Origin of the sequence: Curtobacterium subtropicum, from assembly GCF_030362975.1 — a bacterium.
GTDB lineage: Bacteria > Actinomycetota > Actinomycetes > Actinomycetales > Microbacteriaceae > Curtobacterium > Curtobacterium subtropicum.
In genome coordinates this window covers 1-112,730 of sequence record NZ_JAUCMM010000002.1, presented here as the reverse complement: position 1 = coordinate 112,730, position 112,730 = coordinate 1, and the positions used below count along the sequence as shown (strand labels likewise).

The window sequence follows — 112,730 nt, the reverse complement described above, 5'->3', positions numbered from 1 at the left end:
GCGCCTCGATGTCCGCCGACGTCGTCACGCGGTCCGCGACGGTCGTCGCGACCGACAGGAGCGACACGTTCTGGTGCTTCGCCGTGGCGTTGCCGGGGCGCTCCGGTTCGCTGCTCGTCGACTGGTCGACCGGTCGTTCCGTCATGATCGTCACCGACACATACTTCCGCATCTGACCTGGGTACGCGATCCGGGTGCGCTGGGCGGCACCGGTCAGGCGTCCTTCGGCAGCTTGCGGACCTTCGACCGACGGCGGCGGCGGTCCGGGATCATCGACCGCATCTCCTCGAGCTTGCCGAAGCACAGCAGGCGGTCGCTGGCCTGCAGTTCGACGCCGCTGCGGGGGTTCGGGATCACCGAGGCGCCGCGGTGCAGGGTCAGGACCGTGATGTCCCGGTCCCACAGCCCGGACTCCTTGATCGTCTTGCCCACCAGGTCGGCGTTCGTGTGCACGAGGAGCTCGGCCACGCCGTAGCCGGTCGAGACGCTGAGGCGCTGCCGGACGTCGATCTCCGGGAACGCGACCTGGTTGCCGATGAAGTCGATGATCGCGCCGGCGACGTCGAGGCCGGTCGCACGCTCGATGCCCTCGAGGCCGGGCGACGAGTTGACCTCCATGACGAGCGGTCCGTCGTTGCCCTCGAGCATGTCGACCCCCGCGACGCGCAGGCCCATGATCTGCGCCGACCGCACCGCCGCTTCCTCGTACTCGGGGCTCAGCGTGACCTTCTCGACGGTGCCGCCGCGGTGCACGTTCGACCGGAACTCATCGCCGGAGGCGCTGCGTCGCATCGCGGCCACGACCCGGTCCCCCACGACCAGTGCACGGATGTCACGGCCCCGGCTCTCGGAGATGAACGCCTGGATGAGGACGTTCTGCTTCGTGGAGTGCAGGGTCTCGACGATCGACTCCGCGACCTTCGCCTCGGGCGCCAGGATCACGCCGATGCCCTGCGTCCCCTCGAGGAGCTTGATGACCACCGGCGCCCCGCCGACGCTGTCGATCGCCCCGCGGACGTCCGCGCGACTGTTCACGAAGGTGGTGGCCGGCATGCCGATGTGGTGCCGGGACAGGATCTGGTTCGCCCGGAGCTTGTCGCGCGAGTTCGTGATCCCCGTGGCCGTGTTCGGCGTGTAGACGTCCATCTGCTCGAACTGCCGGACCACCGCGGTGCCGTAGTAGGTGATCGAGTTGCCGATGCGCGGGAGCACGGCGTCGTAGTCGCTGAGCAGCTTGCCCCGGTACAGCAGGTCGGGCTCGTCGCCGGACAGGTCGATGGCGAAGCGCAGGGTGTTCAGCACCTTGACCTCGTGCCCGCGATCGACCGCTGCGGCACGCAGACGCTGCGTCGAGTACGCGTGCGGGGCGCGCGACAGGATGGCGAGTTTCATCGGGGTTGCTCCACGGGGTCGAGACGTCGACGGCGACGCTCAATCAAAGCATGCGACAGGATGGGCACATGGCCCGGAACCCGACGATCGCAGGATGGCGTGAGTGGGCTGCCCTGCCCGGGCTGGACCTGCCCTGGATCAAGGTCAAGCTCGACACCGGCGCGCGGAGCTCGGCGCTGCACGCGTTCGACCTCGAGGAGCTCCCCGGCGACCGGGTGCGCTTCTCGGTGCACCCGTGGCAGGACACCGACGCCGACGCCGTCACGCACGAGTGCGACGTGCACGACCGCCGCATCGTCCGGAGCTCGACGGGGCACACCCAGGAGCGCATCGTCGTGCTGACGCCGATCACCCTCGCGGGTCGCACGATCGACGCCGAGGTCACGCTGAGCAACCGCGACCAGATGGGATTCCGGATGCTCGTCGGCCGCGAGGCGCTGCGCCAGGGCTTCCTCGTCGACCCCGCGCGGTCGTTCATGGCGGGGCGGGCACCGAAGGAGATCCGGCGGCGCAACCGCGGTCGCGCCTGAGGCGCGGGAGCGCGCAGCGCTTGCGCTGCGGGGCGGCGCGCGGTGCTCCCGCACAACGGAAGGCACGCCGCGCCACGTCGTTCGGTGGTGCGGCGCGCTTCCCGTCGTGCGCGCCTCCCGGCGTGCGTCCCGCACGGAGGCGGACGGGAGGCGCGGGGCGGGCTGGCTCCGAGCCTCCCGTCCTCGGAAGAGCCGTGTTCCACAGGCTTCGTCGCACCTGTACTGAAATGCTACGTTCTACGCATTGCCGATCGGGTGATGGGGGTGGAACGTGGGGTTCGAGTTCGACGACGCCGCAGCTGCGCGGCTCGCAGCGTGCGCTACGCAGGCTGCGCTGGCGCTGCGTGGGAGCGCGTGGGCGCGACGCAGCGCTGCCGAAGCAGCACTGCGCGACTTCGACGGCGGGTACGCGCGCCTGTTCGAGACCGCCAGGACCGTCGAATTCGAGGACCGGGTACGCCTCGCACGCGCGCTCGACGACCTCGCCGACCAGGTGCGGATCGCCTTGCACCAAGCCTCGCGGGAGCGCCGGCGCCGGTCGGAGCTCGCGGCCTGGCAGCGACGAGCGGCCGACCGCCAGCACGCGCTGGTCGGCGTCGGAGCCGTGTGGGAGCCCGTACTCGATGCGAGCGCGGCGATGTTCGACCGGGAACCCACCGATCCCCCGATCACGCCGACGCCCGTCACCGCGACGTTCCGCGCTCGACACCGACGGCGCGCCGGTGGGCAGTCGACCGGGCGCAGCAGTGCCGACCCGGACCGGCTGCGACAGTTCGCCGAGACGGCTCAGGCGCAGGACGGCGTGACGGAGCAGGACCTCGTCCGCGTCCGCAACGCCTGGGCGGGGTTCCGCGACCGGTGCGGGTGGGTCCCCGTCGATGCGCCCCCGCTGCCGAGCGGCTTCGGCGCCTACCTCGACGAGAACGCCGAGGACGCCCGCTGGGCAGCGCGGGTCGCCGACGCGTTCGAGGCTGCCGGCGGAGGGTCGGTCGCCGATACCGCGCTCGACGTCGCGGGAGCGTCGGCCCTGTCCCCGGTGGCACAGCGACTGCTGGACCCGTCCATGACCCCGGCGGAGGTCGCGGCGGCGTGGAAAGATCTCGGTCTCATCGCCGAGGACATCGCGGCACTCCCGCTCCGCACACAGGTGCAGCTGGCGAACCTCGACGGGCTGCCTGCCGTCGCTCGTGACGTGGCCTCGCGGCGGGTGCTCGCCGCGGCGGTGAGGGACCCGGAACGGTTGTACCGGCTCTTCGGCTTGGCCTCCACGTACGGCGCGGTGAGCATCGAGGAGTTCACCGCACAGGTCCGCGCGCTCGCTCGAGGCCTCCAGCGAGCTGACCGGATCGCGGCCGACCTGCCCGCGCCGACCGCGAAGGTGGCGCAGCTCGTCGGCTTCGGCGTCGCGAACGGCGCTCCCGTCGCCGCGGTCGTGTTGGGCGACCTGGACACCGCCGAGAACGTCACGGTGAACGTCCCAGGTGCGACGACGACCCTCGACAGCACGCTCCAGAAGGTGCGCGCTGCGTCGGGGCTGCTCAACTCCGCGGCACGACTGCAAGGCTCGACGTCGTTCGCGGTCGTGTCCTGGTTCGGCTACCGCGCGCCTGCCTTGCCCGAGGTCCCGGCGCAGGGACGAGCCGCCGCCGGTGGGGCCCAACTGGCGTCCTTCCTCGACGGCATCCACGACAGTCGAGGCGGGGCACCGCGTCGACTCACGGTGCTCGGCCACTCGTACGGCTCGACGACCGCAGCCGAAGCACTGGTCCAGACCCGACACCGCGTCGACACCTTCGTCACCTACGGATCGGTGGGCTTCACGGACGCGACGAAGCCGGAACACCTCAACGTCGACCGCGTGTACGCAACGGAAGGGCAGGCGGACCACACCGCCATCAAGGGCAGGGTCGGGCGGACCGATCCACGTGACCTGCCGGACGTCGAGGTCTTCAGCTCCGAAGCGGCGGGCGGCCTCGCGGCCGTGACAGGCCACGACATGTACCCCGAGGCCGCCGGCCAGGTCGGTTACCTGACCCCCGGTTCAACTGCTCAGGACACCATCTCGCAGATCATCGCAACGGGAGGGCGAGGATGAAGACCATGCGATCGATCCGCGCCCTCATGGCGATCGCCGTCTGCACCTGGCTCCTGTCCGGGTGCACGGCAGGAGGAGGCCACATGTCCGTCGACGCCGCAGGCCTGACGCAGGAGGACGTCGCACGGATGTCGCTCCACGAGGAGTTCGACCGGTACCACGAGCACTACGAACGGATGCAGCAGGTGCTCGCCGCCGCGCAACATCGGGTGCACGACAGCGAGTGGCGGTGGGTAGGAGGCGACCGTGTCCCGGGGATCGGTGGTGACGGCGTCGTCCCGTTGGTCGGTTCGACCACCGAGAACAGCTACGACCAGCGCACATCACGTGTCTGGTCCTCCCCTGGCGCCGGCAGCGACCGTCGTGAACTGCGAGCGATGATCGACTACTTCGAGGACCAGGGCTGGCCGTGGCGAGAACGAACGCTCGGGAAGAACCACGACGTGTGGGCGGTCACCGACGACGGCTGGCACATCCAGTACCTCATCGTCAGCAACGGCAACCACGCCCTCACGATCTACAGCGAACTCTTCTGGACCAACGACGGACTCGAGCTCACCGAGGCCGTCGGCGGCCGCAACGACGGGGAGTACCCCGAGGAGTCGCTCCCCGGCGAGTTCCCGCCGTTCCCGAAGTGGAGCGACCCGATCATCCGACCGCCGAAGACCTGAGCACGCGTCACTCACGACGACCGGGATGACGCTCCGTGACGACGGCCGTTCCCCTGCCGAGCAGACGTGCCTACGCTCCACGCACCGGCCCGCTCGCCGGCGCCCCGGACCCGAGGAGACCGACGTGACCGACCAGACCATCGCCCGCCAGGTGGACGACTTCAACCGGGGCTTCACCGCCCAGATCGGCCCGGAGCTGTCCGCGGTCTTCGACGGCGAGCAGGCCGACCTGCGCGCCTCGGGCGTACCCGACGGGGCCGTCGGCGCTGGTGAGACCGCTCCGGACGCGCGGCTCGTCACCCCGGCGGGCGAGGAGACCTCGCTCACGGCGGTCCGCGGTTCCACCCCGACCGTCATCGTCTTCTACCGCGGCGCCTGGTGCCCCTACTGCAACATCACCCTGCGCACGTACCAGCAGGACCTCCTTCCGGCGCTGCACGAGCGCGGCGTGCAGCTCGTCGCCGTGTCGCCGCAGACGCCGGAGGCCACCGAGCAGTCGATCGCGAACGGTGAGCTCGCGTTCCCCGTGCTCACCGATCCGGAGAACGTGCTCGCCGGGCGCTTCGGCATCGTCACGGAGCCGAGTGCCGCCGCACGAGTCGCGCACACGGAGCTCGGCTTCGACGTCGCCGACAGCAACGCCGACGACACCGCGGCGATCCCGTTCCCGTCGGTCTTCGTGATCGACACCGACGGCGTGGTCCGCTTCGCGGACGTGCACGTCGACTACACGACCCGCACCGAGGTCGCGGACGTCCTGACCGCGGTCGACGACCTGGTGGCCCCCGCGCACTGACCGGCCGACGCGCAGCCGAGAGGGGTCCGACGGGAGGCACGGTGCGGGTGACGGGCGTTCGTCACCCGCACCGCGCCTCCCGTCCGCGCTGGGGCCGGCTCCTCAGGGCAGGAGTGCGGACGCGACCGCACGAGCGGTGGCGGCGTTCGCCGCAGGGTCGCGCAGGCGCATCGCGAGTGCGCCGGAGACGAGCAGCAGGAGCTGTTCGGCGAGCGCTGGGGCACGATCGCCCACGACCGGCCTGGCCGTCTCGGTGAGCCGCCGGCGCAGGGTGCCGGTCTCGCGGTCGAGGACGGCGCGCAGGTCCTCCGGGGCGTCGACGTACTCGGCAGCGGTCCCGAGGAACGCGCACCACCGGGAGCCCGTCGGGGTGGACCGGAAGTCGTCGAGCGCGTCGAAGACGGCGAGGAGCCTGCCGCGGTCGTCCGCCGCCCGCTCGAGCGCGCGGTCCCAGGTCGCGACCCAGTCCTGGTGGCGCCGGTCGAGCGCTGCGGCGACGAGGGCTTCCTTGCTCGGGTACCCGCGGTAGAGCGTCGCCGACGACACCCCCGCGCGCTCGAGCACGGCGTCGATCGGCGTCGCCGCAATGCCCCGTGTGAAGAAGAGCTCCTCGGCAGCGTCGAGCACCCGCTGCTCGGTTCCTGGACGCATCGCCATGCCGCCAGCCTAGGGTCGCAAGAGTGAAACGGTCGTTTTCGTTGCGGACTCGCATCCTGGTGGTCGGCGGGCTCGGTCTCGTCGCCTCGACGTACGGGCTGGTGCGCCTGGCGTACGGGCTGTTCCTGCCGGACGTGCAGCGCGACCTCGGCTTCGGGGCGGACGTCGGCGGGGCGGTGTCCTCGGCCGCTTCCGTCCTGTACTGCGTCGGCGCCGTCGTGGGGTTCCTCCTCGCGGGCCGCGCTGCCCGGTGGCTCGTCCTCGGCGCGGCGCTCACGGCGGGCGCGGGCGCGATCGTGATGGCTGCGAGCCCGACGACCCCGGTGTTCGGGGCGTCCGCCGTCGTGGCGTCGACCGGCGCCGGACTCGCGTCGCCGGCGATGGTGCAGCTGGTCGCCGGTCGGGTCGACGGCGCGGCACGCGACCGGGCACAGGCGGTCGTGAACTCCGGCACGGGTCCGGGGCTCGTCGCCGCCGGGCTGCTCGCGCTCGTGCTGCTGCCGGACTGGCGGACCGCGTGGACCGTCGCCGGGGTCCTGACGCTGCTGGTCGGGGCCGTGGTGTTCCTCGCGGCGCGGCCGACCCGGCGCGCGGTCACGTCCGGGCGTCCGGCACGCCCCGTGCTGCCCGGCCGTTCGTGGTTCGGTGCACAGGTCGTGCCGGTCGTGGTCGCCCTGCTCTTCGGCGCGGGCTCCGCGGCGGTCTGGACCTACGGCCGCTCGGCGCTCGTCGGCGCGGGCGTGCCGAGTGCGTCGACCGTCGTGGCGTGGATCGTGCTCGGTGTCGGCGGGGCCTCGGTGGCGGGGACGGCCCGGTGGACGAGCGGGGTGCCGGCGGCTCGGACGTGGTCGCTGACGACGACGCTCGCGGCCGTCGCGGTCCTCGCGCTCGGGCTGCTGCCCCACCTCGTCGCCCCCGCGCTGATGGCGTGTGCGCTCTTCGGCTGGGGCTACACGGCAGCGACCGGCGCACTCATCGCCTGGACGACCGAGATCGACCAGCAGCACGCGGCCGCGGGCACCGCGCTGCTCTTCGTCGTGCTCGTCGCCGGACAGGCACTCGGGGCGGCAGCGGCTGGTGCGGCGGTGGGTCGGGTTGGCACAGCGACGACGTTCACCGCGGCGGCCGCCGTCGTGGCGGTCGCTGCCGGTGCCCCGCTGCTGGTCGCCCGCCGGAGCCTGCGATCGGTGCCCTCCCGGTAGCGTTGACCACATGGGGAGGACGACGGAGGGGTGGGCCCGGCTGCCCGTCGGGTCGCGGGAGCACCGCCAGGACGCACTGCTCGCGCTGGTGCTCGGCGTCGGGCTGGCCGTCACGACGACGCTGTACGGCGCCGCGGGCGTGTACGAGGACGAGCAGGCACCGTGGTGGGTCTCGGCGCTGATGGTCGTCGCGAACGCCGCACCGATCGCGTTCCGCCGCCGGTGGCCGATGACGGTCGCCGTCGTGTCCGCGCTGGCGTTCGCCGCGACGCAGCTGCTCCACGTGCCCGAAATCGTCCTCGTCAACTTCACGCTCTTCATCGCGCTCTACACGGTGGGCGCCTGGTGCTCGGACCGCGTCCGTGCCGAGGCGGTCCGCTGGGTGATCATCGGCGGGATGTTCGCCTGGGTGTTCGTCTCGCTCTCGTTCGGGTGGGCGGTGCCGAGTGCCCTGCCGAACGACGAGGACGCACTCATCCCGCCGTACGTCGCGTACTCGCTGGTCAACATCCTCATCAATGTGCTCTACTTCGGTGGCGCCTGGTACGCCGGCAACCGGGCTTGGGCGGCCGCGGTCGCGAAGCAGGACCTCACCGAACGCACCGCCGAGCTCACGTCCGAGCGGGAGCGCACCGCTGCCCAGGCGCTCACCCTCGAGCGAGTGCGGATCGCTCGGGAACTGCACGACGTGGTCGCGCACCACGTGTCGCTGATGGGCGTCCAGGCCGGGGCCGCGCGACGCGTGGTCGTCCGCGATCCGGCCCAGGCGACCGCGTCGCTCACGGTGGTCGAAGACAGCGCGCGGACAGCGGTCGCGGAGCTCCGGCGCATGCTGGGGACCCTGCGCGAGGACGACCGCGTCGGGAACGGCACCGACTCGGCTGCGAACGCGACCGACTCAGCGCCGAGCACGGCCGGGCTCGGGCGCATGCCGGAACTCGTCGAGGCCGTGCGCACCGCCGGCCACGACGGCGAGTACGTGGTCGTCGGCGACGAACGCGCCGTCCCGCCGACCGTCGGCGCGGTCGCGTTCCGGATCGCGCAGGAGGCCGTGACGAACATCGTGAAGCACGCCGGACCGACGGCCCGCGCGGACCTGCGGCTGCGCTACCTCGACGACGGCATCGAGGTGGAGGTCGCGGACGACGGACACGGCGCCCGTGCGGCCCGTGGCGCGGCCGGCAGCGGACTGGGACACGTCGGCATGCGGGAGCGTGTCGCCGCGGTGGGCGGCCGCATCGAGATCGGGCCGCGAGCCCGGGGAGGGTACCTGGTACGGGCATGGCTGCCGACGACCTGACGATCGTGCTCGCGGACGACCAGGACCTGGTGCGCGCCGGCTTCCGCGTCATCCTGGAGTCCGAACCCGGCTTCCGCGTGGTCGGCGAGGCCCCGGACGGTGCCGCCGCGGTCGAGGCCGTCGTCGCGCTGCGGCCGGACGTGGTGTGCCTCGACGTCCAGATGCCCGGCGTCGACGGGCTCGAGGCGGCACGGCGGATCGGTGCACTCGCGGACCCGCCAGCGGTCCTCGTCCTCACCACGTTCGACGACGACGACGCCCTGTTCCAGGCGCTCGAGGCCGGTGCGAGCGGGTTCCTGCTGAAGAACGCCTCCCCCGAACGGCTGATCGACGCCGTGCGGACCGTGGCAGCCGGGGACGCCCTGCTCGCCCCCGACGTGACGCGTCGCGTGATCAGCCGCGCGACCGCCGGACACGGGCCGGACTGCCCGGGGGTCGACGGCGGCGGTGGGACGGCAGCCCCGGACACCGGTGCGGCTGCCATCGTCGCAGCCGGCCTCACCGAGCGCGAGGCCGAGGTCCTGCGCCTGCTCGCCCGCGGGTACAGCAACGCCGAGATCGCCCGCGAGCTCTTCGTCGGCGAGGCAACGGTGAAGACGCACGTGTCGAACGTCCTGCAGAAGACCGGTGTGCGCGACCGGATCCAGGCGGTCGTCTGGGCGTTCGAGCGGGGCGTCGCCTCCGCGGGCTGACGGAGTCCACTCCACCGTGCGGTGGAGCCGGGGCGTCGCGAAGTCCCGCCTCGTGCCGGAGGTGGGGCGGACCTCCCGGACCGTAGCGTCGGGACGTCGGCGAGGACCGCCGGCGGAAGGGGAACGGGCGATGCTCACCATCGAAGGGGTCACGAAGCACTTCGGCGACCGTCGGGTGCTCGACGACGTGGGGTTCTCGGTCGGCAGCGGCCGACTGACCGGCTTCGTCGGCGGCAACGGAGCCGGCAAGACGACGACCATGCGCATCCTGCTCGGCGTGCTGCAGGCCGACACCGGGAGGGTCACGATCGACGGCAGCGAGGTCGGGCCGACCGACCGCCGCCGCTTCGGCTACATGCCCGAGGAACGCGGGCTGTACCCGAAGATGCCGGTCGCCGAGCAGATCACCTACCTGGCGCGCCTGCACGGTGTCGAGAAGCGGACCGCCGGGCAGCGCACCACCGCACTGCTCGAACGCCTCGACCTCGCACAGCACGCGGGCGACGCCGTCGAGAAGCTCTCCCTGGGCAACCAGCAGCGCGTGCAGGTCGCCGCGGCACTCGTGCACGACCCCGAGGTCCTGGTGCTCGACGAGCCGTTCTCGGGCCTCGACCCGATGGCCGTCGACACGGTGCTCGGCGTGCTCCGCGAGCAGGCTGCCAAGGGCGTCCCGGTGCTCTTCTCGAGCCACCAGCTCGACGTGGTCGAACGACTCTGCGACGACGTGGTGGTGATCGCCGACGGCACGATCCGCGCCGCCGGCTCCCAGGAGGACCTGCGCCGCAGCGCCGGCCCGGCCGCGTGGGAGCTGCTCGTCGACGGCGACGTCGCCTGGCTCCGCGACGAGCCCGGCGTCACCGTGCGCGAGTTCGACGGCGGCTACGCCGTGTTCGAGGCCGACGAGGCCACCGCGCAGCGCGTCCTGCAGCGCGCCGTCCAGCACGGCACCGTGGGGTCGTTCGCCCCGCGGGTGCCCCGGCTCAGCGAGGTCTTCCGGGAGGTCGTCCGATGAACAGCTCCCTCGTGCACGCGGTGCAGCTCGTCACCGCCCGCGAGATCCAGGCTCGCCTCCGCAGCAAGGCCTTCGTGGTCTCGGCGGCGATCCTGCTGGTGGTCGTCGTGGCCTCGATCGTGATCGGCGGCATCGTCGGCAAGGCCACCGCGGACGACACCACACCCGTCGCGGTCGTCGACGGGGTCTCGCTCGAGTCCACGGACGGGTTCGACGTCACCCCGACGCGGACCGTCGCCCAGGCCGAGCGCCTCGTCCGCGACGGCGAGGTCGACGCGGCGATCGTGCCGTCCGACGACGCGCTCGGCTACTCGGTCGTCGGACTCGAGGACACCCCGACCGACGTCGTCAGCGCGCTCAGTGTCACCCCCTCGGTCGAGCTGCTCGACCCGGGCGCCCTGTCCGCGGGGCTCGTCTCGGCGATCGGCATCATGTTCGGCGTCGTGTTCTTCGCCTCGGCCGTGACCTTCGGCTCGTCGATCGCGCAGAGCGTCGTCGAGGAGAAGTCCACCCGCGTGGTCGAGATCCTGATGGCGGCGATCCCCGCACGGGCACTGCTCGCCGGCAAGGTGCTCGGGAACAGCATCATGGCGTTCGCGCAGATCGTCGCGATCGCGATCGCCGGGGTGGTGGCGCTGGCCGTCACCGGGCAGGACAACCTGTTCACCCTGCTCGGCCCGAGCGTGCTGTGGTTCGTCGGGTTCTTCGCCGTCGGCTTCGTGCTCATCGCCGCACTGTTCGCCGCGTCCGCCGTGCTCGTCTCCCGCCAAGAGGACGTCGGCAGCGTGACCATGCCGGTGATGATGCTCGTGATGATCCCGTACATCCTGATCGTGGTGGCGGCGGACGACCCGACGATCGTCGGGATCATGTCGTACGTCCCGTTCAGCGCGCCGATCGGGATGCCGATGCGGATCTTCCTCGGGACCGCCGAGTGGTGGGAGCCGATCCTGTCGCTGCTCGTGGTGGCCGCGTCGGTCGTGGTGGTCGTCGCCGTCGGCGCCCGCATCTACGAGAATGCGCTGCTCCGGACGGGCGGTCGCGTGAAGCTCGCGGAGGCGCTGCGCGGCTGACGCCGCCGACGGACGGGAGGCACGGGGCCAGCCGGCACCGTGCCTCCCGTCCGTCTCGTGGTCGCGTGGAAGCGTCGGTCGGCGCCGCCGGCTCGCGCCGCCCGTCAGAGCTGGCCGAAGGCCGCCTGCACGCCCAGGCTCGTCCCGGCGACGAGCACCCACAGTGCGATGCCGAGCAGCATCGGGCGGAACCCGGCACGACGCAGGGCCGCGAAGTCCGTCGAGACCCCCACCGCGCCGAGCGCCACCGTGATGAGGAACGTGGCCGCCGCCGAGAACCCCGGGGCGGCCGCCGCCGGCAGGACCCCGGTGGTCCGCAGCAGCACCACGACGAGGAACCCGACCAGGAACCACGGGACCAACCGCAGCACGCGGACGCCCCCGGCGCGACGCCGCCCGTCGGCGGTGTCCGGCTGCGTGCGGGCGGTGCGGCGTGCCTCCAGGCCGGCCAGCCCGATCACGATCGGGATGATCATCAGCGTCCGCACCAGCTTGACGACGACCGCGGTGTCGGTCGCCTGGCGGCCGTAGACCGTGGCGGTCGCGACGACGGACGAGGTGTCGTTGACCGCGGTGCCCGCGAAGACGCCGAACGCGTGCTGCGACAGCCCGAGCGCGTGCCCGACGAGGGGGAAGACGAAGACCGCTGCGATGTTGCAGAGGAAGATGGTGGACAGCGCGTAGGCGACCTCGGCGCTGGCCGCTCCGACCACGGGCGTGACGGCCGCGATGGCGGAGGCGCCGCAGATGCCGGTCCCGACGCCGATGAGCGTCCGGAGCGTGCTCGACACCCGGAGCAGCCGGCCGATGCCCCATGCGGCGACCAGGCAGACCACGAGCGTCGTGAGCATCACCGGCAGGGTCTCGCCACCGATGCGCAGGACCTCGCCGATCGACAGCTGCGCGCCGAGGAGCACGACCGCGGCCTGCAGGACCCGGCTGGACGCGAACTTCACGCCGGGCTGGAGCACACCCAGGTCGGCGGCCCCGTCGTCCTGCCGGCGTCGACGCCGCACGAGCCACCCCACCAGAGCGCCGAGCAGGACGGCCGGCACCGGACCGCCGACGACGGGGACCGCGCGGCCGACCAGGGTCGCGGCGATGCCGATCACGACGGCGAGGGCAACGCCGGGCAGGGCGGCGGTGATCGCCGGGCGGGTCAGGGGCACCCGGACAGCATGCCACCGGCACGACGGCTCACGGCGTCGGTGGGACGTCCCCGGACATCACGACCCGACCGGTGTCGTCGTTCCACGTGTAGGTCGCGGTCGCCCGGCCGGTCGGGTCGGCGTTGCTGTCCGCGCCCTGCGGGTACCGGTACTCGACGCGGACCGCGTCCGCCGACTCCCGCGTCACCTGCGGGACGAACGGGTACTGCTCCTTCGTGGCCGTCCCGAGGTACGAACCGTCGTGGAACAGCAGGATCGCGACCGGGGAGCTCGCGGTCGCGTCGACCACGCTGACGGTCACCGCGGACAGTGCGGCGCACCCGTCGTAGGCCGAGGTGTCCGCATGCGAGGCGTCCCAGCGCGCGGACTCGAGGCCGGCGGGCAGCGGGAGGTCGGTGATCGGGCCGGCAGCGGCAGCGGCGCCGTCGGACGGTCCGCACGAGGGCGTTGCGGACGGCACGGACGACCCCGTGGCGGGTGCAGCGCCCGCAGCGGACGACGCCGACGGGGACGCCGAGGGGGTGACCGTCCGCGTCACGGTGGCGGTCGGTCCGGCGTCACCTCCGCCGGAGCACCCGGCGAGGGCGAACGCGGCCCCGGTGGCGACGAGGAGCAGGCCGACGGGACGGCAGTGACGGGTGTGACGCATGAGACCACCCTGCTCCTCGCGCTGTCCGGACGTTCGTCCCCCGACCGCACCGTCGGCTGGAAGCAGCCCCTCCCTCCGGCGTACCATCCAGGCGGAAGCAAGGGCGGTTCCGAACACCTCCCGAGCGCCGACCTCACGGGCCGGTCGAGTCAGACACAGATCAGAGCACGCCGTGACCGAACACCTCATCGAGTACGTCGCCCGCGACCGAACGGGCATCACCACCGTCGTCACCACGACCGGTGTCTTCGACGTGGACACCGTCATCGACCACATCCGCGCGGGACACGCCGGCTACTACGTGGCAGCCGACTCCTGGAAGCGCACGCCGGTCCGGAGCATGTCGTTCATCGGTGGCTCCTACCTCTTCGCGAACTGGGACGGCACGAAGCGGAACATGCTCCACGACCTCGCCTTCCGCATGCCCACGCGTGCGGTCGAGGTCGTCCAGCAGCCACGGCGCTCGTGGCGGCTGACGCGGGCCCTGCGCGGGCTGTTCTCGCGGGCGGCCTGACCCGACGGCACCCGGCTGCAGACGAACGGGAGGCTCGGTGCCAGCTGGCACCGAACCTCCCGTTGTGTCTCGTGGTCACGTCGTGACCGTCAGCGGCCTCCGTCAGACGTCGCGCTTCTTGACCGTGGCCAACGCGACCACGCCGACCGCGACGACCCACGCGGCCAGGATGCCGCCACCGGACCAGCCGTTCAGCACGACACCCTCCGGCGCCGGCTGGTCTGCGGACCGCTCGTAGGTGTAGAGCTGGCTGCCGGCCTGGTCGGGCAGGAAGCGGGACACGTCGAGGAGCCACTGCTGGTCCACGAGCCCGGCGACGAGCTGCAGCACGATCGGCAGGACGAGCAGGACGCCGAGTGCGATGGCGATGCCGCCGGCGCTCGAGCGGACGAGCAGCCCGATCCCGAAGGCGAGCAGGGCGATCCCCGTCACGTAGACCGACGACCCGAGGATCGGCATGGCGATCGCGGGGTCGAGCAGGTCGGCCGTCACGCCCTTGTCCGCCTGGAGCACCGAGACGAGCAACGCGCCGATCCACGTCGCCACCGCACTGACCACGAAGGTGGCGACGGCGAGCACGACGGCCTTGGCCAGGATCGCACCCGTGCGTCCGGGGTCCGCGGTGAAGGTGGACCGGACCTGGCCGGTGCCGTACTCCCCGGTGATGATGAGGACCCCGAGCACCGCGGCGACCAGGACGGTGAAGCCGACGGACGAGGTGCTCAGCAGGACGATCTGCCGGTTCGCGATCTCCTGCGTGACCTCGGCCCCTTCGGGCAGTCCCATCACGGGGGCGGCGGCACCTATCATCGCGCCGAGACCGATCGTCAGGGCGACGATGATGGCGTAGCACCACCAGGTGGAGCGGATGCTGCGGAACTTGATCCACTCGCTGCGGACCAGTCTGCCGAACCCCAGGCCGACGCCGCTGGACATCGCGGTAGCGGTGGTGGCGGTGGTGGCGCTCATCGTGCGACCTCCGCCTGGTACTCGACCTCGTCCTTGGTCAGGGCCATGTACGCCTCCTCGAGGCTCGCACCCATCGGGGTGAGTTCGTGCAGCACCGCACCGCTCTGCGCGGCGATGGTGCCGATCTGCTGCGCGTCGGGCCCGACGACCACGAAGGCGCCGTCCTCGCGCGGGGTGATCGACGACGCTGCGGAGCCGACGGCCCCGAACAGCTGGTCGGGGTGTGGCGTCCGGACGAGGGTGCGTGCCCCGCCGCCCTGCCCGCTGCCGGCGACGAACTCCGCGATCGGGGCGTCCGCGAGCACCTTGCCGCGACCGAGCACGACCACGCGGTCGGCGGTCTGGGCCATCTCGCTCATCAGGTGGCTGGAGAGGAAGACCGTGCGCCCCTCGGACGCCAGGTGACGAGCCAGCTGACGCACCCACACGACGCCGTCCGGATCGAGGCCGTTCACCGGCTCGTCCAGGATCAGGGTCTTCGGGTCGCCGAGCAGTGCCGCCGCGATGCCGAGCCGCTGTCCCATGCCGAGGGAGAACCCGCCGACGCGCTTCTTCGCGACCGACTCGAGGCCGGTGAGCTCGATGACGTGGTGCACGCGGGACTTCGGGATGCCGTGCGTCGCCGCGAGCGAGAGCAGGTGGTTGAACGCGCTGCGCCCGGAGTGCACGGCCTTCGCCTCGAGCAGCGCACCGACCTGGCGGAGCGGATCGCGGAAGGACCGGTACTCCTGCCCGTTCACCCGCACGCGACCGGCCGTGGGGGTGTCGAGGCCCATGATCATCCGCATGGTCGTGGACTTGCCGGCACCGTTCGGGCCGAGGAAGCCGGTGACGATGCCAGGTCGGACGACGAAGGAGATGTCGTCGACGGCGGTCTTGGCGCCGTAGCGCTTGGACAGATGCTCGATCTCGATCACGAGATCCACGCTATTTCCGCGCGCCCGTCGAGCGCGTCCCCCCACGGGTGGAGACCCGGGATCATCCCAGCGGAGGACCCGCGCCTGCTCGATCGCGCTGGACGACCACCCCGACCCCGCACCAATCCGGCTGCGCAGCTGCTCCGAAACCCCTGTACGACGACGACGCTGCCCCTGTGCGGTGACCTCGAGACGCCGTCGTGGAACGCATTCGGAAGGACAGCACCATGACCAGCAACGCAGCATCGACCCGCACCGGGTTCGCGTCGACCCTCGTCCAGAAGGGCGCCCTGCTCTTCGGCGTCGTCTTCCTCATCGTCGGCATCGCCGGCTTCATCCCCGGCCTGACCATGGACATGGGCACCATGTCGTTCGCCGGCAACAGCTCGATGGCCATGCTCCTCGGGCTCTTCCAGGTGTCGGCCCTGCACAACATCGTGCACCTGCTGTTCGGCATCGTCGGCATCCTCGCCGCCCGGTCCGCAGCCGGCTCGCGCTCCTACCTGCTCATCGGCGGCATCATCTACGCCGTCCTGTTCGTCTTCGGCCTCTTCGTCGCGAACATGGCGGGCGCGGCGAACTTCGTCCCGCTGAACAGCGCCGACAACGTGCTCCACGCGCTGCTCGCCGTCGCGATGATCGTCCTCGGCGTGCTGCTCCCCCGCGCGGGTCGCACCACGCGCTGATCGACCTCGGTGGGCCGTCCGGTGCTGGGCGGTCCGCCGGACCAGCGGTGGCCTCCCCGGGGATCAGGGGCCATCGGACGCCCCCGTCGCAGCAGCGGCGGGGGCGTCGTCGTGCACGGTGCGCGGGGTCGAGGAGTGGACCCGCGCGCGACGCGTCAGCCCTCCGGCAGGTACTCGTGGCGGAAGCGGGGCATCACGGCAGCGATGTGGTCGTAGTCGTGGTCCGCGGTCAGCACCACGGCATCCTCGGCCACCGCGTACGCAGCGACGAGGACGTCGACGACTCCCGCCCCGCGCACGTACCCGCGGTGCCACAGCGACTGCTGGATCTCGAGCGCGGCGTTCGCGGACGGCACCACGTCCGCCGGCAGGAACGCGGCCATGTCCTCGGCCAACGCAGCGTGTGCGGCGCTGTCCCGTGCGGAGAAGCAGTACTCCAGCACCTGGGGAGGGCAGGTCAGGATCAGGTCCTGTGTCGCAACCACCCGGAGTCGTGCAGCGATCGACGGGCAGCGGCTGGCCTTCCACCACACGGAGTCGTCGACGATGTAGGCGCTCACTGCCCGTCGACGGGGACGCCGGGTGCCGAGTAGTGCACGACGGGAGCCTGCGTCTGCTCGTCGAGCACGTCGCGGGCGCGGATGCGTTCGACCGCGGCCGGCTGACGCCGCACCGCGATCAGCGTCTGCAGCGCACGGTCCACGACGTCGCGGTTCGTGCGTGCACCCGTGAGCTCCTCGGCGGTGTCGAGCACCGACTGGTCGAGGTCGATCGTCGTGACGGTCGTGCGGTCCTCCAGCGTCTCAGGGTCGAGCGGGATCGTTCAACGGTCTGTACAAGACCGACACGTCGGGATCGAGACGTCAGAGGCGCAGCGCGAGGGCGTTCGCGGTCAGGCCCGCCGCCGTCCCGCAGAGCAGCACGGTGTCACCGCGACGGAGTCGTCCGTCGTCGAGGCACCGCGCGAGCATGAACGGTACCGACGACGACACCGAGTTCCCGAACGCGGCGACCTCGTCGACGTACTTGTCCGTCGGGATCCCGATCCGGCGCATCGCGAGCCCGATCGCCCCGCTGGCCTGGTGCGGCACGACCAGGTCGACGTCGTCGAGCCCGAGCCCGCTGCGCTCCCAGAACCGCGCGAAGAACCCGGGCAGGACCCGGAGCATCCCGGTCAGGGCGCGGCGGCCGTGCATGTCGAACAGGTAGTCGGCCGGGTCCCCCTCGGCGTACCGCCGGGCCGGGTACCGGGACAGACCACCCCGGAGCTCGGTGTCGTGGGCGTGTTCCGGCCAGGTCTGCTGCAGCGCCGACAGCACCCCCTGCGTCCCGTCGCCGCGCGTGAGCACCACGGCGGCAGCGGCGTCCGAGAACAGCTCGGCGGACTCGCGCTGCGCCGGGTCGAGGAAGCGCGACCCGACGTCGCCGGAGACGACGAGCACCCGCTCGTGGTCGCCGTCCTCCAGGTAGCGGGAGGCGACGTCGAGCGCCGTGATGAAGCTCGTGCAGGTGGAGTTCACGTCGAGGGCCGCCGCCCGGGCGTCGGGCGCGACCCGCTCCATCACGAGGGCCGCCGTGCACGGGATCGGCTGCACGCCCGCGGCGCAGGCGGCGATCACCAGGTCGAGGTCGGCGGCGTCGATGCCGGCGTGCTCGATCGCGCGTGCGGCTGCCTCGGCGAGCATGTCGAGCTGTGACACGTCGTCGGCGATCCGGTACCGCGTGACGGTGCGGGCACCGCTGCCGTAGGTGACCCTCCGGTCGGGCAGTGCCGTCCCCCAGCCGGCGATGGCGCAGTGCTTCATGGTCCCCCTCGGTCCTCGTCGTCGTCGGCGAGCAGGTCCACCCCGGTCCGGTGCTCGTCGTGGCTGAACAGCAGTCTGACACCGGCGCGCTCGAGTGCGAGCAGGCGTTCGGCGGTGCCGCGTTGCGCTCCGGAGTCGTGCGCGACCGCCCGCGGCAGGAGGCGCAGGTCGCGTTCCCGCCCGAGCAGGTCTCGGCTCCACGCGGCGTCGCCGGCGAGCAGCACGCGGTCCTCGACCAGCAGGCCGAGGTGTCCGTCCGCGTGTCCGGGCAGACGGACGAGGCGGGTGCGACCGTCCCCGAACGGGTCGGCCGTCGCGAGTCCGATCCCGGCGAGCGGACCGGTCGGCGCGGGACCGAAGGCGCTGTCCGGGACGACCCGGAGCCGGTCGGCGAGGCCCTCGGGCAGCAGTCCGCGCAGCTGCCCGGCGAGCAGCCGTGGGCGGGCGATGCTGCGGGCGACACCCTCGGTGACGAGCACCGTGGCGTGCGGGACGGCTCCGAGTCCGCCGACGTGGTCGGGGTGCAGGTGGGACAGGACGACGTGCGTGACGGCGTCCGTGTCGACGGCGTCGGCGAGCGTGCCGCCCGTCGGGACCACGGGTGGGAGCAGGCGTCGGTACGCCCAGCCCGCCGGACCGGTCCGCCACGGCAGGGGCGCGTACCCGGTGTCGAACAGGACGGTACGGTCCGGACCGGTCCAGGTGAACTCGTTCGCGGGGAAGACCCGGCGTCCGCGCGGCGCACCGCGCACGAGCCCGTGCACGTCGTGGGTCGTCCACCCGCAGGCGGCGGCGCGCAGGACACCGAGCGGGCGCCCCGCGACGCGGCTGTCCGCCGGACGCTCAGCCACGCGCCTGCTCATCGGCGCGACGACCCCGCTGCCCGGCGGGGGCGTAGCTCGCCAGTGCCTCGTCGAGCCCGACGACCGGCTCGTACCCGAGCACCCGCCGAGCACGGGTCAGGTCGAGCGTCTGCGAGTGCGTGATCGTCGACACCGTGTACCGGGTGACCGGCGGTTCGGGCTGCCCGGGCAGCACCGCGCACACGGCCTCGAGCACGGCGGCCATCGCGGCCACCGGCCCGGCGGGCACGCGCAGGTACCGCGGGCGCACCCCGAGTCCGGTGAGCAGCTGGTCGAGGAGCTCGACGAACGGGCGCGGGTCACCGTTCGTGATGTTGAAGGCGAGTCCGGCGGCCTCCGGTACCTCGGCGGCGAGCCGGACGGCGAGGGCGACGTTCTCGACGGCGGTCAGGTCGACGAGTCCGCGTCCGCCGCGCAGGAGCGGCACCCCGACCCGGTCGTGCACGCGCAGCAGCCGTGGCACGAGTCCGGTGTCCCCCGCGCCGACGATGCCGCGTGGGCGCAGGACGACGATCTCGGGTCCGTCGGGGTCGCCGGTCGCGGCACGGAGCAACGCCTCGGCGTGCAGCTTCGAGCGGATGTAGTGGTTCATCGGGCGGCTCGGGTCGACCTGGTCCTCGCGGATGTCGAGTCGGTCGCGCGGTGCGGCGTAGATGCCGGGCGACGACACGTGCACGAGCCGACGCGCCCCGACCCGCCGCGCGTACTCGAGCACCCGGGCGGTCCCGGTGACGTTGGCGTGCTCGAAGGCCGTCCACGGGCCCCACGGCGAGCTGAGCGCCGCGCAGTGCACGACGACGTCGGCGGGCACGTCCGAGCGGGCGAGGTCGTCGAGGTCGCCGACGTGCACGTCACCGGCGGGCAGCGCCGATGCCCGCCGGCCGGATGCCGTGACGTGGTACCCGTGCTCGCGCAGGTGCCGCACGACGTGACCGCCGACGAACCCGCTCGCCCCCGTGACCAGTGCGCGCTCCCCGGTGCCCGTTCCCCCCACGGCCCCGATCCTACGGGCAGACCGGGTGCCCGCAGGAGCACCTCGAGGAGCACCTCGACGGTCCAGCAGGAGCACGGTACGACCAGGCGGCCCTAGGCTCGGGGCGTGCGGATCGCGCTGGTCACCGACTACTACCTGCCGACGCTCGGGGGCGTCCAGACGGCGGTGCGCTCCCTCGCTGAGGCTCTCGCGACCGCCGGGCACGACGTCACCGTCTTCTGTCCCGACGACCCCGCCGGCCCCGCGCACGCCCCCGGCCGCAGCGCTGCTCCGGCCGTGGTCGGCCTGCCCGTCTCCCCCGTGTTCCACCCCGACGGCTACCCCTTCGCGTGGTCCCCTCGACGCGTCCGCGCCCTGCTCCGCCGCGAGTTGGCTGCGCGCCGCATCGAGGTCGTGCACACGCACTCCGAGATGTTCGCCGCACTCGGCGGGCTCCGCGCCGCGCAGGACCTCGGCATCCCGGTGGTGCACACGATGCACGGCCGCATCGACGTCTACACGCGGAACGTCCTGCCCGTCCCCGCCGTGACGACGGTGCTCCTCGCCGTCCTGCACGCGACGCAGGTCCCCCGCCGGGGCATCCGCGTCGCTGCCGACGCCCCCTACACCCGCACGAGGACGGCGCGGCGGATGTGGCGGGTGATGCTCGCACAGTCGCGGGCGAGCGACCACGTGGTCGTCCCGTCGCGCCACTTCGCCGACAAGCTCGTCGACCGGGGCGTGCGGACCCCGGTGTCGGTCGTCTCGAACGGCATCGAGCCCGCGGTCCTCGACGCGATCGGGCCGGCGGCCGTCCGGACCCGGGCGTCCGACGAGCCGCTGCGGGTGCTGTGGGTGGGTCGGCTGTCGCCCGAGAAGCGTCCGGAGGTCCTGGTCGAGGCCGCCCGCTCGTTCCCGCCCGGCACCGTGGTCGACGTGCTCGGCGACGGCGTCGCGCGGGCCGCGGTCGCCCGGGCCGCGGTCGGGACCCCGGTCCGGTTGCACGGCTCGACCCCGCACGACGAGGTACTGGCCGCCATGCGTCGCGCGCACGTGCTGGTGTCGAGCTCCGTCGACTTCGACAACCAGCCGATGGTGATGCTCGAGGCGGTCGCCACCGGTCTGCCCGTCGTGCACTGCGACCCCGACCTCGCCGAGGTCGTCCCCGAGGGCGGCGGCTTCACGACGCCGTCACCGGACGCCGCGGGGATCGCGGCGGTCGTCCGGAGGGTGCACGACGGACCGGAGATGCTCGAGCGGGCGAGCGCCGCGCTGGTCGCGGCGCGCGGCAGTGCGGAGCAGCGTGTCGACGGGCTGGTGGCGATCTACGAGAGCGTCCTGCGTCCGTCACCCGCCGCCTGACGATCTGGCAGTGACCGGCGCGGTCGCGGTCCCGGCGAGACCGGCCGTCGGTGTCGAGACGACGACTCCTCGAGCCAACGGCGCCGGGTGCCGTCGTGGACACCCGCTGCAGGTGGGCGAGGACGACCCTGGCACGCGCGGCCTTCCCTCCGACCGCGTCCATCCGGAACACGGCGCGGTGCGACGACGTTGACCCACGCGGCGCCCGACCGGCGGGTGCCGCTGACGGAAGGTGTGCACATGACCCAGACGGTGCTCCTCGAGGTCCAGCTGCGGGACGACGTCACGCAGGACACCATCGACTCCGCGATCCGCGAGACCCTCGCCCAGACGGCGACCTTCGCGGGCAACGAGTCCCTCGAGGTCCTGGTCGACGACGACGACCCGCTGCGCCTCGTCGTGCTCGAGCGGTGGACGACCCCGGCCGACCACGACGCCTACGTCGCCTGGCGCGCCACCGACGAGGGTGCCCCGCGCGCCCTCGGCGCGATCGTCGCCGCCCCGCCCGTGACGCGCACGTTCAGCCGAACGCTCGACCTCGGCTGACCGGAGGGGTGACACCGTCACGGGCGCTCGGTAGATTGTTGAACAACCACCCGACGACGCAGGAGCGCCCGTGACGACGATCGACCTCAACAGCGACCTCGGCGAGGGCTACGGCGCGTGGACGGCCGGTGACGACCGGGCGGTCCTCGACCTCGTGACGAGCGCGAACATCGCGTGCGGAGCGCACGCCGGGGACCCGACGATCATGCTCGCGACCGCGCGCGCAGCCGTGGCACGAGGGGTCGCGATCGGTGCCCACGTGGCCTACCGGGACCTCGCCGGGTTCGGCCGACGCCCGGTGCACGTGACGCCGGACGAGCTGCACGCCGACGTCGTGCACCAGCTCGGCGCGATGGCCGCCGCGGCGACGGTCGCCGGCGGGCGCGTCACGTACGTCAAGCCCCACGGCGCGCTCTACAACACCGCCTGCGCCGACACGGTGCAGGCCGAGGCCGTCGTCCGTGCGGTCGCCGACGTCGACCCCTCGCTCGCCGTCCTCGCCCTGCCCGGCTCCGAGCTCCTCGCTGCGGCCGAGCGCCTCGGTCTGCGGCCCGTCGCCGAGGCCTTCGCGGACCGCGCCTACGAACCCGACGGCTCACTCGTGGCGCGCAGCCGTCCCGGCGCGGTGCTGCACGACCCGGACGAGGTCGCCGCTCGCGTGCTGCGGATGGTGACCGACGGCACCGCCGTCGCCGTGGACGGGTCCGAGGTGCGGGTGGCCGCCGAGTCGGTGTGCGTGCACGGGGACTCACCCGGTGCCGTCGCGATGGCCCGGGCGATCCAGGAGCTCCTGTCGGCCGAGGGCGTGGAGCTCACCCCCTTCGCGCCGGGTACGACGACGCCGTGACCGAACGCACCGCTGCCGACGTCCGGCCGGCCGGGCGCTCCGCGGTCCTCGTCACCTTCGACTCCCTCGAACAGGTCGTGGCGTTCCGCGGCGGTCTCGGACCGGACCCCGAGGGCGTCCTGCCCGGCGTGCACGAGGTCGTGTCCGGCGCCCGGACCCTCCTCCTGCGCTTCGACCCGACACGCACCGACCCCGTGCGGCTCCGGAGCGCGCTCGACCTCGTCGTCCCGGTGCCACCGGCCCCGAGCACGGACGACGCCACCCTGGTCGTGCCGGTCCGTTACGACGGCGAGGACCTCGACGGACTCGCCGCCTCGCTCGGGACGTCCCGCGACGCCCTCGTCGACTGGCACACCGGGCAGGTGTGGACGAGCGCCTTCTGCGGGTTCGCGCCCGGGTTCAGCTACTGCACGGGGACCGAACCGTCGCTCGGGGTGCCGAGGCGGAGCACCGCGCGGACCTCGGTGCCGGCCGGCTCGGTCGCCCTGGCGGGCGAGTTCAGCGCCGTCTACCCGCGCAGTTCCCCCGGCGGCTGGCAACTGGTGGGGCGGACCGACGTCGCGATGTGGTCGCTCGACCGCGACCCACCGGCGCTCGCCCCGCCCGGCACGCGCCTGCGCTACGTCGCGGTGACGTCGTGACCGCGCTCACCGTGCTCGGGGTCGGGTACGCGGCGAGCACGCAGGACCTCGGTCGCCCCGGCTTCAGCGAGGCCGGCCTCGGCGCGGCGGGCGCAGCCGACCGCGGTGCTGCGGCCCTCGCCAACCGCATGGTCGGCAACCGTCCGACGGCGGCCGTCCTGGAGGCCCTGCTCGGCTCCGTCACACTCCGCGCGGACGGGCACGTGGTCGCCGCCCTGACCGGCGCACCCGGTCCGGCCGCCGTCGAGCGGGCGGACGGCCGGGTCCACGGCGCAGCGATCGGTGCGGTCCTGATGCTCGGCCCCGGGGACGTGCTGCGGGTCGGTCTGTCCGAGACGGGTCTGCGGACGTACCTCGCCGTGCGCGGGGGGCTCGCCGTCGAGCCCGTCCTGGGCAGCCGCTCGTGGGACTCGCTCGCGGGTCTCGGTCCGTCGCCGGTCCGGGCGGGCGACGTCCTGCCGGTGGGCGTGGACGCGGACGGGTGGCCCCTGGTCGACGCCGTCGCACCGCCGCTCGCACCCCCGTCCGGCGGACCGGTCGTGCTCGACGTGGTCGCCGGTCCGCGCGACGACTGGTTCCGTCCGGACTGGCGCCGCACCCTGACCGGTCAGACGTGGACGACCCGCCCGGACAGCGACCGGGTCGGGGTCCGCACCACCGCGCCCGACCCGCTCGTCCGCCAGCGGGACGGCGAGCTGCCGAGCGAGGGCGTCGAGACCGGGTCGCTGCAGGTACCGCCAGAGGGCCACCCGGTGCTGTTCCTCGCCGACCACCCGGTCACCGGCGGGTACCCGGTCGTCGGGGTCCTGACGGCGGCCTCGGTCGACCGCGCCGCGCAGCTCCGTCCCGGCGACCCGCTGCGCTTCCGGCTGGTCGGCTGACGGCGCCGTGCCCGCCGACGGGTCAGCACCGGTGGGTCAGCGCGCGGTGCCCTCCCGCGCCTCCATGGCGTCCCACGCGAAGCTGGCGAGCCAGTGCGTCGAGTAGTACTCCTCGCCGACCGCCGCCTCGAGGCCGGAGGCCAACAGCTCGTCGACCGCCGCGTCGAGCAGCCCGGCGACCGGCACGTCACCACCGTCGATCCGCAGCGCGGCGACGATGCGCGTCGCACTGCCGGCCCGCGACAGGTCCAGGCCGTACAGGTGCACCTGCTGCGCGTCCGAGGGGTCGCGGACCACGGTCGGGCGGAGGACCTCGGCGTCGGGCCCGACGTCGGACAGGAACCCGGCCGCCCAGTCCCGGTACTCCGCGGGCGGGAGCACGACCGCCATGAGGTCGGCCTCGGCGAGCCCGGCGGACAGGAAGTCGTGCCCGCTCCGCTCCCACCCGAACGGCCACCCCGCGTCGCCCCCGAACCACTCACGTGCTGTCCGCTCGACCGTGGCGACGAGTCCGTCCCGCCCGAGGATGCGCGCAGCGTCGTGCACGAGCAGCAGGCCGAACGCCGAGTTGCTGTGCACACCGTGGCGCACCGGGTGGGCGGCTGCGGCGGTCCAGTCCGTGACCAGGTCGGCGATCGCATCGACCACGGGTGCGAAGCCCGGAGCGAGCGCCCGGAGCTCGGGCACCTCGGACGCGGACACCTCTGCGGCGAGGCGCAGCAGCCACGCCCAGCCGTACGGCCGTTCGAAGTGGGGTGCGGCGCGCAGGTAGGCGGCCTCCGTCGCCAGGTGGTCGGCGCGCAGGTGGTCCTGCAGGACCGCGGTCAACGCCGTCTGTTGCTCCGTCGGCAGGCCGTGGGCGAGCAACCGCGCGGCGAGCCAGTGCATGTGCACGGACGAGTGCCAGTCGTACGACGTCGCGAACGCGGGGTGGAGCTCGACGGGCAGCGCTCGGTCGTCCGGCCCCGTCGTCGCGTGGTGCGCGGCGTACGGGTACTCGCGGGTGGTGTTGTCGAGGGCGACCCGGGCGAACCGCTCGGCCCAGGCGGCACGGAGGAGGTCGGGGCGGTCCGCGTCGGGGCGGTGGTTCTCAGAATGCGACAAGGTACATGATCCCGGTGTTGACGGCGAGCAGGACGACGGCGGTCGGCAGCTGTGCCTTGATCGGCCCGTACTTGTCCCGCATCTCGAGGAGCGCCGCCGGTACGAGGTTGAAGTTGGCCGCCATCGGGGTGACGAGCGTGCCGCAGAAGCCCGCGAGCATGCCGATGGCGAAGATCGCCGCGGGGTTGCCGTCGAACTGCTGGACGAGGACGGGCCACCCGATGGCGGCCGTCATGATCGGGAAGGCCGCGAAGGCGTTGCCCATGATCACCGTGAATACCGCCGTGCCCACGCAGTACAGCACGACCGCGGCGAGCAGGGACCCGTCCGGCAGCACGGCCTTCGTGATGGTGCCCACCGCGGCACCGACACCGGCCTGGGTGAAGACGATGCCGAGCGTCGAGAGCATCTGCGGCAGGAGCGCGGCCCAGCCGATCGCCTGCAGGAGCCGCCCGCCCTCGCGCACCGGGGTGGCGACGCTCGGCGGCCGGAGGACGAGGACGGCGACCACGACGGCGAGCACCGAGCCGAGGCCGAGCCCCGTCAGCGTCGCGCTGCCCTCGGCGAGGAGCGGCCGGTCACCGATCCGCACGAGCGGTCCGAGCGTGGCGACGAGGACCGCCACCACCGGGACGACGAGCGCCGGCACGAAGAGCCGGTTGCCGAAGCGGCGGGCGGACGCGGCCCGTTCCTCGGGACCCGTCGTGGCGAGGACGCTCGTGGCGCTCCGTCCCTGCGCCGCCGCGACGCCCTCCTGCGCAGGGACCCGTTCGACCGTGCCGGTCGGGTCCGCCGGGCCGGTCGGGGCACCGGTCCCGGCCCCGGGGACGGCCGCGACGCGGGTGCGGCTCGTGGTGCCGGTCAGTCCGGCACCGGCCAGGGCCACCATCACGAGCACGGCGACGCCGAGCACCCACGCCGGCACCGCGCCCGAGACGACGAAGGTGCCGACCGGGAAGGAGACGCCGAGGATGCCCCAGAACGCCGCGTTCCCGAGGCGCTTGGCGTGACCGGCGTCGGCGGCGATGAGCACGGCGACGACGACGAAGAACGCGCCGATGAGCCAGTAGAGCCACTCGCTGGTGATCACGCTGCCACCCCCTGGGTCTGCGGCAGCACGTCCGCCGCCATCCGGTCGAGTCGTCGGTCGAGCAGCAGCAGCCGGATGCCGTGGACGACCAGGGCCGCGATGCCGGTCGGGATCGCCCAGAGCGCGAGGTCGATCGGCTCGAGCGCCAGCCCGTAGGTGGTGTCGACGAAGGTGGTGATGAGGAGGATCGAGCCGACCGCGACGAACACGTCCTCGCCGAAGAACACCCCGACGGTGTCGGACGACGCCGAGAAGCCCTTGATCTTCTCGCGCATCCGCTCGTCGATGCGCCCGTAGCGCTTCACGGCGGCGCCCTCGGCCATCGGGTGCACGAGCGGACGGACCGTCTGCGCGGGACCGCCGATGCTGGTGAGCCCGACGGCGGCGGTGACCTGGCGGACCGCGAGGTACCCCGCCAGGATCCGCCCGGTCGTGAGGCGGTCGAGCTTCGCGATCAGGCGCTTCGCCTGGTCCTGCAGCCCGTACCGCTCGACGAGCCCGATGACGGGCAGGACGAGGGCGAACGTGGTGACGCTCCGGCTCGACGCGAAGCCGTTGCCGAAGGCGTCGAGGATGCCGACCGGGTCGATGCCGCCGATGGCCGCGGTGACGATGCCCGCCACGGTGACCACGAGCAGCGCGTTGACGCGGAGGGCGAAGCCGACGATCACGACGGCGACACCGATGAGGACGAACATGCGGGACAGTCTCACCAGCATTGTTCAACAATCGCAAGGGGTGCGGGCGATCTGTAACACGCACGCAAACTGCGGGCCGCTGCCCGATCCACTCAGCGCGTGTCGGCGCGCGCGACGGCTCCCCACGCCCGGTCCGGGGAGGATCGGGGCATGACCCGTTCCCTCGGCGGCGCCGAGTCCACCGCCGCCCGCCTGCGCACCGCCATCGCCGGCGGCCACCACCTGCCGGGCGCCCAGCTGTCCGAGGAGCGCCTCAGCGACGAGCTCGGCGTCTCGCGGAACACGCTGCGGGAGGCTTTCCGGCTGCTCGCGCAGGAGCGCCTCGTCGAGCACGTCTTCCACCGCGGGGTGTTCGTCCGCCGGCTGACGCCCGAGGACGTCCGCGACCTCTACGCCGCGCGACGGGTCCTCGAGACCGCCGGCGTCCGTGCCTGCGCGCCGGACTCCCCGGCCCTGTCCGACGCCGTCGCCGCGGTCGACGCCGCGCAGGCCGCCGCCGCAGCCGGACGGTGGGCCGAGGTCGGCACCGCCGACGTCCGCTTCCACGCGGCGCTCGTCCGAGCCGTCCCGAGCGAGCGACTGCACGGTCTGATGGACTCCCTGCTCGCCGAGATGCGCCTGGCGTTCCTGTCCACGGACGACCCCGCCGCCTTCCACGCGGACTTCGTCGAGCGGAACCGGGCCATCGTCGCCGCGCTGCTCGACGGCGACCGCGGCACCGCGGCGTCCCTGCTCGGCGACTACCTCGACGATGCCGAGCGCACCCTGGTCGACACCGCGAGCGCAGGAGCTGCACGCACCTGATCCGTCATCCGTGGTCGCCGAGCCCGAACAGGCGCCGCGCGTTGCCCGACGCGAACGCCTCCCGCGCGGCGTCGTCGGGGAACTCCGCGAGGAACCCGTCGATCTGCTCGCGGGTCGGCGACTGGAACGGGTGGTCGGTCGAGAACACGAGCCGGTCGATCGTGGTGACGGCGAGTGCGTGCCGCAGCAGCGCCGGGTCGAGCATGCCCGACGCGGTGATCCAGACGTTCTCGCGCAGGTAGTCCGTCACCGACCGATCGAGCCCGGCCGTCCGTGCGACACCGTCGGCCCGCCCGTGCCAGAAGAGCAGCAGCTCACCCCAGTGCCCGAGCACGAGCTGCAGGTCGGGGTGCCGGTCGAGGGCGCCGCTCGCCATCAGCCGGAGCGCGGCCGTCCCCGCCTCGAGGTGCCAGCCCCACCCGAACGTCGCGAGGGCGAGGTCCACCGGTTCGCCGAGGCCCGAGTACGCGGCTCGGCGGACGGCGCCGGGCGGCACCTGCGGGTGGATGAAGACCGGCTGGCGCAGGCGCGACGCCACCGCCCACAGGTCGTCGTACCGCGGGTCGTCGAGCGTCACGTCACCGACCCGGCCGTAGGTCATCACGCCCGTCAGTCCGAGCGCGACGGCGCGCTCGAGCTCGGTCGCGGCAGCCGCCGGGTCCACGAGCGGGAGCGTCGCCATGGCCCGGAACCGCCCGGGGTGCGCACGGATCGCCTCGACGACCTCGTCGTTCGCATCGCGGGCGAGCGCCACGGCGTCGGCAGTGTCCGGGAGCTGTGCGCCGGGCGGGGCCAGCGAGAGCACCTGGACGTCGACGCCCTGATCGTCCATCGCGGAGAGCCGTCGCTCCCCCAGGTCGGCCAACCGTGCACGGACGTCGCCGTGGTCGTTGAGCACGAGGCTGGCGTCACGTTCGTCACCGGCCAGGCCCCGGAGCGCCCGGTCGACCGGTTCCGAGATCCAGTGCTCCTCGATGCCGATCAGTCGCGCCGTGCCCAGCCCGTCCGCTCCCGCGTCCTCCGACATCCCGTGCCTCCTGTCCGGCGCGCGGCCTGAGCGCGCCACGACGGACGGTACGCCGGATGCGACGACGCGACCGGGTCGGATCGGACAGGACCGGGTCGGTCGGCGCGAGCGGTGTCGGACGGAAGGCGCATGGCGGGCCCGTGCCGCGCCTCCCGTCCGTCCCGCGGTCACGTCGTCAGGTCGTCACGGCGCCGACGCGACCAGCTCCTGCTCCGCAGGCTCCCGCCCGACGGTGAACACCGCCGACGCGCCCCGCACGTCCGCCCGGTACTCCCCCCGGAACCCGCGCACCCGCACCTGCCCGCGCTCGTCCGTGCGGAGCACGGTCGGCCCGGTCCACCACTCCTCCTTGACGAGCCGGCGCAGCGCCTCGTAGGACGGCTTCGGCGTCCCGTCCTCGCGCACCAGCCCGATCGGCGCGCCCAGCCAGGCGCCCGCGTCGGTGATGCCCCAGTACGTGACGGCCTCGACCGCGGGGTGCCCGACCAGGCTCCGGTAGTGCCGCTCGACCTCGTCGGCCTGCCGCGCCTCACCCTCCGGTGTCGAGGGCCAGGAGTCCACCCGGTGGTCGTTCAGGTCGACGACGTCCGCGGGCATGAGGTCGCCGGACACGAGCGAGGTCTCGGTCAGGTGCAGCGGCAGGCCGTACCGGGCGAACCGGTCGACCATCGCGAGCATCGTCTCCTCGCCCCAGTAGCCCTGGTGCATGTGGGTCTGCAGCCCGATGGCGTCGATCTGCACCCCGGCCTCGAGCACGCCCTCGATCAGGCACTCGTACGCGCTCGACAGGTCGAAGTCGTTGAGCAGCAGGGTCGCGTGCGGGTTCGTCGCGCGGGCCTCCTCGAACGCCATCCGGATCGTCGGGATGCGGCCCTTCGCCCGGGCGAGCGGGGTGATCGCATTGTCGCCGTTGTCGAACACGGGCATGATGACGACCTCGTTGATCGCGTCCCACGTGTCGACCAGCCCCGCGAGGTCGGAGACCTCGCGGCGGATGCGCTCGCGCTGCAGCCGTTCGACCTCGTCGAGGGGCAGCCCGAGGAGCCAGTCCGGCTGCACGGTGTGCCAGACGAGCGGGTGGCCCTTGAGTGCGACGCCTCGGTCGCGGAACCACTCGGCGGTGCGACGGAGCCGGACGGTGTCGGGTCGGCCGCGTTCGGGCTCGAAGGTGCCCCAGTAGAACGGGAGCGTCGCGGTGGTGAACACGTCGGTGTACCGGTCCGCGAGCCGTTCGAGGTGCTCCCGCTCGTCCCCGTCGACCTCGTCGTTGGCGAGCGCGACGAAGTCGAAGCCGATGTTGCCGAAGCCGAAGGCGTGCCGGGTCTGCTCGACCGTGACCTCGACGTCCGGCAGCGGCGTGCCGTGATGGTCGGCGACCGTCAGGACCGCCGTGCCCGTGCGGTGCGCGACCGACTGCTGGGTGTCCGACTGCCGAGAGTCCGACTGCTGGGTGTCCATGGCTGCTCCCCGGCACCCGTCGTCGTCGATGTCGGCGGGATTTGTTGTGCGGCCGAACATAGCAGGACGGTGTCCCGGTGTCAGAAGCGCGCTGTCCCGCCTGTCCGCCGAGCGATGCTGCCGACCGCGCCCGCCGCCACCGCAGCGAGCGACAGCACCACGGCGAGCGCCGAGGACCCCCAGGCCACCACGCGAGCGAGGTGTGCGACGGCCTCGCCCGATCGGTTGGAGACGTACGAGAACGACCCGCTGTGCGCCCACGGGAACGCCGGCGCGACCGGCCAGGCCAGGTGCTCGGCGGCCGCGGCGACCACGACCGACACGGCGGCGGAGCCGGCGAGGAGGAGGGCTGCGCGACGGGCGGAGTGGCGAGGACGCATCCGGGAACCCTACCGATCGCGATCCTGGTACCGCTCCTGAACGAACCGGAGTCCTGAGGACCGGCTGCCCCGGGCTCCTTCATCGACTCCGGCGGGATCTTCAGCGCATGGACTCGACCCACCCCGCCCCGACGTCGGGCGACCGCGCCACCGCACGCCCTGCTCGATGGTGGCACCAGAGCGTCGCTCAACGGGCGACGCTCGCAGCGATCGTCGTGCTCGGCGCCGTCCTGTCGAGCTGGAACCTCGCCCGCGGCGGCGACTCGTCGTTCTACGCCGCCGCAGCCCGCTCGATGTCCGAGTCCCTGCCGGCGTTCCTGTCCGGCTCGTTCGACCCCGCCGCGACGGTGACCCTCGACAAGCTCGCCGGCTTCGCGGTGCCCCAGGCGATCAGCATCCACCTGTTCGGCATGTCCACCGCATCGCTCGCGCTGCCCCAGGTGATCGAGGGCGCGGTCACGACGCTCGCCGTCTCCGTGGTCGTGCTCCGCTGGCTCGGCGCCCGGGCAGGCCTGGTCGCCGCGGCCCTCGCCGCGAGCACCCCGATCTTCGTGTCGATGTTCGGCCACCCGATGGAGGACGGCCTCCTCACGATGTCCCTCGCGGTCGCGCTCGTGTGGTGGCAGCGCGCCGCGCTCACCCGCACCTGGTGGCCGCTGCTGCTCGCCGGGCTGTTCGTCGGCGTCGGCTTCCAGGCGAAGATGCTGCAGGCCTGGTTGGTGCTGCCCGCCCTCGTGCTCGCCACGGTGGTCGCCACCGCCGGCCCGGGAGCGCGGTGGCGCCGCGCCGTCGGGCACGTGGCCGCGCTCGTCGGTGCCGCGGTCGTCGCGAGCCTCTCCTGGTCGGTCGTGCTCGGGCTGCTGCCGACGGGTGACCACCCCTGGTTCGACGGGTCGACCGACGACAACGTGTTCGCGATGGTCTTCGGCTACAACGGCGCCGACCGGTTCCTCCCCGGGCTGTGGCCAGGGGCGGTCGGTGCGCTGGGCGCCGCCGTCGGGCACGCCGGCTCGCACGTCGCGGACACGTGGCGCACGGCGACCGCTGGCCGCGGCGGCAACCACTCGCTGCTGCAGCTCTTCTCACCGCGGTACGCGTCACAGGTCGGCTGGTCATGGCCCGCAGCACTCACCGGCGTCGGGATCGGTGCGGCCCAGTGGTGGCGTCGACGGCCCGGCCGGGAGGCCCTGCTCCCCGCCGCCACGCTCGTCGCCCTGGTCGTGTGGTTGATCACCGCGGTGGCGGTGCTGTCCGTCCTGCGGCTCCCGCACACCGCCTACGTCGCCGGGATCGGCGTGCAGCTCGCGGCCCTCGGCGCGCTCGGCTGGTGGGGTGCAGCCGGGTTCGTGGACGCGGCCGATCGCCGGCTGCGACTCGTGCCCGTCGGCCTGCTCGTGGTCCAGGGCGCCTGGTGGGCGTGGCTGGCGCGGGCCTCGTCCGAGCCGGCGCTGCTCGGCACGGTCGCCGTCGGCGTGACCGTCGTGGCGCTCGTGGTGCTCGTCGTCCGCTGGCGTCGGAGCGGCCCGACCGTGCCCTCGACCCGCTGGCGTCGGACGGCGGCCGGCGTGCTCGTGGCCGCGGTGGTGCTCGGGCCGGCGTGCTTCTCGCTGCAGGTCCTCGACGCGGCGCGGGACGGCAGCGGCGGCGACGCGTCGGTCGGCGTCGGGCAGGGCGCCTTCGCTCGCGGCGGTGGCACCCCGGAACGGGCGTTCGCGCTCGGCCGCGGCGGCACCGGCGGCTGGTCCGCCGGTGGTCGGTCGTCCGGCCCTGCGCCGTTCACGATCTCCGCACCGGACGTCGTCGGTGGGCACACCCGCCTGCCCGCCGACGAGGCGGCCCTCGTCGATGCCGCCCGGCGCGCCGGCGGCGGTCAGGACGGGGCGCCGCTGTTCCTCACCGACTCGTGGCGGATCGCCGCCGACGTCATCGGGGACACCGGCGACGAGATCCTGACCGACGGCGGGTTCTCCGGCCGGGTCCCGGTCTTCACCGCTGAACAGGTCGAGTCGATCGTCCGGTCGGGCCGGACGCACCTGCTCGTCGTCGCGTCGGGCACGGCCGCGACCGACCCCGTCCGCCAGGCCGGGGCCGCCCTCGGCTGTCGGGTCGTGCAGCGCTGGGGTTCGACGTTCGCCGACGCGGCGCCCGGCCGATCCTTCGGCGGTGGCACCACGTCCTTCGCGCTCGAGCGGTGCTCGTGAGACGACGCGGGTAGGGCAGGATCGAGCGATGGAGATCCGCGTGGCCGATCGTGACGACGCCGAGGCCGTCGCGGCCTTCCAGGTCCGGGCATGGGAGCAGACGTACCGGGGGCTCGTCCCCGACGCGTTCCTCGACGCCGCGAGATCGCGCGACCGACGTGCGCGGTGGACCGAACGGATCCGCCGGGGCGAGCGTCGCGTCGTGCTCGTGCGTACCGAGGACGTCGTGGTCGGGGTGTCGAGCACAGCACCGTCGGCCGAGCCCGGTCTGCCCGCGACCGAGCTCTGCACGCTCTACCTCGATGCGGCCGCGCAGGGCACCGGGGTGGCGGACCAGCTGCTCGAGGCTGCTCTCGGGCGGGCTGCTGCCCACCTGCTCGTCTTCTCGGTGAACGAGCGAGCCAAGCGCTTCTACGCCCGCCACGGCTTCGCGCCACAGGGTGCACCGCAGATCGACCCCGGCACTGGACTCGACGAGGAGCGCTGGGTGCGCGGCGTCAGCGGAACGGTCAGGAGCGTGCCGGCATGACCGTCCCGGAAGTCGTGCCGCACGATGCCGTCCTGCTCGCCGGGGGTCGGGCGTCGCGGATGGGCGGGACGGACAAGACCGCCCTCGTGGTCAACGGGCAGACGCTCTCCGACCACGCGGTCGCGGCGGCGTCAGATGCCCGCACGGTGGTCCTCGTCGGGCTCCGGGACGGCCGGACCGCACCGGACGGTGTCGTCGTCACGCGTGAGGACCCGCCCTTCGGCGGACCGGTGGCCGGCATCGCCGCAGGGCTCGCGGCGATCGGCGAGCCCGCGCCGTGGACGCTCGTGCTCGCGTGCGACCTGGTGCGCCCCGAGCGGGCGGTCGACGCGTTGCTGCGGGCGGCGGACGACGAGGCCGACGTCGACGGCTTCGTCGCCGTGGACGAGGACGGACGTCGGCAACCCCTGCTCGCGCTCTACCGATCGGACGCGCTGCGTGCCGCGGTCCGGGCGCTCGGCGACCCCGCCGGCGCGGCGGTCCGACGGCTCACCGCCGACCTCCGGCTCGTCGAGGTCCCGCTGTCCGCCGCACTCTGTGCGGACGTGGACGAACCGGCGGACGCCACGCGGGCCACGGCGACCGCCCGGCTGCTTGACTGACCGCATGACCACTGACGACGTCCTCGCCGCCTGGACCGCCGAGCTCGCCGAGGCGCTCGGGTTCCCCGAGGACTTCACGCTCGACCGCGACGTCGTGCTCGACCTCGCCCGCGATGCCGCGCACGGGGTCGCCCGGCCGGCCGCCCCGCTCACGACCTTCCTGGTCGGGTACGCAGCCGGGCTCCGCGGCGGGTCGAACGCCGACCTGGCCGACGCGGCAGCGACCGCGACCCGGCTCGCGCTGGCACACGCGGACACCACGGACTCCGCAGCAGCCGACGGCTCCACCGGACCCGACGCCCGGTGACGCTGGTCCTGCCGTCCTGGTCCGATGCCCGACGCGCGGCACACGAGCAGGGCGCCCGTCTGGCCGCCGACACCGCGACCGCTGACCTCGGGGCGGGAGCGGTCCGACTCGACCTGGCGTCGGCGCTCGGGCGGACGCTCGCCGCTGACCTGCTCGCCCGTGCCGACGTGCCGGGCCACGACGGCGCCGCGATGGACGGGTGGGCCGTCGCGGGGCCCGGGCCGTGGGCGCTCGGCGCACCGATCGTGGCGGGCGCGGTCCCCGCGGAGGAGCCACTCGCCGTCGGGCACGCCCGTCCGGTCACGACCGGGGCGCCGGTCCCGCCCGGCACGGAGGCCGTGGTGCGCTCCGAGGACGCTTCCGTCGACCACGACGGTCGGCTGGTCCGCCACACGTCGTCCGCGCGTCGGCACGTCCGGCCCGCGGGCGAGGAGGTCGAGCTCGGTCAGGTGCTGTTCCCCGGCGGGACGGTGCTGACCCCGCCGCGTGCAGCGTTGGCGGCGGCGTCCGGCGTCGACGACGTGCTCGTCGCGCCCATCCCGACCGCGCGGATCGCGGTGCTCGGCGACGAGATCGTCGGTGCGGGCATCCCGCGACCCGGACAGGTGCGCGACGTCTTCACCCACACCCTGCCGACCGTGCTCCGGCTGTTCGGAGCCGACCCGATCGCGGCCGAGCGCGTGTCCGACGACGCCGACGGCACCGCCCGGGTGCTCGACGTCGCACAGGAGCGCCTCGTCGTCACGACCGGGGGGACGGCCGGCTCCTCGACGGACCACATCCGCGGCGCGCTCGCCCGCATCGGTGCCGAGCTGCTGGTCGACCGCGTCGACGTCCGTCCTGGGCGCCCGGTGCTGCTCGCCCGTCGGGGCACCACCGTGTACCTCTGCCTGCCCGGCAACCCGATGGCCGCGATGGTCGGTCTCGTGCTGCTCGGCGGACCGCTCGTCGCCGGACTGCTCGGGCGACCGCTCGAGCCGACGGGGTCGGTCCGGCTCGCGGTGGACGTGCCGAACGACCGACCGGGTGCACTGCTGCTCGCCCACCGGACGACGCCCGAGGGTGCCGTGCCGGCGTCCCACCAGTCGTCGGCCATGCTGCGCGGGCTGGCCGACGCGGACGGACTGATGATCGTGCCGGCCGGGGGCGGCGTGGCGGGCGAGGACGTGCCTCCCGTCCGGCTGCCGTGGGTCTGACGGGTGCGGCCCCGGCGGCCTGAGGAGCGGCTCAGCCGCGGTGGCGGGAACCGCACCGCCCTGGCGGGTGCCGGGCAGGGGTGGTAGACCCGGAGCATGAGCCGGATCACGGCGCGGAAGCGCGTCACCCGCATCACCGTCGCGACGTCCCGGTCGGTCCGCGACGACCTGCTCGCCGTCGAGGAGCCGCTCGAGATCCGCGTCGGCGGGAACTCGCTCGCGATCACGATGCGGACGCCGGGCAACGACGTCGACCTCGCCGCCGGGTTCCTGGTGTCCGAGGGCGTGATCGCCCGCGGTGACGACTTCGCCGCGGCCCGGTACTGCGCGGGTGCGACGGACGAGGGGCTGAACACCTACAACGTGCTCGACGTGACGCTCGCCCTCGGTGTCCCCGCACCGGACCCGAGCCTGGAGCGGGCGTTCTACACGACCAGCTCGTGCGGCCTGTGCGGCAAGGCGAGCATCGACGCGGTGCGGACGACCTCGCAGCACGCGGTGCACCACGACGACCTCGTGCTCGACCCGGCGCTGCTCGCGACGTTCCCCGATCGCCTGCGCGAGGCCCAGGACGTGTTCGAGAAGACCGGCGGGCTGCACGCGGCGGCACTGTTCGACGGCCGGACCGGTGAGATGCTCGTGCTCCGCGAGGACGTCGGTCGGCACAACGCCGTCGACAAGGTCGTCGGGTGGGCGGTGAAGGAGGGGCGCCTGCCCCTGAGCGGCACCGTCCTCATGGTCTCCGGCCGTGCGAGCTTCGAGCTGACGCAGAAGGCGTCGATGGCGGGCATCCCGGTGCTCGCCGCCGTGTCCGCCCCGTCGTCGCTCGCGGTCGACCTGGCGAAGGAGGTCGGCATCACCATCGTCGGCTTCCTGCGCGGACAGAGCATGGTCGTCTACAGCCGCCCCGAACGCATCACCGAACCAGCACCCGCCCCTCGAGAGACCGTGAGCGCACCGTGACCGAACAGCCCCCGAAGGACGACGTGACCGACGCCGAGATGACCGTCGACGAACCGAAGGACTGGGCCGCCGGCGTCCCGGGTGTCCTCCACTCGATGGGTCCCGCGCTCGAACAGCTCGGCGCCGCCCGCACCGCCAAGCTCATGCTGTCGCTCAACCAGAAGGGCGGCTTCGACTGCATGAGCTGCGCCTGGCCGGACCCGGACAAGCGCAAGACCGCCGAGTTCTGCGAGAACGGTGGCAAGGCGGTCGTGTGGGAGGCGACGCCCGTCCTGGTGCCCCGCACGTTCTGGGCCGAGCACTCGATCCACGACCTGGCCGACAAGACCGAGTACTGGCTCGGGCAGCAGGGACGTCTGACCGAACCGGTGTGGAAGCCCGCGGGCGGGGACCACTACGAACCGGTCAGCTGGGAGCGGGCGTTCCGGATCATCGCCGACAAGCTCAACGGGCTCGACTCCCCCGACCAGGCGTCGTTCTACACGTCCGGGCGCACCTCGAACGAGGCGGCGTTCGTCTACCAGCTGTTCGTCCGGGCGTTCGGCACCAACAACCTGCCCGACTGCTCGAACATGTGCCACGAGTCGACGAGCCTGGCGATGGCCGAGGTCGTCGGCATCGGCAAGTCGACCATCGCCTACGACGACTTCGAGCACACCGAGCTCATCATCGTGATGGGGCAGAACCCCGGCACGAACCACCCGCGCATGCTCACCGCACTCGAGGACGCCAAGAAGAACGGCGCCGAGATCGTCGCGGTGAACCCGCTGCCCGAGGCCGGCCTCCGCCGCTACAAGAACCCACAGCGCGTCCGCGGGGTGATCGGGCACGGCACCCAGATCGCCGACCAGTTCCTGCAGATCCGGCTCGGCGGGGACATGGCGCTGCTGCAGGCGCTCGCGAAGCGCGTCGTGCTCGCCGAGCAGAAGACCCCGGGCGTGGTGGACCACGCGTTCATCGAGGCCCACACGAGCGGGTACGAGGCGTTCGTCGAGCACATCCTGCAGGTCGACGACGACGAGGTCGTCCGGGCCACCGGGCTGACCATCGAGGAGATCGACGAGCTCGCCGAGCGCTACCTGCACTCCGAGCGGACCATCATCACGTGGGCGATGGGCATCACCCAGCACACCAAGTCCGTCGACACGATCAAGGAGATCATCAACCTCCTGCTGCTCCGCGGGAACATCGGGCGTCCGGGCGCCGGCGCCTCGCCGATCCGCGGGCACAGCAACGTGCAGGGCGACCGGACCATGGGCATCTGGGAGCAGATGCCGGACTCGTTCCTCGATGCGCTCGCGGAGGAGTTCCACTTCGAACCGCCGCGGGAGCACGGCGTCGACGCGCTCAAGGGCATCAAGGCCATGCAGCGCGGGGACATCAGGTTCTGGATGGGCATGGGCGGCAACCTCGTCGCCGCGATCTCGGACAGCCAGCTCGCCGAGGCAGCGTTCCGCGGCACCGAGATGACCGTCCAGGTGTCGACCAAGCTGAACCGGTCGCACGCCGTCGTCGGCGAGGAGGCCCTGATCCTGCCGACGATGGGCCGCACCGAGATCGACGTGCAGGCCGCCGGCCCGCAGTTCGTCTCCGTCGAGGACACCGTCTGCTCCGTGCACGGCAGCCACGGGCAGGTCCCGCCGGTCGCCCCCGGCCTGCTGTCCGAGGTCGCGATCGTGTGCGAGCTCGCGAAGGCCACGCTCGGCGACCGCGTGCCGGTCGACTGGCAGGCGATGCGCGACGACTACGACGTGATCCGCGACCACATCAGCCACGTCGTGCCCGGCTTCGACGACTACTCCCGCCGCGCCGGCAGCAAGGAGGGCTTCGTCCTGCCGAACGGCCCCCGCGACTCGCGGACCTTCGCGACGGAGACCGGCAAGGCCATGATCACGGTCAACGAGCTCGAGCACGTCGAGCGCCCCGAGGGCACCCTGCTGCTGCAGACCCTGCGCTCGCACGACCAGTACAACACGACGATCTACAGCCTGAACGACCGGTACCGCGGCATCAAGAAGGGCCGCCACGTCGTCTTCGTGAACCCGGACGACCTGACCGAGCTCGGGCTGTCCGACGGCGACCACGTCGACGTCGAGACCGTCTGGGACGACGACGTCGAGCGGGTGCTGCGCGACTACCGGGTCGTCGCCTACCCGAGCGCCCGTGGGTGCGCGGCGGCGTACTTCCCCGAGGCGAACGTGCTCGTGCCGCTCGACAGTGCGGCGAAGGGCAGCAACACCCCGGTGTCGAAGGCCGTCCCGGTGCGGCTGACGCGGGTGGCGGTGCCCGCGGGCGTGTGAGGCGCGTCGGTCGGTCGGTCGGCTGGTCGGCGGGTCGGCCGGCACGCATTCTGCGACAAGACGGCTGTCGTTCGACATCGGTCTTGTCGCCTCATGCGCACGCATTCGATGCGTGTGCATCGTGCGACAAAGCGGCTGTCGTACGACAGCCGCTTTGTCGCGCAACACGTTTCGCTGACGGACGGGAGGCGCGGCGCCAGCCGGTACCGCGCCTCCCGTCCGTCGCGGTGCGGGTCAGGGCTGCGGGTGCTCGGTCTGCCAGATCGTGTCGACCGCCTCGAACTCGCGTGGGTAGCACTGCGTGTCGTAGACCTCGACGCTCTCCGACGCGACGCCGTACTGGTACCAGGGGCCGTCGCCGCCCGGGGTCGAGGTCCAGAGGCCGTCCTCGGAGTACGTGAGCGGGACGACGGCCATCGGGTGGCCCGCCTGCGCCATGCACGCCTGCAGTCGGTTGAAGGCGGTCGTGTACTCCTGCAGGGTGACGACCCCGTCCTGGGTCTCGGCGTCCTGCTGCGGTGACGGTTCCGCGATCGTCGCCCGCTGCGTCCACGACGTCCAGAGCGCCCACCGGGCCGGGCCCGCCCCGGTGACCGTCACGGTGGCGGCTTCGTTGGTGATCGGCAGCAGGCCGACAGTGACCGGGTCCTGGCCCGCACGCGCGGAGACGCAGGACTCGTCGCCGACCGGGATGCCGTCGACCTCGACGCGGAACGTCCCGGCGTCGAGGCACGTCCAGGCGACGGTGAGCGCGTCCGCGCCACGGGGCGGGTCGATGACCGTCGTGGTCCGGTCCCCGTGCCCGACGACGAAGGTCGGGTCCCCGAGCACGCGCGCGTGGTCGACCTCCTCGACCTGGTAGCGGGCGGAGATCGCCAGCGCGGTCTCGACCGCGCTGTCGGGGTCCGCGCCCGGCAGCGCGGCCGCGGTCAGCCCGCCGGTCAGACCGCCACCGACGACGAAGGCCGCCAGGGCGGCCAGCACCGTGACGCGTGTCGGACGTCGGCGGCGTGCCGGGGCCGTCCCCGGAGCACCGGTGCGGTCGATCTCCGCCACGAGCGCGTCGCGCATGGCGGTCAGGCGAGGAGAGAAGTCGTCGTTCACAGTGCGCCTCCGAGGGGTTCCGCTGTGGCTGTGTACCGCTGGTGGAGTCGGGCCTTCGCCCGGTGGAGTCGGGACTTGACCGTCCCTGGTGCGATGCCGAGCACCGCGGAGGCCTCGCGCTCGCTGATCCCCTCGAGCACGCAGAGCGTCAGCACGCGTTGGTCGTCGAGCGACAGCCGTCCCAGCGCAGCGACTGCGCCACCGTCACTGAACTGCTCGGCGGGGTCCGGCGCCGGCCCGGTCGCGGGGAACCGATCGAGGAACGCGCGGTGCCGACGTGCCGACCGGGTGATGTTGTGCGCGGTGTTCGTCGCCGTGACGAGGAGCCACGGCAGGAGCGAGTCGTCGACGAAGCGGACGTGGTCGCGTCTGCGCCACGCCTCGAGGAAGGTCATCGCGACGACGTCGTCCGCATCGGCGGGCGCTGCTGCCGGGACGAGGCCGACTGCGTGTCGTCGGAGCCTCGCGGCGTCCCGGTCGAAGACCCTGCTGAAGGCCCGTCCGTCCCCCGCGAGGCTCAGGGCCCAGTCGGCCCGGTCCCCCGTGATCTGGTTCATGTCAGGTGGTGTCCGCACCGGTGCAATCGGTTCCGGGTCCGGCGTGTCGCGCCTTCGGGCGACGGCGTCAGCGGGGGTCGGCGGCCTCGCGCGGCTCGGTGATCCGCTCCCCGGTCTGCGGGTCCCATCCGATGGTCCTCGGCTCCGGCACACGCGGGCGTCGTTCGACGCGGGGGAACCACGGTCGTGCCGACGGCAGGCACAGCAGCACGGCGGCGGCGATCACGGCGACCGCCTCGAGCGTCAGCCAGCTTGCGTTCCCGGTGAGCGCCATCACGACCACGTTCACCAGGGCGAAGGCCCCCATGACCCCGAGCCAGACGCGCGCGGTCCCGGAGCCTCGCCACACGAGCAGCGTGGCCCAGGCGAGGAGTGCGCAGATACCGAGGCCGAGTACCCAGGCGACCACCGTGGCGGGAAGCAGGTCGGGCGCACGCAGCGCCGAGAGCACGGACATCACCGAGAAGACGATGATCCGCTCGACGAGCACGACCGCCCAGATCGACACGGCCGCGGTGACCACCGACGGCTGTCGCCTCGGTCGGCCGGTCTCCTGTGTGCGCTCGTCCGTCGTCACGGTGCCCCCTCTGGTCGACGCAGACCCCACGGCCCGCGTACCGCGACCGTAGCGGAGCCGGGACGCCGTCGGCCAGCCCCGGACCGCGCCGGTCCGCCGGGGCCAGGGCGGGCGCGGCGATGGGCTCTGTCAGGACCGCGGGGCGCCGAGGTCGACGAGGTTCGGCCCGACCGTCGACGACGCCAGGTCCACCCGGGCGAGCGGGGTGCCACCACCCGCTCGGAGCACTCCGATGCGGATCGCCGTCACCGAGTAGCTGCCCGTCCGGGCGTACCGGCCGTCTCGGGCTCCCGGGGTGTCGCGCTGTACGTTGACCTGTACGGACAGCAGCGCGGGGAGTGCCCGGAGCACGGGAGACACAGCGGCCACGAGGGATGCGGCGGTGCTCGTGAGTGCGGCTCTGAGGGGAGCGGCCACCGCGACGAGGGTCCCCACGGTGGAGTTCACGATGTCGCGCAGCTGCGCGGTCAGCGCGTCGAGCACGCCGGGGAGCAAGGAGATGCCGATCAGCCGCGGCGTGACCGTCAACTGTGCGGTGCCCGACAGCACCGCCCCGAGCGACGCGTCCAGGCGCAGCTCCAGCTTGAGCGCTTGGATCCCCAACACCTTCACCGACCCGACGTCGAGCTGCACCTGGACCCGTGCGGACGCCAAGAGCGCTGTCACCCGCTCGGTGACGCGCGTCGTCCAACCGTCCAGCAGCGCGCCCACCCGAGCTGACAGGTCGGCGACCACCCGGTCGTCGAGCACGAGCTCGGTGTTCGGCGGCAGGCCGTTCAGCCCGGCGCCCGGACTCCCGGCCAGGTGCGCGAGGTCGACACGGACCTGGCCGGAAGCGAGGTCGACCGTCACGACACCGTCGGTCAGCGTCTCGCGGAGGACCGGCGCGAGCACCGTCGAGAGGTCGGGAGCAGTGATCGATGCGGTCCCCTCGACCAGACCGATGCGGAGGATCCCGTCGAGCTCCACCTTGGCCCAGGCCTCGACCTCGTCGGTCAGGAGACCGGCGAGATCGCGACTCTGTTCTGCGATGGCGGCGTCCAGCGTCCGGACGGTGGCGTCGACCGACGACGTCAGCGATCGCACGAGCGGGCTGTCGATGCGCAGGTCGAGGCTGGCGATGCCGTAGTCGCGCGTGACCGTTGCCGTGCGGGCCGCACCCCACACCTCGTCCTCGAGCAGGTCGCAGCCGTCGAGCTGCGCCGACGAGCCGACGGCCCCGACCTCGAGTCCGACGTCCGAGATGCTCTGCAGGTCGGCGACCCCGGCCAGGGCCTGCCCGAGGTCGAGCGTCGCCGGTTCCGGCAGCGCCTCGGTCGGTGTGGTGTCGGTGACGAGCACGCCTCCGGAGTCGCTGACGAGCCCGGACGCGGCCACCGACCTCCCCGTGGCGACGGACGTCGCGACCTGGTTCACGGCTCCGGCCGATCCTCCGGGCAGCCCGGTGCCGAGTCCGGTCAGGTCGAGGCCAGCGACGCTGCCGAGCACGCCGACGTCGAGCGGGTTGCCGTACGCGGCGGTGGTCTCCGTCCGGGTGATCTCGGGCGCGGTCGCCGGGCTGACGGCGACACCCTGCGTGCCGGTCTTCGTGACGTCGAGTCCGCGCAGGTCCGCGACCGCCCCGAGGTCTTGCCCCGCCACGTTCCCGGCGAGGAACCGGCTGGAGGAGTTCGCCGTGTAGCCGACGTCCTCGCCGCACGAGAACGACGAGGTCCCGATCGCGCCGTCGCCGTGCACCCACTCGGCGTCCTGCCACGCCGCGGTCGACGACGTGGGGCCGGGGACCGCCACGGCGGCGGTCGCCCCGACCACCGCCAGGATCGCCACCAGCACGGCGCCAGGACCACGGCGCAGCTCGCGCAGCACCGCCGGACGGCGAGGGGCGCGGTGGCGAGGGGCACGGTGGCGCGGCTCACGTCCCCGTCCCCGTCGCGGGCTCATCGCGTACCTCCGTCGCGGGACTCCGCCGTCCGCCGCAGCCGGACCGCCACGCCGACGAGCACGAGTGCCGCCGCGACGAACAGCGGTGCCGCGAAGGCCGCACCGGTGGACGCCAGCGAGGTCAGCGACGCCGACGACGTCGTCGCCGTCGATCGTCCTGGCCGCCCTGCGTCGCGCCCGTCGGTCGACGACGAGCCGTCGACGGGGTCCTCCGCGCTCGCGGTCACCCCGAGCCCGACGGACGCCTCGAGCCCCATGAGCCCGTCGTCGACCGATGCGCCCGTGGTGTCGGCGACGGCGAGCTCGACGAGCAACCAGGTCGATCCGTCACCGTCGGGGTCGGAGACCGGTACGCGGAGGGAGTCGGACTCCCCGGGCCCGATCGAGAGGACCCGCTGTCCGTCGTCGCAGACCGGCACGGTGTCGAGTCCGCGCCACGGCCGCTCGCACGCTGACACGGTGACCCGCAGCCCGTCCGGGTGCTCCACCAGGGCGCCCTCCCGACGGAGCTCGACCTCGGTGCTGATCGGTCCGGCCCGGTCGACCCGGGTGTGCACCTGCCAGAACGCCGGTCGCCCGGGTCGCAGGTCGGGCGCGTGCAGCGGGTACGGCGAGGCCTCGAGCACGAGACCGCCGGGCTCACCGGTCTCGGGGACCGCCTGCCAGCCCGCCGCGACGGCAGCACCGCCGCTGCCGAGTGCGAGAACTGCGCAGAGGACCGCGCCGGCAGCCGCAGCGCCGGCAGAGGGCCCCGGCCGCCGACTCATCCCTGCGCTCCACGCTCGTCGTCACCGAGACCGTCACCGAGACCGTCACCGAGACCCTCCCCGGGACCGTCACCGCCACCGGCTGCGCGCCGCGCCGGCCAGAACGACCAGACGACGAGCAGGCCGACGGTCGCCACCGCGAGCCCACGGGCAGCGGGTGTCGAGGACCACTGCAGCACGTGCCCGAGCACGGGAGCGGAGGCGATGGTGCGCCGGGCCTCCCGGACGACCGACGGGTCGCGGTCGACGGTGTCGTTCGCGTCGCCCCGTGTCGTCAGCGAGCGCGCGGCGGCGTCCCCCGGCACCCGGTCGACGGCGACCACGCGGTGGGTCACGGGCAGCGATGATCCCGGCCTCGGCACGGTGACGACCTGCCCCGGGCGGACGTCCGCCGCCTCGATCCGTTCGGTCACCACGACCGCCCCCGCGGGGATCGTCGGGCTCATCGACCCCGTGGTGACGACCACGAGTGACAGCCCCGTGGTCGCCGCGACCGCCCACCACCCGACGCAGAGGACACCGACGATGCCCGCCACCGCGACGACGACGGCGCGCACCCGGTGCAGCAGCGTCGGCCGCTCGCGCGGAGGGGTTCCCGTCGGCGCTCCCGCTGCGCCGATCGTTGCTGCCTGGGTCATTCGGACTTCGAGGAGAACTCCCATGCGGGAGTCACCGCGAGGCCCTGCAACGCCTCCACCGGCACGCCGTCGGGCAGTCGCGGTGTCTGCGGCAACGTGACCTCGAAGCAGTACTGCTGCTGCGACCCGCTGGCGGCTTCGAGCCGCTGCGACGCGGAGGCTTCGCTCGTCGCGAGCGGCCCGCTGGCGATGACCGTGCCAGCCGTGAAGGTCGAGCCGTTGCACGGCGCGCCCTGCGCGGTGGCGGCGACGCGGACGTCGAGTGCGTCCCAGAGCAGCGCCTCGGGAGCCGTCGGTGCCAAGAGCACTGCCGACACCGCCTTCTGGAGTTCGACGTCGCCCGCGATCGACTTCTCGGTCGTCCGCAGCACCACCGACGCGTAGGTGGTGTCGCCCGGCGAGAGCGCGATCGCGTCCGGGGTGAACGTCATCTCCTGCCCCGGAGCGGTCTCCGCCTGCGTCCACCCCGCGTCGAGCGCGCCCGTGACGTTCTGCTCGACCTCGAAGGTGGAGGTCGCGATCCCGGGTCCTCCGGTCCCGTTGCCGCCGAACACCCACTCGCTGTCCGTCCACGACGCGAGCGTGTACCCGACCCCTCCGACCACGAGGGCGCCGCCGGCGACGAGCGCCGCGACCCTGGTGCGCCGTGAAGCGGGCGCGCTGGACTGTCCTGACATCGTTGCTCCTGATCCGTGCGTGCGGACGCCGGTGGTGGGCCGGTCCGACACGGCGGGAGCTGGTGAGGTCCCCCGTCGGCCGCTGTCCGCTCTTCTGGGGACATGCTGGCGGATCGCCGGCAGGAAGACAAGCAGTTCACGAGGATTGCTCTCTAAACCGACGAGGGACTCCGCGACGAGATCGCCGTCGTTCGACATCGGTCCCGTCGCGTTCGTCGCAGCCAGCGCACCTCGTGCGGCTCATGCGACATCGCGGCTGTCGAACGACAGCCGCGATGTCGCGGAACGCGCGCCCGACGCGCGCCCGACGCGCGCGAGGCGCGGCACGGACGGCTCGCGCAATGCGCCACGCTCGCACCCGACGGACGGGAGGCGCGGCACCTGCTGGCACCGCGCCTCCCGTCCGTCAGCCGCTCACCGCGCGGCGGACGCGTCCGTTCAGACGGACGCCTCCGTCCCGCGGACCTTCCCCACCACGACGTCGACGATCCCGGCGACGAGCGCCGCAGCCACGAACACCAGCGAGACCCCGAGCCCGAGCGGGAGCCCCTGCGAGTAGTCGCCCTTCGTGCTCGCGAGCGACGAGTAGAACACGCTGCCCACGGCGGCGATGCCGATCGCCGAGCCGACCCGCGCGCCGACCTGGATGAGGCCGCCGGCGGAACCGCCCTGCTGGACCGGGACCTCGGAGAGCGTGAGCGTCTGGTTCGGCGAGATGGTCAGGCCGGATCCGATGCCGGCGACCAGGAGCGGCAGCACGAGCCACCAGCCGAGGTCCGGCCCGTAGTGGTCCGCGACGACCCAGATGACCGCGCCGAGCCCGATGAGCACGAGGACGGTGCCGACCACGATGAGCTGTCGGCCGAAGCGGTGCACGATCCGACCGCCGACCGTCGACGCGATGCCGGAGCCGATCGCGAACGGCACCGACGCGACACCGGCGAGCAGTGCGGAGTACTGCAGGCCCGACTGCAGCGCGAGGGTCAGGACGAAGAAGAGCGGGGTGAAGCCGGCGAAGTAGACCGTCGCCAGCCCGACCCCGAGCGAGAACGACCGGCGACGGAAGAGGCCGAGGTCGATGACGGGCTCGTGCTCCCGGCCGTAGCGGCGCTCCCACAGCACGAACAGGACGGCGAACACCACCGCGGCGACGACGAGCCACCACTTGGCGTTGCTCTTCCACTGCTCGGACTGCACGAACGGCAGCAGTAGCGCGACGACCGCGGCACCGAGCAGCACGATGCCGACCGGGTCGAAGTCGTGCTTCCGCCCGCGCTCCTCCTTCGGGGTGGTCGGGAGGTACCGGAAGGCGAGCAGGATCGTGACGAGCCCGACGGGCAGGTTCACGAAGAAGACGAAGCGCCAGCCGTTCTCGGTGCCGAACGCCGTGATGAGCAGCCCACCCACGAGCGGGCCGATCGCGGTGGCGATGCCGACGGTCGCACCGAACAGACCGAAGGCGGTCCCGCGTTCCTTGCCGCGGAACAGCTGCTGGATGAGCGCGGTGACCTGCGGGGTGAGCAGGCCGCCGGCCAGACCCTGCACCAGTCGGGCGATGACGAGCACGAACCCGTTCGGGGCGAAGCCGCAGAGCGCGCTCGCGAGGGTGAAGAGCGCGACACCGACGATGAACATGCGTCGGCGCCCCACCGCGTCACCCAGGCGACCACCGGGGACGAGCAGCAGTCCGAAGGCCAGGGCGTAGCCGGACAGGATCCACTGGACGGCCTCGGGGGTCGCGCCGCTCAGGCCGCTCGAGATGGACTGCAGCGCGACGTTGACGATCGACACGTCGAGCAGGACGATGCCGCCGCCGAGCAGGCAGATGACGAGCGCCTTCCAGCGGTTCGGGTCCGGGGCGTCGTCCTGCTGCCGGCCGGCGTCCTGCCGCTGGCCGGAGTCCTGCCGCTGATCGGAGTCCTGCCGCTGGTCGGCGTGCTGCTCCTGGTCGGGGTGCTGCTCGGCCTGCGGCGCCGACGGGTGCCCGGCGGTCGCGGCGTGGTGCGCGGTGTGGTGCGCGACGGTGGGAGCCGCATCGGGCTCGACGGGTCTGCGGTGTTCGGCTGCCATGACGATCCCACGCTAGGCCGCGCCCCGAGCCCGATCCGCAGGCTGTGCGGTTCTTGTCCCCCGGTCCGGCACCGCAGCCGGCCGGTTCGGTCCGGACCGGTGGGGCGGTCAGCGGTCCGCGCGCTGCAGACCGTCCGCGGCCTTCCCGAGCAGCCAGTTGACCGCCCACCCGAGCACGCCGATGACCGGTACGAGGACGATGACGAGCGTCCAGACGATCTTCACCGCGTCGCTCCGGCGTCGGTCGCGCCAGACCTGCACCAGCGCCAGCACGTCGAGGGCCAGCAGCAGCGCGATCAGCAGCAGATGGGCCCCAGCGAGGTTCTCGAGCACGTCGTCCTCCTCCGTCGTCGTCGAGCACCCCACGCTAGGACGGACACCGTCGCACCCGCGTCCTCCGAGCGGACGACATCGGCCCACCGCCGGACCCGGTCGCCGTCCACCGGGCGGAGGTGTCCTCCACCAGACTGGGCTCATGGAGTCCTGCGCGTTCTGCAGCATCATCGCCGACCGGGAGCCGGCGACCTGGGTCGAGCGCGAGGAGCACGCCGTCGCCTTCGCACCGCTCCCGGGGTCGGCCCTCGCCCCCGGGCACACGCTGGTCGTCCCGGTCGCACACACCGCGGACCTGCTCAGCGCCGACCCCACCTCACTCGCGGCCTGCACGGCACTGGCGCGGCGGGTCGGCCTCGCCATGCGTGGAGCCCTCGGCGCGACCGGGACCGTCCTGCTGCAGGCCTCCGGCACCGACGCCGGGCAGAGCGTGCCGCACCTGCACTTCCACGTGGTGCCCTGCTGGCCGGACGACGGCACGACGCACTGGCCGGAACCGCCGTCGGCGCACGTGCACGACGGCGATCCGCACGCCGACCTGCGGGCGATGTTCGAGTAGGCGCTGCGCCGGATGTCATCCCGGAGGAGCACGTCGGTCCTCCGCTGTGCCGATCCCCGAGTGGGCGCGGATGCGCTGTGATCTGGTCAGACACGAAAGGCTCGACATGCCCCGCTCCACGATCACCACTCCCCTGACCCTCGGTGCGGTCGCCCTCGGCACCCTCGCCACCCTCGGCCTCTCCGGCTGCTCCGCCCTCGGCGACGTCGCCCACGACCGGGTGACCTCCGAGGCCGCGACCCGCGCCGACCTCGACGCGGCGCCGGACTGGCTGCCCGCTGACGCCCGCGACATCACCTCCGTCGCCGGCACCGGGGGCAAGGCCTCCGACACGACCCCGACCACGCTGGTGTTCACGAGCGCGGACGGCGTCACCGAGGACTCCTGCAGCACCGCCCCGCGGCAGTCCGCACCGACGATGGACGTCGAGGACGCGCCGGACGTGTACGGGGCGACCGAGGTGCTGCGCTGCGGCCCGTGGTCGATGACGTCGAAGGGTGACCGGTGGATCGCCTGGACGCCGAACCCGGGCGACGGCGGGTCCTGACGTGTCCCGCCCGGGCGGCCGCCACCGAGCGGCAGACGGCAGGTCAGCGACGACTGCGCGACCCCGCCGCGCGCCCGGACGCGCACGCCGGCTCGGGGAGCACCGCGCGACCGTCGGCGTCGCGGCGCTCTCCGCCGGTCTCGGCGCCGTCGTCGTCACCGGCGCCGAGGCCGCGCACCGCATCGTCGAGCTCGGCGTGCGCACGGGATCGAGCGCCACGGTCGCCGCGATCCTGCCCGTCGTGGCGTGGGTGTTCATCGGCATCGCGCTCTACGTCAGCGCCGTCGTGGCATCGAACACGTGCGCGACGGTCATCGCCGGCCGCACCCGTGCACTCGGGCTGCAGCGCGTCCTCGGCGCCACCGGGCAGCAGCTCCGCTGGCAGGTCACCCGGACCGGGGCGGCCTGCGGTGTCGTCGGGGCCGCCCTCGGCACGGTCGTCGGGACCGTGGTCGCCGACGCCGGACTCGCGGTCGCCGCGGCGTCCGGCACGCTCCCGCCGCTCGGTGTCCTCGTGCCACCGTCACTCGCCCCGATCGGGCTCCTGGTCGCGGGCATCACGACGGTCGCGTTCCGCATCGGCTCCCGCGCGGTGCTCACGATCTCCCCGCTCCGTGCGCTCGAGGCCGGGGTCGAGGCCCCTGCCGGCGCCACCCGCTCGATCGGGCGCACCCTGACCGCGGGCTCGCTCGTCCTGCTCGGCACGGCCGGGCTCGGGGGCGCGGTGGTCCTGGGCGCGACGAGCGTCGACTCGCTGCTCCTCGCGGTGGCGTGCGGGGCACTGTCGTTCACGGGTGTCGTCGTCGCTGCGCCGGTGCTGCTGCCCGCCGTGCTCCGTCTCGCGGCGGCGGCGTCGGCGCGGTCGGTCGTGCCGGCGATGGCGGCGCGGAACGCGCTCCGAGCGCCGCGGCGGACCGCCAGGGCGACGGTCGGGCTGCTCATCGCGGTGACCCTGATGGCGACCTTCTCCGTCGGGTTCTCGACCTACGCGGTGATGCTCCAGGGGCAGGCCGCGGACGATCCCGAGTACTACCGGGGCATCGAGGAGCAGTTCGACCAGCTGGCCGTCATGTTCACGGGGCTCGTCGGCGCCGCCGGGGTGATCGCCGCCGCCGGGGTCGTCGTGGTGACGGCCCTGACGATCGCGCAGCGCGGCCGGGAGCTCGGCCTGCTGCGGGTGGTCGGCGCGACGAGGCAGCAGGTCCGAGCACTCGTCCTCGCGGAGACCACGATCACCGTCGCCGTCGCGGTCGTGCTCGGCGGACTGCTCGGCACCGCCTACGGCTGGGCCGGCGCATCCACGCTGCTCGGCGCGACGAAGGGCGCGGAGCTCATCGCCCCGGTCGTCCCGGCCTGGCTCGTGGTCGTCGTCGTGGTGGGCGCCGCCGGCACCGGGCTCGCCGCGGCACTCGGACCGGCGGCACGTGCCGTGCGCGCGGCCCCGGTCACCGCGCTCCGCTACGAGTGACGCCCGGCGGGGTCGGCGAGCACCACGGCGCCAGCGGGCACCGCCGCGTCAGTCGGCACCGGCAACGGCGGGCACCGCCGCGTCAGTCGACACCGCGGCACCCGCGGGCAACGCAGCACCGGCGGGCGCAGGGGCGTCAGTCGGCAGCCCGGCGCACCAGCTCGCGCAGCCGCTGCTCGACCTCGTCGGTCCACTCGACGACGGCGAACGAGGTCGCCCACATCGGCCCGTCGTCGAGCCTGGCGTCCTCCTGGAAGCCGACGGTCGCGTACCGCGCCCCGAACTTCGACGCCGGCTGCACGAACGTGACGACCTTGCCGTCCCGCGCGTAGGACGGGAACCCGTACCAGGTCTTCGGGTCGAGCTCCGGCGCGACCTCGGTCACGAGCACGTGGTACCGCGACGCCAGGGTCTGGTCGAAGCCCTCGAGTGCCTCGATCGCCGCGGTGCAGGCCTCGCGCTCGGCCTCGCGCTTCGCAGCACCCTTCAGCCCGCGCGTCGCCTTCCGCTCCTCCGCGGCCTGCTGCATCGCGGCGCGCTCCGCGTCGCTGAACACTCCGGCCATGTCCGTCTCCCTCGCCGATCCCGTTCCGAGCGCCGGTCGGCGGACCGGTGCTGACGGCATCCTGGCACCGCGCGTGCGGCGAGCACCACCCACCGGACGGGAGGCCCGTGTCGGCCCGCCACGAGCCTCCCGCCCGGAGCCGGATCGCAGGCCGCGTCGGCGTGACCCGACAGGATCGGTGCCGAGGCGACATCGCCGGGGTCGGCGTCATCGACACCCACTGACGCCGTCGACCGTGCACGGAGCGCCCCGGTGCACGACAGGAGCGCGCCGGTCCGAGGACCGACGCGCTCCTGTCAGCGCTGGACGGGGTGGGTCAGCGCACGGTGCGTCCGGCGCGGGGCAGGAGCACACCGAGCAGGATCATCGCGACGGCGAGCAGTGCGTGGAGCACGTTGTCGGCGCTGTTCAGCGGGACGAAGTTCGCCGCGCCGGCCATGTTCGCGACGAAGAGGCCGAAGACGAACAGCACGGCGTAGATGATGCCGCCGACGAGCAGGTACGAGCGCGAACCCGCGGCCGAGCGGGCGGCGAGCAGGCCGACGATGCCGAACAGCAGGTGCACGATGTTGTGGAGCACCGACACCTGGAACAGGCCGAGGAGCATGGCCATCGAGCTGTTGCCCGCGAAGGACAGCGTGCCCATGTCCATGGTCAGGCCGGGGATGAAGCCGGCGATGCCGACGATGAGGAAGACGATCCCGAAGAGCAGGGCGCCCTTCTGGACGAGGGTCGAAGCGAAACCGGTACGGGGTGATGCTGCGCTGGACATGTGGTCTCTCCTTGTGTGCGAGGACCGGGTCGTGGTTCCGGTCGGTGCGGTGACGGGTGTCACGCGCGGTTGTGCTTCACGGTAGACATGCAGCGCGCTCTCGGTTTCCCCCCGTCCGGGGGGACGCGTCGAACGGACAGACGCGTCGTACGGTGGCAGGGTGCGCGAACTCGACTGGGACGGCTACCGGAACGTGCGCGACCTCGGCGGGCTGCCGACCCCGCTGTCGCCGACGGGCGCGACGCTGGCCGGACGGGTGGCCCGCGGCCCGCGTCGCGAGCTGCTGACCGACCGCGGCTGGCGGGACGCGCGCGCCTGGGGCCTCCGCTCCGTCGTCGACCTGCGCTGCGCCGACGAGGTGGGTCGTCGTGACGGCGATCCGTTCGTCGCTCCGGACGCCCTGACCGGGATCACCGTCGTCTCGGCTCCGACGGAGGACCAGGACGACCCGGAGTTCCGCGAGGTCTGCTTCCCGATCCTCGACTCCCCCGAGTACTGGCGGCACAACTGGCGGATCCTGCCCCACCTGGTGCTCGGAGCCCTGCGCGCGGTCGCGGACGCACCGGCCGGGGTGCTCGTGCACTGCAGCGCGGGACGCGACCGCACGGGCATGGTCAGCACGCTGCTGCTCGCGGACGCCGGGGTGTCACCGACCTCGGTCGCCGAGGACTACGCGGCCTCGGTCCGGGCGATGGCGGGCACCGGGACGCACGCGCCGGGCGACCGGCAGGCATCGTGGGACGCCGAGCGGGTGACCGACTGGCTCGCCACCGTCACGCCGATCGTCGAGGACGTCGCCGCCGAAGTGGACGCGGCGTTCGCCGCGGTCGGCGCCGACGACGACCTGCGCGCACGGTTGCGCGCACGACTCACCACGCCCTGATCGCGGGTACGGTCGGACGGGAGGCCCGGTGCCGGCCCGCACCGCGCCTCCCGTCCGTCAGCTGCTCGCCGCTGTCGTGTGGTCCCGCTGTCGTCCGGGCCCGCTGTCGTCCGGGCCCGCTGTCGTCCGGCCTCTGCTGTCGACCGCGCCCCGCTCCTGCGCCCGTCGTCGCCCGCTCAGGCCGGCCGTGCGGTCACGGCCCGGGGACGGTGACGCGGACCGCGCTGATCCGGCCGGCGCGCGTGCGCGCCGTGGTGGCCGGGTCGTAGCTGTCCGCGGTGGCCAGGTAGAGGGTGCGGCCGTCCTCGCCACCGAGCGCGCAGTCGATCGCGCAGAGCCCCGGGGCGTCGACGCGGTCGGTGACCTCGCCGCCCTCGACGACGCGGAGGAACTCCCCCGTGTCGACCGAGCAGACCCAGATCGCCCCCTCGGCGTCGACGGTGCTGCCGTCCGGCGTGACGCCCTCGGGCAGGGCCGCCCACTCGCGTCGGCCGGTGAGCGAACCGTCCGGCTCGATGTCGAACGCCGTCAGGCGGCCGCCCCAGGTCTCGCTGACGACCAGCGTCCGGGTCCCGGGGAGCACGTTCGCACTGTTCGGGAACACCAGGCCGTCCGCGGCGAGCCGGGCCGAGCCGTCCGGCTCGACGACGTACAGCGGGCCGGGACGGAGTTCCTCGCCGCCGTACAGGTCGTACCCGAACGCACCGACGTAGGTCCGACCGGTGTCCTCGTCGACGACCAGGTCGTTGAGGAGCGAGGGCTCGATCGACGACAGGTCGGCGAAGGGCGCGTTCGTACCGTCGGGACGGACCACCTGGATCGTCCGCGCGTTCATGGCACTGACGATCAGCCGGCCGTCCGCGAGCCACCCGAGGCCCGACGACTGCCCGTCGATGGTCGTCTCGAGGCGCGGCTCCCCACCGGGAGCACCGGGGTCGACCGAGAAGACCTCGCCCGTGTGCATGTCGGAGTACCAGAGCCGGCCGTCGTGCCAGCGGTTGCCCTCGGGGAACCGGATGCCGGAGACGACCTCGGTCGCGGAGTCGATGGTGGTGTGCACCCGTCCAACCTGCCAGGCGGGACTGGCCGGGCCCTGGTGGTCGACGGGACCGGCGGTCACCTGGCGCTCGTGGCCGGCGTCCAACCGAGCTCCGGCCCCAGGCGCCCGGCCGTGTCCTCGATGATCTGCGCGTAGTCGTGGGGTGCGAACGAGAACGGGAGCGCGAACGCGACCTCCGTCGCCACCTGGTACCCGGCGTCCGCGCGGAGCCGGTCGGCGATCTCGGCCGAGCTCCCGACGAGATCGGCGGCGAACAGCAGCTTCCCGGGCCCCTGCGGCACCCCGACCCGGCCGGCCCGTGCCTCGGCGTAGGCCCGGTAGCGCGCGACCTGCTCGGGCGTCGCCGAGTCGGTCGGGATGACGACGAGGCCCTGGGACACCCGCGCCGCAGCGGGGTCCGGGTGTGCGTCGAGGTAGGCCTCGACCTGAGCGCGCTGGTTCGTCGCGAAGTCGGTGCCGACCTCGCTCCGGGTCACGCTCGAGGTGAGCAGGTGGAAGCCGTTCTCGGCCGCCCACACCGCGGACCTCGTGCTGCCGGTCCCGTACCAGAGCCGGTCGGCGAGCCCGGGGCTCTGCGGTTGCACGGTCGTGGCGAACTCCTCGATCCCCCGGCGTTCGGCGACCGGGGTCACGGCGTCGCCGCGCACGAGGTCGCGGAAGCGCAGCAACCGGTCGTTCCCGAGGTCCTCGTGCTCGGCGGTGTCCGGGTGGATCGCGTCGCGGTAGAGGTCGTAGTGCATGGGCGTCCCGACCGAGAAGCCGGGCTGCAGTCGGCCGCCGAGCAGGACGTCGACGGTGCCGAGGTCCTCGGCGAGGCGGAACGGGTTCTCGGCACCGATCGGGGTGACCGCGGTGCCGAGGGCGATGCGCGACGTGCGCTGCGAGGCGGCGGCCAGGATCGCCACGGGTGACGAGATGCCGTGCTGCAGGTGGCGGTGCCGGAGCCAGGCGCTGTCGAAGCCGAGGGCCTCGGCGCGCTCGATCACGCGGAGCGTCTCCTCGTGGCCGACGGCGGGACGCGCGGGGTCGAACGAGCCGATGGTCAGGAAGCCGAGGCGCTCGAGGGGACGGTCGTCGGAGGGCATGACCCGATGGTGGCAGACCGGGGCTCGGGGCGTCGGTGGTCCCGACGTATCCTGGCCGCATGAGCATGGAGGGCGCGGCCTGGAGCTCGCTGTACAAGATCTCGTCAGCGAAGGACGCCGGGCGGGGCTTCTCGCGCGAGTCCCTCCGGCGGATCATGACGTTCGCCGTGCCGTACCGGGTGCAGCTCGTGGTCTTCATCGCACTGTCGGTCGTCGGGGCCTTCCTCGCCGTCGCGACCCCGGTGCTCGCCGGCCAGGTCGTCGACGTGATCGCTGCCCGCGGCGCCGTGTCGACGATCGTCTGGCTCGCCGTGGTCATCGCGCTCGTGGCCGTCGCCGACGCCGCCTCGTCGCTGCTGACCCGCTGGTACTCGGCACGGATCGGCGAGGGCGTGATCCTCGACCTGCGGACCGCGGTGTTCAACCACGTGCAGAAGATGCCGATCGCGTTCTTCACCCGCACCCGCACCGGGGCCCTGGTCAGCCGGCTCAACAACGACGTGATCGGCGCGCAGCAGGCCTTCAGCGGCACGCTCTCCGGCGTCGTCACGAACTTCGTCGCGCTCGTGCTGACCCTGGTCGTCATGCTCAGCACGTCATGGCTGGTGACGGTCATCGCCGTCGTCATGCTGCCGGTCTTCCTCGTCCCCGCGCGTCGGATGGGCAGCCGCCTCGCCGCCCTCCGCCGCGAGGCCGCCGACCACAACTCCGCCATGAGCACGCAGATGACCGAGCGGTTCTCCGCGCCGGGCGCCACGCTCGTCAAGCTGTTCGGCCGCCCCGACGAAGAGGCCGAGGAGTTCCGGATCCGTGCCGCCCGCGTGCGGGACATCGGCGTCCGCACCGCCATGCTGCAGTTCGTCTTCGTCACCGCGCTCATGCTCGTCTCGGCGCTCGCCCTCGCGCTCGTCTACGGCCTCGGGGGCACCCTCGCCCTCGGCGGGCAGCTGAACACCGGTGACGTCGTGACCCTCGCGCTCCTGCTCACCCGCCTCTACGCACCGCTCACCAGTCTGGCGAACGCCCGGGTCGAGATCATGAGCGCCGTCGTGAGCTTCGAGCGCGTCTTCGAGGTGCTCGACCTGCGACCCCTCATCCAGGAGAAGCCGGACGCGGTCACCCTGCCCGACGGCCCCGTCGCGGTCGAGTTCGACGACGTCCGGTTCGCGTACCCGTCCGCCGACAAGGTCTCGCTCGCCTCACTGGAGGAGGTCTCCACGCTCGACACCCGCGGCGGCGACGAGGTGCTGCACGGTGTCTCGTTCCGCATCGAGCCCGGGCAGACCGTGGCCCTGGTCGGGTCATCCGGCGCCGGCAAGTCCACGATCGCGCAGCTGCTCTCCCGCCTGTACGACGTCGACAGCGGCACGGTCCGACTCGCGGGCACGGACGTCCGCGACGTCACCTTCGAGTCGCTCCGGCACACGATGGGCATGGTCACCCAGGACGGGCACCTGTTCCACGAGACGATCGGCGCCAACCTGCGCCTGGCCCGGCCGGAGGCCACCGACGACGAGGTCTGGGACGCCGTCCGGCGAGCACGCCTCGAACCCCTCATCCGGTCGCTGCCCGACCAGCTCGACACCATGGTCGGCGAGCGCGGCTACCGGCTGTCCGGCGGCGAGCGCCAGCGCATGACGATCGCGCGGCTCCTGCTCGCGCAGCCCCGGGTCGTGATCCTCGACGAGGCGACCGCGGCGCTCGACTCGACGTCGGAGGCCGCCGTGCAGGCTGCCCTGAGCGAGGCGCTCGACGGCCGGACGGCGATGGTGATCGCGCACCGGCTCTCGACCATCCGGAGCGCGGACCTCATCCTGGTCGTCGAGGACGGCTCGGTCGTCGAGCGCGGCACGCACGAGGAACTCCTGGCGGCCGGCGGTCGCTACGAGGAGCTGCACCGGACCCAGTTCGCGGTGCAGGCGGACCAGGCACCCGACCCCGCGCCCCTGCACGGGAGCAGCGTCCCCTCCTGACGACCGGCCCGACACCTGCGCGGGGCGGCACGCGGCCGCACGAGGCTGCGCGAGGCTGCACGAGGCCTCAGCCGATCCGCCGGACCACCGGAGCTACATCGGAGCACCGTGGGCAGCACCGGACCCACAGGAGGAACCATGCTGCTCGAGGGCAAGACCATCGTCGTCACCGGCGGGAACAGCGGGATCGGTGAGCAGATCTGCCTCGCCGCGGCCGCCGAGGGCGCGAACATCGTCATCGACTACGTCGCGCACCCCGAGGCGACGGACTCGCTGATCCACCGCATCGAGGAGGCCGGCGGGCACGCGGTGGGGGTCGACGCCGACATCACGAGCGCGTCCGACCTGCACGCGATGGTGCAGAAGGCCGTCGACGCGTTCGGCTCGCTCGACGTCCTCGTCAACAACGCCGGGATCGAGGACCGCAAGTCGCTGCTCGAGGAGACCGAGGACGGCTACGACAAGGTCATGGCCGTGAACATGAAGAGCGCGTTCTTCGGTACCCAGGCGGCAGCGAAGCAGTTCATCGCGCAGGGGAACGGCGGCCTGGTGCTGAACATCTCGAGCGTGCACGAGGACTGGCCGATGCCCGGCAACCTGGCGTACTGCGTCTCGAAGGGCGGGATGCGGATGCTCGCCCGGAGCGGCGGCGTGGAGCTCGGACCGCACGGGGTCCGGATCGTGAACATCGCTCCCGGCGCGGTCGACACCCCGATCAACACGGCGACGACCTCCGACCCCGACAAGCTGCGGCAGCTCGACGACGCGATCCCGCTCGGGCGCCCGGCGAAGCCGCACGAGATCGCCGAGGTCGTCGTGTTCCTGGCGTCGGGCAAGGCCGCCTACATGACGAGCACCACCGTCACCATCGACGGCGGGATCTCGCAGGGCAGCGTCGGGCTCTGACCGCGATCACCCGCCCGACGGGAGGCGCACCAGCCCGGACCGTACTGATCCGCCTGGCACACCTCCCGTCCGTCGGGCCCCTCCGGGAGCGCGCCTCAGCGGACCTTCTTGATCGGGAAGATCGCCAGCGCGCCGATGACGGCCGCGACCGCGCAGACCGAGAACCACAGCGCGTAGTTGTTGCCGCCCGGGTCGCTGACGTACACGAGCACACCACCGATGAGGGGGGCGATCGTCTGCGGCAGGGCGTTGGCGATGTTGAACACGCCGAGGTCCTTCCCGGAGTCGTCCGGGTTGGGTAGGACGTCGACGACGAGGGCGAGATCGACACCGACGTAGAAGCCGTACGCGATGCCGAGCAGGGCCTCGAGGATGAAGAACGTCGGGACGTCCTGGACGAAGATCAGTGCGAAGGTACCGACCGCGAACAGGGCGGTGGAGCTCCAGACGAAGACCTTGCGCCGACCCAGGCGGTCGGAGAGCCAGCCCGCCAGGTAGCTCGCCGCGATGAGCCCGACCGTGTAGATGAGCACGCTGGTCGAGATGACGGCGGGGATGTCCGCTTCCTTCACCCCGACGTGGTTCAGCAGGTAGAAGAACCGGAAGGTGGTGAAGCCGAAGCTGGCGAACGTGATGAGGAAGCGCGACCACCAGGCGAGTGCGTAGTCGGGGTGCTGGCGCGGGCTGACCCAGAAGGTCTCGACCCAGTCGCGGAAGGACGCTCGCGGCGGGGCCTCGGGCAGCTGACGGTCGGGCAGGACGACCGCGAAGACGACCATCACGACGATCGCCAGGACCGCCGGACCGACGAACATGACGACGAGCTGGTCCGTGAACGCCTGCGCCACGTAGGTGCCGCCGAGGATGCCGACGTTCTGCATGATGCCGATCGCGGCGGTGATCTTGCCGCGCTGGAAGCTCGGCACCTGGTCGGCGATCGTCGTGATGAACGGGGCGAGGGCCATGTTGGCTCCGAGCTGCGCCAGCGACCAGCCGACGGTGGCCACCAGGAGCGACGGGGCGAGCGCCATGATCAGGAACGCTCCCGTCATGATGACGGTCCCGGCCACGATCCAGATGCGACGGCGGCCGAAGCGGCTGGTGGTCCGGTCGGAGAGTCGGCCGAACACGACGTTCGCGACGGTGGCGAAGAGCGCTCCGAAGCCGCCGAGCACCGCTGCGGCGCCGGTGGCACCGTCCGCCGAGATCACACCGGCGGCGACGAGCGACTGGATCTTGATGCCGATGCCGACGATCGCCGGTCCGAGCAGCGCGACGAAGAACACCAGCTGCGCCGCGAGCAGCCAGAACACGTAGCTCCGCTTCGCTGGCTGCGTCGGCTCGGGGAAGCCGAACCGGCCTCTCGAGGTCGCTGTGGACGTGGTCATGCCTGATGGCATGCCCGCCGCGGATCCGCTCGTCGTCGTCACTGCCGGTTCCTCTCATCGTTGAGCATCGGGGCACGACGCGGGCTTCCCGACTGAAAACCTAACGCCGTACGGTATCGAGTATGCACGCAAAGTGATGGTGGTGCAACGCCTCGTCGCAGCCGTCGGGGCACGGTCGCCGGAGTGGGAGCTCTCGGCTCGCTCGGGGCGACCGGGCGCAGGATGGCGCGGTGTTCATCCCCGCGCGCGACGCCGGCCTCGACGCCCTCCACGAGTTCGTGCCGCACGCCGGCGCGGACTACCGGCGCGACCGCAACCACGACCAGGGACCGTCGCGGACGAACGTCTCCGGCCTGTCCCCGTACATCCGGCACCGGCTGGTGACGGAGCAGGAGGTCGTCGACGCCGTCCTCGAGCGCCACAGCCCACAGGCCGCCGAGAAGTTCGTGCAGGAGGTCTTCTGGCGGACCTACTGGAAGGGCTGGCTCGAGCAGCGGCCCGAGGTGTGGCGACGGTACCGTCGCGAGGTGCGCATGATGCTCGGCGACGACCTGCCGGCCGGCTGCACCGACGCGGTCTCGGGCCGGAGCGGCATCGAGGCGATGGACGCTTGGGCCCGCGAGCTGGTCGAGACCGGGTACCTGCACAACCACGTGCGGATGTGGTTCGCGAGCATCTGGGTGTTCACGCTCGGCCTCCCGTGGCAGCTCGGTGCGGACTTCTTCCACCGGAACCTGCTGGACGGGGACGCTGCGTCGAACACCCTGTCCTGGCGGTGGGTCGCCGGCCTGCAGACCCGGGGCAAGACCTACCTGGCGACGACGGAGAACATCGCGCGGTACACCGACGGACGGTTCGCGCCGACGGGGCTCGCCACGACGGCACGGCCACTCGACGAGGAACCGTTCCCACCGGCGGCCCCCGTCACCCCTGCCGAGGACGTCGCCGCAGCGGTCGGGTCGCACGTGGGACTGCTGCTGCACGAGGAGGACCTCGAGCCGGTATCGCTGCTCGCGCCGCTCGGTCGCGCGGCCCCGTCGCTCACGGCGACCGCGGTCAGCGCCGACGCGGAGTCGCGCTCCCCCGGGGCGGTGTCCCCGCTCGTCGAGAAGTTCACCGCCGGCGCCGCAGCGGACGCTGCCGCACGAACGGTCGATGCCGACGGTCGCGCGGCGACGCTGCTCGGCGGCGGGCCCGGACCCGTCGTCGACTGGGCGATCGAGGAGCGGCTCGACACCGTTCTCGTCCCGGTCGCCCCGGTGGGCCCCGTGCAGGAACGACTCGACACACTCCGGCCCGTGCTCGCTGAACACGACGTCGCACTGGTGACGGTCCGACGTCCGTGGGACAGCAGGGCGTGGCCGCACGCATCGCGCGGGTTCTTCCCGTTCCGGAAGCAGATCCCGCGGCTGCTGCGCGCCCGGTGAATGGTCCATCGCCCTCGGTGTGCACCGTGCGAGTGCGCGAACGTGTGCTGGAAGTGGGGTTCCTCATCCGGTTCGGCCCAGGTGTCGTCGGGCTCCGCGTGCTCCACAGCCAGCTCCGCGTGCCGGTGCCGGCCGGTGAGACGCTCGGTCACGTGGTCAGACGAGAAGACGGGCCATCCGCGGCGACGCGCGCCCAGCGCGGTACGCGACCGGCAGCCGGACGGGAGGCGCGCCGCCAACCGGCACCGCGCCTCCCGTCCGGCACTGCTCACGTCCTTGGCGTCGTGATCACCTCGTGTCCGTGACGATCCCGGTTCGCGGTACCCGTCGGCCGCACACCGGGATCGTCACCCGACCGACGGAAGGCGGACTCCGGCCGCTGGATCAGCGGAGGTGCCGCGGCGCGCTGGTCGCATCGCCAGCGCCCGCTCACCCGAGCGGCTCGACCCCGTAGCTGACGACGACCGCCCGCAGCTCCTCCAGGTACGCCTGCGCCTGCTCCGTCAGGGGCACCGACGAGTGCGCGATCCACCCGATCTCGATCCGCTCGTCGACGTCGAGCGGGATGGCGACGATCTCCGGGTCGAGGTCGTCGCTGATGAGCCCGGTCGAGATCGTGTACCCGCCAAGGCCGATCATCAGGTTGAAGATCGTCGCCCGGTCCGAGACCCGGATCTCCCGCTTGCTCGACATGGTCGACAGGATCTCCTCGGCCAGGTAGAAGGAGTTGTTCGCGCCCTGGTCGAACGTCAGTCGCGGCAGCTCGGCGAGGTCGTCGAGCGTCGCCCGTGCCTGGGACGCCAACGGGTTCCGCCGGGCGACGAAGATGTGCGGCTGCGCGACGAACAGCGGCGTGAACACCACTCCGGCGTCCCGCATCAGCTTGCCGAGGACCTGTCGGTTGAAGTCGTTGCGGTACAGGATCCCGAGCTCGCTCCGCAGCGTCCGGACGTCCTCGATGATGTCCCACGTGCGGGTCTCGCGCAGCGAGAACTCGTACTGGTCGGCGTCGGCACCCTCGACCATCCGCACGAAGGCCTCGACGGCGAACGAGTAGTGCTGCGCGGACACACCGAGGAGCCGGCGCGAGGCCTGGCGCCCGACGTAGCGCTGTTCCAGCAGCGAGACCTGCTCGACGACCTGCCGGGCGTACCCGAGGAACTCGACCCCGTCGACGGTGAGCACGACCCCACGCGCCGAGCGGGTGAAGAGCGGCCGGCCGATACGGGCCTCCAGGTCCTTCATCGCGGCTGACATGGTCGGCTGCGAGACGTAGAGCAGGTCCGCTGCCGCACTGATCGAGCCCTCGGACGCGACCTCGATGAAGTACCGCAGCTGCTGCAGGGTGATGTCGTTCGCAACGCGAGCCATAGGTACAGGCTATGCGACTGCATAGCGTCTCGGTATTACCTGATGGCCCGCGCCTCCCGTCATGATCGGAGGACCCTTCCCACAGTGCCCGCGGGCGCTCGACGACCGGACTGCGGACCATGGCGAACGACATCACCTTCAGCATCAGCAGGACCCGCTTCGACGAGGACTACTCCCCCGCCGAGCGCTCGCGCCTGACGACGAACTTCGCGAACCTGGCGCGTGGCGAGCACCGGCAGCAGAACCTCCGGAGCGCCCTTGCACTGATCGACGGCCGCTGCAACGACCTCGCCGGGGAACCGGGCGGCGACCGCTACCGCGTCGAGCTCGACATCGTGTCGGTCACGATGCAGTTCGAGGACCGCGGCCAGGTCGAGCGCTTCCCGCTGATCGAGGTGCTCGACGTCACGATCATCGACCAGCACTCCGGCGAGCGCCACCAGGGCATCGTCGGCAACAACTTCTCGTCGTACCTCCGCGACCACGACTTCGCCGTCCGGCTGCCGTCGGCGCCCGCGCTCCCCGCCGACTTCGGGGAGCTGCACGGGCAGCTCTTCCAACACTTCCTGCGGTCCGACGCCTTCCGGGCGCAGTTCGACGCGGAACCGGTGGTCTGCATCAGCGTCTCGACGAGCCAGACCTACCGGCAGACCGGCGTCGTCCACCCCGTCCTCGGCGCGGAGTACGCGCACGAACACTCCTCGCTCACCGACGACTACTTCGGCCGGATGGGCATGCAGGTCCGGTACTTCATGCCGCAGGGGTCCAAGGCGCCCCTCGCCTTCTACTCGCGGGGCGACGTCGCGGACGACTACACGGACCTCCAACTGATCGGCACGATCGCCACCATGGAGACGTTCCAGAAGATCTACCGCCCGGAGATCTACAACGCGGATCTCGTCGCGCCGACCACGTTCCGCCCGACGCTCGAGCACGACGCCTGGTCGTCGACCGGCATCGCCTACGACCGCGAGGAGCGCAGCCGCCTCGGCGTCACGCAGGGCCGCTGGACCGAGGAGCACCTCGTGACGCCGCACCGCGACTTCCTCGACCGCTGGCTCGCCGAGCAGACCACCCCCGCTTCGCAGCCGGCTTCCCTCGCCGGCCAGGCCGCCCCCGCCACCCTCACCCACTGACCGACTGGACCCCCACGCACATGAGCACGCTCCTCCCCACCTCGATCGTCGGCAGCCTGCCGAAGCCGTCCTGGCTCGCCGAGCCCGAGCGCCTCTGGTCCCCGTGGCTGCTCGAGGGTGACGCGCTGGTCGAGGGCAAGCAGGACGCCCTCCGCTCCGCCGTCCACGAGCAGGAGCGCCACGGCATCGACATCGTGAGCGACGGCGAGCAGACCCGTCAGCACTTCGTCACGACGTTCATCGAGCACCTCGACGGCATTGACCAGGAGCGCAAGGAGACCGTCCGCATCCGCGACCGCTACGACGCCGCGGTCCCGACGGTCGTCGGCGCCGTCAGCCGCCCGAAGCCGGTCTTCGTGAACGACGCGAAGTTCCTCCGCGCCCAGACCGACCGCCCGATCAAGTGGGCGCTCCCCGGACCGATGACCATGATCGACACCCTCTCCGACCAGCACTACAAGAGCCGCGAGAAGCTGGCGTGGGAGTTCGCCACGATCCTCAACCAGGAGGCACTCGAGCTGCAGGACGCCGGCGTCGACGTGATCCAGTTCGACGAGCCGGCTTTCACCGTCTTCCACGACGAGGTGCAGGACTGGGGCGTCGCCGCGCTCGAACGCGCTGCCGAGGGCCTGCGCGCCGAGACCGTGGTGCACATCTGCTACGGCTACGGCATCGAGGCGAACAACAGGTGGAAGGAGACCCTCGGCGCCGAGTGGCGGCAGTACGAGCGGTCCTTCCCGCTGCTGCAGCAGTCGTCGATCGACACCGTCTCCCTCGAGTGCATCCACTCCCACGTGCCGCTCGAGCTCGTCGAGCTCATCCGCGGCAAGAAGGTCATGCTCGGCGCGATCGACGTCGCCACCGAGCAGATCGAGACGCCCGAGGAGGTCGCCGCGGTCCTCCGCCGCGCCCTCGAGCACGTCGACGCCGACAAGCTCATCCCGAGCACCAACTGCGGCATGGCGCCGCTGGCGCGCGGGGCGGCACTGCAGAAGCTCGGCGCACTGTCCGCCGGGGCGGACATCGTGCGGGCCGAGCTCGCAAACCTCGCGGTGCCGGCAGCGCGGTAGACCCCCGCCACGACGGACGGCTCGCCTCGGCCACGGGGCGCGCCGTCCGTCAGGTGCTCATCTCGGTCCGGCCTGGAGGCGCGGGTCGATCCCGGCGATCAGGTCGCCAAAGTCATTCCTGGCCCTCGAGGCTCATCTTGTCGAAGGCACCCGGGACGCACAGCGAGCTGCCGTCGATCGTGTAGCCGCGAGGATCGGCGCGGAAGTCGGACGACTCCACCGGGCCGCCCCTGCCCCGAACGCCGAGGATCGGGTCCTCGCCGCCGGTCTGGTACCGCTCGGTCGTCACCCCGAGGTCTTTCCAGTGCCGCTCCACCACCGCGACGTCGGCCTTTGGATCAGCGCTTGCAGAGCGGACCTTCGCGTAGACGTACTGCACGCCCCCTTGTCCCAGGCCGACACCGCACTTCCCGAGCCGAGGGCCCTCACCGATCTCCCAGCCGTCCCCCACCACGTCGGTCGATCCGTCGACGAACGTCACAACGGACTGCTTCGCCTGCTCCGGGCTCTTCCCGATACCGGCGCTGCAGCCGGTGAGGACGGCCACGCTGAGCAGCGCCGCTGCCGTCCCTCGGAGACCAGTGACAGCCTTCCCCCGAGTCAGATCCATGTGGACCTCCTTCCCGAGTAGCTTGCACCCTCGGGGTCGGCACCATCGCTCGATCGGCCACCATGGTCGGGTGGGGAGCGTTCTCGAACGGGAGCGACATCGAAACCCTGCGCGCCGTCCAACCCCATGTGACCAGCTCACGTGAAGAAGGATGCGACGTTCCGCCCGTCTCGCTACGGTCGAGGCGTGGGGATGAAAGCGGACACGAGGGCGGCCCGCCGGCTTCCGCTCGACAGGGTCACTGGCTCCGTGGTGTCCGTCGCTGCGGCGGCGCTCGCGCTGATGGGGTGCTCCGGAGGGACCTCCCTGGAGAACGAGCAGACCCCCGACCAGGCGAAGGACGCCGTCGTCACGGTCGTCGACGACACCGCCGGTGCAGTCGGCGGCACTTGGTCGGTCGCGAGCGGTCCGGCGGTCCAAGGCTGCATGCGCGACAACGGTGCACGTGGTGCCGCCTACTTCTTGACGGAGATGCGCGAACAGCCTGCAGGAGATCCCGCCGACGACGTCGCCACGGTCGAACGGCTGTGGAAGGACAAGGGCCTCACGACCGAGCGCTACGAGAGCGGAGGCACCGACCCGACGCTCGGCGTCCGCGGAACGGGCGGCCCGACCACGAGCATCGACTTCCTCGCCGACGAACGCGGGTACAGCCTCGACGCCGTCTCCGTCTGCACCGCTGGCAATGCAGAGGAGCTCCAGCGGAACGGCGAGTGACAGACCTGCGGAGCATCAGGCACAGGGCGTTGACTACGCACATGATCATCAAGGCGAAGATCCACGAGATCGAGAACGCTCCTGTCAAGGACCGCGACGGCGCATACGCCGGCAAGGTCGCGCAGGTCTTCCCCTCCGCCGAGGACGGCAGTGCCGCGTTCATCAGCGTCGCAACGGGACTCCTCGGGGGTCACACCGTGCTCGTCCCGGTCGAGGACGCCACGTTCGACGGCAACGACCTGCACGTCGGCTACTCGAAGAGCGCGATCAAGGATGCCCCTTCCCCAGGAGCCGGGAACGCCTTGACCGACACCCAGGCGAATGCCGTCCGCAAGCACTTCGGGCTGTCCCCGGCGGGCAAGGCGACCGGCGACATGGGCGACCCGCACGAGAACCTCGACCAGGCCGGTACCGGACCGGCGGGCGCTGACGACACCGAGGGCGCGGGAGCGACGCCGCCAGCGTGAGCCGCACCAGGATGCTTTCGTGAGCGACGACCGAGACATCTTCGCACCGGAGGTGCGAGGCACCTTCTTCCGCGCGGTGGACCCGCGCTTCCGCGCATCCGCCATCGCAGGGTCACGGTCCGCAGGCCGGTACTCACGTGCCGACGAGCCCACGCTGTACCTCAGCTCGTCCGTCGAGGGTGTGGAGGCCGCACTGGTGGCGCATCCGGACACGCGCGCCACGGAGCCGATGATCGTCGAGGTGGACGTGGTGGCGTCCAGGATCGTCGACCTCCGCGACGCGACCGCTCGTGCTGCGGCCGGGGTCGACCTCGAGGACGCGACCGCTCCGTGGCAGCAGGTCGTCGCCGACGGTGGCGTCCCGGCCTCGTGGCGGGTCCGCGACCGCCTCGTGGCACTCGGCGCCGACGGCCTGATCGATCCGTCGAGGAAGCGCCCGGGCCTCTGGCACCTCGTGTTGTTCCGCTGGAACACCGACGGTGCGCCGCAGGTACGCGTCCGGACAGGGGCCGGCTGAGACCGTGCCGGGTTCGACGACACGTAGGTGACACTGATCCTTCGCCGCTCTCCGCCGGGGGGCGTTAGCGTCGTCGGCATGGACGGTGCGGTGGTGTTCCCGATGGCCCTCGAGATCGGGGCGGCTGCGCTGGTCACGTGGCTGACGTGGCGGGCCGCCAACGGCTCCCTGCCACGGAACAGCCTCGCCGGCGTCCGGACGTCGGTCACGATGTCGAGCGAGGCGGCCTGGCGGATCGGCCATCGTGCAGCGCTGCGCCCGACGATCATCTCCGGCCTCCTCGTGACGGCGTGGTGCGCGATCAGCATCGGAGTCCCAGCACTCCACACTCCTGCCGCCGTCCTCGTCGCCGCTGGTCTCCTCGTCGGTGGAGCACTCCTGTCCATCCCGGCCGCCCACCGCGCCGTACGACGAGCGTTGCCCGAGGCTGGAGGCGACGGTTCTCACCCCGATGGCTCCCCCGCGACCCCGTCGCCCGTCTCGAACGGGAGGAACACTGACGACGCCGGTACGGTCGGATGATGCTGTGCACGTGGGTGTCCCATCCCGAGGTGATCGTCGACCCAGCCGTCCGGATCCAGGACTGGGGCCTGTCACCGGCCGGACGTGACCGTGCAGCACGCGTCGCGGCGCTGTTCCCCCACCCCCTCCGCATCGTCAGCAGCAGCGAGCGGAAGGCGCTGGACACCGCTGGGGTCATCGCCGGGCAGTGGGGCACGGAGTTCGAGGTCGACGAGGACCTCGGTGAGATGGACCGCAGCGCGACCGGCTACCTCGACCCGAGCGAGTTCGAACCGACCGTCGACGCGTTCTTCGCCGAACCGCAGCGGTCCGTCCGCGGCTGGGAACGAGCGGTCGATGCCCAGAGCCGCGTCGAGCGCGCGGTCCGACGCATCGCGGCAGAGACCCCCGATCAGAGCGTCGCGTTCGTCGCCCACGGCGGGGTCGGCGCGCTCCTGCTGGCGAGCCTCCGACGCGAGCGCATCAGCCGCGCACTCGATCAAGCTGCGATGGGCAGTACCTTCACCTTCGACGCGCAGGACTGGACGGCGCTGTCGTCGTGGGAGCACGTCCGCTGAAGCTGCGCGTGGGTCGGCCAGCACGGACCAGACAACGGTTCTTCCGCTCGACGCCAGTACCCTGACCTGCAGGGGAACACGAGGGGGGACGGATGAGCGACGACGTCCGGGAACGATCGACGGCATGGCAGCTGGGGTGGCTCGCGGTGTCCGGACCAGCCGTGATCGCCGTCAGCGTGGTCCTGTACGTCCTGCTGCACACCGCCTTCACGGCCTACGCCGTGGTGTTGCTGCAACTCTGGGTCCTCACCGCCGTCGTCTGCGGCATCTGCGCCGTCGTCGCCGGCGTCCGTGAACGAAAGCGGCAGCGGCAGCGGCGGGACGCCACCCGCGGCGCTGTGATCGGCGTCGTCGGGGCCGCCCTGAGCGCCGCGGAACTCGTCGGCTTCGGCTCCCTGGTCGCCCTCCTCAGCCAAGTGTCCTGATCGAAGGCGCCCTGTGGACGACCAGCGCACGATCGGCGAAATGAACAGCCGCCGCAAGGCCTTCCGGGTCACGGCCCGGACCGGGTTCATCGTCGCGGCGGCGATGTTCTTCCTCCCACTCGTCCTCCCCGCTGGTCGGCACCGGCGCCCACGCCGTGGCGGTCGTCACCATGACGGCGGCATGGGCAGTGCTGGTGTCCGCGTCCTCGTTCGCGGTGATGGCGGCCACGAAGCCTGGTGGTCACCCCTGGGTGCACCAGCTGTGGGCCGTCCCCGTCGCGATCATCGCGATGATCCCCGGCGCCGTGATCGCACTCCTGGTCTACGGGTCGCTCGCGTCGGCGGTCCAGCACGCAACCACGTGACGGGCGGGCGCAGACGCGCCCGCGGAAAGGCGCGCCTCCAGACCCGGACTGGAGGCGCGGCGGCGGCCCGCCCCGCCGCTTGCGTCAGCGCGGGATCGCCCTGGGACAGGGCGACGCTCAGTCCCAGGGACCGTCCGCGGTCCCGAGGTGCGCTGCGCCCAGCGGGGTGATCGGCAGCGCCGCGAGGCTCGCGATCCCCACCTGCAGGAGTGCCGCTCGTGAGGTGCCGACGCGTCCGATCGCCCCCATGCCCTCGATGACCGCGCAGGAGTAGGTGCCGAGCACCTCGGCGTCGGCGTCGATCTCGACCTCGCCAGCTGCCTGCGCATCCACGATGCAGGCCGTGTAGCCAGCACGGATGGTGTCGAACGCCTCGGTCACGGTGGCGGCCGCCTCGGGGTCACGGGCCGACAGCTCCACCGCCGCTCGGAGCAGCAGTGACGGCCGACCCTGCGCCGCCCCGTGCTCGACCGCAGCGGAGACCAGCTGCGTCCGGATCCGCGCGATCGGGTGCTCGGCGCTCCGCAGGACGGACTGCACGACCTCGACGGCGTCGGCGGTGTCGCTGAGGAACGCGCGCATGAAGAGTTCCTTCTTGCCGCCGAACGTGTTGTACAGGCTCTGCCGACCGAGCGCCGTCGCCGCGAGCAGGTCGTCGAGCGACCTGCCGTCGAACCCGGACTCCGCAAACGTGCGCCGGGCGCGCCCTACCACCTCGGCCTCGTCGCACTTGCGCGGTCGGGGAATGCGGCCTCCTCGGAAGTCGTTGTTGACTGATCAGTCAAGCACAGCGCACCGTTCTAGACCAAGCAGTCAACAAAATCCCAGGAGGAATCATGGTCGGAGCATTGCAGGACAGGACCGCACTCGTCACGGGCGGGACGTCGGGCATCGGACTTGCGGTCGTGCGCCGCTTCGTCGCAGAAGGAGCCCACGTCTTCGTCACCGGCCGGCGGCAGCAGGCGCTCGACGCGCTGCGCGACGAGTTCGGCGAAGCGGTCACGCTCGGACCAATGCCCGCGGCTATGCGGTCCGTATAATCAAGAACCTACATCGACTCGACGACACCAAGCGCACCTGACCTCCTCATTCATTATGAGAACTTGACCTCGTGGATGTTATTTTGCCCGACGAATTCGTGAAGCCGCGCTTCGGCCGGAGCGTCCAACTCCTGCACGAATAACAATACAAGATTTTTCTTCGCCCTGGAACAGGCCACGTAGAAGAGGTTTCGCGCTCGCTCGTAGCTCGCACGTTCCTTCTCGTTCATATGAGCGTCCGGGTCGGCTGCGAGCATCTTCCCGAAGTCGTACTTTGACCAGCCGCGTCCGACCACGACCAGCACGTTATCGAACTCAGCACCTTTGACGGAATGCTTTGTTGAGAAAACGGATTGTTCCGCGAGATAGGACCTCAGTGCTCGTATCTCGGAGTAGGAGACATCCCGCAGCTTCCGATGTTCGACCAGACGTCGCGGGTCCGCCACATCTGCAGCACGCCTCGAGTCCGCCTCCCTAGAGGCAACGCGCGATGGCAGGGAGAATAATTTGACGTCCTGAATCGCGTCAAGAACATCGCCGACTGTTCCAGTCCCACAGACCGCCGTCAGCGACGACAGCCCCGCAGCCCATCGGAGCTTGTCTCCTGCACTCCGAAGCAAGGGCATCCTACCTCCGAGCCGCGAGAACATGAGTCCGAAACGACGCTGTTCATACGCCTCCAAAGCCGGCTCGAGCGAGTCGGAGAAGAACTCGATGGTTGGATCCTGCTTCTTGATGAATGAGTCATTGTAACGGAATACGCGTGATAGAGAGGGGTAACCGAGTTCGTTACCGATACTCGAATGCGTGAGCATCAATATTTTCACATCGTCGAGTCCGTCAATCATGCCGTTCTCCACTAACCACTCACGGACCTGAGCGAGCGACTCGGAAGTGGCCTCCTCGGAGATCTGCCCCTTCCACTGCCCCTTTTGACGCTCACCCACCCAATGATTGGTGTGGAAGATCGTCACCGAGCCATCCATGGCTTTGTCACTCGGGGCCTGTGGCAGAGACGGCCGAAGCTTGTTCAGCAAATCGACGACGGCACGATCCGATCGAAAATTCGCCTTCTTCGGGATCGCAGAGAGCCCTTGACGCTCGATAGATCCACAAGTGTCATCGTAAATCTGCTGCCAAGCGTCGCCGAACAGACCCACTATGGGTGGACGATCAAGACCGTCGAACCCCACGAGAGCTGCCTCTAAAAATCCTGCCGGCGTGTCCTGGTACTCATCTACAAACACTACCGGAAAGCGATCGGCAATGACTTTCACAAATTTCTGTTCGCGAAACAATTCCGCCGCCAGAGAAGGCACATCTTCGTGATGCAAACTGGCAACCTTATCCCGAACCGACGGAATACCTAAAGTGTATTCAACAGCGACAATATCCCCGGCGTCTACCTCATCGAACTGAACTCGACCCAGGGACCTCAGGCGCTCCAACATCGGCTTCTGGAAAGGAGCAATCATCTCCCACAGAAATCCATGGAGAGTGTCAACGAGGATCGCACTGTCGACGCCCACTCGGGCCCTAATCTCATCACGAGCGACATTTGTGTATGTGAGACAGGCCACTCTCTGATAGGGCAAGGGCAAGAAGGCCTGCCTGTCACCCAGGATGCGATCCAGCGCCTGAACTAGCGAAAAGGTCTTTCCGGCTCCTGCGCCAGCTTCGAGCTTGAAGGACTTTTTCTGCTGCAAGGCATCGACGATTTGCGCGAAGGCGGATTGTGACTCCGATTCCGCCGATGCCTGAAGCGCCTTATCCATTCTCCGCTCCCGACGACTTCGAGTTTTCTGTGCGAATGTCTTCTTTGTTGGCGAGCCACCTCAGCCCGTCGAGCAGATACTTTGGAGCGACCCAAGAATTCTCGGTGATTGCAAAACGGAGAGCAAACTCGCTCTTTTTCTGCGCATCCGCTAGCTTCTTCGCAGACTCTTCCATCACCTCTGGGCTGCCGCTAGCACTCAACTTAAAGAGGGCCGGATTGGCAAGGATGAAAGCGTCCTCGAAGGTTCGTCCGCACGGACCACCTTCAGTTTCCGGCACCTGGTGTGCGAGGCACCTAGCCCCACGTACGTTCGAACCCTTCGAATAAGCGGCAATCAAGCTGGACGGCCTCTGATCTTCCTTCTCCGGATACCAGTCCTTGATCGTGGCGTTGGTCGTGCCGGACGCTTTGCTCACCACACACTTCTGCAGAGCACCCTTGGCCCCCGTCGGAGCAACACTATCTAAATCCGTGACTATCAGAACCGGAAGGTCAATGAAGTCGAGGAGTGGAAAGAACTTATGAGCATACGCGCCACCGACTTCCATCATTGTGACGTACTGACGACTCAGTTCGTCGACTTGCGCCTTGATCACCGCAGGCACCATCAGCCGCTCGGTCGTACCCTCGACAAGGATAGCCTTATCTGCGAAGAAAAGATCGGAACGCGTCACTGTGAGATACTGATGCAAGAAATTCGCATCCATGTTCTTCGCGCGACTCAAATCCTTGACCGTCGAGGAAATAAGTTCTGGTGTTGACTTTTCCCGACTTGACTTGAAGTACCTGATTGCTGAGAGCTCGGCTCGATTCGCGACGTGCGGCGAGTGAGTTGAGACGACAAATTGTGGGTTCCAGACGCCTGGTCGCCCGTCCAAGTTCGGGAAGAGGGTTCGAATGGCCGCGAGCTGTGCAATGAAGACTTCCTGCATCTGCGGATGGAGATGAGCCTCCGGTTCCTCGACAAAGATCAGGTGCAGCCTGGGATCGCCATCTGTTGAGATAAACTCGCGGTAGAAGCTCAGGAGTGTGAGAAGGATCAAGATCAGGTTTCGCGATCCAAGCCCACTGTAGGACTCGGGGAGCGGGACACCCTCGACTCCGGCGTACCGGACGTAAGTGTGGCTTCCCAAAACCTTCTCCACACTGAGCTTCGCGAACGACTCTATCCCTGGATCTTGAAGCCCTGGGTAGCCAAACTGGAGCAGAGCCGGCGCGATGTTCTTCATCATCGATCCGACCTTCGCGCCCAGCGACTTCTCGAACTCGGCAACCGCCTCATTCAACTCGTCAACAGCGGCTTTCTGGAAACCCCCCGCCGGATCACGATTCGCTGACTCAAAGAGCCGTTGGAACACCTTGCCTATCAAATCATTCGGTCGCTCTTTTTCGTCGTCAAGACCCCTCTGCGCTTCGAGGGTATGAACCTGAATCAGCGCTCGGGCATCCTGAATGCTGACGGTACGAGTATTCGAGGGGTCTGCGGGATCCTCCGCAGAGATCACCCGCTCGTAATACTCCGCAATTCGTGGCCCGAGCACTTGGAGAAGACGACGGGTACTGACGGCTGACTCACCATCCGCTGGTGACACGCCCGCGAACAAGTTGGAAATCGATCCTGCGCGCAACTTATAGCGGAAGACGATGACTGCTTCGAAGCACCCAGGATCGAGGTCCACAATGAACGGGCTGAGCGGTCCGTAAGCGTCAAGCTCCTTCGAGTATTTAATCCCGAGACGGAGAGCCACCTCCGGAACAAGTTCGAGCGCTCGCAGCTCGTCGCCGTCATCCGTATATGCTTTCCAAGCCTCGTGAAACTCGGCATAGCATCTACTCGAGAAATCCGCAAGTTCGAGTTTCAGGGGTTTCTCATCGAGGAAACGTTTCACGATCTCGGTCAGCGTCGTTTTGCCGGTGTTATTTTTACCAACAAGCACGGTGCTTATCTCATCGAGATGAACCCGCGCGTCGTGAAGCAGCCGGAAATTCTTCACCGCAAGCTGGCTGATGCCCATTGGCGGCTCTTCCGACTGCTCCACAGCCGAACTGGATCCGTTTGTTTGTGACTTTATGACTTCCTGATCGTCGGCCGCCATGACCGCGCCATCGGGCGCACTGCTAAATGTCATCGTCCCCACCCATCGAAGATTTTATCCGGCTAAACGTCAGTTGCCTGTGATGCCAGTGTGACTCACACTAGCTACCATCACTTCCAGTGGCCAAAAAGAACGCCCCGTCGGCCGTAGCCGACGGGGCGTTCCCACACGAGTCAGACCAGGATCAGAAGTCCCAGTCCTCGTCCTCCGTCACGACGGCCTTGCCGATGACGTACGACGAGCCCGACCCCGAGAAGAAGTCGTGGTTCTCGTCCGCGTTCGGCGACAGCGCCGACAGGATCGCCGGGTTCACGTCCGTCGTCTCCTTGGGGAACATCGGCTCGTAGCCCAGGTTCATCAGCGCCTTGTTGGCGTTGTAGTGCAGGAACTTCTTGACGTCCTCGGTCAGCCCGACGCCGTCGTAGAGGTCCTGCGTGTACTGCACCTCGTTCTCGTAGAGCTCGAACAGCAGGCTGAACGTGTAGTCCTTGATCTCCTGCTTGCGCTCCTCGGAAGCGCCCTCGAGGCCCTTCTGGAACTTGTACCCGATGTAGTACCCGTGGACGGCTTCGTCGCGGATGATCAGGCGGATCAGGTCGGCGGTGTTGGTGAGCTTGGCGCGCGAGGACCAGTACATCGGCAGGTAGAAGCCGGAGTAGAACAGGAACGACTCGAGCAGCGTCGAGGCGACCTTGCGCTTCAGGGGGTCGTCGCCGGTGTAGTAATCGAGGACGATCTGGGCCTTCTTCTGCAGGTTCGGGTTCTCCGTGGACCAGCGGAAGGCGTCGTCGATCTCGGGCGTCGAAGCGAGCGTCGAGAAGATCGACGAGTAGCTCTTCGCGTGCACCGACTCCATGAACGCGATGTTCGTGTAGACGGCCTCTTCGTGCGGGGTGATCGCGTCGGGGATCAGGCTGATCGCGCCGACGGTGCCCTGGATGGTGTCGAGCAGCGTCAGGCCGGTGAAGACCCGCATGGTGAGCTGCTGCTCCTCGGGCGTGAGCGTGTTCCACGACTGCACGTCGTTCGACAGCGGCACCTTCTCGGGCAGCCAGAAGTTGTTGACCAGACGGTTCCAGACCTCGACGTCCTTGTCGTCCTGGATGCGGTTCCAGTTGATGGCACTGACCGCGCTGATCAGCGGGATGGACTTGCCCGTGGCGTGGACCGGGTCGGTGAGGGTCATGGCTTTCTTCCGGATGGTGGTGGTGGACAGGACGATCGGACGGACTGGAGGCGCGGGGCGGGGCCCGCCCCGCGCCTCCAGGAAGAGAGCAGCAGCTCTACAGCATGCAGCTGACGCAGCCCTCGACCTCGGTGCCCTCGAGGGCGAGCTGGCGCAGACGGATGTAGTAGATCGTCTTGATGCCCTTGCGCCATGCGTAGATCTGGGCCTTGTTGATGTCGCGCGTGGTGGCGGTGTCCTTGAAGAACAGCGTCAGGGACAGGCCCTGGTCCACGTGCTGCGTCGCCGCGGCGTACGTGTCGATGATCTTCTCCGGGCCGATCTCGTACGCGTCCTGGTAGTAGTCCAGGTTGTCGTTCGTCATGAACGGCGCCGGGTAGTAGACGCGGCCGAGCTTGCCTTCCTTGCGGATCTCGATCTTCGACGCGATCGGGTGGATCGACGACGTGGAGTGGTTGATGTACGAGATCGAACCGGTCGGCGGGACGGCCTGCAGGTTCTGGTTGTAGATGCCGTGCTCCTGGATCGACGCCTTCAGCGCCTTCCAGTCGTCCTGCGTCGGGATCGCGATGTTCGCGTCGGCGAACAGCGAAGCGACACGGGCGGTCGCCGGCACCCAGGCCTGGTCGGTGTACTTGTCGAAGAACTCACCCGACGCGTACTTCGAGTCGCGGAAGCCGTCGAAGGTCTCCCCCGTCTCGATCGCGATGTTGTTCGAGGCGCGCAGGGCGTGGAACAGCACCGTGTAGAAGTAGATGTTCGTGAAGTCGATGCCCTCTTCGGAGCCGTAGAACACGCGCTCACGAGCGAGGTAGCCGTGCAGGTTCATCTGGCCGAGGCCGATGGCGTGCGACTTGTCGTTGCCGTCCTCGACGGAGCGGACCGACGAGATGTGCGACATCTGCGAGACCGAGGTCAGGCCGCGGATCGCCGTCTCGATGGTCTTGCCGAAGTCCGGTGAGTCCATCGTCAGCGCGATGTTCAGCGAGCCGAGGTTGCAGGAGATGTCCTTGCCGATCTCCTTGTAGGACAGGTCCTCGTTGAAGGTCGTCGGGGTGTTGACCTGCAGGATCTCCGAGCACAGGTTGGACATGTTGATCCGACCCTTGATCGGGTTGGCCTTGTTCACCGTGTCCTCGAACACAATGTACGGGTAGCCCGACTCGAACTGGATCTCGGCGATGGTCGTGAAGAAGTCACGCGCCTTGATCTTCGTCTTCTTGATGCGCGAGTCGTCGACCATCGCGCGGTAGTTCTCGGAGATCGGGACGTCGCCGAAGGGCATCCCGTAGACCTTCTCGACGTCGTACGGCGAGAACAGGTACATGTCCTCGTTGTTCTTCGCGAGCTCGAACGTGATGTCCGGCACGACGACTCCGAGCGACAGCGTCTTGATGCGGATCTTCTCGTCGGCGTTCTCGCGCTTGGTGTCGAGGAACTTCATGATGTCCGGGTGGTGCGCCGACAGGTAGACGGCACCGGCACCCTGACGCGCACCGAGCTGGTTCGCGTAGGAGAAGGAGTCTTCCAGCAGCTTCATCACGGGGATGATGCCCGAGGACTGGTTCTCGATCTGCTTGATCGGGGCGCCGGCCTCGCGGATGTTCGACAGGAGCAGTGCCACGCCGCCGCCGCGCTTCGAGAGCTGCAGCGAGGAGTTGATGCCGCGCGAGATCGACTCCATGTTGTCCTCGATGCGGAGGAGGAAGCAGGAGACGAGCTCGCCGCGCTGGGCCTTCGCGGTGTTGAGGAACGTCGGGGTCGCGGGCTGGAAACGGCCGGCGATGATCTCCTCGACGAGGTCGATCGCGAGCTGCTCGTTGCCCTGCGCCAGGCCGAGGGCGGTCATCACGACGCGGTCCTCGAAGCGCTCGAGGTAGCGCTTGCCGTCGAACGTCTTGAGCGTGTAGCTCGTGTAGTACTTGAACGCGCCGAGGAACGTCTGGAACCGGAACTTCTTCGAGTACGCCAGGTCGTTGAGCTGCTGGATGAAGTCGAGCGAGTACTGCTCGATCGTCGCAGCCTCGTAGTACTCGTTCTCGACCAGGTAGTCGAGCCGCTCCTTCAGGTTGTGGAAGAAGACGGTGTTCTGGTTGACGTGCTGCAGGAAGAACTGCTTCGCGGCCTCACGATCCTTGTCGAACTGGATGTTCCCGTCCGCGTCGTAGAGGTTGAGCATCGCGTTGAGGGAGTGGTAGTCCATCCCCGTCTGCGGCGACGTCAGATCGACGTCTGCAACTGCTGCGTCCAAAATGCATCCAATCCTGAGTTGACCGCGCGGACGTCGTCCGGCGTGCCGAAGAGTTCAAACCTGTAGAGGAGCGGGACGCCGCACTTCTGCGCGATGACGTCCCCGGCGAGCCCGTAGGCCTCGCCGAAGTTCGTGTTCCCCCCGACGATCACGCCGCGGATGAGCGAACGGTTGCGTTCGTCGTTGAGGAACTTGATGACCTGCTTGGGCACCGCGCCCTGGCCGTTGCCGCCACCGTAGGTGGGCAGCACGAGCACGTACGGCTCGTCCACGTGGAGGAACGGGTCGTTCGGGAAGAGCGGGATGCGGTCCGCGTCACGGCCGAGCTTCTCGATGAAGCGAGCCGTGTAGCCGGACACGCTCGAGAAGTAGACGAGGCGACTCATGTGCGCGCTCCTTGTGAGAGGTGCGGACAGCAGATCGGGGGTGGCCCGTCGGAGGCGAGCAGTGCCTCCGGGCCGGCGGAGGCGCGGGTCCCGGTGACGGGACCCGCGCAGCTCACGCGAGTTCGGCGCTGAGCGTCGCGATCTTGTCGGGACGGAAGCCCGACCAGTGGTCGTCGTCGGTCACGACGACGGGGGCCTGCATGTAGCCGAGCGACTTGACGTGCTCGAGTGCTGCTTCGTCGGCGGAGACGTCGAGCACCTCGTACTGGATGCCCTTGTTGTCGAGCGCGCGGTACGTCGCGGTGCACTGGACGCAGGACGGCTTGGTGTAGACGGTGACGGCCATGATCTCCCCTGGTTCTTGCTGGTGTCGTGCTTGCTGTGGAGTGGTGCTGGTGCCAGGTGTTGCGGGTGGTGCAAGTGGCTCCGCAGACGTGTCCGGGAAGGGGCCGCTGCGATGCCTCCACACTACATCTAGTGGCTGACTGCCGCACGGACCACTAGAGGAAGTGTTACAGCCGTGTAGTTCTCCACAGGGCCCTCCACAGTGTGAACAGTTCGGTGAAGCCCGTGATTCCGCCAGTCTGCGCCCCACCACCGACACTTCCCCACACCCGTGGACAGCCGTGATCCACATGTGTGGAATCGGCGCGTCGGCGTGTCGCGGAACCGTCCACAGGGCACTGCGAGCGACCACTCCGTCCACAGCACCCCCGGACGGGTGACGGCACGATCCGTCCGGTCGGTACGCTCGATCCGTGAGCGCCTACGGACCCCTGCTGAAGACCCCCGGAGTCGGTCGCGTCATCGCAGCGCAGCTCACCGCACGCTTCCCGTTCGGCATGCTCTCGCTCGCCTACCTGCTGCACGTCGAGCACGTGTTCCACTCGTACGGCGCCGCGGGCCTCGTCCTCGCGACGACGAGCATCGGCCAGGCGATCGCCGGTCCGCTCACCAGCCGTTGGATGGGCAGCTGGGGCATGCGCCCGGTGCTGATCCTGACGAGCGCGGTCGCCCTGGCGAGCATGGTCGTCATCGCGATCGCGACGATGCCGCTGTGGGGCTACGTCGTCGTGGGCTTCCTCGGCGGTCTGGCGGTCCCGCCCGTGCAGCCGGCGGTACGCACCATCTACCCGAAGATGGTGACCTCGTCGCAACTCACCCCGCTGTTCTCGCTCGACGCGAGCGCGCAGGAGCTCATCTGGGTCGCCGGCCCGGTCATCACCACGTTCGTCGCGACGCAGGTCGGCACCGTGCAGGCGATCGTCGTCGCCATGGCGTTCCTGGTCGTGGGCGGCGTGTGGTTCATCGCCTCCCCCGAGCTCGGACGGGTGCGCATCCCCCGGTCGAAGCGCGCGTTCGGCGTCGTGCTGAAGCGTCCGTCGGTGATCGTCGCGACCCTGACCGGACTGCTGCTCATCGGTGCGTGCTCCGCGGTCGAGGCGAGTGTCACGAGCGTCTTCGGCGAGGGCAGCCCGAACGCCGGGATCGTCCTCGCGGTGTTCGCGGTCGGGTCGCTCGCCGGCGGCCTCGCACTGGGACACCGCCCGATCTCGAGGAACACGCTCTGGGCCCGCATGTCGATCGTGTTCGTCGGGCTCGCCCTGGCGGTCGGCGGCACCGACTTCTGGTGGCTCTGCCTGGCGCTCGTGATCGCCGGCGCGGGCATCGCCCCCGCCCTCGCGGTCATGTTCGGCTCGGTCTCGGCGACGGTGAAGTTCTCCGACACCGCCGAGGCCTACGGCTGGATGGGCACCGGCCAGCTCATCGGCGCCGCTGGCGGCTCCGCCGTCGCCGGGTTCCTCATCGACGCGAACGGCCCGACGGGCGGCATGACCGTCGGTGCGGTGATGGCAGCGGCGGGAGTCGTCCTGCCGCTCGTGACGAAGCGCTGGCTGCCCGACCTGCGCGGCCGCGACGCGAGCCCGCTGCCCGACACCGAGCCGGTGACGCTCCCCAGCTGACCGCGCACCGCAGCCGCACGCGAGCGGGGCGGGACCACTCCGGCCCCGCCCCGCTCGGACGGCACGACGACTCAGACGCGGACGGCGTACCAGCCGAAGTTGTTCACGCTCGCCGCGTTCGGCAGCACGGTGTTCGCGATCTTCCGGCCGAACTGCAGCGAGTAGTCCTGCACGTCGAAGTCGCCGCGGCTCGGGATGCGGATCTCGAACTCCCCGTTCGCGTCGACGGCAGCGATCGTCTTGTACCCGTCCCCGGCGGCGGCACGGACACCGTTGACGAGCGGCAGGCCGGTCAGCTTGCCCGCGACGACGATCTCATCACCCTCGACGACGCTCTTGGTGATCGACACACCGCGCCACGACGTCGTCGGACCGACGGGGGCGATGGACTCCGACGCGGTGGTGGACGCGTCGGCCGTCGGCGTGGCGGCGTTCGCGGGCACAGCGGCGAGCAGCGTGCCGCCCAGCGCGAGCGCGATGCCGGCGGCGGTCGCGATCCCGGTCGTCTTCTTCATGGGGTCTCCTTCGTTCCGGCCCGGCGGTCGCCGGGCGGCGACCATCGTCTGCCAGTCCCTCTGTGAACATCTGATGTGACATGCGAAGGTTCGGCCTGGAGGCGCGACGCACCGCCGCCTCGCTGGGCAGGATGGGTGCATGGTCACCTCGATCCCCCTCCGCGACGGCAACGCGATCCCGGCCGTCGGTCTCGGCGTCTACAAGGTCGACGACGCGGCGGCCGAGGCCGCTGCCGGCGTCGCCCTCGAAGCCGGGTACCGACACGTCGACACGGCCGAGATGTACGGCAACGAACGCGGCGTCGGGAAGGCGATCCGCGCCTCCCGGCTGGACCGCGACGACGTGTTCGTGACCACGAAGGTGTGGAACGACCACCAGGGGCGCGATGCGACCCTGCGCGCGTTCGACGCCAGTCTCGAGCGGCTCGGACTCGACGCCGTCGACCTCTACCTGATCCACTGGCCGGCTGCGGCGAACGACCGCTACATCGAGACGTGGCGGACGCTCGTCGAGCTCCGCGAGCAGGGCCGCGCGCGGAGCATCGGCGTCTCGAACTTCCAGGTGCCGCACCTGCAGCGCGTGATCGACGAGACCGGCGAGGTGCCCGCGGTGAACCAGGTCGAGCGACACCCGTGGCTGCCGCAGCGCGAGCTGATCGTGTTCCACGAGCAGCACGACATCGTCACCGAGGCCTGGTCGCCGCTCGGCCGCGGTCGCCTGGTCGACGAGCCGGTGCTCACCCGGATCGCCGAGGACCACGGCGTCAGCGTCGCACAGGTGCTCGTGCGGTGGAACGTGCAGCAGGGCGTCGTGGTGCTGCCGAAGTCCGTCACGCCGTCGCGCATCCGGTCGAACCTCGAGGTCGACGGCTTCGCACTGTCGGACGCGGACCTGGCGGCGATCGCCACACTCGAGTCCGGCCAGCGCACCGGGTCACACCCCGACCGCGTGTCCTGACGGCTGCCCGTACTCGCTACCGATCACCTACCACATAGGATCAATTCAGGATACGGAATATCACGGCGTCATGCTTGTGGTCGCGGTCCACCGGGGGCCGCGGACAAGGAGAACAACGTGGTGGACAAGCAGCGCCGACGACGCAGCGCAGCCAAGCTCGCGCTCGGATCGGCACTCGTGGGAACCGCGGTGCTCGCGTCGTGCAACGTCGCGAACGCATCGCTCTGGTACCCGCACGACCCGTACATCTACACGGTGAACAACAGCACCGTCGCGTACAGCGAGGGTGGGACCGACTACTTCCAGGTCGACGAGTGGAACGTGACCTTCTCGGTCAACACCGACCCGGGTGACCTGCGCATCCTCGACGCCGAGACGCACGAGGTCCTGTGCGAGGTCCCGGCGTACGTCTTCGCGGACAGCGGCGGGTGCAACGCGTGGCTGTCGCCGGGCGAGCACCGTGTCGTCGCGTCGGTGACCTCGGACGGCGAGACGAAGACCTCGGGACCCGCCGTGGTGCAGTCGTTCGCCGAGGAGGACCCGGACGACGGCAAGGCCCCGCAGCCGCTGACCGTGGCCGACACCGCCCCGGGCGCCCGGCACAACCGCACCGCGGTGACCTTCGCCGGGCAGCCCGGCGACCGGTACGTGCTGCGCAACACGAAGAACCAGGTCGACTGGTCGGGCACGGTCCCGGAGTCGGGTCGCTTCACGCACGAGCTCCGCACGGGCTACGACACGATCTCCGAGCAGGTGCAGACCGAGCGGTCGGGCAAGCGGACCGTGGAGACGCTGCAGATCATCGGCAACCCGCGCCCGCCGGTGGACGCGAAGCCGCTCGAGCTCGTCTCCTCGAAGAAGGCCGGCGACGGCTTCGACTACGTGGTGCGGGGGACGCCGGACGCGTCCTACTCGCTCGAGGGCAACGACTACCAGGACGACAACAAGGGCGACGTCCCGGCCGACGGTCTCATCCGCGGGCACGTGCGCTCGCTGTTCGACCGCCAGACGGTGTACTGGACGACCAACGGCGACGGGGAGCACGGCATCCACGGCTCCTTCGTCCTGACCGACCAGGCGACCGACCCGGAGGAGCCGGGCAACCCCGACGAGCCCGGCGACCCGGGCGACCCCGGCGACCCGGGCAGCCCCGGTGATCCCGGCGACCCAGGCAACCCCGGCAACCCCGGCGACCCCGGTGACGAGACGGCGGAGCCCGTCGTCGCGAACCCGAACCCCGGCGAGACCGACCCCGGGTTCACCGGCCCGGCACCCCAGCCCGTCGTCGCGAACCCGAACCCCGGCCTCGTCGACCCGGGCTTCGGGGTGCAGCAGCCGGTACGGGTCGTCGAGACCACCCCGGGCCGCTCCGCCGGCACGACCGTCGTGACCCTCGCGGGCCCCGCGGGACTCGGCTGGTCGCTGGGCGCCGAGGACGGCAGTTTCGGGGCGTACGGGCGCTTCGACGATGCCGGCCGCTCCACCTTCGAGGTCCACGACCTCGAGGAAGGCGAGGAGCGCGCCGCCCAGGTGCGCGTCTTCGAGGCCCTACGGGAGCAGACCTCGACCGTCACGATCACGGGCAACCCGCGCAAGGCGATCGTTGCCCAGGACATCGAGCTCGTCGACGCGAAGACCGACGCGTCGGGCACCGAGGTCACGGTGAAGGGCACCCCGGGTGCGTTCTACAGCCTGCACCAGCACAACTCGCTCCACAAGACCTCGGGGACCGTCCCCGAGGACGGCCTGGTGCACTGGAAGCTCCAGCCGGTGCCCTCCGGCCAGGCTCCGGCGTTCTCGTGGCAGACGCGCGGTGACGACCTCAACACGCTCTTCGGCAACATCACCGTCCAGCAGCCGGTCGTCGCGAACCCGAACCCCGGCGAGACCGACCCCGGGTTCACCGGTCCGGCACCCCAGCCGGTCGTGGCGAACCCGAACCCCGGCGAGACCGACCCCGGGTTCACCGGCCCGGCACCCCAGCCGGTCGTCGCGAACCCGAACCCCGGCGAGACCGACCCCGGCTTCACCGGCCCGGAGCCGCAGCAGCCGGGTGACGACAGCACCGCGACACCGATCCCCGGCGAGAGCAGCTGGACGGACCCGGGATTCAGTGCGCCGTCCGTCCCGGGCTTCGGGTCCCTCGATGTCCAGGCGGACCTGGTGTCCTCGATCGCCGTCCGGCTGCAGCTCACCGATCCGAAGGTCACCGGGTACACCGAGTCGTACGACGCGCTGATGTTCGTCGACGGCACGTTCAAGGGTGGGCACCGCGTCACCCGAGGGACGACGACCGACTTCGTCTACGGCATCGGCACGGGTGACCACACGATCGAGTTCAAGGTCAGCGGTCCGGCAGGCCTGACGGTCGTCAAGACCATCACTGTGCACGTGGACTAGTCGACGGGGCACGACCTGCGCCGGGGCGGGGACCGATCGGTCCCCGCCCCGGCGTCGTCATGCCCGGCGGTCGTCCTCCGACTGCCACGGCAGGTGCAGGTCGCCCGGTTCGGGCTCGACGTCACCCGCGTCGTCGGCACCGCCGGTACCGGGGGCTGCGACCACCCTCGACGGGTCGATGCCGTCCGCCTCCAGGTCCGCGTCGTCTCGCTGCTGGGTCTGCGACGCGACCGTCTCCCGCTCGCTCGACGGGCTGTAGGACGTGTCGGCGGCGCGCTGCTCGCGCTCCGTCACACCGTCGACGTCGTCGCTGTGCGCCGCGTCGCGCAGTTCGTCGCTCCGGGCGCGGTCGTCGGACTCGTCCGGACCGGGCACGTTCGGGATGCTGTCGCTCATGCCCCGCACAGTAGGCCGCGTCCCCTGGTACCGGTTCGGTCACGACGGTCGTGATCCGGTTCCCGCTCGGGTACGGTCGTCCCGACGAAGGGGGCTGAGGATGGGTCGGACGAGGGCACGCGCTGCGGTGGTCGTCGCGCTGGTGGGGACGAGCGCACTGCTGCTGACGGGTTGTTCGCTGTTCGGCGACGATGCCCCGCTGCCGAAGCCGACCGGGCACGCCGCGCCGAGCGCCTCCGCCACCCAGGGCCCCGTCGACGGGTCGGGCACCACGGGCGACACCGCGCAGCCCGTCGCGGCGCCGCAGGCGGTGCCGGCCGGCACGGTCGTCGCGGAGACGGACGCGGTGTCGAAGTCCGGCGACACGTCGATCCACGTCCGGGTCGTCGCGAACGACCACGGCACCTTCGACGCGCAGCTGTCGGGCTACCGCACCACGCAGCCGCAGCCGATGTCGGTGGAGTTCCGGCGCACGGCGCAGTTCGGGGACGGCTACGACGGCCGAGCCGTGGCCACGACCAGGTGGGACGCGCAGGCGCAGCCCCCGGGCACCGTCAGTCTGTCCGACGCGGGAGCGGATCCGGACTGGCTGCGCACCGTGGTCCTCGTGCCGGTCCAGTCCGACGGCGACGACAGTGACCGCCCGTGGGTCCAGAAGGTGCTGGCGATCGGGACGCTCTCCTGGTCGATCCCCGATCTCGAACCCGACCTGCACGTCACGCTCGGCGCGGCCCGGCCGGGTGCGTACGGGTACGCGTTCGACGCCGACGACCAGACCCTCCGTGGGACGACCGGCATCCCGGTCGCCTACCGGGTCAACGAGGGTGACGACCAGACGACGATCGCGGAGCGCTTCGGCATCACGGTCGAACAGCTGCGGTGGCTGAACCCGCAGATGCCGACCTCCGGCAAGGACTGGGTCCTCGCCGGGTCCTGGCTGAACCTCGACCCGGCCACGCGCTGACCTCGGGGCGGTCTGCCGGTCGGTTACGCTCGACCAGCACCCCGCACCACCCAGGAGGCCACATCGTGACCATCGTCGCCGCCGCAGACGGCTCCGCACTCGGCAACCCCGGCCCCGCAGGCTGGGCGTGGTACGTCGACGACGACCGATGGGCTGCCGGCGGGTGGCCCCGAGCGACGAACAACATCGGAGAGCTCACAGCCGTGCTGCAGCTGCTCCGCGCGACGAAGGACACCGGCGAGCCGCTCCACATCCTGTGCGACAGCCAGTACGCGATCAAGGCCTGCACCGAGTGGCTCGCCGGCTGGAAGCGCAAGGGCTGGCGGAAGGCTGACGGCAAGCCCGTGCTGAACGTCGAGATCATCAAGGAGCTCGACGCCGAGCTCCAGGGGCGCAAGGTCACGTTCGAGTGGGTCCGCGGGCACGTCGGTCACGAGATGAACGAGGCTGCCGACGTCCGTGCTCGCGGCGCAGCGACGGCCTACCAGAACCGCACCGAGGTCCCGACGGGCCCGGGTTGGCCGGACACCGTCGTCCCGCCCGCTCCGCAGCCCGCCCAGGTCGAGCCGCCCGCGACCCTGTTCTGACGAGCCGGACGACCGGCGGAACGGCAGAGACCGGCGGACGACGACGGGCCCGGGCGATGACTCCACCCGGGCCCGTCGTCGTCGTCAGTAGGTGCCGTCGCGGCGGTCCTGCCGCGTGATCTGCTCGCCCGACGCCGGGTCGACGCCCGACCGTGTGGTGGTCGTGGTCCGACGCCCGCCGAACCCGACCGCCAGGCTGATGATGAGCAGCACGACGCCGGCGGCCATCAGGATGTAGCCGATCAGGCGCAGGTCGATGCCCGCGACCTGGTAGTCGACCGCGAAGGCGATGATCGCTCCGATGACGATCAGGGCGATGCTCGATCCGATGCGCATGACGGGTCCTTCCGTGGGCGCCCCGTCCCGGGTGTCCGGGGCTGGCGTCGAAGGTACCCGGACCGCGGCCGACACGTTCCGCGCGACCGCAGACCGCGGTTCGACGTCCGCGGCCGACACGTTCCGCACGACCGCAGACCGAAGGGCGACGTCCTCAGTCGACGTCGACCTCGGCCCACCCGTCGAACCTTCCGATCTCGGTGACGCGCACGACCGCTTCCCCCGCCTCGTCCGACGCGTCGAGGTCGATCGTCGCCGAGAACCCGAAGTCCTTGTCGCCCTCCGGGTCGGCGAAGATCTGCCGCGCCCGCCAGGTGCGACCCGGCCCGTGCTCGTCCAGCACCAGGTACGCCATCGACCGCGCATCTCCGTCGGTCCCGATGGCGTCGTGCTCCTCGTAGTACTCCTCGAGCACGGTGTCCCAGGCGGACCGGTCGAACCCGCTGGTCGCGTCGAGTTCCCCCAGTCCGGTCGGGTCGTCCGCGGCCGCGAGCAGCACCCGCTGGAACAGGGCGTTCCGCACGAGCACCCGGAACGCCCGCGGGTTGCCGGTGAGCCGGGCGGGCTGCGGCGGCGCGATCTCGCCAGCGGAGGAGGACACTGCTTCGGCGGCGGCCTCCTCGACGAAGCCGTTGACCAGCGCCTCCCACTCGTCGACGAGGGAGGAGTCGGTCTGCCGGACGACCTCGCCGAGCCACTCGATCAGGTCGTCGAGCTCGGGGGTCCGCTGCTCCTCGGAGATGGTCTGCCGCATGGTCCGGTAGGCGTCGGACAGGTAGCGGAGCACGAGTCCCTCGGAGCGGGTGAGCTGGTAGAAGCGCACGAAGTCGCCGAAGGTCATCGCCCGCTCGTACACGTCGCGGACCACGGCCTTGGGTGACAGCGTGAAGTCGAGCACCCACGGCTGCTCAGCGGCGTAGGCCTCGTACGCGGCGGTGAGCAGCTCGTCGAGCGGCTTGGGCCAGGTCACCGCCTCGAGCAGCTCCATCCGCTCCTCGTACTCGATCCCCTCGCGCTTCATGCGGGCGACCTCCTCGCCGCGCTCCTTGAACTGCTGCTGCGCGAGGATCGCCCGGGGATCGTCCAGGGTCGCCTCGACGATCGACACCATGTCCAGCGCGTAGGTGGGCGACGACGGGTCGAGCAGCTCGAACGCGGCGAGCGCGAACGGCGACAGCGGCTGGTTGAGCGCGAAGTGCACGGGCAGGTCGACGGTCATCCGGTACTGCCCGTCGACCCGCTCGATCACCCGGGCGTTGATCAGCGTGCGGGCGATCGACAGGGCACGCCGGGCCATCGCGAGCTGCCGGGACCGCGGCTCGTGGTTCTCGAACACGAGCGACCGGACGTCGGCGAAGGCGTCTCCCCCGCGGGCGACGACGGCGAGCACCATCGCGTGCGTGATCCGCATCCGCGACACCATCGGTTCGGGCTCCGCGGCGATGAGCCGGTCGAACGACGCCGGCCCCCACGAGACGAAGCCCTCGGGTGCCTTCTTCTTCTTGACCTTGTTCTTCTTCTTCGGGTCGTCCCCGGCCTTGGCGACGGCTCGGGCGTTCTCGATCTCGTGCTCCGGCGCCTCGGCGACGACGTCACCCTCGGTGTCGTAGCCGGCACGTCCGGCGCGGCCGGCGATCTGGTGGAACTCGCGAGCGGACAGCTGCCGCATCCGGGAACCGTCGAACTTCGTCAAGCCGGTCAGCAGCACGGACCGGATCGGCACGTTGATCCCGACCCCCAGGGTGTCGGTGCCGCAGATCACCGGCAGCAGCCCGCGCTGGGCGAGCTGCTCGACGAGCCGCCGGTACTTCGGCAGCATGCCCGCGTGGTGCACACCGATGCCCGCCCGGATCAGCCGCGACAGGGTCTGCCCGAACCCGGCACTGAACCGGAACCCGGCGATCGCAGCGGCGATCTCGTCCCGCCGCTCGCGCGACGCCACCTTCACGGACATGAGCGCCTGCGCCCGCTCGAGCGCCGCGGCCTGGGCGAAGTGCACGATGTAGACCGGTGCCTTGCCTTCCTCGAGCAGCCGCTCGACGGTCTCCTGCACCGGGGTCAGCACGTACTCGTACGACAGCGGCACCGGCCGCGAGACACCGGTGACGCGGGCGGTCGGGCGCCCGGTCCGGCGGGACAGGTCGTCGGCGATGGTCGTGACGTCGCCGAGGGTCGCGGACATGAGCAGGAACTGCGCGCGCTCGAGCACGAGCAGCGGGACCTGCCACGCCCACCCCCGGTCGGGGTCGCCGTAGAAGTGGAACTCGTCCATGACGACGACGTCCACCTCGGCGTCGGCGCCCTGCCGCAGCGCCGTGTTCGCCAGGATCTCCGCCGTGCAGCAGATGATCGGCGCGTCGGCGTTCACGCTCGAGTCGCCGGTCACCATGCCGACGTTCTGCGCGCCGAACAGGTCGACGAGCTGGAAGAACTTCTCGGAGACGAGCGCCTTGATCGGCGCCGTGTACCAGCTCCGCTTCCCCTCGGCGAGCGCCGCGAAGTGTGCGCCGGCCGCGACGAGGGACTTGCCGGTCCCGGTCGGTGTGCTCAGCACGACGTTCGCGCCGGACACGAGCTCGATCAGTGCTTCGTCCTGCGCCGGGTAGAGCGGCCGTCCGCCGGCCTCGGCCCAGTCGGCGAACGCCTGGTAGACCGCGTCCGGGTCGACGACGCCGTCGACCGCCGCCGGCAGGGCGGCGAGGAGCGGCGGGGTGGTGGTGACGTCGGTCATGCGTCCATCCTCCCAGGTGGGTGGTGACCGGGAGGCGGAGGGACGACGGCCGGGAGGCACGGCGCGGGCCCGCCACGCGCCTCCCGTCCGCCAGACACCCACCGCAGGGCGCGGGGCAGCGACGAGCCGCGCCTCCCGTCCGGCACACGCGGACCGCAGCGTGCGTCGCGGCCGCGCCACGACCCTCCCGTCCGACTCCCTGCCGCGATTGGATGCACGCGCATAGACTCGAGCCGTGCGCGAACTCGGCTTCCTCTCCTTCGTCCCCAACCACGGCGGCACCGCCGGCGCAGCAGCCGCGCTGGAGGACGGCCTGCGCCTGTTCGAGACGGCGGAGTCACTCGGCTACGGCACCGGCTGGGTGCGCGGACGGCACTTCGAGCCGTTCCTGACCAGCCCGATGACGTTCTTCGCGGCGGCCGCCCAGCGCACCAGCACGATCGGCTTCGGCACCGCCGTCCTCGGGATGCGCTACGAGGACCCGATCCGCCTCGCCGAGGACGCCAGCACGGTCGACCTGCTCAGCGGCGGCCGGGTGCAGCTCGGCATCAGCACCGGGATCGCCGGGTACGGGCCGATCCTCGACCCGGTGTTCGGGGGCTCTGAGCGCAGCTTCCGCGACGAGGCCGAGGCCCGCGCGGCGCGGCTGCTCGAGGTCCTGCAGGGCGAGCCGCTCGGCACCGCCGGGAAGGGCTACGAGAGCATCCCCGCCGGCGCGGACCTGACGCTGCAGCCGCTCTCGCCCGGGCTGTGCGACCGCGTGTGGTGGGGCGGCGGCAGCACGGGCACCGCGGTCCGCACGGCCGAGAAGGGCCTGCTCCTGCACTGCTCGACGCTCAACACCGAGGACACGGGCGCCCCCTTCGCGCAGGCGCAGGCGGACCAGCTCACCGCGTACCGGGAGCGGTTCGCGGAGCTCCAGGCGGCGGGCGAGCACCCGGGCCGCACGCCGAAGGTCGCGGTGGGCAGGATCGTCGTCCCACTGCTCGACGACCACGACCGCCGCGTGCACGAGGAGTTCCTGACCGGCTACGCGAGCGGCATGGACGACGAGGGCCGCCCCCTGAGCGGTCCGCCCTTCCGGTTCAGCAGGATCGTGTCGGGTGGCGTGGACGAGATCGTCGACGCGCTGGCCGCCGACCCGGCCGTGCAGTCGACCGACGAGCTCGTGATCACCCTGCCGGCGAACGGCGACGCCGCGGCGCACGAACGCATCCTGCGGATCGTCGCCGAGGAGATCGCCCCGCGGCTGGGCTGACCGCGGTCGGGCTGACCGCGGTCCACGCCGACGACGAGGGCGTCCGGTCGGGGCTCGAGTCGGGTGGTGAGGTCCGACGAGCCCCGGACCGGATGACCATCTCGTCCCTGATCCGTACGGGATGGTGAGCACACTCTTTCACTTCTCGAAGGATTTGTCATCATGATGACGACCGCGGATGACAAATTGTCAGGTAGTCGTCACAATCCCTGATCAGACGGCAAAGGTACCCCCACAGACCTTTGTCCCCACAACGACGAATGCGCCCCCGCGCGGACGCGGGGACGCATTCTGGACGCACCGGACTCGAAGGGGTTCCACGACCGGATCAGGAGGCCGCTTCGCTCACACGACGAGCCCTCGGTGGTGCGCGCGCCGACGGTAACCAGCCGACTGGCGCGGGTTCATGCTACTGAACGAACCCGCGCCCGTGCGGAAATCGGCTCACTCCAGTTCGAGGGTCGCCGAACCCGCGAGGTCGACGACGGACGCGCCGACGTGCAGCTCGAACGTCCCGGGCTCGTAGCGCCAGGCGCCGTCCCAGTGCGCGAACGCCCGGGCCGGCACCTCGATCGACACCTCGGTGGACTCCCCCGCACCGAGCCGGACGGGCGCGAACCCGACGAGCCACCGCACCGGACGGTCGACCGCCGACTGCGCACGCGACGCGTAGACCTGCACGACGTGCTTCCCGGCGCGGTCACCGGTGTTCGCGACGGTCGCAGTGACGATCGCGGCGTCACCCTCGGTCGCCGTGGGCGACGCGGAGACCCCGTCGATCGTCCAGGTGGTGTACCCGAGGCCGTGTCCGAAGGGGTAGGCGGGCTCGGTGCCGGCGCGCAGCCAGGCGCGGTACCCGACGTGCACACCCTCGTCGTACGCGACCTTCCCGTCGACCGGCGTGACGTCCTGGACCGGGACGTCGGCGAGGGCGGCCGGCCACGTGGTGGGCAGGCGGCCACCGGGCTCCGCGGCGCCGGTCAGCACGTCGGCGAGCGCGTTGCCGTACTCCTGCCCGCCGAACCAGGTCAGGAGCACCGCGGCGACGTCGTCCCGCCAGGGCATCTCGACCGGCGAACCGGAGTTCACCACGACGACGGTGTTCGGGTTCACGGCGGCGACGGCGCGGACCAGGTCGTCCTGGTGGCCGGGCAGTGCGAGCGACGAGCGGTCGTAGCCCTCGGACTCGACCTTGCTGTTCGTGCCGACGACGACGATCGCCACGTCGGCGTCGCGGGCCGTGGCGACGGCTGCCTCGATGAGCACTGTGGGGTCGGCGTCGCTCGGCTCGGTGCCGAACTGGTAGGCGAGCACGCCGCCGAGCGCGTCGTCCTGCACGATGTCGTGCTCGATCCGGATCGCGAGCTGCTGCCCGGCCTCGACCGCCACCGGCACGGAGCGGGCCGGCGGGTTGAGGAACGCCGCGCCGAGCTGGTCGCCCTCGACCGAGACGGTCTCGTCCAGCAGGAGTTCGCCGTCGACCCACATGCGGGAGCGACCCGCGGCGCCGATGCCGAGCCGCACGGTGCCCGTCGTCTCGGCGGTGTACGTGGTCGTGACGTCGAGTCGGTCGGACTCGCGGATCGGGGCGTCGCCGCCGAACCAGAAGAGCGCGGTGGCACGGCGGTCCTCGACGAACAGCTCCTCGCCGTCCTTGACGAACGCCACCCGGGCACCGGGCTCGCCGGTCGCGGGGTTCGTGATGCTCGACAGCGGGAACTCCGCGATGCCCTCCTGCACGACGGCGCCGATGGCGTAGTCCACCGTCGCGCCCGGGAAGGCCGCCCGGATGCCCTCGATGGGTGTCACCACGTGCTCCGGCACGACCGTCGCCGAACCGCCGCCCTGGGTCCGGGCCTGGTCGGCGTTGTGGCCCAGGAGCGCGATCCTCGCCACGGCGGGGGCGTCGAGCGGCAGGATGCCGGTGTTCCGGACGAGGACCGTGCCCTCGGCTTCGGCCTCGCGGACGAACGCGACACCGTCCTCGAGGTGCACGGGCTCCGCCGCGACGGGCTCGAAGCCCTCGAGCGCACCGACGCGGGCGGCCAGGGTCAGGATTCGGCGGACCTTGCGGTCGATCGCTGCCACCGGGACCTCGCCCGACTCGACCGCCTGGAGCAGCGGACCCTCGCTCCACCACGGGTTCGGGCCGGGCATCGCGACGTCCTGCGACGCCTTCGCCGAGTCCACCGAGCGGACACCGGTCCAGTCGGACACGACGATGCCGTCGAAGCCCCACTCCGAGTTGAGCGGGGTCTCCAGCAGGTCGTTCTCCGACGCGGTGACGCCGTTGATCGCGTTGTAGGACGACATGACCGCCCAGGCGTGCGCCTCGGTCACGGCCTTCTCGAACGCGAGCAGGTACAGCTCGCGGAGCGCCCGGTCCGACACCTCGGTCGACGCGGTGAAGCGGTCGGTCTCGTAGTCGTTGGCGACGTAGTGCTTCGGGGTCGCGGCGACGCCGTTCTCCTGCACACCGTCGACGTACGACGCGGCGAGGTCGCCCGTGAGCACCGGGTCCTCGCTGAACGCCTCGAAGTGCCGTCCGCCCAGGGGCGACCGGTGCAGGTTGATGGTCGGGCCGAGCACGACGTCGACGCCCTTCCGGCGGGCCTCCACGGCAGCCGCTGCCCCGTAGCGCTTCGCGATCGCCCGGTCCCAGCTCGCCGACAGCGCGGTGGCGGACGGCAGGTTGAGCGACGGGTCGCGCTCGTCCCAGACCTCGCCGCGGACCCCGGACGGGCCGTCGGACATCAGGATGCGGCGGAGACCGATCTTCTCGACCGGCCAGGTCGTCCAGAAGTCGCGGCCGGTCAGCAGCTGGACCTTCTCCGCGGTCGTCAGCTGTCCGAGGAGCGCGTCGATGCGCTCGGCCAGCGGCGACGCGGCGGTCGGTCGGGAGGCGCGGGTGGTGTCGTCCACGGTGGTCACGATGGTCGGTCCCTTCGTTGTGCGACGGGCGTCGGGGCATGACCTCCGCGCGCCCTCGTCGGCGGCTGGCGTCAGCGTAGCAGGCAAAACCTATCGTGAGTAGGTTTCTCGGCTCCGGAACGGGCGGTACGCTCGCGCCATGGCACGACGGGGTTCGTACGCGAAGGGCATCGCGAAGCGCGAGGAGATCCTCACGGTCGCGCTCGACCTCGTCGCACGGCAGGGCTTCCGGCGGACGAGCATCAAGGACATCGCCGACGCGGTCGGGCTCACCCAGGCCGGGCTGCTGCACTACTTCGACTCGAAGGACGACCTCTGGGTGGAGATCCTCCGCCGTCGCGACGAGGTCGACCTGGCGCACGACTGGGGCACCGCCGCCGAGGACCCCGGCGCGTTCCTCGCCGCGATCGTCCGGCACAACACCGAGGTCCCCGGCCTCGTGCAGATGTTCGTGAACCTGTCCGCCGCCGCCGCGACCGACGCCGAGCACCCCGCGCACGAGTACTTCCGCGAGCGCTACGAGCGCAGCCGCGACGACTTCGCCCGGGACTTCCGGGCCATGCAGCAGGACGGTCGACTCCGCACCGACGTGAACACCGAGCAGCTGGCGAGCGTGCTGCTGGCGATCTCGGACGGCATGCAGATCCAGTGGCTCTACGACCCGTCGCGGGACATGGCCGAGCACGTCGAGCTCGTCGCCCGACTGGCGGTCGCGCAGTCGGTGACCACCGCCTCCGCCTGAGCGCCGACCCGCCCCGGACCCCGCGCACCGTGCTGCGCCGCCCGGACAGGTACCACCAGTGCCTGGTCCCGACGCGGGCGTGCACGGCAGGATGGGACCAGGCCGACCAGGCCGTCCGACGACGATGTGGAGTGACGCGATGACGCGTGTTGTGGTGACCGGAGGCAGCGGCAAGCTCGGACGGGCGGTCGTCCGCGACCTCGACGAGCACGGGTACGACGTCGTCCTGCTCGACCGGGTGCCCTCCCCCGACAAGCCCGAGCGGGTGCCGTTCGTCCGCATCGACCTGAGCGACTACGGCCAGGTCCTCGGCGCGCTGACCGGCATCGACGACCGCTACGACCGCGTCGACGCCGTCGTGCACCTCGCGGCCGTGCCCGCACCCGGCCAGGTGCCCGACGTGGCACTGATCACGAACAACGTCACCGCGTCGATCAACGTCTTCCACGCCGCCCGGGTCGCACGCATCAAGAACGTCGTGTGGGCGTCGAGCGAGACCCTGCTCGGCATCCCGATGGGCGAGCACCACCCGCCGTACCTGCCCGTCGACGAGGAGTTCGCGGTCCGACCGCAGTCGTCGTACTCGCTCGGCAAGGCCGTCGAGGAGGAGATGGCCCGCCACTTCACCCGCTGGGACCCGGAGCTGAAGATGATCGGGCTGCGGTTCTCGAACGTGATGGACGAGACCGACTACCCGTCCTTCCCGTGGGACGCCTCGCCGGAGGCCAAGACGTTCAACCTGTGGTCGTACATCGACTCCCGCGACGGGGCGCAGGCGGTGCGGAAGTCGCTCGAGGCCGAGCTCACCGGGTTCGAGGCGTTCGTCATCGCGAGCCCCGACACCGTGATGGACACCCCGACGATCGAGCTCGTGGAACGATTCGTGCCGGACATCGAGCGCCGCACGGACATCGACGGGACGAGTTCGCTGCTGTCGAGCGAGAAGGCCCGCGAGCTCCTCGGCTACGCGCCCGAGCACTCGTGGCGGGACCACCGCTCCCGCTGACCGGACGCCAGGCGCGGCGCGCGCTCAGGACGTCGGTGCGAGCAGCAGGCCGTCCAGCACCAGGTCGCGCACGCGCGGCAGCAGGTCCGCCGTGAGCGCGTCCTCGTCGACGCCGGTGATCTGCGCGAGGGCGCCGACGATCGCCGCGACCGACAGGTCCCCGTCGCAGGCACCCACGAACGCGGCGAGCGCCGTGTCCGCGTCCACCCGCCGGCCGAAGCCGCCGCCCTGCACGAGCGTGATCACCGTCGGGTCGTCGTTGCCGGGCCAGTAGTGCCGCTCCTCGGTGACGTCCCCGGCGACCCGCAGGTGTGCGGCGGCGAGGGCCCGGTCGTCGGTCGCCGCGAGCCACTCGGCAGCGTCGAGCACCCGGGCGACCGTCGCGCCGAGCCCCACGGGGTTGGACCCGAGCGCCTCGGGGACGCGCTCGGTGCGGCGGAGGCGAGCCGCGCCTCCCGGCCGGCCGGGGTCCGTCGCCGACGTACGCCGGACGACCACGTACCCGAAGCCGACCCCGGTGACCCGCCGCGAGGCGAAGTCGTCGAGCCAGGCGTCCACGAGCCGGTCGAACGCCTCGGTGCCGGGCTTCGTGCCGCCGTCGCGGATCCAGGTCTCGGCGTAGGCGGGCGGGTCCTCGCGCTCCCGTTCGACGACCCACAGGTCGAGGTCCTCGGCGTCGGCGAACCACGAGCGCACCCGGTCGAGCCCGTCCACGCCCCAGCGGTACTCCCAGTTGCCGAGCAGCTGCGCGGTCCCGCCGGGCTCCAGGTGGTCGGCGAGCCCGCGGAGCACGGTCTCGACGAGCGCGTCGCCGACCATGCCGCCGTCGCGGTACTCGTAGGACGGCACGTCGTCGCGTCGCGGGGTGATGACGAACGGCGGGTTCGACACGATGCGGTCGAAGCGCTCCCCCGCGACCGGCTCGTACAGCGAGCCGAGCCGGAACTCGATGCCGTCGATGCCGTTGAGCGCGGCGTTGAACCGGGCGATGTCGAGCGCGCGGCGCGAGATGTCCGTGGCGACGACCTGCTCGGCGAAGCGCCGCGCGTGCATGGCCTGGATGCCGCACCCGGTCCCGAGGTCGAGCACCCGTCGCACCGGCACCGGCACCTGCAGCCCGGAGAGCGTGGTGGTCGCACCGCCGATGCCGAGCACGTGCTCCTCGCCCAGGGCGGTGCCGAGTGCGAGCTCCCCGAGGTCCGAGACGATCCACCAGCTGCCGGCGCCCTGGTCGTCGACGAAGGCGTAGGGCCGCAGGTCGACGGTCGGGTGCACCCGTCGGTGCTCGGTGTCCGGCAGCCCGGAGTCGTCGATCTCGTCGCGGCCCGAGCCGTCGTCGGTGCGCAGGACCCCGGCGGCCGTGACCCGGTCGAGCCCCGCCGTCGGGAACGCCCGCTCGGCGTCGGCCCGGTCGACCGGCAGGCCGAGCACGAACAGCGTCGCGAGGGTGGTCAGCGGGGTGGTCTCCCGCGCGGCGAGTGCCCGCAGCGCGGCGACCCGTGACCCGCGGTGCAGCGACGCGGCGGCCTCGGCACCCCAGAGCGCGTCGATGCGCTCGACGGTGAAGCCCGCGGCGTCGAGGTCCGCGGCGAGCGCCGTCGTCACGGCAGGGTCGGTCCTGATCGTCGGCAGCTCGTGTGCCGCTGCTGCACGTGCCCGCTGGGTCACGCGGGGACCTCCGTGCGCATGACGGACGCGGGCACCTGCCACGCGGCCACCAGGTCGAGCAGCCCGGGGAAGCGCTGCTGCACGTCCTCGGTGCGGACCCGGCTCGACCGCGTCAGGCCCTCCTGGTGCTGCTCGAGCAGGCCGGCTTCGCGCAGCACGCGGAAGTGGTGCGTCAGCGTCGACTTCGGCCGGTCGACCCCGACCCACCCGCAGCTGCGCACCCCGCCCGCCGCGTCGACCAGGTAGCGGTGCAGGATCGTGAGCCGGATCGGGTCGCTCAGCGCGTCGAGCACGACCGGCAGGTCCATCTCGGCGACGGTCGGCTGCGGCAGGCGTTCTGGCGTGACGGCGGAGTCCACGGGCGCGACGGGCATGCGACGACGGTAGCACCGCCGACCAGACAGTACGACTTGCGTCGTACAAGCACCTCCTGTACGAATGTGCTCGTACAGCAGTCAATCCGACGGGAAGGTGCCACCATGCAGTCAGCACGCGGAGTCGCGGGGTTCTGGATCCTCGCCGCCATGCTCTTCGTGGCGATGGCGTCGTCCTCGGTGCCCTCGCCGATCTACCCCGTCTACGCCGCCGAGTGGGACCTCACACCGCTCATGCTCACGGGAGTGTTCGCGATCTACGTCGCCGGGCTCCTCGTCACGATGCTCGTCGCCGGGCGGCTCTCCGACCACGTCGGCCGGAAGCCCGTGCTCGTCGTCGGCGGCCTGCTGCTCGTCGCCTCGCTCGTGCTGTTCACCGGCGCCGACGGCTTCGGGGCGCTCGTGCTCGACCGCATCGTGCAGGGCGTCGCGGTCGGGCTGCTCATCGGGGCCCTCGGCGCGGCGCTCATCGACAACTCGCTCGAGCGCTTCCCGTCGCTCGCCGGCGTCCTGAACGGTGCCGTCCCACCCTTCGCCCTGGCCACCGGCGCGGTGTCGAGCGGCGCCCTGGTCGAGTGGGGCCCGGCGCCGGAGCAGCTCGTCTACGTGCTGTTCGGCGCACTCCTGCTGCTCCTCGTCGCCGCCCTGGTCGTCGTGCCCGAGCGGGTCACCCGCCGACCGGGTGCGCTCCGCTCCCTCCGCCCGACGGTGTCCGTCCCCCGGGCCTCGCGAGCGCTGTTCCGCGGCGTCGCCGGCGCGCTCGTCGCCAGCTGGGCACTGGGAGGACTGTTCCTGTCGCTCGTGCCGTCGGCCCTCGGCGCGGTCTTCGGCATCCACGACCACTTCGCGGCCGGAGCCCTGATCGCCGTCGTCACCGGTGTCGGCGGGCTGACGGGGCTCGCGATCCAGCGCCTCGACACGCGGCGGAGCCTGTTCCTCGGCCTCGTCGCGCTCATCGTCGGCCCGGTCGTCACCGTGTCGTTCGTGTTCGCGCACTCGCTGCCCGGGCTCGTCGTCGGCAGCGCGATCGCGGGCGTCGGCTTCGGTGCGGGGTTCCAGGCGCCGCTGCGGATGCTGCTGGCGACCGCCGCCCCCACGCACCGCGCCGGGCTGCTGTCGTCGGTCTACATCGTCAGCTACCTGGCGTTCGGGGTGCCTGCGGTCGTGGCGGGGCTGGTCGAGCCGGCGTTCGGCTTCGTGCCGGTGCTCGCCGGGTACGGCGCCTTCATCGTCCTCGCAGCGGCGACCGCGCTCGTGCTGCAGGTCGCGTCGCGCAGCGCGGCCGGTGTCGAGGAGCGCGCCGCCGAGACCGTCGAGCGCACGGCGACGGGCTCCGTCCGGACCGTCGCCGAGTAGCCCCGGCCCGACCGACGCAGCCGGCGGTCAGTGCCCCGGTCGCGCCCGGTTCGGCCGCTGCGCCCGCACCCCGGTGCTGCGGTGTGCATCGGCGTGGGCCGCGTCGACGTCGGCCTTGCCCCGGTCGGCCGCCTTCCGCAGCCACTGCGGCCCGTGCGCCTTCGCCCAGTCCCAGAAGCGGTGCAGCTGTGCGCGCAGCCACGTGATGATGCGGTGGAAGAAGTGGAACTCGCTGGCCAGGATGGTCAGGCCGATGAACACCACGAGCCACCCCGGACCGGGCAGCGGCACGAGGATCAGCCCGATGACCACGACGAGCCCGCCGACGATCCCGACGAGCACCTTGTAGAACAGGTGCACGCCCGGCCGTGCGTGGATCCACGCGCGCATCCGACGGAACCACCGGAAGCGGCGGTGACGGTCGTCGGCGTCGGTCTCGGGGGCCGTGGTGTCGGCACGCACGACCGCGTCGGGTCGCTCGTGGGTGTCGTCCATGGCGGCAACCTAGGGCGCGCGGCTGGGAAACGGCGGCGCAACCGGTCCACGCGACGTGGGGAGCGGGGCGGGGGTGCACCGCGCCTCCCGTCCACCGTTCCGTCGAGACGCCACGGTCTCACCGAGGCGGACCCAGATGCGGCGGCGTCCCACGCACTGCGCGGCGTCCCGTGCAGACGTGCCCGTCCCGGTCCGGCCGCCAGACCGTCGGCAGCGTGCCCCACCGGCCGGGAGGCTCGTCACGCGTGTGCGACGCACGTCGCGGCCCACGGGACCGCGTCCAGACGGGCCGCCGGGATCGGTTCACCGTCGACGGTGCACCGCCCGTAGGTGCCGGCCTCGAGCCGCGCGAGCGCCGCGTCGACCAGGCGGATCCGGTTCCGCGCGTCGTCGCGCACCGCACCGAGCGAGCCGCGCTCCCAGGCGAGGGTCGCACCCTCGGGGTCGTGCTCGTCGTCCGAGTTGGCGTCCTGGCGCGCGTCGCTGACGTCCCGCATGCTGCGCTCGACGTCGGCGAGCAGCCGCTCGTTGCGCCGCCGTTCGTCCGTCAGCGCCGTGCGTGGGTCGTCCATGCCGACGACCGTAGTCGCGTCGGAATGCGGCGGCAGCAGCATGCGTTCGCATCGGCATGACGAAGATCGGGTTCCTGTCCTTCGGGCACTGGCGCGACGTGCCGGGCTCGCGTGTCCGCAGCGGCCGCGAGGCCCTCGTGCAGGCGATCGACCTCGCCGTCGCAGCCGAGGAGTCGGGCGTCGACGGCGCGTACTTCCGCGTGCACCACTTCGCCCCGCAGCAGGCGGCACCGTTCCCGCTGCTCTCGGCGATCGCCGCCCGGACCAGTCGGATCGAGATCGGCACCGGCGTGATCGACATGCGCTACGAGAACCCGCTGTACATGGCCGAGGAGGCCGCGGCCACCGACCTCATCTCCGGCGGCCGACTGCAGCTCGGCGTCTCGCGGGGGTCACCCGAGACCGCCCTCGCCGGGTACCAGCAGTTCGGCTACGTCCCCGAGGCGCACGACGCCAACGGCGGCGACATGGCACGCTCCCACACCGACGTCTTCCGCCGCGCGATCGCCGGGGAGCCGATGGCGCACGCGAACCCGCAGATGACCGGGTCCACCGGGTCGCTGGCGGTGTCCCCATTGTCCGACACGCTGCCCGACCGGATCTGGTGGGGCGCCGGCACCCGCGCGACCGCCGAGTGGACGGCCGAGCAGGGGATGAACCTCATGTCGTCGACCCTGCTCACCGAGGACACCGGCGTGCCCTTCGACCAGCTGCAGGCCGAGCAGATCGAACGCTTCCGGACCACCTGGGCCGAGATGGGCTGGGAGCGGACACCGCGCGTCTCGGTGTCGCGCAGCATCATCCCGATCACCGACGACGAGTCGCGGCACTACTTCGGGGTCCGTGCGCAGGTCGAGGGGCAGGACCAGGTCGGGCACCTCGACGGCGGTCTCGCCCGGTTCGGCCGCTCGTACATCGGGGAGCCGGAGCAGCTCGTGGCCGAGCTCGCCGCCGACGCCGCCGTGCGGGCCGCGGACACCGTGCTCGTCACGGTGCCGAACCAGCTCGGCGTCGACTTCAACGCCCGGCTGCTCGCTGCGACGAGGGCCGTGATGGACGAGGTCGACGCGGCGGCCGTCCCCGCGTTCTGATCAAGCGGCCCGATCGGCCGATTCCCAACCGCGTGCAACTCGCACGATCAGGTCGGCAAGTCCCGGAAGTTGTTCCTTCGTGTGGTCGACAGTCTTCGGGCCGAGCGACCAGTCCGTGTAGCCCTTCGCCAGCCACGATCGCTTCTTCATGAACCGCTCGATAAGTCCCGCTTTCCACTTGCCTCGGTCCTTCTTGCTACGCCCCGGGGCGCGCTGACTGAACTGGGCGATGTCGTGGCTACCCTCGAGTACAGATGTATGGAGCCGTTCGAGATGCCCGATCCACGCGGGAGGCGTGGCCGCCCGTCTGAAGTACGGGAAGTCCGTTTTGTCCGTTCCGTTCACGGAGATTCCAAGGAAACCCTCGAACCTGATGGCATCCTCGTGATCAGGCATTCTGCGGCCAACGACCTGAATTTGGCCCCGGATGCACTTGCCATCCGGCAGGGCCTTCGATTCGAACACGACCGATGGCATCCCACTGCCTCCGCGTCGTACCTCTACGTCCCAGTCCTCAAGCCGTTCGTCAAGATGCAACGCTGTCAGCCAAGCCTCCGCAGTGGTCTTGAGGAGCCGACCCTCGCCGTTGATGTCCTCCAAACGCAAACGCGGTTCCGCGAAGCAGGCAATCGTTTCTTCCCAGTCGATCCGCCACACACGCTCGCGCTGCTCGAGCCATGCGGGAGCAAGGCTCTTCCGTGGGACGAGGACGAACAACGCCCCCTCCTTGCCTAGGGCCGACAGTTGCTCGTCGACCTGGGTCGGGGTCAACTCGTGGTCGAGCTTCGCCTCGATTCCCACCAGACGCGTATTTCCCGCACCTTGGGTCCCGAACTGGAGCTCGACATCGATACGGACAGACTTCCGCTTCTTCTCGTCGCTCTCGACCAGCCTTCGAACCTCGCAGTCGACCGAGCTGAATGCATCGAGTTGCAGGCCGCTCACCCGCTCCAAGAGAGCAACGAAACGACCGTGATCGTGCCGAATTTCCGCGCCGAGCGCTCTTGTAGCCATCGGTTCAGTTCGGTAGATCGTCGTCGGCTCCATGCCCTACAGCATGGCTTCATAATTGCAGCGTGGCGACCCCAAGACGGGTGTCCGCACAAGCGCCGACACAGGAGCCGCTCGAGGGCATGGAACTAGCTCGCCGAGGGTCTCGGCCACAGCAGGCGGAAGCGCTCGCACAGCACCGGCATGTCCGGTTCGAACCCGCGCGGGTTCTCGGAGTGCTCACGCCAGTAGCGCTCGTGCACCGCGCGCCAGTGCGCGAGGGTGCGGTCGCCCTCCCCCTCGGCGCGGGCGTGCTCCTCGCCGACCTGGTCGAACGGGACGACCCGCAGGTCCGTCGTCTCGATCACGGCCCGGGGCTCGCCCCGCCCGTCGAGGATGACGCTGAGCTCGCCGACCTCGGGCAGCGGGTCGCCCGTTGCCTCGTAGTCCCACATCGACGACGCCGTGCCGTCCTTGATGCCGCGGAGCACCAGGTCGAGCAGGCCGTCCGCGTGGTCGGGCGTCGCGCCGAACGCCCACGCCTCCGGCACGGTCTCGGACAGCTCCGGTGCCTCGTTGCGGCGGGCGGCCCAGAAGGCGGACAGGGTCTCGGCGTCGGCGGTGGTCACCGACCGACCGTAGCGCAAGTGGGCCGGTCCCCCTTGTTGCCGACACCCGCTGTGGGACTGTGGGCGTGCCTCCCGGCTGCGTAGCGTCGACGTGCACCATCCACCGCACCCTCGAGGAGCACCCCGTGACGCTGCCGGCCGCCGGCTGGTTCCCGGACCCCCAGGACGCCTACCGCCTCCGGTGGTGGGACGGCCACGCGTGGGGCGGGGCGACGCGGGTGCTCCCGGCACGGCAGGAGCCCGTCGCACCGGTCATCGTCGCATCGGCCGGGCCATCGTTCTCCGTCGAGGGCGCGTCGGTCCGCACCGGATCCTGGGCGTCCGGCGGTTCCGTGCAGCGGGTCGGGGCGGCGGCGCTCGTCGCGGTCCTGCTCGCAGCCGTGTCGGTCGTGTGGAACCCCGTCGGCATCGCGAGCACGCTGGCCGTCGTCACGGGCGTCCTCGCGATCGTGCGTCCCGGCGCGACCGGCGGCTGGCGCGTGCTGTGGCGGAGCGCTGCGGCGAGCGCCCTCGTGGTCGCCGTCGCCACGGGCGTGGTCGCCGCGTCGGCGCAGTTCCACCTGTTCTGAGCCCGCCGGCCGCTCCTGCCGCGCGCCCGGCGCTCGGCGCCCCGCACAACCGGGAGCAGATCGCGCCACGGTTCTCCACGGCGCGACGTGCTTCCGTTTGTGCCCGAGCACGTCGCGCCGCACGTCACCCCGGCCCTCACCCGGGCCACCGAGCCCGGCGGCCGCTACCGCCGCGCCCGCGGGTGCGCCGTCTGGTACACGTCGCGCAGCATGTCCGCCGTGACGAGCGTGTAGATCTGCGTCGTCGCGACGCTCGCGTGCCCGAGCAGCTCCTGCACGACACGGACGTCGGCACCGCCCTCGAGCAGGTGCGTCGCGAACGAGTGCCGGAACGTGTGCGGCGACACGTGCGCCGACAGTCCGGCCCGCTCCGCCGCCGCCTGGATCACGAGCCACGCGCTCTGCCGCGACAACCGAGCACCGCGGGCACCGAGGAAGAGCGCCGGGGTCGACGGGCCGCGGGCCGCGAACACCGGCCGCGCGCGAACGAGGTAGGCGTCGACCGCCGCCCGCGCGAAGCTGCCGAGCGGCACGATGCGCTGCTTGTTCCCCTTGCCGGTGACCTTCACGACCGCCAGCCCGTCGCCCTCGTCGTCCTCGGGGTCGGACAGCGTCGCGACGTCGTCCACGGACAGCCCCACCGCCTCGGAGATGCGCGCGCCCGTGGCGTAGAGCAGTTCCAGCAGTGCCCGGTCCCGGAGCTGCACCGGGTCGTCGTCCACCGCGCTCGCGGCGCCGAGCAGCCGCTCCATGTCGTGCACCGAGATCGCCTTCGGCAGCCGCGACGGCGCCTTCGGCGGGCGGACGGCCGTGCCCGGGTCGAGCGGCACCCAGCCCTCGGCGGCGGCGAAGGCGGTGAAGGACCGCACCGAACTGAGCATCCGCGCCACCGACCGGGGCGCGAGCGGCTGCTCCGGGCGCGAGGTCAGGTGCGTGACGAACCCGGCGACGTCCGCACGGGTCAGACGCGCGACGTCCGTCAGGGCCGCCGCTCCCCCGGCCCGGTCCGTGCCCGCGGAGTCGATCGTCGGCGTCGAGGCGAGCCACTCCGCGAAGACCGCGAGGTCCCGACGGTAGGCCGCGACCGTGTGCTGCGACAGCCCTCGCTCGACGGCGACGTGCCGCAGGTAGGCGTCGGTGGCACGGTCGAGCGGGATCACCCCACAAAGCTAGTGCCGGACCGCACTGCCGAGGCCGTCAGTGCAGACCGGCGTCCGGCTCTCCGAAACGGCAGGCGGTGAAGGTCACCGTGAGTCCGGCCCGGGTGGGGGCGGCGCAGAACAGCCCGGCCGACATGACGGCGTCCGGGTCGAGGTGCGCGACCCGCACCAGCCGAGGCTCCTCACCGTCGGCCCAGGCCCGGATCGTCACGGCGTCACCGGAGCGGCTCGCGCGCACCGTCACGACCCGCCCGGTCCAGGACGGCACGGGCGCGACGGACCAGTCGGAGGTCCCGTGCGTCACGACGGCCCCGACCTGCGGCAGCCCGTCGGAGAACTCCACGCCCGCCTTCACCCACTCGTGCTCGTCGACCCGCAGGAACACCCCGGCCTGATCGAACTGCTCCGCGAAGTCGAGGACGAAGGAGACCTCCACGGCGAACGCGCGGTCGGTGGGTCGGAGGAGCGCGTGCTCCGAGTCGTGGACGAATCCGTACGAGGTCGTCCGCCAGGCGTCGCTGCCCTCCTCCGCGGTCACGAGCAGTGCGGCGCGGTCGATGACGGGCTCGACGGCGACGGGCTCGTGCGTCCAGTACCCGTCCCGCAGGAGGGCACCGAGCCCGCTGTCGGCAGTCACGCCGTCGTGCCCTGCTTGCCCGCGCCCCGCTCGATCGCGTCGACCGCCAGGGTCGCCACGACGAGCGCGGAGTTCTGCAGCCGGCCGGCGAGGATGCCCTCGACCAGCTCGGCGCGCGGCACCCACCGTGTCACGATGTCGGCCTCCTCTGCCTCGCGCTCGAAGGCCGAGGCCGTCGCACGGACCCCGCGGGCCCGGTAGACCTGGATGAACTCGTCGCTGCCGCCGGACGACGTGTTGTAGCGGACCAGGGGCTCCCAGTGGTCCGCCTCGAGGTCCGCCTCTTCACCGAGCTCCCGCTGCGCGGCGGTCAGGTGGTCCTCGCCCTCGTGGTCGAGAAGTCCGGCCGGCAGCTCCCAGTCGCGCAGCTGCACGGGGTGCCGGTACTGCTGGATGACGAGCACGCGGCCCTCGTCGTCCTCCGCGAAGACGGCCACGGCGCCGGTGTGGTCGATGTACTCGCGGACCATGTCGTGCCCGTCGTAGTCGACGTGGTCGCGGCGCACGTCCCAGACCGCGCCCTCGTACACGACGGTGGACTCGGTGACCTCGTAGGAGGCGGTCTCGTCAGCGATGGGGGCGTCAGCGGCAGTCACCCACCCATCCAAGCACGCACGTCCCGCCGAACCAGGTTCCGGACACCGCACCGCGCTTTTCCTTGGTTCCGTGTGCGGAACCTGGTTCCGAACGCGACCCCACGACGGACGGGAGGCGCGGTGCCGGCCGGCACCGTCCTCCCTCGCAGGCTCGGTCGGCGCGCCCCGCGCAACGCTTCGCGTCGCCGCCGAGCGGGGCGCGCCCGTCCGTGAGGTGGTCGCGTCAGGCGACGACCTCTGCCGACTCCTCGGCCGGGTCGAACAGGCTGGACGCCTCGTGCCGCGCGATCGCCGCGTCGACCAGCCCGGCGAACAGCGGGTGGGCCTTCGTCGGCCGCGACCGCAGCTCCGGGTGCGCCTGCGTGGCGATGTAGAACGGGTGCACGTCGCGCGGCAGCTCGACGTACTCGACGAGGGTGCCGTCGGGCGAGGTGCCCGAGAACACCAGGCCGGCGTCCGCGATCTGCTGACGGTAGGCGTTGTTCACCTCGTAGCGGTGACGGTGGCGCTCGGAGGCCTCCGGCGCACCGTACAGCGACGCGGCGAGCGACCCGTCCGCGAACTTCGCGGGGTAGAGGCCGAGGCGCATCGTGCCGCCCAGGTCGCCACCGGCGATGATGTCGACCTGCTCGGCCATCGTCGCGATCACCGGCGTCGAGGTCTCCGGGTCGAACTCGGTGCTCGACGCGTCGGTCAGGCCGGCCTCGTGCCGGGCGTACTCGATGACCATGCACTGCAGGCCGAGGCACAGGCCGAGCGTGGGGATGCCCTGCTCGCGGGCGAAGCGGAGCGCACCGAGCTTGCCCTCGATGCCGCGCACGCCGAAGCCGCCGGGGACGCAGATGCCGTCGACGTCGCCGAGCTGCTTCGCGGCACCCTCGGGCGTCGTGCAGTCGTCGGACACGACCCACTTCAGCGTGACCTTGGCGTTGTGGGCGAAGCCGCCCGCACGCAGGGCCTCGGTGACGGACAGGTAGGCGTCCGGCAGGTCGATGTACTTGCCGACCAGGGCGATCGTCACGTGCTTCTTCGGCTCGTGCACCGCGTCGAGGACGGGGTTCCACGCGGACCAGTCGACGTCGTGCGCGTCGAGCTTCAGCGCGTCGATGATGACCTGGTCGAGGCCCTGGTCGTGCAGCAGCGTCGGGAGGTCGTAGATCGACGGCACGTCCACCGCGTTCACCACGGCGTCCTCGTCGACGTCGCACATCAGGGCGATCTTGCGCTTGTTCGCGTCCGACACCGGGCGGTCCGAGCGGAGCACGAGGGCGTCCGGCTGGATGCCGATGGAGCGGAGCGCGGCGACCGAGTGCTGCGTCGGCTTGGTCTTCTGCTCGCCCGAGGCGCTCATGAACGGCACGAGCGACACGTGCACGAAGAACACGTTGTTGCGGCCGAGCTCGTGACGGACCTGGCGCGCGGACTCGATGAAGGGCTGAGACTCGATGTCACCGACCGTGCCGCCGACCTCGGTGATGATGACGTCGGGCTGCGGGTCGTTCTCGGCCTGCTCGCGCATCCGACGCTTGATCTCGTCGGTGATGTGCGGGATGACCTGCACCGTGTCGCCGAGGTACTCGCCGCGACGCTCCTTGGCGATGACGCTCGAGTAGACCTGGCCGGTCGTGACGTTCGCGGCCTGCGACAGGTCGATGTCGAGGAAGCGCTCGTAGTGCCCGATGTCGAGGTCCGTCTCGGCGCCGTCGTCGGTCACGAAGACCTCGCCGTGCTGGAACGGGTTCATGGTGCCCGGGTCCACGTTGAGGTACGGGTCGAGCTTCTGCATGACGACCTTGAGGCCGCGCGCCGTGAGCAGGTTGCCGAGGCTGGCCGCCGTCAGGCCCTTGCCGAGGGACGAGACGACCCCGCCGGTCACGAAGATCTGCTTCGTGACCTTCGGGGTCGAGGTCGAAGAATTGGTTCCGCCGCTGAGAGTGTCCGCCACGGGGTTCCATCGTACGTCAGAACTGCCGGGAGGCGCGACCCGCGTTCGCCGCGGGCGTTGCGCCCGCCGGTCGGTCACCCCCGCCGAGACGCCACGGCCCGCGCGAGACGCGGCAGGTTCCGGCGGCGTCTCGCCGCACGGCTGGCGTCTCGCGCTGACGCCGGCGTCTCGCGATGACCACGGGGCGGGCGTGAGCCGAGAGGCGGAGGTGGGGCGAGCCTCCAGGCCGACCGACGCCTACGCGCGCTGACCGGCGACGTCGAGGAGCTCGCGCGCGTGCTCGATGCCGCTCGCGCTGTCGCCCAGACCGGAGAGCAGGCGCGCCATCTCCTGGAGCCGTTCCTCGCCCTCGAGCCGCCGCACGCTCGACGAGGTCACGGCGCCGCTGGCGTCCTTGACGACGTTGAGGTGGTTGTTCGCGAAGGCGGCGACCTGTGCGAGGTGCGTGACGACGATGACCTGCGTGCGCTCCGCGAGCTTCGCGAGCCGCCGACCGATCTCGATCGCCGCGGCACCGCCGACACCGGCGTCCACCTCGTCGAAGACGAAGGTCGGGACGGTCGTGCTGCCGGCCATGACGACCTCGATCGCGAGCATGACGCGCGAGAGCTCGCCGCCGGACGCACCCTTGCCGATCGGGCGCGGGTCGGTACCGGAGTGCGGCTGGAGCAGGATCGCGACCTGGTCGCGCCCGTGCCGGCGGTACTCGCCACCGTCGGTGACCTCGACGACGAGCGTCGCGCCGGCCATCGCCAGCGTCCGCAGCTCCGCGGTGACCCGCTTCGCCAGGTCGCCGGCCGCCTTCGTCCGGGCCGTCGTGAGCGCGGCGGCCGTCTGCTCGAGGGCCTGCTCGTCCTGTTCGACGGCCTGCTGCAGCGCGACGATGCGGTCGTCGTCGCCGTCGAGCTCCAGGAGCCGATCGCTCGCCCGCTGGCCGTACGCGATGACGTCGTCGACGGTCTCGCCGTACTTGCGGGTCAGGTTCGCCAGGAGCGCCCGGCGCTCGTTGACGAGCTCGAGGTCGTGGCCGGCGTCCGGCTCCAGCGAACCGAGGTAGCTGGACAGCCCGGCGGAGGCGTCCGACGCCTGGATCCCGAGTTCGGTCAGTTGCTCGAGCACGGGTTGCAGGGCCGGGTCCGACCCGGCGACGCGCTCGACGGCGCGGCGCGCTGCCTCGACCAGGCCGACCACGTCCGCGACGCCGTCGAGCGACTCGCTCGAGAGGGCCTCGTGGGCGGTGCCGGCCGCCAGGCGGAGCTCCTCGAGGTTGCCGAGGCGTTCGGCACGCTCCGCGAGCTCGACGTCCTCGCCGGGTTGCGGGTCCACCGACTCGATCTCGTCGGACGCGGCACGGATCCGCTCGGCCTCGGCGACGCGGTCGTCGCGGTCCCGCACGAGCGCCTCCAGCTCGCCGGCGTGGGCCTGCCAGGTGTCGTAGGCGGCGACGTAGGCGTCCAGCGCCCGCTGCACGGCCCTGCCACCGAACCCGTCGAGGGCTGCGCGCTGCGCCGACGCCGAGGTCAGGCGGATCTGGTCCGACTGCCCGTGCACGGTCACCAGCTGGTCGGCGAGTTCACCGAGCACCGCGACCGGGGCGCTGCGGCCGCCGACGGTCGCGCGGCTGCGGCCCTCGGCGGAGACCGTGCGGGTGAGGATGAGCTCGCCGTCCTCGACCGTGCCGCCGGCGTCCTCGACACGCTCCGCGACGGCGGCGTGGTCCGGTACGTGCCAGCGTCCCTCGACCACCGCGCTCGAGGCACCGCGGCGCACCGAGCCGGCGTCCGCGCGCGCACCGAGCAGCAGCCCGAGCGCCGTCACGATCATGGTCTTGCCCGCACCGGTCTCCCCGGTGACGACGGTGAAGCCGGGCCCGAGCTCGAGCGTGGTCTCGCCGATGACGCCGAGGTCGGAGATGACGATCTCCTCGATCATGCGTCGTCCTCGGTCGCCGGGCCGCGCCACCCGGCGACGGGCAGCTGGAACTTCGCGACCAGCCGGTCGGTGAACGGGGCGTCCTTCAGGCGTGCGACCCGGACCGGATCGGGTGAACGACGGACCTCCACCCGGGCGCCCGGCGGCAGGTCGTGCGTCCGCCGGCCGTCGCACCAGAGGACCCCGACGCCGCTCGTCCGCCGCAGGACCTCGATCGCCAGCGTGCAGTCGGGACCGACGACGATCGGTCGGGCGAACAGGGCGTGCGCGCTGAGCGGCACCATCAGCAGGGCGTCGACGTCCGGCCAGACGATCGGGCCGCCGCCCGAGAACGAGTACGCGGTGGACCCCGTCGGGGTCGCGACGACGACGCCGTCGCAGCCGAAGGACGACAGCGGACGACCGTCGACCTCGGTCACGACCTCGAGCATGCGCTCACGGGAGGCCTTCTCGATCGTCGCCTCGTTCAACGCCCACGACGAGTAGACGACCTCGTGCCCGACGACCACGTCGACCTGGAGCGTCACGCGCTCCTCGACCTTGTAGTCGCCGCTCAGGGCGCGTTCGACCGTGGCGCGCAGCCCGTCGCGCTCGCTCTCGGCGAGGAACCCGACGTGTCCCAGGTTCACGCCGACGATCGGCGCACCCGTGCCGCGCGCCAGCTCGGCCGCCCGGAGGATCGTGCCGTCGCCGCCGAGGACGATGACGATCTCGAGCTGGTCGGCCTGCACGTCGACGCCCAGGATGTCGACCTGACCGACCGAGGCCTCGGCCCGCCGGACGTCGGCGTACTCGTCGAACGGCATCACCGGGGTGAGTCCCGCGGCGTGGAGCAGGTCGCAGACCTCGACGGCGGCGTCGATGGAGTCCTGTCGGCCCGTGTGGGAGACGAGCAGGATGTGCCGGTCGTCGTCGCTCATGCAGCCCCTTCGGTGAGTTCGGTGGCCCGATCGATCCACGCTGTCGGGTTCCCCCATCCTGCCGGATCACCCCCGACACGGCGCTGGAAGTGCGCGAGGTACTCGTGGTTGCCGTGCGTGCCGACGATCGGCGACGCGGCGAGTCCGACCGTCCCGAGGCCGGTATCCCACGCCGACCACAGCACGTTCATCAGCGCGTCGTTCCGCAGCCCGGGATCGCGCACGATGCCCTCGCGCACACCGCCGCGGCCGACCTCGAACTGCGGCTTCACGAGCAGCACGAACTCGTCGGCGGGCACGGCCTCGGCCAGCACGGGCAGGACGATGCGCAGGGAGATGAAGGACAGGTCGCCGACCACCAGGCTGGTGCGGGGCGCCTCGGGGTCGAGTGCCGCGTAGTCGTCGGCGGTGAGGTCGCGGGCGTTGCAGCCCTCGACCACCCGGACGCGCTCGTCGATCGCGATCACCGGGTCGAGCTGGCCGTGCCCGACGTCGAGGGCGACCACGCGGGCCGCGCCGTGGTGGAGCAGCACCTGGGTGAACCCGCCGGTGCTGGCACCCACGTCGAGCACCACGCGCCCGCCCGGGTCGACGTCGAAGACCTCGAGCGCGCGGACGAGCTTCCGCGCCGCGCGGGACACCCACTCGTCCTCGGTGTCCACGACGAGTTCGGCGTCCGGGGCGACCGGGGCCGAGGGCTTCACGACGGCCGTCCCGTCGACGGTCACCCGGCCGGCCTGGACCAGCTTCGCCGCCGCGGTCCGTGAGCGCACGAGTCCGCGGGTGGCGAGCAGTGCGTCCAGCCGGACCGGTCGGCGGTCGTCGTGCTCAGGCACCCGTGCCGCCGTCGCCTCGTCCGCTCCCCCACACCTGGGACGCGCCGGCGGCACGGCCGGAGCTGTGACCGTGCGGCGCCTGACCGCTCTCGAGCCGGGTGCGCAGATCGTCGTGCAGCGCGGAGAAGGCGTCGGCGCGCTCGGGCAGGGGCAGGGCCTCGGCAGCGGCGGTGCGGGCCGCGAAGTCGTCGGGCTGCTGCGGCTGCGGCTGCGGCTGCGGCTGCTCGGGCGGCTGCGGCTGCTGCGGCTGCGGCTGCGGCTGCGGCTGCGGCTGCTCGGGCTGCTGCGGCGCTGGTGTCTGCGGCTGGTGCGGGTCGTGCACGTCGGTCAACCTACTCGCCGCCGTACAGCTTCGGGTCGACGTCGAGGCCGTAGATCGCCAGGCCCGACTCCCAGATGAGCGCCGCGCCCGCCCGGAGCAGGTCGATCGGGGAGCCGGCGTCCAGCACCCGCACGACGTGGCCGTGCATCGCGACGGTGGCGTCGCCGACCGTGACGTAGCGCGTGCCGTCCGGGTCCTGCCGCCGCACCGTCACCGGGTAGGGCGCGGACAGCTCGCGCAGGTCCTGCAGCACGTAGGTCGGACGCGAGCGCTGGTCGGCCGCGAGCACCTGCTTCGCCTGGTCGATGCCCGTCAGCACGAGCACGCTGGGGATCCCCGCCTCGTTCGCGCCCTTGATGTCCGTGTCGAGACGGTCACCGATGAACAGCGGGTGCTCACCGCCGAACCGCGCGATCGCGGCATCGAAGATCGGCCGTTCCGGCTTGCCCGCGACGACCGGCATCCGGCCGACGGCCTGGTGCACGGCGGACACGAGCGTTCCGTTGCCGGGCGCGATGCCCCGCTCCACCGGGATCGACCAGTCCATGTTCGTCGCGACCCACGGCACGTCCGGGTCGGCGAGGGCGAACGACGCCTCGGCCAGGTGCGTCCACCCGAGGTCCGGTGAGAACCCCTGGATGACCGCTGCCGGCGCGTCGTCGGCGCTCGTCGTCACGGTGAAGCCCGCCTGCTCGACGATGCTCGTCAGCCCGACACCGCCCGTCACCAGCACGGTGGACCCGGCTGGCACGAGCGTCTCGAGCAGCCGGACGCCCGCCTGCGACGAGGTCACGACGTCGTCGGCCGAGACCTCGAGCCCGTAGCCCTGCAGGTGCTCGGCCACGTCGGACGGCCGGCGCGAGGCATTGTTCGTGATGTACCCGACACGCGCCGTCACCGACGCCCGGGTGAGCGCCTCGACCGCGTGCGGGATCGCGTTCCGCCCGCGGTACACGACGCCGTCGAGGTCCGTGAGGACGACGTCCACACCGTCCGTCGGGGGCCTCGGGACCTCAGTCGGCTGCGGACCCGTCGACGTCGCGGGGGTCGTCGTCGTCGATCTCGCCGAGGTCGTCGTCGGGGTCGACGTCGTCGCCGAGCTGGTCGGTGTCGTCGAGCGCTCCGGCTCCGTGCTCGTCCCCGGCGACGGACTCGTCACCGACGACGGGCTCGTCGTGTCCTTCGACTTCTTCCTCGACCACATCGACAGTCTCCCATGCGTTCTCGTCGGCGATCTCAGCCAGGGCGGCGGCGGCCCGGTCGACCCGCGCCCACCACTCGTCGGCCTCGTCCTGACGGCCGAGCTCCTCGAGCGTGGCCGCGTAAGCACTGTAGAGGGCCGGTGACCAGCTGTAGGCCGTGGTCGGGTCGAGCTGCGGGATCTCGAGCTCGCCGAGGGCAGCCGTCGGGTTGCCCAGGTCGAGCCGGGCGCCCGACATCGCGATCGCCAGTTCGACCTGCACCGCCGTGTCCAGCGCGGCGCGGTCGATCGACCGGCCGAGCTCGAGTGCACGCTCGGGCCGACCGAGGCCCCGCTCGCAGTCCACCATCATCGGCAGCTGGTCGTTCTTGCCGGAGATCCGACGGTAGGTGCGGAGCTCGCGGAGCGCGGTGGCGAAGTCGCCCGTGCGGTACGCGGTGATGGCCGCCGTCTCTCGGACGACGGCGACACGGCCAGCACGACGAGCGGCGCTCAGAGCGTGGAGGTTCGCCGTCTCCGGGTCCTCGTCGACGAGCAGCGCCGCCATGACGAGGTGCTTCGCCACCCAGTCCGCGTTGTCCTTGCTGAGCGTCTTGAGCTCCGCGCGGGCGGCCGGGTCGAGGTCGCGCGCCGAGACGCTCTCGTCGATCTCGGGGTCGTCGTGGCGCGGGCGGACGGAGCGGGTGCCGTACGGGTCCCGGTCCTCCCAGTCGTCGCGCGCGGCCTCGCCGAAGCGGGCACCGGCGTGCCGGGAGCCGTCACCGAAGCGAGGGCGGTCACCGCGGTCGTCACCACGGCCGAACGATCGACGGTCGCCGTCGCGCTGCGGACGGCGGTCGCCGCCCTCGCGCTGTGGACGACGGTCGTCGCCCCCGCGGAACGGAGCGCGCTCACCGCGATCGCGGAACGGACGGCGCTCGTCACCGTCGCGCTGCGGACGACGGACATCGCCCCCACGGTACGGACGACGCTCGTCACCATCACGCTGCGGACGACGGTCGTCGCCCCCGCGGAACGGAGCGCGCTCACCGCGATCGCGGTAGGGACGGCGCTCGTCACCGTCGCGCTGCGGACGACGGACATCGCCCCCACGGTACGGACGACGCTCCTCACCATCACGCTGCGGACGGCGGTCGTCACCGCCGCGGTACGGACGACGCTCACCCCCGTCACGCTGCGGACGGCGGTCGTCGCCACCACGGAACGGACGACGCTCGCCCCCGTCACGCTGCGGACGACGATCGCCGCCGTCGCGGGAGGGGCGACGGTCGCCGCCCTCACGCTGCGGACGACGGTCGTCACCACCACGGAAGGGACGATCACTGCCACGAGGACCATCGCCCCGCGGCGGACGACCGGCACCGTCACGGTCGCCCTGCCGGGCCGGGCGACGGCCACCGTCGGCGAACGACCGGTCACCGTCACGGAAGGACCGACGGTCGTCACGACCTCCACGCCCGCCGTCACGGCCACCGCGGTCACCGTCGCGCCGCGCACGATCACCCTCGCGACGCTCGAAGTCACGCGGTCCGGACGACCAGCGGCCGCCTTCGCGCCGCGCTCCGCGATCCCGGTCGTTGCGCTGCTGCTCGTCGTCGTTCGCCACCGTTGCTCCTCATCGCGTACCCGCGCCGATGTGCGCCGGGCTGTCGTCCGCTGTGTCGTTGTGTGGGTGCCGCACGGCCGTCCGTGCTCGCTGCAGGTCCAGTCCATCACGAACCGGACCGCGAGTCGAGCGACCGCGGGCGGAAACAGATGTGGCCACCGGCCTCCTCGAGAACGAGGGTCTCCCCTACGAGTTCTCGATGGAGGGCCGATGGCCACATCACTTACGTTGAGTCCGGCGGCGTCCTACTCTCCCACAAGGTCCCCCTTGCAGTACCATCGGCGCTGAGAGGCTTAGCTTCCGGGTTCGGAATGTGACCGGGCGTTTCCCTCTCGCTATGACCACCGGAACA

At 71.5% G+C, this 112,730-nt stretch carries 114 protein-coding genes and 1 rRNA gene (1 of these 115 running past the window's edge); 52 read left to right on the top strand and 63 right to left on the bottom strand.

Annotated elements, in window-relative coordinates:
• Together QUG98_RS03760 and rimK are read right to left on the bottom strand one after the other, a co-directional pair.
• On the bottom strand, positions 1–145 hold the 5' end (the start) of the coding sequence (locus tag QUG98_RS03760) for a 3-oxoacyl-ACP synthase III (protein ID WP_289469570.1). It extends 929 nt beyond the left edge of the window; the window shows 145 of its 1,074 coding nt (coding positions 1–145); its start codon is at positions 143–145; its stop codon lies beyond the left edge, outside the window.
• A 68-nt stretch (positions 146–213) separates the two neighbouring features.
• Positions 214–1,392, bottom strand: a complete 1,179-nt coding sequence (gene rimK / locus QUG98_RS03755) for a 30S ribosomal protein S6--L-glutamate ligase (RefSeq protein WP_058727301.1) — start codon at positions 1,390–1,392, stop codon at positions 214–216.
• A 68-nt stretch (positions 1,393–1,460) separates the two neighbouring features.
• Here rimK and QUG98_RS03750 point away from each other — a divergent pair, with 68 nt between their 5' ends.
• The 4 genes from QUG98_RS03750 to QUG98_RS03735 all read left to right on the top strand — a co-directional run bounded on the left by QUG98_RS03750 (position 1,461) and on the right by QUG98_RS03735 (position 5,484).
• On the top strand, positions 1,461–1,922 hold the full coding sequence (locus QUG98_RS03750) for an ATP-dependent zinc protease family protein (RefSeq protein WP_066656091.1): 462 nt from the start codon (positions 1,461–1,463) through the stop codon (positions 1,920–1,922).
• Between the two features lie 271 nt (positions 1,923–2,193).
• Positions 2,194–4,017: an alpha/beta hydrolase gene (locus QUG98_RS03745; RefSeq protein WP_289469287.1), complete on the top strand. Its 1,824-nt coding sequence runs from the start codon at positions 2,194–2,196 to the stop codon at positions 4,015–4,017.
• 5 nt (positions 4,018–4,022) lie between these two features.
• Positions 4,023–4,688 carry a hypothetical protein gene (locus QUG98_RS03740; protein ID WP_289469286.1) on the top strand — a complete coding sequence of 222 codons (666 nt, stop codon included), beginning with the start codon at positions 4,023–4,025 and terminating at the stop codon, positions 4,686–4,688.
• Between the two features lie 124 nt (positions 4,689–4,812).
• Positions 4,813–5,484 carry a peroxiredoxin-like family protein gene (locus QUG98_RS03735; RefSeq protein WP_289469285.1) on the top strand — a complete coding sequence of 224 codons (672 nt, stop codon included), beginning with the start codon at positions 4,813–4,815 and terminating at the stop codon, positions 5,482–5,484.
• Positions 5,485–5,586: 102 nt separating this feature from the next.
• Here QUG98_RS03735 and QUG98_RS03730 read toward each other — a convergent pair whose 3' ends face one another.
• Entirely contained in the window at positions 5,587–6,141 is a 555-nt protein-coding gene (locus QUG98_RS03730; RefSeq protein ID WP_289469284.1) for a TetR/AcrR family transcriptional regulator, read from the bottom strand.
• Between the two features lie 41 nt (positions 6,142–6,182).
• Here QUG98_RS03730 and QUG98_RS03725 point away from each other — a divergent pair, with 41 nt between their 5' ends.
• The 5 genes from QUG98_RS03725 to QUG98_RS03705 all read left to right on the top strand — a co-directional run bounded on the left by QUG98_RS03725 (position 6,183) and on the right by QUG98_RS03705 (position 11,420).
• Entirely contained in the window at positions 6,183–7,343 is a 1,161-nt protein-coding gene (locus QUG98_RS03725; RefSeq protein WP_289469283.1) for an MFS transporter, read from the top strand.
• A 10-nt stretch (positions 7,344–7,353) separates the two neighbouring features.
• Positions 7,354–8,643 carry a sensor histidine kinase gene (locus tag QUG98_RS03720; RefSeq protein ID WP_289469282.1) on the top strand — a complete coding sequence of 430 codons (1,290 nt, stop codon included), beginning with the start codon at positions 7,354–7,356 and terminating at the stop codon, positions 8,641–8,643.
• Complete coding sequence (locus QUG98_RS03715) at positions 8,625–9,335, top strand: response regulator (protein WP_289469281.1); 711 nt, start codon at positions 8,625–8,627, stop codon at positions 9,333–9,335. Before QUG98_RS03720 ends, QUG98_RS03715 begins: the two co-directional genes overlap by 19 nt.
• Before the next feature lie 130 nt (positions 9,336–9,465).
• On the top strand, positions 9,466–10,347 hold the full coding sequence (locus QUG98_RS03710; protein ID WP_289469280.1) for an ABC transporter ATP-binding protein: 882 nt from the start codon (positions 9,466–9,468) through the stop codon (positions 10,345–10,347).
• Positions 10,344–11,420 (top strand): ABC transporter permease, encoded by a 1,077-nt coding sequence (locus tag QUG98_RS03705; RefSeq protein ID WP_289469279.1) that lies wholly within the window; start codon positions 10,344–10,346, stop codon positions 11,418–11,420. Before QUG98_RS03710 ends, QUG98_RS03705 begins: the two co-directional genes overlap by 4 nt.
• A 104-nt stretch (positions 11,421–11,524) precedes the next feature.
• On the opposite strand, the gene QUG98_RS03700 is transcribed toward QUG98_RS03705, so the two are convergent.
• Together QUG98_RS03700 and QUG98_RS03695 are read right to left on the bottom strand one after the other, a co-directional pair.
• Positions 11,525–12,589, bottom strand: coding sequence for a YeiH family protein (locus QUG98_RS03700; protein ID WP_289469278.1), 1,065 nt, complete (start codon positions 12,587–12,589; stop codon positions 11,525–11,527).
• Positions 12,590–12,617: 28 nt separating this feature from the next.
• Positions 12,618–13,238: an LppP/LprE family lipoprotein gene (locus QUG98_RS03695; protein ID WP_289469277.1), complete on the bottom strand. Its 621-nt coding sequence runs from the start codon at positions 13,236–13,238 to the stop codon at positions 12,618–12,620.
• A 172-nt stretch (positions 13,239–13,410) separates the two neighbouring features.
• Here QUG98_RS03695 and QUG98_RS03690 point away from each other — a divergent pair, with 172 nt between their 5' ends.
• Positions 13,411–13,752, top strand: a complete 342-nt coding sequence (locus QUG98_RS03690) for a hypothetical protein (protein WP_058727312.1) — start codon at positions 13,411–13,413, stop codon at positions 13,750–13,752.
• A gap of 102 nt (positions 13,753–13,854) precedes the next feature.
• Here the strand turns inward: QUG98_RS03690 and QUG98_RS03685 are convergent, their stop codons facing one another.
• Together QUG98_RS03685 and QUG98_RS03680 are read right to left on the bottom strand one after the other, a co-directional pair.
• Positions 13,855–14,721, bottom strand: coding sequence for an ABC transporter permease subunit (locus tag QUG98_RS03685; RefSeq protein ID WP_289469276.1), 867 nt, complete (start codon positions 14,719–14,721; stop codon positions 13,855–13,857).
• The gene (locus QUG98_RS03680) at positions 14,718–15,638 is read right to left on the bottom strand and encodes an ABC transporter ATP-binding protein (RefSeq protein WP_289469275.1); all 921 of its coding nucleotides are present in this window, start codon (positions 15,636–15,638) and stop codon (positions 14,718–14,720) included. The genes QUG98_RS03685 and QUG98_RS03680 overlap by 4 nt, the downstream gene beginning before the upstream one ends.
• A gap of 227 nt (positions 15,639–15,865) precedes the next feature.
• Between QUG98_RS03680 and QUG98_RS03675 the strand changes: the two genes are divergently transcribed.
• The gene (locus QUG98_RS03675; RefSeq protein WP_289469274.1) at positions 15,866–16,324 is read left to right on the top strand and encodes a DUF4383 domain-containing protein; all 459 of its coding nucleotides are present in this window, start codon (positions 15,866–15,868) and stop codon (positions 16,322–16,324) included.
• Between the two features lie 155 nt (positions 16,325–16,479).
• On the opposite strand, the gene QUG98_RS03670 is transcribed toward QUG98_RS03675, so the two are convergent.
• From QUG98_RS03670 to QUG98_RS03650, 5 genes are all read right to left on the bottom strand, one after another.
• Complete coding sequence (locus QUG98_RS03670) at positions 16,480–16,884, bottom strand: PIN domain-containing protein (RefSeq protein ID WP_289469273.1); 405 nt, start codon at positions 16,882–16,884, stop codon at positions 16,480–16,482.
• Complete coding sequence (locus tag QUG98_RS03665; protein WP_289469569.1) at positions 16,881–17,096, bottom strand: type II toxin-antitoxin system VapB family antitoxin; 216 nt, start codon at positions 17,094–17,096, stop codon at positions 16,881–16,883. Before QUG98_RS03665 ends, QUG98_RS03670 begins: the two co-directional genes overlap by 4 nt.
• Positions 17,097–17,187: 91 nt before the next feature.
• Positions 17,188–18,129, bottom strand: a complete 942-nt coding sequence (locus QUG98_RS03660; protein ID WP_289469272.1) for a 3-oxoacyl-[acyl-carrier-protein] synthase III C-terminal domain-containing protein — start codon at positions 18,127–18,129, stop codon at positions 17,188–17,190.
• On the bottom strand, positions 18,126–18,980 hold the full coding sequence (locus QUG98_RS03655; protein WP_289469271.1) for an MBL fold metallo-hydrolase: 855 nt from the start codon (positions 18,978–18,980) through the stop codon (positions 18,126–18,128). The genes QUG98_RS03660 and QUG98_RS03655 overlap by 4 nt, the downstream gene beginning before the upstream one ends.
• Positions 18,973–19,986: an NAD-dependent epimerase/dehydratase family protein gene (locus QUG98_RS03650; protein ID WP_289469270.1), complete on the bottom strand. Its 1,014-nt coding sequence runs from the start codon at positions 19,984–19,986 to the stop codon at positions 18,973–18,975. Before QUG98_RS03650 ends, QUG98_RS03655 begins: the two co-directional genes overlap by 8 nt.
• Before the next feature lie 105 nt (positions 19,987–20,091).
• Here QUG98_RS03650 and QUG98_RS03645 point away from each other — a divergent pair, with 105 nt between their 5' ends.
• The 5 genes from QUG98_RS03645 to QUG98_RS03625 all read left to right on the top strand — a co-directional run bounded on the left by QUG98_RS03645 (position 20,092) and on the right by QUG98_RS03625 (position 24,242).
• Positions 20,092–21,327 carry a glycosyltransferase gene (locus QUG98_RS03645; protein WP_289469269.1) on the top strand — a complete coding sequence of 412 codons (1,236 nt, stop codon included), beginning with the start codon at positions 20,092–20,094 and terminating at the stop codon, positions 21,325–21,327.
• A gap of 240 nt (positions 21,328–21,567) precedes the next feature.
• Positions 21,568–21,873, top strand: coding sequence for a putative quinol monooxygenase (locus QUG98_RS03640; RefSeq protein ID WP_289469268.1), 306 nt, complete (start codon positions 21,568–21,570; stop codon positions 21,871–21,873).
• 70 nt (positions 21,874–21,943) lie between these two features.
• Positions 21,944–22,720 carry a LamB/YcsF family protein gene (locus QUG98_RS03635; RefSeq protein WP_289469267.1) on the top strand — a complete coding sequence of 259 codons (777 nt, stop codon included), beginning with the start codon at positions 21,944–21,946 and terminating at the stop codon, positions 22,718–22,720.
• On the top strand, positions 22,717–23,361 hold the full coding sequence (locus QUG98_RS03630) for a 5-oxoprolinase subunit B family protein (RefSeq protein WP_289469266.1): 645 nt from the start codon (positions 22,717–22,719) through the stop codon (positions 23,359–23,361). Before QUG98_RS03635 ends, QUG98_RS03630 begins: the two co-directional genes overlap by 4 nt.
• Complete coding sequence (locus QUG98_RS03625) at positions 23,358–24,242, top strand: 5-oxoprolinase subunit C family protein (RefSeq protein ID WP_289469265.1); 885 nt, start codon at positions 23,358–23,360, stop codon at positions 24,240–24,242. Before QUG98_RS03630 ends, QUG98_RS03625 begins: the two co-directional genes overlap by 4 nt.
• A 36-nt stretch (positions 24,243–24,278) precedes the next feature.
• Here the strand turns inward: QUG98_RS03625 and QUG98_RS03620 are convergent, their stop codons facing one another.
• From QUG98_RS03620 to QUG98_RS03610, 3 genes are read right to left on the bottom strand one after another with little or no spacing between them, the layout of a single operon-like run.
• Positions 24,279–25,346, bottom strand: coding sequence for a DUF2891 family protein (locus QUG98_RS03620; RefSeq protein ID WP_289469264.1), 1,068 nt, complete (start codon positions 25,344–25,346; stop codon positions 24,279–24,281).
• Positions 25,333–26,436: a DUF979 domain-containing protein gene (locus QUG98_RS03615; protein ID WP_224441682.1), complete on the bottom strand. Its 1,104-nt coding sequence runs from the start codon at positions 26,434–26,436 to the stop codon at positions 25,333–25,335. The genes QUG98_RS03620 and QUG98_RS03615 overlap by 14 nt, the downstream gene beginning before the upstream one ends.
• Positions 26,433–27,134 carry a DUF969 domain-containing protein gene (locus tag QUG98_RS03610; RefSeq protein ID WP_289469263.1) on the bottom strand — a complete coding sequence of 234 codons (702 nt, stop codon included), beginning with the start codon at positions 27,132–27,134 and terminating at the stop codon, positions 26,433–26,435. The genes QUG98_RS03615 and QUG98_RS03610 overlap by 4 nt, the downstream gene beginning before the upstream one ends.
• Before the next feature lie 150 nt (positions 27,135–27,284).
• Between QUG98_RS03610 and QUG98_RS03605 the strand changes: the two genes are divergently transcribed.
• Positions 27,285–27,938, top strand: a complete 654-nt coding sequence (locus QUG98_RS03605; RefSeq protein WP_289469262.1) for a GntR family transcriptional regulator — start codon at positions 27,285–27,287, stop codon at positions 27,936–27,938.
• Between the two features lie 4 nt (positions 27,939–27,942).
• Here the strand turns inward: QUG98_RS03605 and QUG98_RS03600 are convergent, their stop codons facing one another.
• The 3 genes from QUG98_RS03600 to QUG98_RS03590 form a co-directional block, all read right to left on the bottom strand.
• Positions 27,943–28,965, bottom strand: a complete 1,023-nt coding sequence (locus tag QUG98_RS03600) for an amidohydrolase family protein (RefSeq protein ID WP_289469261.1) — start codon at positions 28,963–28,965, stop codon at positions 27,943–27,945.
• 183 nt (positions 28,966–29,148) lie between these two features.
• Entirely contained in the window at positions 29,149–30,483 is a 1,335-nt protein-coding gene (locus QUG98_RS03595; protein ID WP_434533414.1) for an endo-1,4-beta-xylanase, read from the bottom strand.
• Between the two features lie 20 nt (positions 30,484–30,503).
• On the bottom strand, positions 30,504–30,803 hold the full coding sequence (locus QUG98_RS03590; protein WP_289469260.1) for a hypothetical protein: 300 nt from the start codon (positions 30,801–30,803) through the stop codon (positions 30,504–30,506).
• A 107-nt stretch (positions 30,804–30,910) separates the two neighbouring features.
• On the opposite strand from QUG98_RS03590, the gene QUG98_RS03585 reads away from it, so the two are divergent.
• From QUG98_RS03585 to QUG98_RS03555, 7 genes are all read left to right on the top strand, one after another.
• Positions 30,911–33,004: an ArnT family glycosyltransferase gene (locus tag QUG98_RS03585; protein WP_289469259.1), complete on the top strand. Its 2,094-nt coding sequence runs from the start codon at positions 30,911–30,913 to the stop codon at positions 33,002–33,004.
• Positions 33,005–33,032: 28 nt separating this feature from the next.
• On the top strand, positions 33,033–33,533 hold the full coding sequence (locus QUG98_RS03580; RefSeq protein ID WP_289469258.1) for a GNAT family N-acetyltransferase: 501 nt from the start codon (positions 33,033–33,035) through the stop codon (positions 33,531–33,533).
• On the top strand, positions 33,530–34,135 hold the full coding sequence (gene mobA / locus QUG98_RS03575; RefSeq protein WP_289469257.1) for a molybdenum cofactor guanylyltransferase: 606 nt from the start codon (positions 33,530–33,532) through the stop codon (positions 34,133–34,135). The genes QUG98_RS03580 and mobA overlap by 4 nt, the downstream gene beginning before the upstream one ends.
• 4 nt (positions 34,136–34,139) lie before the next feature.
• Positions 34,140–34,442, top strand: coding sequence for a DUF6457 domain-containing protein (locus QUG98_RS03570; RefSeq protein ID WP_289469256.1), 303 nt, complete (start codon positions 34,140–34,142; stop codon positions 34,440–34,442).
• Positions 34,439–35,638 (top strand): molybdopterin molybdotransferase MoeA, encoded by a 1,200-nt coding sequence (locus QUG98_RS03565; RefSeq protein ID WP_289469255.1) that lies wholly within the window; start codon positions 34,439–34,441, stop codon positions 35,636–35,638. The genes QUG98_RS03570 and QUG98_RS03565 overlap by 4 nt, the downstream gene beginning before the upstream one ends.
• 96 nt (positions 35,639–35,734) lie before the next feature.
• Complete coding sequence (fdhD, locus tag QUG98_RS03560) at positions 35,735–36,601, top strand: formate dehydrogenase accessory sulfurtransferase FdhD (RefSeq protein WP_058749219.1); 867 nt, start codon at positions 35,735–35,737, stop codon at positions 36,599–36,601.
• Between the two features lie 38 nt (positions 36,602–36,639).
• Entirely contained in the window at positions 36,640–38,901 is a 2,262-nt protein-coding gene (locus tag QUG98_RS03555) for an FdhF/YdeP family oxidoreductase (RefSeq protein WP_289469567.1), read from the top strand.
• Positions 38,902–39,135: 234 nt separating this feature from the next.
• On the opposite strand, the gene QUG98_RS03550 is transcribed toward QUG98_RS03555, so the two are convergent.
• The 9 genes from QUG98_RS03550 to QUG98_RS03510 all read right to left on the bottom strand — a co-directional run bounded on the left by QUG98_RS03550 (position 39,136) and on the right by QUG98_RS03510 (position 47,565).
• Entirely contained in the window at positions 39,136–40,005 is an 870-nt protein-coding gene (locus tag QUG98_RS03550; RefSeq protein WP_289469254.1) for a hypothetical protein, read from the bottom strand.
• On the bottom strand, positions 40,002–40,562 hold the full coding sequence (locus QUG98_RS03545; RefSeq protein ID WP_289469253.1) for an RNA polymerase sigma factor: 561 nt from the start codon (positions 40,560–40,562) through the stop codon (positions 40,002–40,004). The genes QUG98_RS03550 and QUG98_RS03545 overlap by 4 nt, the downstream gene beginning before the upstream one ends.
• 67 nt (positions 40,563–40,629) lie before the next feature.
• The gene (locus QUG98_RS03540) at positions 40,630–41,139 is read right to left on the bottom strand and encodes a hypothetical protein (RefSeq protein WP_289469252.1); all 510 of its coding nucleotides are present in this window, start codon (positions 41,137–41,139) and stop codon (positions 40,630–40,632) included.
• A 129-nt stretch (positions 41,140–41,268) separates the two neighbouring features.
• Positions 41,269–42,966, bottom strand: coding sequence for a choice-of-anchor G family protein (locus QUG98_RS03535; protein WP_289469251.1), 1,698 nt, complete (start codon positions 42,964–42,966; stop codon positions 41,269–41,271).
• 110 nt (positions 42,967–43,076) lie between these two features.
• Positions 43,077–43,847 carry a hypothetical protein gene (locus QUG98_RS03530; protein ID WP_289469250.1) on the bottom strand — a complete coding sequence of 257 codons (771 nt, stop codon included), beginning with the start codon at positions 43,845–43,847 and terminating at the stop codon, positions 43,077–43,079.
• A complete protein-coding gene (locus QUG98_RS03525) occupies positions 43,844–44,485 on the bottom strand; it encodes a signal peptidase I (protein WP_289469249.1) in 642 nt (213 codons plus the stop codon). The genes QUG98_RS03530 and QUG98_RS03525 overlap by 4 nt, the downstream gene beginning before the upstream one ends.
• Positions 44,482–45,162 (bottom strand): acyl-CoA dehydrogenase, encoded by a 681-nt coding sequence (locus QUG98_RS03520; protein WP_289469248.1) that lies wholly within the window; start codon positions 45,160–45,162, stop codon positions 44,482–44,484. Before QUG98_RS03520 ends, QUG98_RS03525 begins: the two co-directional genes overlap by 4 nt.
• 438 nt (positions 45,163–45,600) lie before the next feature.
• Positions 45,601–47,232, bottom strand: coding sequence for an MFS transporter (locus QUG98_RS03515; protein ID WP_289469247.1), 1,632 nt, complete (start codon positions 47,230–47,232; stop codon positions 45,601–45,603).
• 108 nt (positions 47,233–47,340) lie between these two features.
• Positions 47,341–47,565, bottom strand: a complete 225-nt coding sequence (locus tag QUG98_RS03510) for a PLDc N-terminal domain-containing protein (protein WP_289469246.1) — start codon at positions 47,563–47,565, stop codon at positions 47,341–47,343.
• 142 nt (positions 47,566–47,707) lie between these two features.
• On the opposite strand from QUG98_RS03510, the gene QUG98_RS03505 reads away from it, so the two are divergent.
• The 3 genes from QUG98_RS03505 to QUG98_RS03495 all read left to right on the top strand — a co-directional run bounded on the left by QUG98_RS03505 (position 47,708) and on the right by QUG98_RS03495 (position 50,139).
• Complete coding sequence (locus QUG98_RS03505; protein WP_289469245.1) at positions 47,708–48,124, top strand: HIT family protein; 417 nt, start codon at positions 47,708–47,710, stop codon at positions 48,122–48,124.
• Between the two features lie 106 nt (positions 48,125–48,230).
• Entirely contained in the window at positions 48,231–48,671 is a 441-nt protein-coding gene (locus tag QUG98_RS03500; RefSeq protein WP_289469244.1) for a hypothetical protein, read from the top strand.
• A 1-nt stretch (position 48,672) separates the two neighbouring features.
• A complete protein-coding gene (locus QUG98_RS03495) occupies positions 48,673–50,139 on the top strand; it encodes an ABC transporter permease (RefSeq protein ID WP_289469243.1) in 1,467 nt (488 codons plus the stop codon).
• A 136-nt stretch (positions 50,140–50,275) separates the two neighbouring features.
• On the opposite strand, the gene QUG98_RS03490 is transcribed toward QUG98_RS03495, so the two are convergent.
• Positions 50,276–50,704 (bottom strand): hypothetical protein, encoded by a 429-nt coding sequence (locus QUG98_RS03490; protein WP_289469242.1) that lies wholly within the window; start codon positions 50,702–50,704, stop codon positions 50,276–50,278.
• Between the two features lie 316 nt (positions 50,705–51,020).
• Positions 51,021–51,476 (bottom strand): DUF4383 domain-containing protein, encoded by a 456-nt coding sequence (locus tag QUG98_RS03485; RefSeq protein ID WP_289469241.1) that lies wholly within the window; start codon positions 51,474–51,476, stop codon positions 51,021–51,023.
• Positions 51,477–51,636: 160 nt separating this feature from the next.
• Here QUG98_RS03485 and QUG98_RS03480 point away from each other — a divergent pair, with 160 nt between their 5' ends.
• Entirely contained in the window at positions 51,637–52,359 is a 723-nt protein-coding gene (locus tag QUG98_RS03480) for a tyrosine-protein phosphatase (RefSeq protein ID WP_289469240.1), read from the top strand.
• 193 nt (positions 52,360–52,552) lie between these two features.
• On the opposite strand, the gene QUG98_RS03475 is transcribed toward QUG98_RS03480, so the two are convergent.
• A complete protein-coding gene (locus QUG98_RS03475; RefSeq protein WP_289469239.1) occupies positions 52,553–53,419 on the bottom strand; it encodes an SMP-30/gluconolactonase/LRE family protein in 867 nt (288 codons plus the stop codon).
• Positions 53,420–53,475: 56 nt separating this feature from the next.
• On the bottom strand, positions 53,476–54,504 hold the full coding sequence (locus tag QUG98_RS03470) for an LLM class flavin-dependent oxidoreductase (RefSeq protein ID WP_289469238.1): 1,029 nt from the start codon (positions 54,502–54,504) through the stop codon (positions 53,476–53,478).
• A gap of 59 nt (positions 54,505–54,563) precedes the next feature.
• Between QUG98_RS03470 and QUG98_RS03465 the strand changes: the two genes are divergently transcribed.
• Complete coding sequence (locus QUG98_RS03465) at positions 54,564–56,477, top strand: ABC transporter ATP-binding protein (RefSeq protein ID WP_289469237.1); 1,914 nt, start codon at positions 54,564–54,566, stop codon at positions 56,475–56,477.
• A gap of 138 nt (positions 56,478–56,615) precedes the next feature.
• A complete protein-coding gene (locus QUG98_RS03460; protein WP_289469236.1) occupies positions 56,616–57,383 on the top strand; it encodes an SDR family NAD(P)-dependent oxidoreductase in 768 nt (255 codons plus the stop codon).
• 95 nt (positions 57,384–57,478) lie between these two features.
• Here QUG98_RS03460 and QUG98_RS03455 read toward each other — a convergent pair whose 3' ends face one another.
• On the bottom strand, positions 57,479–58,771 hold the full coding sequence (locus tag QUG98_RS03455; RefSeq protein ID WP_289469235.1) for an MFS transporter: 1,293 nt from the start codon (positions 58,769–58,771) through the stop codon (positions 57,479–57,481).
• A 230-nt stretch (positions 58,772–59,001) separates the two neighbouring features.
• Here QUG98_RS03455 and QUG98_RS03450 point away from each other — a divergent pair, with 230 nt between their 5' ends.
• The gene (locus QUG98_RS03450) at positions 59,002–60,198 is read left to right on the top strand and encodes an FAD-binding domain-containing protein (RefSeq protein WP_289469234.1); all 1,197 of its coding nucleotides are present in this window, start codon (positions 59,002–59,004) and stop codon (positions 60,196–60,198) included.
• A gap of 429 nt (positions 60,199–60,627) precedes the next feature.
• Here the strand turns inward: QUG98_RS03450 and QUG98_RS03445 are convergent, their stop codons facing one another.
• Entirely contained in the window at positions 60,628–61,569 is a 942-nt protein-coding gene (locus QUG98_RS03445) for a LysR family transcriptional regulator (RefSeq protein ID WP_289469233.1), read from the bottom strand.
• Positions 61,570–61,688: 119 nt separating this feature from the next.
• On the opposite strand from QUG98_RS03445, the gene QUG98_RS03440 reads away from it, so the two are divergent.
• Complete coding sequence (locus QUG98_RS03440) at positions 61,689–62,705, top strand: putative oxygenase MesX (RefSeq protein WP_289469232.1); 1,017 nt, start codon at positions 61,689–61,691, stop codon at positions 62,703–62,705.
• Between the two features lie 20 nt (positions 62,706–62,725).
• Positions 62,726–63,775, top strand: a complete 1,050-nt coding sequence (locus QUG98_RS03435) for a methionine synthase (RefSeq protein WP_289469231.1) — start codon at positions 62,726–62,728, stop codon at positions 63,773–63,775.
• A gap of 112 nt (positions 63,776–63,887) precedes the next feature.
• Here QUG98_RS03435 and QUG98_RS03430 read toward each other — a convergent pair whose 3' ends face one another.
• Positions 63,888–64,385 (bottom strand): hypothetical protein, encoded by a 498-nt coding sequence (locus QUG98_RS03430; RefSeq protein WP_289469230.1) that lies wholly within the window; start codon positions 64,383–64,385, stop codon positions 63,888–63,890.
• 249 nt (positions 64,386–64,634) lie between these two features.
• Between QUG98_RS03430 and QUG98_RS03425 the strand changes: the two genes are divergently transcribed.
• From QUG98_RS03425 to QUG98_RS03395, 7 genes are all read left to right on the top strand, one after another.
• On the top strand, positions 64,635–65,102 hold the full coding sequence (locus QUG98_RS03425) for a hypothetical protein (protein WP_289469229.1): 468 nt from the start codon (positions 64,635–64,637) through the stop codon (positions 65,100–65,102).
• Positions 65,103–65,143: 41 nt separating this feature from the next.
• Complete coding sequence (locus tag QUG98_RS03420; RefSeq protein ID WP_289469228.1) at positions 65,144–65,569, top strand: PRC-barrel domain-containing protein; 426 nt, start codon at positions 65,144–65,146, stop codon at positions 65,567–65,569.
• A gap of 19 nt (positions 65,570–65,588) precedes the next feature.
• Entirely contained in the window at positions 65,589–66,086 is a 498-nt protein-coding gene (locus QUG98_RS03415) for an RES family NAD+ phosphorylase (RefSeq protein WP_289469227.1), read from the top strand.
• 78 nt (positions 66,087–66,164) lie between these two features.
• Entirely contained in the window at positions 66,165–66,608 is a 444-nt protein-coding gene (locus QUG98_RS03410) for an SdpI family protein (RefSeq protein ID WP_289469226.1), read from the top strand.
• A 29-nt stretch (positions 66,609–66,637) separates the two neighbouring features.
• The gene (locus QUG98_RS03405; protein ID WP_289469225.1) at positions 66,638–67,165 is read left to right on the top strand and encodes a histidine phosphatase family protein; all 528 of its coding nucleotides are present in this window, start codon (positions 66,638–66,640) and stop codon (positions 67,163–67,165) included.
• A gap of 92 nt (positions 67,166–67,257) precedes the next feature.
• Positions 67,258–67,590: a hypothetical protein gene (locus QUG98_RS03400; RefSeq protein ID WP_289469224.1), complete on the top strand. Its 333-nt coding sequence runs from the start codon at positions 67,258–67,260 to the stop codon at positions 67,588–67,590.
• Positions 67,591–67,745: 155 nt separating this feature from the next.
• Positions 67,746–67,955, top strand: coding sequence for a hypothetical protein (locus tag QUG98_RS03395; protein WP_289469223.1), 210 nt, complete (start codon positions 67,746–67,748; stop codon positions 67,953–67,955).
• 117 nt (positions 67,956–68,072) lie between these two features.
• On the opposite strand, the gene QUG98_RS03390 is transcribed toward QUG98_RS03395, so the two are convergent.
• The gene (locus tag QUG98_RS03390; protein ID WP_289469222.1) at positions 68,073–68,669 is read right to left on the bottom strand and encodes a TetR/AcrR family transcriptional regulator; all 597 of its coding nucleotides are present in this window, start codon (positions 68,667–68,669) and stop codon (positions 68,073–68,075) included.
• Positions 68,670–68,791: 122 nt separating this feature from the next.
• Here QUG98_RS03390 and QUG98_RS03385 point away from each other — a divergent pair, with 122 nt between their 5' ends.
• On the top strand, positions 68,792–68,995 hold the full coding sequence (locus tag QUG98_RS03385) for an SDR family NAD(P)-dependent oxidoreductase (RefSeq protein WP_289469221.1): 204 nt from the start codon (positions 68,792–68,794) through the stop codon (positions 68,993–68,995).
• 53 nt (positions 68,996–69,048) lie between these two features.
• On the opposite strand, the gene QUG98_RS03380 is transcribed toward QUG98_RS03385, so the two are convergent.
• The 6 genes from QUG98_RS03380 to nrdH form a co-directional block, all read right to left on the bottom strand.
• Positions 69,049–70,770, bottom strand: a complete 1,722-nt coding sequence (locus QUG98_RS03380) for a UvrD-helicase domain-containing protein (RefSeq protein ID WP_289469220.1) — start codon at positions 70,768–70,770, stop codon at positions 69,049–69,051.
• Positions 70,763–72,901 (bottom strand): ATP-dependent nuclease, encoded by a 2,139-nt coding sequence (locus QUG98_RS03375; RefSeq protein WP_289469566.1) that lies wholly within the window; start codon positions 72,899–72,901, stop codon positions 70,763–70,765. Before QUG98_RS03375 ends, QUG98_RS03380 begins: the two co-directional genes overlap by 8 nt.
• 151 nt (positions 72,902–73,052) lie before the next feature.
• A complete protein-coding gene (gene nrdF, locus QUG98_RS03370; RefSeq protein WP_058727722.1) occupies positions 73,053–74,054 on the bottom strand; it encodes a class 1b ribonucleoside-diphosphate reductase subunit beta in 1,002 nt (333 codons plus the stop codon).
• Between the two features lie 97 nt (positions 74,055–74,151).
• The gene (nrdE, locus tag QUG98_RS03365; RefSeq protein WP_289469219.1) at positions 74,152–76,257 is read right to left on the bottom strand and encodes a class 1b ribonucleoside-diphosphate reductase subunit alpha; all 2,106 of its coding nucleotides are present in this window, start codon (positions 76,255–76,257) and stop codon (positions 74,152–74,154) included.
• Positions 76,258–76,274: 17 nt separating this feature from the next.
• On the bottom strand, positions 76,275–76,691 hold the full coding sequence (nrdI, locus tag QUG98_RS03360) for a class Ib ribonucleoside-diphosphate reductase assembly flavoprotein NrdI (protein WP_289469218.1): 417 nt from the start codon (positions 76,689–76,691) through the stop codon (positions 76,275–76,277).
• Positions 76,692–76,803: 112 nt separating this feature from the next.
• Entirely contained in the window at positions 76,804–77,037 is a 234-nt protein-coding gene (nrdH, locus tag QUG98_RS03355) for a glutaredoxin-like protein NrdH (RefSeq protein WP_058727719.1), read from the bottom strand.
• A 412-nt stretch (positions 77,038–77,449) separates the two neighbouring features.
• On the opposite strand from nrdH, the gene QUG98_RS03350 reads away from it, so the two are divergent.
• Positions 77,450–78,655, top strand: coding sequence for an MFS transporter (locus tag QUG98_RS03350; protein ID WP_289469217.1), 1,206 nt, complete (start codon positions 77,450–77,452; stop codon positions 78,653–78,655).
• A 71-nt stretch (positions 78,656–78,726) separates the two neighbouring features.
• Here the strand turns inward: QUG98_RS03350 and QUG98_RS03345 are convergent, their stop codons facing one another.
• On the bottom strand, positions 78,727–79,170 hold the full coding sequence (locus QUG98_RS03345) for a hypothetical protein (RefSeq protein ID WP_289469216.1): 444 nt from the start codon (positions 79,168–79,170) through the stop codon (positions 78,727–78,729).
• A 139-nt stretch (positions 79,171–79,309) separates the two neighbouring features.
• Here QUG98_RS03345 and QUG98_RS03340 point away from each other — a divergent pair, with 139 nt between their 5' ends.
• Positions 79,310–80,128, top strand: a complete 819-nt coding sequence (locus QUG98_RS03340; protein WP_289469215.1) for an aldo/keto reductase — start codon at positions 79,310–79,312, stop codon at positions 80,126–80,128.
• A 117-nt stretch (positions 80,129–80,245) separates the two neighbouring features.
• Positions 80,246–82,528, top strand: a complete 2,283-nt coding sequence (locus QUG98_RS03335) for a hypothetical protein (RefSeq protein WP_289469214.1) — start codon at positions 80,246–80,248, stop codon at positions 82,526–82,528.
• 57 nt (positions 82,529–82,585) lie between these two features.
• Here the strand turns inward: QUG98_RS03335 and QUG98_RS03330 are convergent, their stop codons facing one another.
• Positions 82,586–82,924: a hypothetical protein gene (locus QUG98_RS03330; RefSeq protein ID WP_289469213.1), complete on the bottom strand. Its 339-nt coding sequence runs from the start codon at positions 82,922–82,924 to the stop codon at positions 82,586–82,588.
• A 100-nt stretch (positions 82,925–83,024) separates the two neighbouring features.
• On the opposite strand from QUG98_RS03330, the gene QUG98_RS03325 reads away from it, so the two are divergent.
• Positions 83,025–83,888, top strand: a complete 864-nt coding sequence (locus QUG98_RS03325) for a LysM peptidoglycan-binding domain-containing protein (RefSeq protein WP_289469212.1) — start codon at positions 83,025–83,027, stop codon at positions 83,886–83,888.
• Positions 83,889–83,953: 65 nt separating this feature from the next.
• A complete protein-coding gene (locus QUG98_RS03320; protein WP_353067820.1) occupies positions 83,954–84,475 on the top strand; it encodes a ribonuclease H family protein in 522 nt (173 codons plus the stop codon).
• An 84-nt stretch (positions 84,476–84,559) separates the two neighbouring features.
• Here the strand turns inward: QUG98_RS03320 and QUG98_RS03315 are convergent, their stop codons facing one another.
• Both QUG98_RS03315 and QUG98_RS03310 read right to left on the bottom strand, forming a co-directional pair.
• A complete protein-coding gene (locus QUG98_RS03315) occupies positions 84,560–84,811 on the bottom strand; it encodes a DUF6458 family protein (RefSeq protein ID WP_289469211.1) in 252 nt (83 codons plus the stop codon).
• Between the two features lie 154 nt (positions 84,812–84,965).
• Positions 84,966–87,542, bottom strand: a complete 2,577-nt coding sequence (locus QUG98_RS03310; protein ID WP_289469210.1) for a DEAD/DEAH box helicase — start codon at positions 87,540–87,542, stop codon at positions 84,966–84,968.
• 235 nt (positions 87,543–87,777) lie between these two features.
• Between QUG98_RS03310 and QUG98_RS03305 the strand changes: the two genes are divergently transcribed.
• Positions 87,778–88,800 carry an LLM class flavin-dependent oxidoreductase gene (locus tag QUG98_RS03305; protein ID WP_289469209.1) on the top strand — a complete coding sequence of 341 codons (1,023 nt, stop codon included), beginning with the start codon at positions 87,778–87,780 and terminating at the stop codon, positions 88,798–88,800.
• Between the two features lie 444 nt (positions 88,801–89,244).
• Here the strand turns inward: QUG98_RS03305 and QUG98_RS03300 are convergent, their stop codons facing one another.
• Positions 89,245–91,731 (bottom strand): beta-glucosidase family protein, encoded by a 2,487-nt coding sequence (locus QUG98_RS03300; protein ID WP_289469208.1) that lies wholly within the window; start codon positions 91,729–91,731, stop codon positions 89,245–89,247.
• A gap of 139 nt (positions 91,732–91,870) precedes the next feature.
• On the opposite strand from QUG98_RS03300, the gene QUG98_RS03295 reads away from it, so the two are divergent.
• Entirely contained in the window at positions 91,871–92,473 is a 603-nt protein-coding gene (locus QUG98_RS03295; protein WP_289469207.1) for a TetR/AcrR family transcriptional regulator, read from the top strand.
• A gap of 139 nt (positions 92,474–92,612) precedes the next feature.
• Positions 92,613–93,479, top strand: a complete 867-nt coding sequence (locus QUG98_RS03290; protein WP_289469206.1) for an NAD-dependent epimerase/dehydratase family protein — start codon at positions 92,613–92,615, stop codon at positions 93,477–93,479.
• A 24-nt stretch (positions 93,480–93,503) separates the two neighbouring features.
• Here the strand turns inward: QUG98_RS03290 and QUG98_RS03285 are convergent, their stop codons facing one another.
• Both QUG98_RS03285 and QUG98_RS03280 read right to left on the bottom strand, forming a co-directional pair.
• Complete coding sequence (locus QUG98_RS03285) at positions 93,504–95,147, bottom strand: DUF7059 domain-containing protein (RefSeq protein WP_434533413.1); 1,644 nt, start codon at positions 95,145–95,147, stop codon at positions 93,504–93,506.
• A complete protein-coding gene (locus QUG98_RS03280) occupies positions 95,144–95,521 on the bottom strand; it encodes an ArsR/SmtB family transcription factor (RefSeq protein WP_289469205.1) in 378 nt (125 codons plus the stop codon). The genes QUG98_RS03285 and QUG98_RS03280 overlap by 4 nt, the downstream gene beginning before the upstream one ends.
• 105 nt (positions 95,522–95,626) lie before the next feature.
• On the opposite strand from QUG98_RS03280, the gene QUG98_RS03275 reads away from it, so the two are divergent.
• Entirely contained in the window at positions 95,627–96,877 is a 1,251-nt protein-coding gene (locus tag QUG98_RS03275; RefSeq protein ID WP_289469204.1) for an MFS transporter, read from the top strand.
• Positions 96,878–96,904: 27 nt separating this feature from the next.
• Here QUG98_RS03275 and QUG98_RS03270 read toward each other — a convergent pair whose 3' ends face one another.
• Positions 96,905–97,372: a TIGR02611 family protein gene (locus QUG98_RS03270; protein ID WP_289469203.1), complete on the bottom strand. Its 468-nt coding sequence runs from the start codon at positions 97,370–97,372 to the stop codon at positions 96,905–96,907.
• A 239-nt stretch (positions 97,373–97,611) separates the two neighbouring features.
• Entirely contained in the window at positions 97,612–97,944 is a 333-nt protein-coding gene (locus QUG98_RS03265) for a TraR/DksA family transcriptional regulator (RefSeq protein ID WP_289469202.1), read from the bottom strand.
• Positions 97,945–98,000: 56 nt separating this feature from the next.
• Between QUG98_RS03265 and QUG98_RS03260 the strand changes: the two genes are divergently transcribed.
• Positions 98,001–99,035 carry an LLM class flavin-dependent oxidoreductase gene (locus tag QUG98_RS03260; RefSeq protein WP_434533412.1) on the top strand — a complete coding sequence of 345 codons (1,035 nt, stop codon included), beginning with the start codon at positions 98,001–98,003 and terminating at the stop codon, positions 99,033–99,035.
• Here the strand turns inward: QUG98_RS03260 and QUG98_RS03255 are convergent, their stop codons facing one another.
• Positions 99,036–100,082, bottom strand: a complete 1,047-nt coding sequence (locus QUG98_RS03255; protein WP_289469201.1) for a hypothetical protein — start codon at positions 100,080–100,082, stop codon at positions 99,036–99,038.
• 92 nt (positions 100,083–100,174) lie between these two features.
• Positions 100,175–100,654, bottom strand: coding sequence for an ASCH domain-containing protein (locus QUG98_RS03250; protein WP_289469200.1), 480 nt, complete (start codon positions 100,652–100,654; stop codon positions 100,175–100,177).
• Between the two features lie 125 nt (positions 100,655–100,779).
• Between QUG98_RS03250 and QUG98_RS03245 the strand changes: the two genes are divergently transcribed.
• Positions 100,780–101,223 (top strand): DUF2510 domain-containing protein, encoded by a 444-nt coding sequence (locus tag QUG98_RS03245; RefSeq protein ID WP_289469199.1) that lies wholly within the window; start codon positions 100,780–100,782, stop codon positions 101,221–101,223.
• A 164-nt stretch (positions 101,224–101,387) separates the two neighbouring features.
• Here the strand turns inward: QUG98_RS03245 and QUG98_RS03240 are convergent, their stop codons facing one another.
• From QUG98_RS03240 to rrf, 11 genes are all read right to left on the bottom strand, one after another.
• Entirely contained in the window at positions 101,388–102,380 is a 993-nt protein-coding gene (locus QUG98_RS03240) for a site-specific tyrosine recombinase XerD (RefSeq protein WP_289469563.1), read from the bottom strand.
• A 40-nt stretch (positions 102,381–102,420) separates the two neighbouring features.
• The gene (locus QUG98_RS03235; protein WP_289469198.1) at positions 102,421–103,020 is read right to left on the bottom strand and encodes a DUF1349 domain-containing protein; all 600 of its coding nucleotides are present in this window, start codon (positions 103,018–103,020) and stop codon (positions 102,421–102,423) included.
• Positions 103,017–103,616 (bottom strand): NUDIX domain-containing protein, encoded by a 600-nt coding sequence (locus QUG98_RS03230; RefSeq protein ID WP_289469196.1) that lies wholly within the window; start codon positions 103,614–103,616, stop codon positions 103,017–103,019. Before QUG98_RS03230 ends, QUG98_RS03235 begins: the two co-directional genes overlap by 4 nt.
• 223 nt (positions 103,617–103,839) lie before the next feature.
• Positions 103,840–105,561, bottom strand: coding sequence for a CTP synthase (gene pyrG / locus QUG98_RS03225; protein ID WP_289469195.1), 1,722 nt, complete (start codon positions 105,559–105,561; stop codon positions 103,840–103,842).
• Positions 105,562–105,798: 237 nt separating this feature from the next.
• Positions 105,799–107,493, bottom strand: coding sequence for a DNA repair protein RecN (gene recN / locus QUG98_RS03220; protein WP_289469194.1), 1,695 nt, complete (start codon positions 107,491–107,493; stop codon positions 105,799–105,801).
• Complete coding sequence (locus tag QUG98_RS03215; protein WP_289469193.1) at positions 107,490–108,413, bottom strand: NAD kinase; 924 nt, start codon at positions 108,411–108,413, stop codon at positions 107,490–107,492. Before QUG98_RS03215 ends, recN begins: the two co-directional genes overlap by 4 nt.
• The gene (locus QUG98_RS03210) at positions 108,410–109,249 is read right to left on the bottom strand and encodes a TlyA family RNA methyltransferase (RefSeq protein WP_289469192.1); all 840 of its coding nucleotides are present in this window, start codon (positions 109,247–109,249) and stop codon (positions 108,410–108,412) included. The genes QUG98_RS03215 and QUG98_RS03210 overlap by 4 nt, the downstream gene beginning before the upstream one ends.
• Positions 109,242–109,571: a hypothetical protein gene (locus QUG98_RS03205; protein WP_289469191.1), complete on the bottom strand. Its 330-nt coding sequence runs from the start codon at positions 109,569–109,571 to the stop codon at positions 109,242–109,244. Before QUG98_RS03205 ends, QUG98_RS03210 begins: the two co-directional genes overlap by 8 nt.
• A gap of 10 nt (positions 109,572–109,581) precedes the next feature.
• On the bottom strand, positions 109,582–110,559 hold the full coding sequence (locus QUG98_RS03200) for an HAD-IIA family hydrolase (protein ID WP_289469190.1): 978 nt from the start codon (positions 110,557–110,559) through the stop codon (positions 109,582–109,584).
• Between the two features lie 25 nt (positions 110,560–110,584).
• Positions 110,585–112,378: a hypothetical protein gene (locus QUG98_RS03195; protein WP_289469189.1), complete on the bottom strand. Its 1,794-nt coding sequence runs from the start codon at positions 112,376–112,378 to the stop codon at positions 110,585–110,587.
• A gap of 232 nt (positions 112,379–112,610) precedes the next feature.
• Positions 112,611–112,727, bottom strand: a 5S ribosomal RNA gene (rrf, locus tag QUG98_RS03190).
• Positions 112,728–112,730: the final 3 nt, after the last annotated feature.

What these genes read in the sequence shown, in the direction of transcription:
- QUG98_RS03720 (WP_289469282.1), top strand. Translation starts at nt 7,354, where the DNA reads ATGGGGAGGACGACGGAGGGGTGGGCCCGGCTGCCCGTCGGGTCGCGG.
- QUG98_RS03315 (WP_289469211.1), bottom strand. Translation starts at nt 84,811, where the DNA reads ATGCGCATCGGATCGAGCATCGCCCTGATCGTCATCGGAGCGATCATC.
- QUG98_RS03545 (WP_289469253.1), bottom strand. Translation starts at nt 40,562, where the DNA reads ATGAACCAGATCACGGGGGACCGGGCCGACTGGGCCCTGAGCCTCGCG.
- QUG98_RS03275 (WP_289469204.1), top strand. Translation starts at nt 95,627, where the DNA reads ATGCAGTCAGCACGCGGAGTCGCGGGGTTCTGGATCCTCGCCGCCATG.
- QUG98_RS03520 (WP_289469248.1), bottom strand. Translation starts at nt 45,162, where the DNA reads ATGTCAGGACAGTCCAGCGCGCCCGCTTCACGGCGCACCAGGGTCGCG.
- QUG98_RS03265 (WP_289469202.1), bottom strand. Translation starts at nt 97,944, where the DNA reads ATGGACGACCCACGCACGGCGCTGACGGACGAACGGCGGCGCAACGAG.
- QUG98_RS03610 (WP_289469263.1), bottom strand. Translation starts at nt 27,134, where the DNA reads ATGTTCGTCCTCATCGGTGTCGCCGTCGTGATCGTCGGCTTCGCCCTC.
- QUG98_RS03325 (WP_289469212.1), top strand. Translation starts at nt 83,025, where the DNA reads ATGGGTCGGACGAGGGCACGCGCTGCGGTGGTCGTCGCGCTGGTGGGG.
- QUG98_RS03440 (WP_289469232.1), top strand. Translation starts at nt 61,689, where the DNA reads ATGGCGAACGACATCACCTTCAGCATCAGCAGGACCCGCTTCGACGAG.
- QUG98_RS03340 (WP_289469215.1), top strand. Translation starts at nt 79,310, where the DNA reads ATGGTCACCTCGATCCCCCTCCGCGACGGCAACGCGATCCCGGCCGTC.
- QUG98_RS03420 (WP_289469228.1), top strand. Translation starts at nt 65,144, where the DNA reads ATGATCATCAAGGCGAAGATCCACGAGATCGAGAACGCTCCTGTCAAG.
- QUG98_RS03515 (WP_289469247.1), bottom strand. Translation starts at nt 47,232, where the DNA reads ATGGCAGCCGAACACCGCAGACCCGTCGAGCCCGATGCGGCTCCCACC.
- fdhD (WP_058749219.1), top strand. Translation starts at nt 35,735, where the DNA reads ATGAGCCGGATCACGGCGCGGAAGCGCGTCACCCGCATCACCGTCGCG.
- QUG98_RS03580 (WP_289469258.1), top strand. Translation starts at nt 33,033, where the DNA reads ATGGAGATCCGCGTGGCCGATCGTGACGACGCCGAGGCCGTCGCGGCC.
- QUG98_RS03730 (WP_289469284.1), bottom strand. Translation starts at nt 6,141, where the DNA reads ATGGCGATGCGTCCAGGAACCGAGCAGCGGGTGCTCGACGCTGCCGAG.
- QUG98_RS03605 (WP_289469262.1), top strand. Translation starts at nt 27,285, where the DNA reads ATGACCCGTTCCCTCGGCGGCGCCGAGTCCACCGCCGCCCGCCTGCGC.
- QUG98_RS03460 (WP_289469236.1), top strand. Translation starts at nt 56,616, where the DNA reads ATGCTGCTCGAGGGCAAGACCATCGTCGTCACCGGCGGGAACAGCGGG.
- QUG98_RS03685 (WP_289469276.1), bottom strand. Translation starts at nt 14,721, where the DNA reads ATGAGCGCCACCACCGCCACCACCGCTACCGCGATGTCCAGCGGCGTC.
- QUG98_RS03330 (WP_289469213.1), bottom strand. Translation starts at nt 82,924, where the DNA reads ATGAGCGACAGCATCCCGAACGTGCCCGGTCCGGACGAGTCCGACGAC.
- nrdI (WP_289469218.1), bottom strand. Translation starts at nt 76,691, where the DNA reads ATGAGTCGCCTCGTCTACTTCTCGAGCGTGTCCGGCTACACGGCTCGC.
- QUG98_RS03375 (WP_289469566.1), bottom strand. Translation starts at nt 72,901, where the DNA reads ATGACATTTAGCAGTGCGCCCGATGGCGCGGTCATGGCGGCCGACGAT.
- QUG98_RS03465 (WP_289469237.1), top strand. Translation starts at nt 54,564, where the DNA reads ATGAGCATGGAGGGCGCGGCCTGGAGCTCGCTGTACAAGATCTCGTCA.
- QUG98_RS03740 (WP_289469286.1), top strand. Translation starts at nt 4,023, where the DNA reads ATGCGATCGATCCGCGCCCTCATGGCGATCGCCGTCTGCACCTGGCTC.
- QUG98_RS03410 (WP_289469226.1), top strand. Translation starts at nt 66,165, where the DNA reads ATGGACGGTGCGGTGGTGTTCCCGATGGCCCTCGAGATCGGGGCGGCT.
- QUG98_RS03750 (WP_066656091.1), top strand. Translation starts at nt 1,461, where the DNA reads ATGGCCCGGAACCCGACGATCGCAGGATGGCGTGAGTGGGCTGCCCTG.
- QUG98_RS03675 (WP_289469274.1), top strand. Translation starts at nt 15,866, where the DNA reads ATGACCAGCAACGCAGCATCGACCCGCACCGGGTTCGCGTCGACCCTC.
- QUG98_RS03380 (WP_289469220.1), bottom strand. Translation starts at nt 70,770, where the DNA reads ATGGATAAGGCGCTTCAGGCATCGGCGGAATCGGAGTCACAATCCGCC.
- nrdE (WP_289469219.1), bottom strand. Translation starts at nt 76,257, where the DNA reads ATGGACTACCACTCCCTCAACGCGATGCTCAACCTCTACGACGCGGAC.
- QUG98_RS03445 (WP_289469233.1), bottom strand. Translation starts at nt 61,569, where the DNA reads ATGGCTCGCGTTGCGAACGACATCACCCTGCAGCAGCTGCGGTACTTC.
- QUG98_RS03600 (WP_289469261.1), bottom strand. Translation starts at nt 28,965, where the DNA reads ATGTCGGAGGACGCGGGAGCGGACGGGCTGGGCACGGCGCGACTGATC.
- QUG98_RS03430 (WP_289469230.1), bottom strand. Translation starts at nt 64,385, where the DNA reads ATGGATCTGACTCGGGGGAAGGCTGTCACTGGTCTCCGAGGGACGGCA.
- QUG98_RS03640 (WP_289469268.1), top strand. Translation starts at nt 21,568, where the DNA reads ATGACCCAGACGGTGCTCCTCGAGGTCCAGCTGCGGGACGACGTCACG.
- QUG98_RS03345 (WP_289469216.1), bottom strand. Translation starts at nt 79,170, where the DNA reads ATGAAGAAGACGACCGGGATCGCGACCGCCGCCGGCATCGCGCTCGCG.
- QUG98_RS03455 (WP_289469235.1), bottom strand. Translation starts at nt 58,771, where the DNA reads ATGACCACGTCCACAGCGACCTCGAGAGGCCGGTTCGGCTTCCCCGAG.
- QUG98_RS03280 (WP_289469205.1), bottom strand. Translation starts at nt 95,521, where the DNA reads ATGCCCGTCGCGCCCGTGGACTCCGCCGTCACGCCAGAACGCCTGCCG.
- QUG98_RS03290 (WP_289469206.1), top strand. Translation starts at nt 92,613, where the DNA reads ATGACGCGTGTTGTGGTGACCGGAGGCAGCGGCAAGCTCGGACGGGCG.
- QUG98_RS03270 (WP_289469203.1), bottom strand. Translation starts at nt 97,372, where the DNA reads ATGGACGACACCCACGAGCGACCCGACGCGGTCGTGCGTGCCGACACC.
- QUG98_RS03505 (WP_289469245.1), top strand. Translation starts at nt 47,708, where the DNA reads ATGGAGTCCTGCGCGTTCTGCAGCATCATCGCCGACCGGGAGCCGGCG.
- QUG98_RS03715 (WP_289469281.1), top strand. Translation starts at nt 8,625, where the DNA reads ATGGCTGCCGACGACCTGACGATCGTGCTCGCGGACGACCAGGACCTG.
- QUG98_RS03555 (WP_289469567.1), top strand. Translation starts at nt 36,640, where the DNA reads ATGACCGTCGACGAACCGAAGGACTGGGCCGCCGGCGTCCCGGGTGTC.
- recN (WP_289469194.1), bottom strand. Translation starts at nt 107,493, where the DNA reads ATGATCGAGGAGATCGTCATCTCCGACCTCGGCGTCATCGGCGAGACC.
- QUG98_RS03590 (WP_289469260.1), bottom strand. Translation starts at nt 30,803, where the DNA reads ATGCGTCCTCGCCACTCCGCCCGTCGCGCAGCCCTCCTCCTCGCCGGC.
- QUG98_RS03385 (WP_289469221.1), top strand. Translation starts at nt 68,792, where the DNA reads ATGGTCGGAGCATTGCAGGACAGGACCGCACTCGTCACGGGCGGGACG.
- nrdH (WP_058727719.1), bottom strand. Translation starts at nt 77,037, where the DNA reads ATGGCCGTCACCGTCTACACCAAGCCGTCCTGCGTCCAGTGCACCGCG.
- QUG98_RS03525 (WP_289469249.1), bottom strand. Translation starts at nt 44,485, where the DNA reads ATGACCCAGGCAGCAACGATCGGCGCAGCGGGAGCGCCGACGGGAACC.
- QUG98_RS03295 (WP_289469207.1), top strand. Translation starts at nt 91,871, where the DNA reads ATGGCACGACGGGGTTCGTACGCGAAGGGCATCGCGAAGCGCGAGGAG.
- nrdF (WP_058727722.1), bottom strand. Translation starts at nt 74,054, where the DNA reads ATGACCCTCACCGACCCGGTCCACGCCACGGGCAAGTCCATCCCGCTG.
- QUG98_RS03435 (WP_289469231.1), top strand. Translation starts at nt 62,726, where the DNA reads ATGAGCACGCTCCTCCCCACCTCGATCGTCGGCAGCCTGCCGAAGCCG.
- QUG98_RS03500 (WP_289469244.1), top strand. Translation starts at nt 48,231, where the DNA reads ATGCCCCGCTCCACGATCACCACTCCCCTGACCCTCGGTGCGGTCGCC.
- QUG98_RS03705 (WP_289469279.1), top strand. Translation starts at nt 10,344, where the DNA reads ATGAACAGCTCCCTCGTGCACGCGGTGCAGCTCGTCACCGCCCGCGAG.
- mobA (WP_289469257.1), top strand. Translation starts at nt 33,530, where the DNA reads ATGACCGTCCCGGAAGTCGTGCCGCACGATGCCGTCCTGCTCGCCGGG.
- QUG98_RS03660 (WP_289469272.1), bottom strand. Translation starts at nt 18,129, where the DNA reads ATGAAGCACTGCGCCATCGCCGGCTGGGGGACGGCACTGCCCGACCGG.
- QUG98_RS03310 (WP_289469210.1), bottom strand. Translation starts at nt 87,542, where the DNA reads ATGACCGACGTCACCACCACCCCGCCGCTCCTCGCCGCCCTGCCGGCG.
- QUG98_RS03595 (WP_434533414.1), bottom strand. Translation starts at nt 30,483, where the DNA reads ATGTTCGGCCGCACAACAAATCCCGCCGACATCGACGACGACGGGTGC.
- QUG98_RS03255 (WP_289469201.1), bottom strand. Translation starts at nt 100,082, where the DNA reads ATGGAGCCGACGACGATCTACCGAACTGAACCGATGGCTACAAGAGCG.
- QUG98_RS03260 (WP_434533412.1), top strand. Translation starts at nt 98,001, where the DNA reads ATGACGAAGATCGGGTTCCTGTCCTTCGGGCACTGGCGCGACGTGCCG.
- QUG98_RS03215 (WP_289469193.1), bottom strand. Translation starts at nt 108,413, where the DNA reads ATGAGCGACGACGACCGGCACATCCTGCTCGTCTCCCACACGGGCCGA.
- QUG98_RS03470 (WP_289469238.1), bottom strand. Translation starts at nt 54,504, where the DNA reads ATGCCCTCCGACGACCGTCCCCTCGAGCGCCTCGGCTTCCTGACCATC.
- QUG98_RS03695 (WP_289469277.1), bottom strand. Translation starts at nt 13,238, where the DNA reads ATGCGTCACACCCGTCACTGCCGTCCCGTCGGCCTGCTCCTCGTCGCC.
- QUG98_RS03485 (WP_289469241.1), bottom strand. Translation starts at nt 51,476, where the DNA reads ATGTCCAGCGCAGCATCACCCCGTACCGGTTTCGCTTCGACCCTCGTC.
- rimK (WP_058727301.1), bottom strand. Translation starts at nt 1,392, where the DNA reads ATGAAACTCGCCATCCTGTCGCGCGCCCCGCACGCGTACTCGACGCAG.
- QUG98_RS03585 (WP_289469259.1), top strand. Translation starts at nt 30,911, where the DNA reads ATGGACTCGACCCACCCCGCCCCGACGTCGGGCGACCGCGCCACCGCA.
- QUG98_RS03530 (WP_289469250.1), bottom strand. Translation starts at nt 43,847, where the DNA reads ATGAGTCGGCGGCCGGGGCCCTCTGCCGGCGCTGCGGCTGCCGGCGCG.
- QUG98_RS03490 (WP_289469242.1), bottom strand. Translation starts at nt 50,704, where the DNA reads ATGGCCGGAGTGTTCAGCGACGCGGAGCGCGCCGCGATGCAGCAGGCC.
- QUG98_RS03570 (WP_289469256.1), top strand. Translation starts at nt 34,140, where the DNA reads ATGACCACTGACGACGTCCTCGCCGCCTGGACCGCCGAGCTCGCCGAG.
- QUG98_RS03710 (WP_289469280.1), top strand. Translation starts at nt 9,466, where the DNA reads ATGCTCACCATCGAAGGGGTCACGAAGCACTTCGGCGACCGTCGGGTG.
- QUG98_RS03400 (WP_289469224.1), top strand. Translation starts at nt 67,258, where the DNA reads ATGAGCGACGACGTCCGGGAACGATCGACGGCATGGCAGCTGGGGTGG.